This is a genomic window from Microbacterium sp. NPDC057741 (assembly GCF_042798735.1).
Classification (GTDB): domain Bacteria; phylum Actinomycetota; class Actinomycetes; order Actinomycetales; family Microbacteriaceae; genus Microbacterium.
The window spans coordinates 1014410-1127209 of sequence record NZ_JBHVJW010000001.1; the positions used below are offsets into that span (position 1 = coordinate 1014410).

Genomic DNA, 112800 nt, shown 5'->3' on the forward strand with positions numbered 1-112800 from the left:
GACGGCTTGCCAGGCGCTGCGGGTCACGTCACCACGATCTCACGCTCTCGTTCAGGCGCCTCGGGGGCACGCGGTGCATCGGGTACCAAGCAATCAGCGCCGTCCGCCTGGACTCCGATCGCCAGCCCCAGGCGGAGGATGCCGAGTGCTCACGGCGACACGCCCGCGACCGTCACTGCACATTCGCCGTCTGAGAACCGGAGCCCGAGCGCCACGATCTGCTCCAGGTACATCTCCCCCGCGCTCCAGCTCAGAGTCAGACCTTCAAGCTCGCCGTGCGTGTTTCCTTCAGTCGAGAGCGCGGCAACCAGAAAGAGCCTTTGCCCCTCCGTGACGGGAATGAAGTCTCGATCCCCAGCAAGCGCGAGCTCTTCCAGTTCTTCATCGCGCAGGCCCTCGACCGACTGCCGGCCCGGAACGACGCCGGCCGAGATGAATTCGAGCGTCTTCGTCCGGTAGACAGCGGTGTCTTGAAGGTTCAGGGAGACCTGCGACAAAGTGGACGAGGAGAACACTGTCAGGTCCACGGCGACCAGGACCTCGCCGTCGACAACCCGGCATTCCTGCGGCTGCGTCACCGCCATCGCGCCCTCTCCAGGCGTGAGATACAACCGGAACATGATGCCGACGAACATCAGAGAGCCGAGGACCACGACCCCGATGAGCCATCTCCCGCCCGTCCTCCAGGTCCTCGCGGTGTTGAGCACCCGTTGATGCTCTTCGATCGGCACCCAGGGCAGCTCCGCCACCACTCCAGATCCATCCGGGGCATCCGTCATGCGCTCAAAGTACGCCGGGCGCGATGCACCGCACGAAAGCGTCGCTGATTCGTGATCGTCACGCACAGTCCGAATCGGCGCGGACGCGCGACCCTGAGATCAGTTCGATCGCCTGCGGTAGCTCAGGTCGCGGATGTCGCGGCCCTTGGCGATGCCCTTGCGCTCGAAGGCCGTCATGATGCGACCGTCGAAGCGCTCGGCCCACTCCCCCTCGAAGGCGCGCTCGAACTCGGGCGCCTCGTCGAGCACGTCGCGCATCTGCACCGCATAGTCCTCCCAGTCGGTCGCGAGGCGCAGCATCCCGCCGTCTGCGAGTGCACGAGCGGCGGTCGCAGGAAACCCGGGGCGCACCAGGCGACGCTTGGTGTGCCGCTTCTTGTGCCACGGGTCGGGGAAGAAGATCCAGACCTCGGATGCCGCCCCGGCGGGCAGATACGAGGAGAGCACCTCGGGGGCGTTCGCCTCGACCAGGCGCAGGTTGCGGGCGCCGGCCTTGTCGGCGTCGAGCATCGTGCGGGCGAGTCCGGCGCGGAACACCTCGACGGCGAGGAAGTCCTCGTCGGGGCGGGTGGATGCCGCGTGCACGATCGCGTGGCCCTGCCCCGAACCGACCTCGACGATCAGGGATACCTCACGGCCGTACTCGGAGGCCGGGTCGAGCCGGGCCTCTGGATGCACCGAGGTCCAGGCGACGTCGCGGGGCACATCGAGCAGGTAGTGCGGAGCGAGCTCCTCGAACGCCCGTTCCTGGGCCTCCGACATGCGGCCGGAGCGGCGGACGAATGAAACCGGCTCATCGCGGAAGGTGCGGGGTTCTGGCATCCCTCCAGGGTAATCGGCTCGTTCGCCCCGCCGATCACCAGTTCGGCGTGACTCCTCCGACGTTGTCAGGCAGTCGCTTGCCCTGGGGCGTGTATATGTAGGCGATGCCGTTGGTCGAGTTCTGCCACACCTTCTCGAAGTTCTCCCGGGTGTAGATGCTGCGCACGTTGTCGTTGCTGTTCGCCGCGGGGTCGTTCAGGATCGGATCGCCCTCGGCTGTGAAGCCGACGATGACCATGAGGTGACCGTCGGTGTCGTATCCGGCCTCAGGCATCTCCTCGAGATCCCAGGAGAGCGAGACGATCACCGGGATGCCCCGTGCGATGAACCGCTCCGCCTCGGCGAGCGAACGCAACCGGGTGACGAACGAGTCGAGCCCGAAGCGGTGCGCATACGCGGCGTTGAACGGCCAGTTGCCCGCGCCCTCATAGGTGTAGTCCCACGCGTAGATGGCGGCGTAGGCGACCTGCGGATCCTGCGGAACGCCTTCGATCGTCGCGAGCTCGCGCGCCGGCACTCGCTTGCCCCAGAAGTACTGCACCATCGTCGTCGAGGTGGGCGAGCACCAGACCTCTCCGCCGCCTCCGAACTCCGGGTACTCGCCGGAGTGGATGTTCTGCGCGTACGGAGGCACGTCCAGTTCGACCTGCTTGCCGAGCGTGAACGCGCTGGTCGCGCCATCCGACCCTTCGAGGTACTCGTTGGTGAGCGTGGTCACCGCCTCGAGGCTGGGCCTCGCCCTCGACCCCTCGGGACGCAGCAGTCGCACCCGGGTCTGGAACGCCTCGGGTTCCTGTCCTGTGCGCGCCGAGAACGTGTCGGTCCAGATGTTCGCGTGTTCGTCGCCCTGGCCGTCGACCGAGGTGCGATGGATGTCGCCCTTGCCGAAGTCCGCGCCGGAGGTCCAGCGTCCCATCACGTACCACTTGGTCCAGGTGCCGTCGGCGAGGCGTCCGCGGAAGGACGACTCCACCCATGTGCCCGTGGGCGTCGTCGCGTTCCACGAGACGATCGCCTCATCGATCGAGTAGCCGGGGACGACGACCGGTGAGGTCCAGGTGCCGTACTCGTAGGAGCGCTTCGCACCGTCGCCGAACGGATCGATGTACGTCAGCGTCGGCAGCCGGTGCGAGAGCGGGGTCGGCAGGGCCACCCCGCCGTGCGGGGCGGGCGTCACGCCGTCAGAGGTTCCGCGGGCGAAGTCGCGCCTGGAGTCCCAGTGCGTCGACGTGATCATCTTCTGATGCGTATCATCGTCGACCGCACTCGCGGATGCGACAGGAGTCAGGAGTCCGACCATCAGTACGGCAACGGCGCCGACCGAGATCAGGTTGCGAAATTTCACGATTCTCTCCTCGGGGCAGGAACAGCTTGTGCCGATTCTGCCCTCGAATCCGCCTTGAGGGAAGAAGAATCTTGTGCGATCTTACGTTTCGTATCTTTGATGCAGTCCCGCGTCACTCCGTGACGAAGTCGATCAGCTCCTCGACCCGTCCGAGCAGCGAGGGCTCCAGGTCGCGGTACGTCGACACCCGCGAGAGGATGCGCTTCCACGCATGGGCGATGTCGGCCTGCGACTCGGCCGGCCACCCGAAAGCGCGGCAGATGCCGGTCTTCCAGTCCGTGCCCTTCGGGATCACCGGCCACGCGCGGATGCCGAGGGCGGCGGGCGTCACGCACTGCCAGACGTCGATGTACGGATGCCCCACGATCTTCAGGTGCGGCCCATGCGGGCCTCGCAGGATCTGCTCCACCATGCGGGTCTCCTTCGAGCCCGGCACCAGGTGGTCGACGAGCACGCCGTATCGGCGCTGTGCGGTCGGCGGAGCCTCTGCGAGCAGCTCGTCGAGCAGGTCGATGCCCTGCAGGTACTCGACGACGACGCCCTCGTGCCGCAGGTCGGCGCCCCACACCTTCTCGACGAGCTCGGCGTCGTGCCGTCCCTCGACCAGGATGCGGCTGGGCAGCGCCGTCCGCGCCCTGCTGTCCGCGACCGCGAACGAACCCGAGGCTGTGCGCTGAGGGCCAGTCGGCTTCGCCGCCGGCTGCACCAGGCGTACCGGCTCGCCGTCGATGAGGAACCCTGCGCCGAGCGGGAACATCCGCCGCCGGCCCTTCCAGTCCTCCAGCTCGACCATGCCGGCCTCGATCCGGATCACGGCACCGCAGTACCCGTCGTCGGCGACCTCGACGACGAGATCGGCCTCGGCGGCGACGTCCGCCGACTTCTTGAACCCCTGCTCGCGCCAGCCCGCGGCGAGCACATCCGATCCGTACCGGTCTTCCATGCCCTCCAGGGTATGCGTCGCGCGAGCCCGCTCCGCGCAGGGCGAACGGCGATTGCGTCCCGCCGCTGTCGCCTGTCCGTGCCAGTGCATAGACTCGTGCCGTGGGGCATGCTCATCGGGGTGGAGGGAGCGGGATGCGGACGCGCTGGACTGTGGTGACGGGTCTGCTGATCGCGCTTCTCGGCACGGGCCTCGCTGTCGGTGCGGCATCCGCGACGGATCCGGGGCCGCTCGATCCGGGCGTCTACGTGACCGACACCAGCGACGTGCTCACTCCTGCTCAGGAGAGGGCGGCTGAGGCGCGCCTCACCGAGCTCGATGAGCAGACCGGCGTCGGACTGTTCTTCGTCTTCGTGCCGGAGTTCACGAACCCGTCGACCGACACCGACTGGGTCGACCAGACCGCCGACGCCAACGGTCTCAGTGAGCGCCAGTACCTGATCGGCGTCGCCACGGACACGCGGGTGTTCGCGATCAACAGCCCGAAATCCGGGGGCGCCGTGTCCGTCGCCGACCGTGCCCGCGTCACCGACGCCATGCTGCCGGCGCTGCGCCAGAGCGATTGGGCGGGGGCGATCGACGCGGCCGCTGCCGAGGTGCAGGACATCGTGGTCGACGGGCCGGCGCGCACCGCACGCGGGTGGACGATCTTCGGCGTGGTGGCCATCGCGGCGGTCATCGTCCTCATCGTCGTACTGCAGGTGCGTCGCAGCCGCAGGCGCGCGGCGGAGCAGGCGGCTCGTGAGGCGGAGATCGCCGCGCTGACGCAGCAGGCGTCGATCGCCCTGGTGCGCACCGACGACGTGGTGAAGTCCAGCGAGCAGGAGATGGAGTACGCCAGGGCGCAGTTCGGCGACGACGCGATCGGCGAGTTCGTCGCGGCGCTGAAGACCGCTCGCACCAACCTCGACCAGGCGTTCTCGCTGCAGCAGAAGCTCGACGACGAGATCCCGGACTCCGATCAGGAGCGGATCGTCTGGAACCAGACCATCATCCAGCTCTGCTCCGAGTCGACCCAATCGCTCGAGGAGCGCAAGACCGCTTTCGACGAGCTCCGCGAACTCGAGCAGAACGCTCCGGCGGCGCTCGAGAACGTGCGCCGCCTGCGCACCGCGGCGGGTGCCGAGATCGACCGTGCCGACCAGATCTTCGCTGCGCTGGGCACGGTCTACGCGCCCGCGGCGATCTCCGCCGTCGCCGACAACACCGCTCAGGCGCGCTCGCGCATGGCGTTCACCGACGAACAGATCCAAGCCGCCGAGCAGCAGATGGCCGCGGGGAAGACCGGGGATGCCGCGGTGTCGATCCGCGCTGCGGAGGGCGCGGTCCAGCAGGCCACACAGCTGGAGGATGCCGTCGAGCAGCTCTCGAACGATCTGAAGGCCGCAGACGAGCGCGGTGCGGCACTCGTCGCCGAGCTGCAGAGCGATATGCAGACCGCGCAGACTCTGCCCGACGCGCAGGGATTCGTCGCGCAGGCGATCGCCGCCACCTCCCAGCACCTGTCCGACGCGCAGCGTCTGCTCGGCGGCACCGGACGCAACCCCGTTGACGCGCTGCGCGTGCTGGACGCCGCGAACGCCGTCATCGACCAGACCGTTCAGCAGGTGCGTGACGAGCAGGCCAAGATCGCACACGCCCGCAGCCTGCTCGGCGGTGCCCTGGAGCGTGCGGACGTGCAGATCTCCGCAGCGGAGAGCTTCATCCTGAATCGCCGAGGGGCGATCAGCTCCACGGCTCGCACCCGTCTCGCCGAGGCTCAGTCCAACCGCGACCAGGCGCGCCGCATGGCCGACGCCGACCCGCAGCAGGCCCTGGCGTACGCGCAGCATGCGGATCGGATGGCCGGTGAGGCGTTGCGCCTCGCACAGAGCGACACCGGTTCGTGGGGCGGGGGCGGCGGCGGTGGCGGCAATGACACCCTCGGCGCCGTGCTCGGCGGCGTGCTGATCGGTCAGCTCCTCGGCGGCGGCGGAAACCGTGGCGGTGGCGGCTGGGGCGGCGGTGGCGGTGGCTGGAGCAGCGGCGGAGGCGGAGGCGGCTTCTCCGCCGGCGGCTTCGGCGGCGGACGCTCCAGCTCCAGCGGGGGCCGCTTCTGAACCTGGACAGCACTCGATCTCGACTCACAGACCCTTCCGTATCGAAAGGAAACACACCATGGCCAAGGAATCCATCTTCGGGCGCATCTCGACGCTGGTGAAGGCGAACATCAACTCGCTCCTCGACTCCGCCGAGGACCCGCAGAAGATGCTCGACCAGCTGGTGCGCGATTACACCAACAACATCGCCGACGCCGAGTCCGCGATCGCCGAGACGATCGGCAACCTGCGTCTGCTCGAGCGCGACCACGAAGAGGACGTGCGTGCGGCCCAGGAGTGGGGCAACAAGGCCCTCGCCGCCAGCCGCAAGGCCGACGAACTCCGTGGCGCGGGCAGCATCGCCGACGCCGACAAGTTCGACAGCCTCGCGAAGATCGCGCTGCAGCGTCAGATCAGCGAGGAGCGCGACGCACGCGCCGCCGAGCCCCAGATCGCCGCGCAGACCGAGATCGTCGACAAGCTGAAGAACGGCTTGAACGGCATGAAGGACAAGCTCGGGCAGCTCAAGGACAAGCGCAGCGAGCTGCTCGCGCGCGCCAAGGTCGCCGAGGCGCAGAACAAGGTGCAGGACGCCGTCAAGCAGATCAACGTGCTCGACCCCACCAGCGAGCTGGGCCGGTTCGAGGACAAGATCCGCCGTCAGGAGGCCCTCGCCCAGGGCAAGGCGGAGATCGCGGCATCCACGCTCGACGCCCAGTTCGAGAGCCTCGAGGACCTCGGCGAGCTCACCGAGGTCGAGGCGCGTCTGGCCGAGCTGAAGGCCGGCGGTTCGCCGAAGCCGCAGGCGGCCATCGAGTCCGAGTGACACCCGGGGTGGGCGCCGCGCTGCGGCGCCCACCCGCTCTCCCCCACCAACCCGACACCCCCGACTGACATGACCGATTTCCTGATCGTCCCGCAGTGGCAGGGTTCGCCCTCCGCGCGGGCCATGCTCTTGACCGACGGGGCCGCCGCCATCGCTGGCGACCTGCCCCGCTCCGCCACCACGATGCTCGACGTGCCGCTCGAGGCCGGCGAATCGCTGGGCAGCGGTGTGCACCGCCTGAGCTCGCTGCTGCGAGTGCGCTCCGCTCTGCAGGACGCCTGGACGGAGGGCGCCGTCGTGATCGGTGGCGACTGCAGCGTGACCGTCGCCGCCCTCGCCGCGGCCGACACCTCGGATGTCGCCGTGCTGTGGTGCGACGCGCATCCCGATCTGCACTCCCCGGACACCTCACCGTCCGGCGCGTTCTCGGGCATGGCGCTGCGCGCCGTGCTCGGCGAGGGCGAGGCCCAGGTCGCGCTCTCCCCCGGCGTTCCCCGCGATCGCGTGGTGACCGTCGGCGTGCGCGCAGTCGACGACGAGGAGGAGAGCGAGCTCGACCGGCTCACCTCGCTCACGCCCGAGGATCTCACCCGCGCGGATGCGGTGCTCGAAGCGATCCGGGCCACCGGCGCCTCCCGCGTCTGGGTGCACATCGACGTCGACGTCATCGACCCCGCCGAGTTCGGCGGCGTCTCCGAAGCCGCCCCGTTCGGCGCCTCGGCATCCGATCTGATCGCCGCGATCCGTCGGCTCCGCGAGGAGTTCCCTCTGGCCGGCGCGACGATCGCGGGCTTCGCGCCACGCACCCCCACGGCTGCCGTCGACGACCTGGGTGCGATCCTGCGACTCATTGGCGTCCTCGCGTGACGGACGACTGGCGCCCGGCCGCCGAGGCCGCCCTGGCGCGCGGGCGGCGGTTCGACCGCCGCATCCCCTCGTTCCTGCTGCGCTCGCCGATCAGCCGGATCGGCTACTGGTGGGGCACCTCCGTCGGCTTCGTCTGGGGCTCGTTGTGGAGCACGGGCCGGGTGGAGCGACGGAACGGGCTGTGGGTGTTCCGAGGGCTGCCGAACTGGGCGTTCGCCCGCGGCGGTGTCTGCGTGGGCGGCTGCTACCTCACCGGCGATCACGCACCCGGCGAGGCGGTGCTGAGGCACGAAGCCGTGCACAAGGCGCAGTGGCTACGGTACGGGTTCCTGATGCCGCTGCTCTACCTGTTCGCTGGGCGCGACGCCCTGCGCAACCGGTTCGAGATCGAGGCGGGCCTCGAGGACGGCGGATATGTGCGCCGTCAGCGCGTCAGCAGCCCGTAGCTCTCCGGCGCGCTGATCGCCGCGGCATCCATGCCCAGCGCATCGGTGAGGTGCTCGACGATGTCGGCAGTGCCGAGAAAGCCGCCCAGCAGCGTGACGTGCGTCTCGACCTGCTCGTCGCAGAGCATCTCGTCGGCCCATGCGCACGCGGCGCGGGCCAGTGCCTCGCCCGGCGCGCACAGACGGCCCGAGCCGGCGGCACCGGTGCGGCTGCCGCGGGCGAGCCAGGTGACCGTCATGCGGCCCGGCGCCGCGATGACTCCGATGTCCGATGCCTCAGGCACCTCGATGAAGATGCGGCCCGACGCGCACAGCGGCAGGGTCGCGATGAAGAGCTCCAGCTCGGCGAGCGAGTTCTCGTCGGCGGTCACGAGGTGATGCGAACGACGACGGGCCTCTCGGCGCTGGGAGCGCGCGCTGGTCGCGTCGAGGGAGGTTCGCATGATGCCTCGATCATATCACTCAGCCAAGGCTTACCTAACCTCGGCCGGCGTCCGTCACTCGACGAGCGCGCGACCGAGCGCCTCCAGCTCGGCGTCGGTCAGCCCGCCCGCTCGCAGGTAACCGACGACCGAGCCGTGCTTGCGCTCGATGCCTGCGAGCAGCTCGCGCATCACCGGCGCGGGCGACGCCGTCGCCAGGTCGATCGCGTTCCGAGCATCCGGGTGCCGCGCGCGCAGGTACTGGACGACCGCCCTCGTGCGAGCCTGCGGCAGCTGGGAGGCGGTCAGCGCGTAGTCGGCGACGATCTCGTCGCGGTCCGCGCCCACCGCCGAGAGTGCGAGCGCGACGGTGACCCCGGTGCGATCCTTCCCCACCGTGCAGTGCACGAGCGTCGGATCTCCGGCGGCGATGAGGCGGATCGCGTCGATGAGCCGAGGTGCCGCGTCGTCGACGAGGTGCTGGTACATGCCGGCGAGGCTGAGATCCTCGGCGAAGAAGGAGGCCACGGAGCCGAGGAAGAGCGGCACGCGCGTGGTGGGCACGTCATGCAGAGCTGACGGCTCGGCGGACACCTCGCTGTCATCGCGCAGATCGACCACCCGGCGCACGCGGGCGCGAAGCATCTCATCGCCCGCCGCGGTGAGCTGCGCGAGATGGCCGGAGCGGAACAGCACCCCGTCCTTCACCCGGGACGTCCCCACCGAGATCCCGCCGACATCGCGGATGTTCGCGACGCCGGGAACGAGGAGGACACTCATGTTTCCATCCTATGAAAGCGACAGCGGATCAGGCGCGAGGCAGAACGTCTATCATTCTTGCGCTCCATCGAGCATTTGATGAACCTGCGTCCGCGCGCAGCTGGTCAGATTGCATCCGCATTTCCGCGCAACCCCGTCCAGGAAGGAGAATACAGCCGTGGAGAACGACACCAGCGAGTTCCGCTATCTTCCCGGCCAGGCCGCCGCTCTCGGCGTCCCGGCACCGACGGCCGAGCGACTCATCCTTTCCCTCCCCGACGGCCGCACCCTCAGCGCCATCCGCTACGGCGAGCGCAGTCCCGAGGTGACGCTGCTGCACGGCGCCGGCCTGAACGCGCACACCTGGGACACCACCGTCCTCCACCTGCAGCGCCCCGCTCTCGCGATCGACCTCGCAGGGCACGGTGACTCCTCCTGGCGCGCCGACCTCGACTACACGCCGCAGACCCTCGCGGCCGATGTCGCGCTCGCGCTGGATGCCTGGACCGATGCACCCCAGGTGCTCGTGGGCCAGTCCCTCGGCGGCCTGACCGCGGTATCCGTCGCAGCCTCCCACCCGGCATCCGTCCGCGACCTCATCATCGTCGACATCACCGCCGGGGTCCGCGGCGACGCCGCGCCCTCGGCGCTCGGCGAGTTCTACCGGCAGACCGACTTCGCCTCGCTGGACGAGGCGGTGGATCGGGCCATGTCCTTCGGCTTCGGCAGCACCCGCGCCGAGACCGAGCGCGGCGTGTTCCTGAACACGCACGTCCGTGACGACGGACGCATCGAGTGGAAGCATCACTTCGCGCACCTGGCCGGATCGGCGCTCGCGACCACGCCGGATGCCGGTGCCGCGATCCTCGCATCCGACCGGAGCTGGGCCGATCTCGCCGCCGTCACCGCGCCGATCACCTTGGTCCGCGCGACCAGGGGCTACGTCGCCGACGAGGACGGGGCCGAGTTCCAGGCACGCCGTCCGGATGCCGCGATCCGCACCGTCGACGCCACCCACAACGTCCAGGAGACCGCACCCGCGGCCCTCGCCTCGCTCATCGCGGAATCGTTCGACGCCTCCCGACGTTGACCCTCCCGCACGCACACAGCACTGCCGTCTGAAAGGACCGCACATGTTCCGACGCCCCACCCGCCTCGCGCTGCTCGGCGCCCTGACCGCCGTCGCGCTCGCGCTCAGCGCGTGCACCGGCTCAGCGGAGCCGAAGCCGACCTCTGACGGCAAGCCCGATCCCGAGGCCAGCCTGTCGGTCGGCCTGGTGCTCGAACCGACCAACCTCGACATCCGGCACACCAGCGGCGCCGCACTCGAGCAGATCCTGTTCGACAACATTTACGAGGGCCTGGTCACCCGCACGCAGGACAACAAGATCGAGAAGCGCCTCGCCAGCGACTACGAGGTCTCCGCGGACGGCCTGACCTACACGTTCACGCTGAACGACGGTGTGACGTTCCACGACGGCACCGCGCTGACCTCGGCCGACGTGGTCTCGTCGTACAAGACGGTGCAGACCGACGAGAGCGTGCAGGGTCACTCCGACTTCGCCGGCGTCGCCTCGATCACAGCGACCGACCCGAAGACCGTGCAGATCGTGCTCACCGAACCGAACCAGAACTTCCTGTTCTCGCTCACCGGCCGAGCCGGGCTGGTCTTCAAGACCGGTGACACCACCGACCTGAAGACGGCTGAGAACGGCACCGGTCCGTTCACCCTCGGCAACTGGTCGAAGGGCGCGAGCATCACCTTCGAGCGCTCTGACAAGTACTGGGGCGACAAGGCCGGCGTCAGGGAGGTCGTGTTCCACTACATCCCCGACTTCACCGCAGGTGTGAACGCCGCGATGGACGGCACGCTGGACGTGCTCACCGCCGTGGACCCGAACCTCGTCGAACAGCTCAAAGAGACAGGGGACTTCGCCGTCACGACCGGTCGCACCACCGACAAGGGCACCTTGGCGTTCAACAACGCGAAGGCGCCGCTGGACGACCAGAAGGTGCGCGAGGCGCTGCGCCTGGCCATCGACCACGACGCCCTCGTCGAGGCCGTCGGCGCCGGTCAGACGATGTACGGGCCGATCCCCGAGCTCGACCCCGGCTACCAGGACCTCTCCAAGCTGGTCCCCTACGACCCGGCGAAGGCGAAGAAGCTGCTCGAGGAGGCCGGTCAGAAAGACCTCACCCTGACGCTGACGATCCCGACGTTCTACGGCACGACCGTGCCGCAGGTGCTGATCTCGGACTTCGCGAAGGTCGGCGTCACTCTGAAGGTGAACCGCGTCGAGTTCCCGGCCTGGCTCGAGGATGTCTACACGAACCACGACTACGAGCTCAGCTTCGTGCTGCACGTGGAGCCGCGCGACTTCGGCAACTGGGCGAACCCGGACTACTACTTCGGCTACGACAACAAGCAGGTGCAGGAGCTGTACGCCGAGGCGATGGCGGAGATCGACCCCGACAAGTCTGCTGCGCTGCTCTCGCAGGCCGCGAAGATCGTCTCGGAGGATGACGCCGCGGACTGGCTGTACAACGGCGCGACTCTCACCGCGCTGCTGCCGATCGTGAAGGGCTTCCCGAAGGACTCGATCAACTCCCGGATCAACCTGCTCGGCGTCACCCGCGCCAAGGACTGACCCGCCCGTGCTCCGGTACACGCTCACGCGAGGAGCCCTGCTGATCGCGGGGCTCCTCGTGTCGAGCGTGCTGATCTTCCTCACGCTGCGCGTCTTCCCCGGGGATGTCGCTCAGTTGATCGCCGGCACGCAGGCGAGCCCCGCGCAGGTCGACGCGATCCGCGAATCACTCGGTCTCGGCCGCCCCCTGCCCGTCCAGTACGCGGAGTGGATCGGCGGCATCCTGCACGGCGACCTCGGCACCTCGCAGCTGAGCGGGGCCTCGGTGGGCGCCGAACTCGTGCAGAAGGCGCAGGTCACCGTGCCGTTGGGACTGATGTCGCTGGCGATCGCGCTGCTGATCGCGATTCCGTTCGGCATCGTCTCGGCCATGCTCCGCGGCCGTGCCGGCGGCACCGCGATGAACTTCACCGCGCAGGCCGTGGCGGCAGTGCCGGTGATCTGGGCGGGGATGCTGCTGGTGCTGGTCTTCGCACACGGACTGCACTGGCTGCCGGCGCAGGGCTTCCCAATCGCCGGCTGGGCGAAGCCGGGGAAGGCCTTCGAGTCGCTCATCCTGCCCGCCCTGACCATCGGCCTCGTCGAGGGCGCGATGCTCATGCGGTTCGTGCGCAGCGCCACCCTTCAGGCGGCCGGCCAGGACTTCGTGCGCACCGCGGCGGCGAAGGGCCTCACCCGCCGCCGCGCACTCGTGCAGCACGGCATCCCGGCGGTGGGCCTTTCCATCGTCACCGTGCTCGGCCTGCAGGTGGCCGGCATCATCGTCGGCTCGGTCGTGATCGAGCAGCTCTTCACGCTGCCCGGCATCGGGCGGATGCTGGTGACCGATGTCGGAACCCGCGATCTGGTCAAGGTGCAGAGCGAGCTGCTCGTGCTGACCGGCTTCGTGCTGGTGATCGGATTCCTCGTCGACCTCGTGCACCACGCGATCGACCCACGACAGCGGGAGGCGGAATGAACTGGCGCTCCCGGCTCTGGGCGTCGCGGATCGGCCGCTTCGCCGTCATCGTCGTCGCCGTCGTCGCCCTGACCGCACTGATCTCGCTGTTCTGGACCCCGTTCGATCCGCTGATCGGGAGCATCCGCGACCGCTGGGCGGCCCCGGGCTGGCCGCATCTGCTGGGCACCGACGGCACGGGGCGCGACATCCTCAGCCTCATCATGGTCGGTGCGCGCACGACGGTGTTCGTCAGCGTCGGCGCGGGTATCGTGGCGACGCTCGTCGGCATCGCCCTCGCCGCGCTCGGCGCGCTCACCACCCGCTGGGTGCGCGAGACCGTCGCCGTGCTGGTCGACATCCTGATCGCGTTCCCCGTGCTGCTCATCGCGATGATGATCTCGGCGGTCTGGGGCGGGTCGCTGTGGGTCGTGGTGTTCTCGGTCGGGATCGGCTTCGGCGTGAACATCGCCCGCGTGACGCGCCCCGAGCTGCGCCGCGTGCAGCAGAGCGACTTCGTGCTCGCCGGCCGGGCGAACGGTCTGACGCCGATCGAGAACCTCGTGCAGCATCTGCTGCCCAACGTCGCCCCGGTCTTCATCGTGCAGCTGTCCTGGTCTATGGCGGTCGCCGTGCTCGCGGAGGCCGGGCTGTCGTACCTGGGCTTCGGCGCCTCGGTCTCGCAGCCGTCCTGGGGCCTGCTGCTCGCCGACCTGCAGCGCTACATCGGCGTGCATCCGCTGTCGGTGCTGTGGCCGGGACTGGCGATCACGCTCACCGTGCTCGCCCTGAACCTGCTCGGCGACGCGCTGCGCGAGGCGACCGATCCGACGCTCTCCGCACGCGGCTCGAAGCGCCGCGCTGCGGAGGCGCACGTACCGGGGGTGGTGTCATGAGTCTGGTCGTGCAGGATCTCGTGATCGAGATCGACGGACGACGCGTCGTCGACGGAGTCTCGTTCGAGGTCGCGAACGGCGAGCGGCTCGGGCTGATCGGAGAGTCCGGCTCCGGAAAATCGCTGACGGCTCTCGCGGTGATGGGGCTGCTGCCTGAGGAGGCGTCGGCGTACGGCAGCATCCGCTGGGACGGCACCGAGATCATCGGTCTGCCGGACCGGCGGATGGCACAGCTGCGCGGTGACCAGATCGGGATGGTGTTCCAGGAGCCGCGCACGGCCCTGAACCCGATCCGCACCGTGGGTCGGCAGATCGCCGAGGCCGTGCGCATCCACGAGCGCATTCCTCAGGCCGAGGCGCGCCGGCGCGCGATCGAGGCGGCCGCACAGGTGCGGCTGCCCGACCCCGAGAGCATCGTCGACAGGTATCCGCATCAGCTCTCCGGCGGGCAGCGCCAGCGCGTCGCGATCGCGATGGCGCTGGCGGCGAATCCCCGCCTGCTGATCGCGGATGAGCCGACCACAGCCCTCGACGTGACGATCCAGGCCGAGATCCTGCACCTGCTGCTGGCCCTTGTGCAGGAGCGCGGGATGTCACTGGTGTTCATCACGCACGACCTCGCGGTGCTCGCCCAGGTCGCCACGAACGGCGTCGTGCTCGAGGACGGCCGCGTGGTCGAGCGCGCGCCGGTCAGCACACTGCTCAGCGCTCCGCAGTCCCCGATCACTCGGGGCCTGCTGCGCGATGCCACGGCGACGCTGTGGCGCCCGGAAGGCGGCGGCTCATGAGTCTGATCGAGGCGTCCGGCCTCAACCGCGAATTCCGGTTGCCGAAGAAGTCGATGTTCGAGCGCACCCGCACGAACACCGCCCTGCATCCGACCGATCTGCAGATCGCCGAGGGCGAATCGCTCGGCGTGATCGGGGAATCGGGGTCGGGCAAATCCACGCTGGTGCGGCTGCTGCTGGGCCTGGACCGGCCGACCGCAGGCCGAGTTGTGGTGGACGGGCGCGAGGTCGACGCCTCGGCGAGCGCGCGGTCGCTGCACTGGCTGCGCCGGCAGACCGGTCTGGTCTTCCAGGATCCGTACGCGTCGCTGGATCCCCGCATGTCGGCGGGGCGGATCGTCTCGGAGCCGCTGCGTGCCCTCGACATCGACGGCGACCACCGTGCCCGCGTGCGCGAGGTGCTGGAACAGGTCGGTCTGGACGCGGACATGGCGGACCGGCATCCGCACGAATTCTCCGGCGGTCAGCGGCAGCGCATCGCGCTGGCGCGCGCGATCGCGCACCGCCCGCGCATCCTCGTCGGCGACGAGCCGCTGTCGGCGCTCGACGTGACCGTGCGCGCGCAGATCCTCGAGCTGCTCGCCGAACTGCAGCAGACCGAGAACCTCACGCTCGTCCTCGTGTCGCACGACATCGGCGTCGTGCAGCATCTCAGCGACACGGTCGCCGTCATGAAGGACGGCCGGATCGTGGAGCGCGGTTCGACGGATGCCGTGCTGCGGCATCCGCAGCAGGACTACACGAAGGCGCTGCTCGCCGCGATCCCCGTCATCCCGGAGAACCCGGCGTCCTGAGCGACAGCTGCAGAAACTGCACGCCGAGGTCCAGGCCGAACTTCTCACCGACGTTCCGCAGCGCGCCGGCGTCCGTGAACCCCGCCTTGCGGTGCAGCGCGAGCGAGGCGTCAGCGCCCTCCACGATCACCGCGATCACCTCACGGAGCCCTGCGTCCCGGCAGGCGGCGAGGAACTGCGCCATCAGCGCCCATCCGAAGCCTTGACCGGCCGTTCCCGGCGCGAGGTAGATCGAGTTCTCGACGGTGTACCGGTACGCCGACTTCGGCGACCACGGCTGCGCGAGCGCATAGCCGATCAGCTCTCCGTCGTCGGTCTCGGCCACCAGGAACGGCAGCCCGGCGCCCCGGATCCTCGCCGCCTTCGCGGCCCAGTCCTCGTCGGTGGACTCGGTCTCGTCGAACGTGACGACGGACTCGCGCACGTAGTGGTTGTAGATCGCGCGGATTCCGGGGAAGTCGCCCTCGGATACAGGGCGGGTTCTCATGCCTCTCCCCCGACATGCCAGTCGACGGGATCGGCACCCTGCTGAGCGAGCAGCTCGTTCGCCCGGGAGAAGGGCCGGGACCCGAAGAACCCGCGACTCGCGGACAGCGGCGAGGGATGCGCGGATTCGATGATCGGCGTCTGCCCGAGCAGGGGCTTGAGACCACGGGCATCCGCGCCCCACAGGATGGCGACCAGCGGCCGGTCGCGCGCGACGAGCGCGCGGATCGCGAGCTCGGTCACCTGCTCCCAGCCCCAGCCGCGGTGGGATGCCGGAGTGCCGGGCCGCACCGTAAGAACCCTGTTCAGCAGCAGCACGCCCTGGTCGCTCCAGGCGGTCAGGTCCCCGTGCGGCGCCGGCGGGATGCCGAGGTCGGTCTGGCGCTCCTTGTAGATGTTGCCCAGGCTTCGCGGAAGCGGGCGCACCTCGGCCTCGACCGCGAAGGACAGGCCGATCGGATGCCCCGGCGTGGGGTACGGATCCTGACCGGTGATCAGCACCTTGACGTCGTCGAGCGGACGCTGGAACGCGCGCAGCACGTTCGCCCCCGCCGGAAGGTACCCGCGGCCGGCGGCCTGCTCCGCGCGCAGACGTTCGCCGAGGTCGGTGATCACCGGCTGCACAGGCGCGAGAGCCTCGGCCCAGCCCGGATCGAGCTGCCCGTCGGCGGCGAGCTCGACGAGCGTCTTGGGCATCAGCGTGCGCTCCGGTCGCTCGAGACGACCACGCCGTCCTCGCCGGGCGAGACTCGCCAGACGCTGCCCTCTCCGGCGATCCGCAGGCCGTCCGATCCGGCGATCAGGCTGGTGCTCTCGTCCAGCCCCACTCCGCCGTCGATGGCCCCGGCCTCGGTCGCCGCGATCAGGCGGGACAGCGCGCCCCATTGCGCGACGTGCACGTCGACCGACACGTCGACGAGGCCGATGCCGGGGGCGATGGTGAGCTCGTCGAGCCGCTGCGCGACGCCCTCCGGTGCCACGGGAACGCCGCCGATCAGTCGGCCGCCGAGGATGGCGCGCTCGGCGGCGATCATCGCGCCGGCGGAGAAGCCCAGATACGGCGTGCCGCTCGCGACGGCCGTGCGGATGCGGTCGAAGCTCGGTTCCAGGGCTGCGTGATAGGCAGGCGTCCGTCCGCCGCCGATCACGATCGCGTGCGCACCGTCGAACACGGCCGGGTCGACGACATCATCCTCGGCGGCGGTCACGAGACGGATGTCGAAGGCCGCGGCGCCATCGGCGGTGATCGCCTCGACGAGGTCGCGGGCGTGCCCGGTGCCGCCGTTCTCGCGGACGGTGACGACGGCGACGACCGGAGTCTCATCGTGGGGCGCGGCGGCGTGCACGTCCGCGGTGAACGGTGCGAAGGCGGTGCGGCCGAAGCCGCCGCCGACGAGGTGCACCCCCACGTCAGTCCTCGATCCGCGGGCGCAGCGGACCGCGCGCCAGCAGGTGCGACGCGGCCTGCGCGACCGGCCGGATCACGATCAGGTCGAGGTTCACGTGCGCAGGTGCGTTCAGTGCGTAGGCGGCGATGTCGGCGACGTCCTCCGCGACCAGCGGCGCCTCCACACCGGAGTACACGGCCTCGGCCGCGACCGCATCGCCGCCGAGACGGCGCAGCGTGAACTCCTCGGTGTGCACCATGCCGGGGGCGATCTCGGTGATGCGGATCGGCTCGCCGTTCAGCTCGAGGCGCAGCACCTGCGGGATCATCGACTCCGCCGCCTTCGCGGCGTTGTATCCGCCGCCGCCCGGGTACGCCCCACGCGCGGCGACCGAAGTCACGAAGAGCAGGTCGGCGTGCCCGTCGACGGCCGCCTCACGCAGCTGAGGGAGCAGCGCGGCGGTGAGCTGCTGGGCGGCGATCACGTTCGACTCGTACATCCAGCGCCACTGCTCCGCCGAACCGCCCTCCACGCGATCGGTGCCTCGCGCACCGCCTGCGACGTGCACGAGCGCGTGCACCGGGCCGGTCTCGACGAGATGAGCCGTGAGGGCTTCGATCTGCGCAGGATCCGTGAGGTCGGCGGCGAAGGCGCTCGAACCGGTCTCGGCCGCCAGCGCCTCCAGCCGCTCGGCCCGCCGGGCCACGCCGACGACATCCCAACCGGAGGCGCGGAGCGCCCGCACCGTCGCCTCGCCGATACCGGTGCTCGCGCCGGTCACCACTGCACGTCTGTTCGCCATGACTCAACCGTACGACGAAACGAGTCAGGGCCATCGGCACACACAGCACCGGTTGTTACGTCACATTTCCCGTTCCTTGTTGACACTCGTCGTTCTTCCGTACTCTCACTGAAAGGCATCCGCCGCACGCACCCGCTTCCATCCCTGGGGGAAACTCATGTCCGCAGCTGAGAACTGGCGTTTCGAGACCAAGCAGATCCATTCGGGTGCCGCACCCGATCCCGTCACGAAGGCCCGCGCGACGCCGATCTACCAGACCACGTCGTACGTCTTCGACAACGCCGACCACGCCGCGAACCTCTTCGCCCTGGCCGAATTCGGCAACATCTACACCCGCATCCAGAACCCCACCCAGGACGTGCTCGAGCAGCGCCTCGCCGCACTCGAGGGCGGCACCGGTGCGCTGGTGCTCTCCAGCGGTCAGGCCGCGTCGACCTTCGCCATCCTGAACATCGCTCAGGCGGGTGACCACTTCGTCGCGTCGAGCTCGATCTACGGCGGCACCTACAACCTGTTCAAGTACACGCTCGCCAAGCTCGGCATCGAGGTCACCTTCGTCGAGAACCAGGACGACATCGAGGAGTGGCGCCGCGCGGTGCGCCCGAACACGAAGCTGCTGTTCGCGGAGACCATCGGCAACCCGCAGATCAACGTGCTCGACATCCGGGCCGTGGCCGATGTCGCTCATGAGAACGGCGTGCCGCTGATCGTCGACAACACGATCGCCACCCCGTACCTGATCCGCCCGTTCGAGCACGGCGCCGACATCATCGTGCACTCGGTGACCAAGTTCCTCGGCGGCCACGGCACCACGATCGGGGGCGTCGTCATCGACGGCGGGAAGTTCGAGTGGTCGAAGAACGTGGAGAAGTTCCCCGGCCTGACCGTGCCCGACCCCTCCTACCACGGCGCCTCGTACACCGCGGCAGTCGGCGACGCGCTCGCTTACATCATCAAGGCCCGTGTGCAGCTGCTGCGCGACCTCGGTTCCGCGATCGCGCCGCAGAGCGCCTGGAACCTCATCCAGGGTGTCGAGACCCTGTCGCTGCGCGTCGAGCGCCACGTGCAGAACGCGCAGGAGATCGCCGAGTGGCTCGAGAACCACGACGACGTCGCGGGCGTGAACTACTCGGGCCTGCCGTCCTCGCCGTGGTACGCCAAGGCGAACCACTACGCACCCAAGGGCGTCGGCGCAGTGCTCTCGTTCGAGCTCAAGGGCGGCGTGGAGGCCGGCCGCGAGTTCGTGAACAGCCTCTCGCTCTTCAGCCACCTCGCCAACATCGGCGACGTGCGCTCACTGGTCATCCACCCCGCATCGACCACGCACGCGCAGCTCACCCCCGAGCAGCAGCTCACCGCCGGCGTCACGCCCGGCCTCGTGCGCCTCTCGGTGGGGCTGGAGAACATCGACGACCTCAAGGCCGATCTCGACCAGGCACTCGCGGCCGCGCGTCGCGTGACCGAGGCCGCGCGCGCCTGACATCGCTCCTCAGAAGGCGCAAGGATGCCCCGGACCGTCTGGTCCGGGGCATCCTTGCGCGCGACCGGCTACTCGTTCACGAGGACCGGCACGCCGATCGCGGCGGCGACAGCCTTGCCGCGCAACCCGGCGGGCACCTCGATGCGGAAGGCCGTCGTCTCGGACGGCACGCCGGCATGGTCGTGATCGCCGTCCGAGTGCTGCTCGAAGCGCGCGGTGCCGAGCATCCGTCCGTCCTCGTCGTAGAAGCCGGCGACCACCATCAGCTCGAGCACATCGCTGACGTCGGAGGTGATCTCGAGCTCCCCGGTGACCGCCGCGCCGTCGAAGGCGACGCCGCGCACGACGAAGCGGTCGTCGAAGGGACCGGCGGCGAGCGGCACCTTCCCGGGGGCGGGAATCAGGTCCTGCAGCGACGCGAGCTCCGGCTCCCCACTCGGCGCGGGGAGGTCGGGCAGCGTCGTCGCGATGACGGGCCGCGATGCGGCATCCTCGGCCGACGGCGCGACGGATGCCGAGCAGCCGGTCAGCAGCAGTGCGGTGACCGCGACCAGGGCGAGCGCGTGACGTCTCATGGGGTCCTCCAGACAGACCGAAGCGGGGGCGCCCGATCGGGGCGCCCCCGCAGGGTGGATCAGCGCACGCGCAGCGCGCCGGTGACGATGTCGAACAGATCGGTATTGTCGATCGAGCCCTGCATCTTGTCGGAGCCGGCGCCGAAGGAGTAGATCGGCACGTCGGCACCGGTGTGGTTGCCCGACAGGTAGGTCAGCCACAGGCTCGCCTCCGGGCTGCCGTCCTTGACGTCCTTCGGGTCGTCCGCAGTGCGGAACGTCGCCGGGGCGAAGTTGTGCGGGTCGTTCGAGCCCGCGCCGTTGACGATGCCGGTCGAACGCGAAGCATCCTTCGTGTTGCCGCCGGCGCGCGAGGGCGTGGAGTTGTTCGCGGTGTTCCCGCCGTCCACGTTCACCGGCGGGTTCGCCGCCTCGGCGTTGGTGAACGAGCCCTTCTCGATGATGTTGAAGCCCGCGCACTCGTGGTCGGCGGTGACGATGACCAGGGTGTGGCCGTCCTTCTTCGCGAAGTCGAGTGCGACCTTCACGGCGTCGTCGAAGGCCTTGATCTCCTCGAGTGTCTGCGCGGCGTCGTTGGCGTGCGAGCGCTTGTCGATCAGCGCGCCCTCGACCTGCAGGTAGAAGCCCTTGCCCTTCTTGCCCTTGTCCTTGCCCTCCAGCAGCGAGATCGCCTTGGTCGTCATCGCAGCGAGGTTCGGCTCCTTCGCCTGGACCGACTGCGGGTTCTCCCGCTTGGCCTTCTCGATCGTCAGGTTGCCCTGGTTGAACAGGCCGAACACCTTGTCGCCCTTCGCGCGGGCGAGGTCGGCGCCGGTCGCGACGGTCTGCGACGAGGGCGATCCGAGCACGTTGTAGCCCTGGGCTCGCAGCGCCTTCTCGTCCGCGGCGTCGAAGCGGCTCAGACCGCCGCCGAGGATGACGTCGGCGGTGCCGTTGCGGGCGATCTGCTTGGCCACCGGCGTGACGCGCAGGTCGTCGGTGGGCAGCTCCGCGCCGGTGACCTCGGCGTCCTGGCAGGACTTCGCCGAGTACACGGGGCCCTGGCATCCCCGTGCCAGCACGTGGCTCATCTGGCCGGCCGGGGTGGCGTCGGTGATCTCGGCAGTGCTCACGTTGCCGGTGCGGTAGCCGGCCTTCTTGGCCAGTTCCATGGCGGTCGGCACCAGCGTGCCCTTGGCGTCGACGCCGAGCGCTGCGTTGTAGGTCTTCACGCCGGACGACCACGCGGTCGCGGCGGATGCGGAGTCCGTGACGTAGTTCGGCTCGAAGCCGTCCTCACCGGGCTGCGCGGAGCCCTTCTGCACGGCGTATGTGCTGACGTAGCCGTGCGAGGGCATGGTCTCCATGTTCAGGCGCCCGTCGGCGCCGTAGTACCGCTCGCGACCGGCCGAGACGTGCGTGCGTCCCATGCCGTCTCCGACCAGGTAGATCACGTTCTTGATCCGGCCGTCGTTACGGCCGTCATTGCCGTGCGCGGACGCGGATGCCGGGGCTGCCGCAGTTCCGACCAGCGATGCCGCGACGATCGCGACGAGCGCGCCGGTCGCGGCGAGCGCAGATGTCGTGCGCTTCATGAGGTTCTCCTCCGAATGAGTGCGTAGGACGCCGACCGGCGCCGCCCCAGACCTTAGGGATGCCAGGCGAGCGGAGCGCGAACGGCGGATGACGCGGCGGTGAACGACCCCGCCTCGCAGTGCGTAACGTGCCACAGGTCCTGGTCATCTCACGGAAGAATGGGGGCATGGACTGGCAGACGACCTCGGCAGACACCGTGCCCTCGCGGCGTGTGACCGAAGCGCAGTCCAGCATGATGCGCGCGCGCCCGCCGGCCACCGGCGCCTGGCGCGACGGCGACCCGGCCGGTGGCCGCAGGTTCACCGATCTGGGCGCCTTTCGCACCGAGAACGGCGCCGAACTGCCCGGCATCCGTCTCGCATGGGAGTCGTGGGGGAAGCTGAACGCCGCGCGCGACAACGCGATCCTGATCCTGCACGCGCTCACCGGCGACAGCCACGTGCGAGGCGAGGCGGGACCAGGACATCCGACAGCGGGCTGGTGGAACGAGATCGTCGATCACGGCGGGCCGATAGACACCGACGAGTGGTTCGTCATCGCCCCGAACATCCTGGGTGGATGCCAGGGCTCGACGGGCCCGGCCAGTATCGCGCCGAACGGCAGGGAGTGGGCGTCCCGCTTCCCCTATCTGACGATCCGCGACCAGGTGTCCGCTCAGGTGAAGCTCGCCGACGCGCTCGGCATCGAGCGCTGGGCAGCCGTGATCGGCGGCTCGATGGGCGGCATGCATGCCCTGGAGTGGGCGGTCACGCATCCGGCTCGGGTCGAGCGCCTCGCCGTGCTGTCCTCTCCCCCGGTGACCACCGCCGACCAACTCGCGCTGAACTTCGTGCAGCTCGAGACCGTGCGGATGGATCCGCGCTTCGACGACGGCGAGTACTACGACGCGGGGCTCGGCGATGGCCCGCACCGCGGGCTCGCCCTCGCGCGTCGCATGGCGCTGCTGAACTACCGCAGCCCGATCGAACTGAACCAGCGCTTCCAGCGATCCTGGCAGTCCGATCTGTCGCCGCTCGGCCGTGGCGGCCGGTTCGCGGTCGAGTCCTACCTCGACTTCCACGGCAACAAGTTCACCCGCCGGTTCGATGCGAACAGCTACCTGACGTTGGTGGAGGCGATGAACTCGCACGACATCGGCCGCGACCGCGGTGGCGTCGAGGAGGCTCTGCACCGGGTCACGGCGAAGACGCTCGTGCTCGGCATCGACACCGACCGGCTGTTCCCCGTCGACGGGCAGCAGCGCATCGCGCGGAGCATCCCGAACACCATCGACGACGGTGCGGTGGTGCTGACCAGCGATTTCGGTCACGACGGCTTTCTCATCGAGACCGACGAGGTCGGCCGCCACCTGCGACGCCTGCTGGAAGGCTAGACTCGCCCCCATGCACGCGCAGCAGCGATTTCCGTGCCCCCGGCCTCATGGCCGCGGGGCCGTCGAAGCGCGCCTGTAGCGCACTGGTCTCCGTGGGCACGGCCGGGGGAAGCTCTCATCCTTCACCGACCGCTTCCACTCTCCTGGAGACCCTCGCATGTCGCATGCCGACTATCTCACCCCCGACCAGCTCTGCCGCGCCCTGAAGCTGCGCGACCTCACCGATCCCGCTCAGGGCGCCCACGCCCTGCAGTCCCTTCTCGATTCCGTCATCATCTCTCTGGCTACCGAGTGGGAAAGCTCCGTGCGCCTGGTGCGCAGCTCCCCTGTCGTCCCGGTGCACGAGAACTACGATCGCCTCGGCTACGGTCGCGACGATGTCACCCGCGCCCGCCGCTACACGCGCTACATCAGTCCCACCGTGATGCTCCGCAGCCACATGAGCGCCGAGCTCCCGACCGCCCTCGAGGCTTACGCCGGACGACAGGATGTCGATGAGCTGATCGTGGCACCCGGCCTCGCCTTCCGGCGCGACGCCGTCGATCGCACCCATGTCGGAGAGCCCCACCAGGTCGACCTCTGGCGCATTCGCAGCGCCCCGGGCGTCGACGATGACGACATGCTCACGATGATCGGCCGTCTTGTCGAGGCTGTGCTCCCCGGCGCGGAGTGGCGGACGACGGACGTGATGCACCCCTACACGGAAGGCGGGCGCCAGATCGACGTGCTCCACGACGGCGAGTGGCTCGAGCTCGCCGAGTGCGGGCGCATCCATCCCGACGTGCTGCGCGGTTCAGGGCTGGACCCTGAGCGGTGGTCCGGTCTCGCTCTGGGGATGGGTCTCGAGCGTGCTCTGATGCTGCGCAAGGGCATCTCCGACATCCGCTACCTCCGTGCCGAGGACCCGCGGATCGCGACCCAGATGCTGGATCTCGAACCGTGGCGCCACGTCTCACCGCTGCCGGCGGCCCGGCGGGACATCTCGGTGGTGCTGGATGCGGAGCACGACGAGGAGACGCTCGGCGACCGTGTCCGGATCGCCCTGGGTGACGACGCCGACGTCGTCGAGTCGGTCGAAGTGCTCACCCGCACGGCGCACGAGCAGCTGCCGGACGCCGCCCGCTTCCGCCTCGGCACCGAGAGCGGTCAGGTGAACCTGCTGCTGCGGATCATCCTGCGCCCCATCGATCGCACGCTCACCTCCGACGAGGCGAACACGATCCGCAACACGATCTACCGTGCCGTGCACGAAGGGCCGGTGCTGGAGCTGATCTGACGATGGACCGGGCGCCTGCCGCGCCTAGCCGCGCTGGTACGTCCAGGGCAGGCGCCCGGTCACGACCCGGTTGCGCGCACCCGCGGCACCCGGATGCTCCGGATGCTGCTCGTCGCCCTCCCAGAGGAACACCCGTCCTTCGGCGGACTCCATGATGCGGGTCCGCCGCAGCTCGGGCTCGCCGAGCGACGCGAACGCCTCGGCGACCGTGCGGTGCGGGAGCAGTCCGTGCAGGGTCACCCAGGTGGGCGGCCACAGCACCAGGTCTCCCTCGCCATGCCTGCGCAGTGCCTCGGCCGCGGTGATCCACTGCGCACTCGCTATCTCGCCGGGGTTCACGTGCACGTCCTCGCCGTCCTCTGCGGCGAGGAAGAACCAGGTGCGGATGCGCTTCGGCACTTCGCGCGGCGGCTCCCAGCACGACAGCGTGACGAGGTCGCGGATGCGGATGCCGGCCTCCTCCGCCGTCTCGCGCACTGCTGCGGCCCTGGCGCGGTTCGTCTCGCCGAGACCGGCATCGCCCGGTTCGAGCTTGCCGCCGGGGAAGACCCAGGCGCCTGCGAACGAACCACGATCCGGGCGCAGCAGCATGAGGACCTGCATCCCGTCCGGGGCATCCCTCAGGACGACCGCGGTGCCGGCGACCGGGATGCCGTCCTCGAAGTCAGGCCTGTGCGGCATCCTCGATCGCCGCCTCGAGGCGCTCGATCTTGCCGTCGATCTCGCCGCTGTGGCCGGGACGGATGTCGGCCTTCAGCACCAGCGAGACCCGGGAGCCGAACGGCATGACCGCCTCCGTGGCGCGCTTGACGACGTCCATCACGGTGTCCCAGTCCGGCCCCTCGATCTCGGTGAACATCGACGTCGTGCGGTGCGCGAGGCCGGACTCGCGGACCACCTTCACCGCGGCGGCGACGGCGTCGTGCACGGAGGCGTCGGGGTTCTCGGTCCCGTCCTGGGGTGCGCCGCTCGGGGCGACGGAGAAGGCGATGAGCATGGGATACCTCCGGTTGGTGGATTCAGCGGGAACGGCTGTCGGCCGGCACGCGCAGCACGGCGCCGATGCCGACCACGGCCAGCACGACGAGCAGGATGTTGCGGATGCTGAGCAGCAGCACGGGCAGCGCCTCGGCACGCAGCAGCGCGTCGTAGGTCAGCGGGTAGACGAGGAAGGTGAGCGCGCACAGCCCGAGCACCAGTAGTGCAGGTGTCACGGCACGTGCGCGGTCCAGCACCAGCCACAGAATGATCGGCGCGATCAGCCAGGTCTGGAACTGCGGCGACCCGACCTTGTTCGTGACGATCAGCGCGGTCACCAGAGTCAGTGCGAGGGGCGGGAACAGCCGTTGCCAGGTGGCGCCGCGTGCGGCCTGGACGGCGCCGAACACGGCGACGGCGAGCACCGCCAGCGCCATCAGGGGCGTCAGCAGGACCGAGACGACGGATGCCCCCGGCGCCTCGATCTGGAACGTGAGGATCTCGTAGCTGTACGCGATCGACGCGTGGCCTGCCACCGCCATCCAGAGGAACGGCGTCGCCGCGACGGCCTCGATCTGCAGGCCTCGCCCGGTCTGCTGCCCGAGGAAGCCGAACAGCGCGCTGTTCGCGCCGAGCAGGAACAGCACCACGATGATCCCGGCGGTCACCGCGGCGGCGGTCAGCAGAATGCGGATGCGCTGCTTCACGGCGATGACCGCAGCGAGCACCAGCGCAGCCGGCCAGATCTTGATCCAGGCGCCCACCGTCAGCAGGGCGGCTCCGATCGCGGGTCGCGTGGCCAGCCACAGCCCGCCGATCACCGCGAGCGGCACGGTGACGGCGTCCAGCCGGTAGATCGCGATCGGGCCGAGCAGCAGCAGCGCACCGCACCAGAACCAGCCGGCGACCCGCCGCCGGTGGGTGCGGCCCCGGCCGACGAGAACGGCGAAGCCCACCAGGTCGAGTGCGGTGACCAGCACCGCCCAGGCGATGAGGTAGGCGCCGAGTGATCCCATCGCCCCGGTCAGCGGCAGCGAGAGCAGGTACGCGATGACCATCGGGATGAGAGCCAGTTGCGGGTACACCCACGACTCCGTGATCCCCATGATCGCCCCACCGCTGAGCGCCGAGTGCGACCAGGGCTGGTAGACCAGCACGACATCGCCCATCGGCTGACTGGGCAGCACCCAGCCGAACCAGGCGACGACCGCGTGCACGGCCACGAACACGGCCCAGAGAGCGATCGTGCCGGGCCGGATCCGGCTCATGCCAGCAGCTCCGCCACCGCGTACGGCAGCGCGTCTGCGACATCCAGGGCGACGATCGGATGCCCCACCGCATCGTCCCCTGCGCCCGCGGCGATCGTCGCCGCCCGGCCGTGCAGCCACGCAGCGGATGCCGCGACCTCGGCCGGAGCAGCATCCGGATTCGCGGCGAACAGCGCACCGATCACGCCGGCGAGCACATCGCCGGCGCCCGCGGTCGCGAGCCAGCCGGGCGCGTTCGCGACCACGATCGTCGTGCCGGAGGGCCCGCACACCGTGGTGCGCGCGCCCTTCAGCAGCACCGTGCAGGACAGCGTCTGCGCGACCTCCATCGCCTGCGCGGCACGACCGGCGTCATCGGTGGCGACTGCCGCATCCAGCCCCAGTCGTTCGCGCAACCGGGCGAACTCGCCCGCATGCGGCGTGATGACCATCGGCGCCGTGCCACCGCGGACGAGGTCGAGGGCGCCGGCGTCCACGACCACAGGCTGCTCTCCCGCGAGGATGCTGCGCAGCGCGCGCTCCTCGTCATAGCCGCGCGCCGACACGGCAGAGCGTCCCGCATCCGCGCGCGGTGCTCCCGGCAGCGTCACGGCCTCGGTCACAGGTGCCACCCCGCGTCCGGCGCCGCCGACGCGTGCGCCGCCGTCCGTGCCGGAGCCGATCACCCAGGCGTCCACATGCGCGCCGGCATCCGCACCGATCACGGTCTCCGGTCGCCTGGCCAGCACGATGTCGGTGGCGGGACCGACGTAGCGCACGAAGCCGCAGCCGGTGCGCCAGGCGCCCTCGACGCCGAGCACCGCGGCACCCGGGTACCTCACCGATCCGGTGCGCAGGGCGACGACGCCGCGGGAGCGCTTGTCGGCGTCGGCTCCGGGCGCACGCAGGAAGGGCGCGACATCCGCACCGGTCCACTCACGCATGCCTCCACGTTAGCGCTCGGCGCGGACAGCGCTAGGTTCGAACCGTGAGCCTGCTGTTCTCCCCGCTGACCCTCCGCTCCCTCACCCTGCGCAACCGGCTGTGGGTGTCGCCGATGTGCATGTACTCCGCCGTGGACGGCGTGCCCGGCGACTGGCACCACGTCCATCTGCCGCAGTTCGCCGACGGGGGCGCCGGCCTCATCATCGCCGAGGCCACAGCCGTGGTGCCGGAGGGCAGGATCTCGCCGCATGACACCGGTCTCTGGAACGATGCGCAGCAGGACGCCTGGGCGCCGATCGTGCGCAGCATCCACGAGCGCGGCGCGCATGCCGGCATCCAGCTCGCGCATGCCGGTCGCAAGGCTTCCACCTGGTGGCCCTGGGCGGAGCAGCGGGGCTCCGTGCCCGCCGCCGAGGGCGGCTGGCAGACCCTCGCCCCGTCGGCGATCGCCTTCGAGGGCTTCGCCGACCCCGTCGCTCTCGACAGCTCCGGCATCGAGGGCGTCGTCACCGGCTACGCCGATGCCGCGCGCCGTGCCCTGGATGCCGGATTCGATCTGCTCGAAGTGCACGGTGCGCACGGCTACCTGCTGCACCAGTTCCTCTCGCCGCTGTCGAACCTGCGCTCCGACGAGTACGGCGGCACCCTCGAGAACCGCGCCCGTCTGCTGCTGCGCGTCGTCGACGCGGTGCGGGATGTCGCGGGCGAGGCCGTCCCCGTTCTGGTGCGCATCTCGGCCACCGATCAAGCCGCTGGCGGCTTCACCCCCGAGGAGGCCGCGATCGTCGGCGGATGGGCGGTCGAGCACGGCGCCGACCTCATCGACGTGTCCAGCGGCGGACTGGTACTGCACCAGCAGATCGACCCGCACCCCGGATATCAGGTGCCTCTGGCCGAGATCGTGCGGCAAGGCGGACGGGTCGCCACCGGCGCCGTCGGACTCATCACGACCGCCGAACAGGCCGAACAGGTCATCGCGTCCGGCAGCGCCGACGCCGTGCTCGCGGGTCGGGAATGGCTGCGCGACCCGCACTTCGGTCTGCGCGCCGCTCACGAACTGGGTGCCGACGTCGCCTGGCCGCCGCAGTACCTGCGTGCCCGCTGGCGCTGAGCGCCGGCGGGCACGCGTGGCTCAACGACCGTAGCCGCGCCGAGTGGCGTCCTGCACCTCGCCGACGAGCTCCTCGATGATGTCCTCCAGGAACAGCACCGCGGTGGTGTCGCCGTTGCGGTCGCGCACCCGCGCCAGGTGCCGCCCGGCACGCCGCATCGCGGTCAGCGCGTCTTCGAGGTCGGTGTCCTCCTGCACGGGCACCATGTGGTGGATGCGCTTCGCGGGCACCGGGACGGTGGCCCGCTGCGCGGCATCCGGCCCTTCGGCGGCGCGCAGGATGTCCTTCAGGTGCACGTAGCCGACCGGCAGGCCCTCGTCGTCGACGATGACGTACCGGGAGAAGCCGTAGCGGGCGACGGCCCGCTCGATCTCGTCCGGCGTGGTGTTCTGCGGCAGGGTGACCAGGTCACCCAGTGCCACGGCCACGTCGCGCGCCTTCTTGTCGGTGAACTCGACGACCGCGGCGACCGTGCCCGCGGCATCCGCCAGCACGCCCTCGCGACGGGACTGATCCACGATCGTGGCGACCTCGTCCAGGGTGAACGTCGAGGCGGCCTCGTTCTTCGGCTCCACACGGAACAGGCGCAGCACGGCATTGGCCGAGGCGTTCAGGAACCAGATCACCGGCATGAAGACCTTCGAGATCCACACCAGCGGGGTCGCGAGCAGCAGCACCGCGCGATCGGGCAGCGAGAACGCGAGGTTCTTCGGCACCATCTCTCCGAACACCACATGCAGGAACGACACCAGCACCAGGGTGATCACGAACGCCGTCACGTCGACGACCGTGGTCGTCCAGCCCAGCGCGTCCATCGGCACCGCGAGCAGATGGTGGATCGCAGGCTCCGACACGTTCAGGATCAGCAGCGAGCAGATCGTGATGCCCAACTGCGAGGTCGCCAGCATCAGCGTGGCGTGCTCCATCGCGAACAGCGCCGTCTTCGCGGGGCGCGAGCCCTTCTCGGCGAGCGGCTCGATCTGCGAGCGGCGGGCGGAGATGACCGCGAATTCGGCGCCGACGAAGAAGGCGTTGCCGAGCAGCAGCACGACCAGCCAGACGATTCCCGCCCAGTCGCTCATCGGCCGCCCTCCTCTTCGTCGGACGCCGGGTCCGGCGTGAAGCGCAGCCGATCGATGCGTCGGCCGTCCATGCGCACGACGTGCAGCACGCCGTGCTCGGTGCGCACCTCGTCGCCGACGACCGGCACCCGCTCCAGCAGGCTCATGACGAAGCCGGCGACGGTGTCGTAGACATCGCCCTCGGGGACGTCGATACCGGTCTGCGCGCGCAGCTCGTCGGGGCGCAGCTCGCCGGGGAAGGTCACACTGTCCTGCCTGCGGACGATGCCCGCGCGGGTGCGGTCGTGCTCATCCGACACCTCGCCGACGATCTCCTCCACGAGATCCTCCAGGGTCACCAGTCCCGCGGTGCCGCCGTACTCGTCCACGACGATCGCGAGCTGGTAGCCCTTGGCGCGCAGCTCGGCGAGCAGTGCGTCCAGGTGCACGGTCTCCGGCACGCGGAGAGGTTCGGTGCAGAGCGCGCCGACCGGCACCTCGGGCCGCTTCTCACGCGGCACGCCGACGGCGGCCTTGAGGTGCACGACGCCGGTGATGTCGTCGAGGTCGTCACCATGCACGGGGAAGCGGCTCAGCCCGGTCCGCCGGGCGAGCTGGATGACATCGTCGGCGCTGTCGGATGACGCGACGGACTGCATGCTCGGACGGGCGGTCATGATGTCGGCCGCGGTGAGACGGGTGAACGTCAGACTGCGGTCGAGCAGGGACGCGGTGTCCTCCTCCAGTACGCCCGCGCTGGCGGAGCGGCGCACCAGAGAGGAGAGCTCCTCGGCACTGCGCGCGCCGGAGAGCTCCTCCTTGGGCTCGACGCCCATCGATCGCAGCACCGCGTTCGCGCTGCCGTTGAGCACGAGGATCGCAGGCTTGAACACCGCGGTGAACGCGGTCTGGAACGGGAGCACCAGCTTCGCGGTCGCGATCGGCAGCGCCAGCGCGAAGTTCTTCGGTACCAGCTCGCCGAGGATCATCGACAGCAGCGTCGCGACGACCATCGCCACGACGACGGCGATCGGCCGCACCGCTCCCGAGGGCACACCCCAGGAGGTGAGCACCGGCGACAGCAGGTTCGAGATCGCCGGCTCCATCGTGTAACCGGTCAGCAGCGTGGTGAGCGTGATGCCCAGCTGCGCCGATGACAGATGCGTCGAGGTGATCTTCAGCGCCCGGATGGTGAGGCCGAGTCGCGTCTCGCCACGGGCCTGCCGCGCTTCGAGTTCGGCACGGTCGAGATTGACCAGTGCGAACTCGCTGGCCACGAACAGGCCGGTGCCGATCGTGAGGAGGAGCCCCACGCCCAACAGGATGTAATCCATCAACTGATCCCCTCCGAGTGAAGGAGGAGCGGGCGGTGGGGCGAGGGACTGCAAGAAGGAGGGTCGTCCATTGTGCGCCCGATTCTACATAATCGGGCTGTGTTCCCGCCCGCTCACCACGAGACCGGAAGCGCCTTGCCCTCCTCGTAGCCGGCCGCGGACTGCAGGCCGACCAGCGCGCGCTCGTGGAACTCCGGAACGGTGGCAGCGCCTGCGTAGGTGAACGACGAGCGGATGCCGGAGGTGATCATATCGAGCAGGTCCTCGATACCGGGACGCAGCGGATCGAGGTAGATCCTCGACGACGAGATCCCCTCCGCGAACAGCTCCTTGCGCGCCCGCTCGTACGAGTCCAGCCGGCCGAATCTGGCCTGCACGGCCTTGGTCGACGCCATGCCCCAGGACTCCTTGAACACGCGACCCTCCGCATCATGCTGTAGCTCCCCCGGAGCCTCGATGGTGCCGGCGAACCAGGACCCCACCATGACGGATGCCGCACCGGCGGCGAGCGCGAGAGCGACATCACGCGGGTAGCGCACTCCCCCGTCGGCCCAGACGTGCGCGCCGACCTGACGCGCGGCCTCGGCGGTCTCGAGCACGGCGGAGAACTGCGGACGTCCGACAGCGGTCATCATGCGCGTCGTGCACATCGCACCGGGGCCGACCCCGACCTTGAGGATCGTGGCCCCCGCGGAGACCAGATCGGCGACGCCGTCGGCTGTGACGATGTTTCCCGCGACGATCGGGATGCCGAGATTCAACTCAGCGACGAGGGACAGAGCGCGCAGCATCCCCTCCTGGTGACCGTGCGCAGTGTCGACGACGAGCGCGTCGACACCTGCGGCCGCGAGCGCCTTGGCCTTCTCGGCGACGTCGCCGTTGATGCCGACCGCGGCGGCGACCGCGAGGCGGCCCGAGCCGTCGACGGCGGGGCGGTACAGGTTCGAGCGCAACGCGGTGCGCCTGCTGAGCGTGCCGACCAGGTGCCCGTGGTCGATCACCAGCGCCATCTCGGCGTCGAGTGCGTCCACGGCGTCGAACGCCGCACGGCCCTCGCCCACCGTCTCGGCATCGATCGCCGGAGCATGCGCGTGCACGAGGTCGCCGAGCGCGGCATCCGGGAGTGCGGTCGCGAGACGGGTCGCAGGAAGGATGCCGAAGATCCGCTCGACCTGGATGCGCTCGTCGCCCGACGGGGCGACGACGATTCCGTGCCCCTCCATCGGCGGCAGCAGGCGCAGTGCGTCTGCGACGGTGGCAGAGGGCGGCAGCACCAGCGGAGTGTCCCACCGCACCGGCTGGCGCTTGACCCAGCGGATGGCCGCGTCGAGCTCCTGCAGCGGAAGGTCCTGCGGCAGCACGCCCAGCCCGCCGCGCCGCGCGAGCGCCGCGGCCAACCGCGGACCGGTCACCGAATTCATGTTCGACGCCACCAGCGGGATGGTGGCGGGTGTGCCGTCTGCAGGGGCCAGATCGACCTGCAGGCGGCTGGTGATGCCCGAGCGCCGCGGCACCAGGAACACGTCCGAATACGTGAGGTCGACCATGGGTCGTTCGCCTGCAAACTCCATGGGTTCCAAGGTACCGGGTGGGACGGCGTGGCGGCGCTGTCGGATCAAGCGCTCGTGCAGGGAATGGCATTAGGCTTGAACCCCGTAACGTGTGCGGGTCTGCCCTGATCCGCTCATCAGACATTCAGCGATGAAAGAGGGCGATCGAGAGTGGCGAACCAGGTGACCGGCGTCGGCGGCGACGGGGGGTTCGGAGCCAATTCCTGGCTCGTGGACGAGCTCTACGAGCAGTTCAAGAAGGACCGCAACTCCGTCGACAAGGAGTGGTGGCCCGTCCTGGAGAACTATCAGCCGGATGCCGCGGCAGCGGCGCCCGTGCCGACCACGACCGCCCCGGTCACGGCGCCCATCCCGGTGATCGGCGCTCAGCCCGTCGCCCGCACCACCGCGAAGCCCGCCCGCCAGGCACCCGTGCCCGCCCAGGCCCCGAAGCCGCAGGCGAAGGATGAGGCTCCTGCCGTCGACGAGGACACGGTCACGCCGCTGCGCGGTATGCCCAAGACGCTCGCCGCGAACATGGACCAGTCGCTGACCGTCCCGACCGCGACCAGCGTGCGCACCGTTCCGGCCAAGCTGATGATCGACAACCGCATCGTGGTCAACAACCACATGGCCCGCACCCGCGGCGGCAAGATCAGCTTCACGCACCTGATCGGCTGGGCGCTCATCCAGACGCTCAAGGAGTTCCCGAGCCAGAACGTCTTCTACGCCGAGGTCGACGGCAAGCCCTCGGTGGTGGCCCCCGCGCACGTGAACCTGGGCATCGCCATCGACATCCCGAAGCCCGACGGAACTCGCGCTCTGCTGGTCCCGAGCATCAAGCGTGCCGACACCATGAGCTTCCACGAGTATCTCTCGGCCTACGAGGACCTCATCTCCCGCGCCCGCGGCAACAAGCTCACGGCCGCCGACTTCGCCGGCACCACCGTCTCGCTGACGAACCCCGGCGGCATCGGCACCGTGCATTCGGTGCCGCGTCTGATGAAGGGGCAGGGCTGCATCATCGGCGCCGGCGCCCTCGAGTACCCGGCCGAGTTCCAGGGCTCCAGCGAGAAGACGCTGGCCGAGCTCGGCATCGGCAAGACGATCACCCTGACCAGCACCTACGACCACCGCGTCATCCAGGGTGCCGGCTCGGGCGAGTTCCTGAAGAAGGTGCACGAGCTGCTCATCGGGCAGCGCGGCTTCTACGACGACATCTTCGCGGCGCTGCGCATCCCGTACGCCCCGATCCGCTGGAACTCCGACATCTCGATCGACCTCGCCGAGCGCGTCGACAAGCAGTCCCGCGTGCAGGAGCTCATCAACTCGTTCCGCGTCCGCGGCCACCTCATGGCCGACATCGACCCGCTGGAGTACGTGCAGCGCACGCACCCCGACCTCGAGATCGAGAACCACGGCCTGACCTTCTGGGACCTGGACCGCGAGTTCGTCACCGGCGGCTTCGGCGGCAAGCGCCAGATGAAGCTGCGCGACATCCTCGGCGTGCTGCGCGACTCGTACTGCCGCACCGTCGGCATCGAGTACATGCACATCCAGGACCCGGAGCAGCGCCGCTGGTTCCAGGAGAAGCTCGAGGTCAAGTACGTCAAGCCCGGTCACGACGAACAGCTCCGTGTGCTCCGCAAGCTGAACGAGGGCGAGGCGTTCGAGACCTTCCTGCAGACGAAGTTCGTCGGCCAGAAGCGCTTCTCCCTCGAGGGCGCAGAGTCGCTCATCCCGCTGCTGGACGAGATCCTGCAGGGCGCAGCCGCCTCGGGTCTCGAGGGTGCCGCGATCGGCATGGCCCACCGCGGCCGCCTGAACGTTCTCACGAACATCGCAGGCAAGACCTACGGCCAGGTGTTCCGCGAGTTCGAGGGGTCGCTGACCCCGGGCAACCAGCGCGGCTCCGGCGACGTGAAGTACCACCTCGGCACCGAGGGCACCTTCGTGTCCGAGGACGGCGAGGAGATGCCGGTCTACCTGGCCGCGAACCCGTCGCACCTCGAGACGGTCGACGGCGTGCTCGAGGGCATCGTCCGCGCCAAGCAGGACCGCAAGCCGATCGGCACCTTCACGTGGCTGCCGGTGCTCGTACACGGCGACGCCGCTTTCGCCGGCCAGGGCGTCGTCGTCGAGACCCTGCAGATGTCGCAGCTGCGCGGCTACCGCACCGGCGGCACCGTGCACATCGTGGTCAACAACCAGGTCGGGTTCACCACCCTGCCGAACGACTCGCGCACGTCTGTGTACTCCACGGATGTCGCCAAGACGATCCAGGCGCCGATCTTCCACGTGAACGGAGACGACCCCGAGGCCGTCATCCACGTCGCCCAGCTCGCGTTCGAGTACCGCGAGCGGTTCCACCGCGACGTCGTCGTCGACCTGGTCTGCTACCGGCGCCGAGGTCACAACGAGGGCGATGACCCGTCGATGACCCAGCCACTGATGACCGACCTGATCCAGGCCAAGCGCTCGGTGCGCAAGCTGTACACCGAGGCCCTGGTCGGACGCGGCGACATCACCGAGGAGGAGTACGACGAGGCCAAGGCCGACTTCCAGAACCGCCTGGAGATCGCCTTCGCGGAGACGCACGCCGCCGAGACCGGTGCCACGCCGATCGCCCCGGAGCTGACGCCCGTGGACGACCGTGTCGGGGCGCCCGAGGTCACCGGGGTGTCCGAGGAGATCATCCGCCTGATCGGCGACGCGCACGCGAACAAGCCCGAGGGCTTCACCGTGCACCCCAAGCTGCAGCAGGCTCTCGACAAGCGCGTCGAGATGAGCCGCTCCGGCTCCATCGACTGGGGCTTCGGCGAGCTGCTCGCGTTCGGCTCGCTGCTGCTCGAGGGCACCCCGGTGCGCCTCGCCGGCCAGGACTCGCGCCGCGGCACGTTCGTGCAGCGCCACGCGGTGCTGCACGACCGCAAGAACGGCCAGGAGTGGCTGCCGCTGACGAACCTGTCCGACGGCCAGGGTCGCTTCTTCGTGTACGACTCGCTGCTCAGCGAGTACGCGGCACTCGGATTCGAATACGGCTACTCGGTCGAGGACACCGAAGCTCTCGTGCTGTGGGAGGCCCAGTTCGGCGACTTCGTCAACGGCGCCCAGTCAGTCATCGACGAGTACATCTCGGCGGCCGAGCAGAAGTGGGGCCAGCAGTCCAGCGTCACTCTGCTGCTGCCGCACGGCTACGAGGGCCAGGGACCGGATCACTCCTCCGCACGCATGGAGCGCTTCCTGCAGCTGTGCGCGCAGGAGAACATGATCGTCGCGCGGCCCTCGACGCCCGCATCGTACTTCCACCTGCTGCGTCGTCAGGCCTACGCCCGTCCGCGCAAGCCGCTGATCGTCTTCACCCCGAAGGCGATGCTGCGCCTGCGCGGTGCGACCAGCGCGGTGGCGGACTTCACCCAGGGCCGATTCGAGCCCGTGATCGACGACGCGCGTCAGCTCGACCGCGCCGCGGTCAAGCGCGTGCTCGTGCACTCGGGCAAGGTGCACTGGGATCTGCGCAGCGAGCTCGACAAGAACCCGAACACCGAGGTCGCACTGGTCCGGCTCGAGCAGCTGTATCCGACGCCGATCGACGAGCTCAAGGCCATCACCGACAGCTACCCGAACGCCGAGCTGGTGTGGGTGCAGGAGGAGCCGGAGAACCAGGGTGCCTGGCCGTTCCTGGCACTCGCGTTCACCGACGTCCCCGGCCCGCGCCAGTTCCGCGCGATCAGCCGTCCGGCATCCGCGTCGCCCGCGACCGGTTCCTCGAAGGTGCACGCCGTCGAGCAGGCCGAGCTGCTGAAGGCCGCGCTCACGCTGGACTGAACGAGCTGAGAACGGCGGCGCGGTGACCGATCGGTCGCGGCGCCGCCTTTTCGCAAGGATCCAAGGGTGGGGAGTTCTCCCCATGGCGCCGCGTCCGCGGGTCTCGATACAGTGCAACGGACCAATCACGAGAAGGAAGAAGGGCCCCGCATGGGCGACGGAGTCGAAATCCCCCTCGATCAGATGAGCGAGATCAGCGACGCACTCGGGCAGATCATGTCCGAGTTCGCGGACGCCGGTACGCGCACGGCAGCACTGCGCGACGCGATCGGGCATCCTCTGGACCGCACCTCTCTCTCGTCGGCGGCGCACGACTTCGAGTCGAAGTGGGATGACAAGCGCGAGACTCAGCGCCGCAATCTCGAGAAGATGAAGCAGCACATCGACGACTCCCGCAACGCCTGGAAGGACCTCGACGAGGAACTGGCCAAGAGCCTGGAGCAGTCCGAGGAGCCGAAGCGATGACAGAGAACAGCTACATCTACTCCCGTCCCGACATGCCGGTAACCGCCGGTGGACGGCACATGCGCAAGATCACGGGTGAGCATGAAGCGATCCAGACCCGCGGCACCGAGATCGAGAATCTCGGCGAACTGATGACGAACTCGGCGAACCGGCTCGGGCTGTTCGCCGACGGCACGGTCGGCCGCGGCGACTCCTTCGAGGCGATCCGCGATCAGGCGAAGGAGGTCCACGACGACCTCCGCGTCGCGGGTGAGCGCTACACGCCCAGCGGCGCAGCCCTGACCGCTTACGGCGTGGCACTGGGCAAGGCGCAGAGCGCCACCGACTGGCTGGTCGAGCAGGCCCACGACAAGTGGGGCGCGGTGAACAGAGCCTCGTCCGCGCTGAGCGAGGTCTCCGGCGCGCAGTGGCAGTTCGACTTCGACAAGAACCACGACGTCGACCAGGAGGGCAAGGAGCGTCCGGATTCCTCGTCCGAGCAGGCGACCTTCGACACGGCTGTCGAGGATTTCGAGTACTACTGGTCCCGCTATGACGCACCCACGGAGACGTGGGAGGGTGCGTACGACATCGCCGAGGGCGCCCTCTCGGACGTCAACGCCAACGGTGTCGAGGACGGCTTCTGGGACAACATGATGCCGGCGATCGAGGCCCTGGGCACCATCCTGTTCTACGTCGGACTCGCGCTGATCGTGGTCGCGTTCGTCTTCACCGGTCCGCTCGCCATCATCGCGGCCGTGGCGGCGACCGTGGTGGCTGTGCTGTCGGTCGCGGTCGAGGCGTCGAAGTTCCTCGCCGGACGCGGCGACATGACGGCGCTGATACTCTCCGCCGTCGCGGTCATCCCATTCGGCAGGCTCGCGAAGTTCGCCTCTTTCGCGAAGGTGGGCAAGCTCGGCGAGCTGCTCGGCTCGGGCGGCCGGTTCTCGGGTGCCGCGAAGTTCTTCGGGTCGGAGTTCGGCGACTTCGCGAAGGGCTGGAAGAGCTTCAACACGTTCCTCGGCAACAAGATCCCCGGGCTGTTCACCATCCACGGCCTGAACTCGCAGAACCTCATGCGCATGCTCAATGCGCCCGGGTACATCATCAAGAACACCCATCTCGTCCCCGGTGGATGGGCGGGCGGATGGCGGGCGCTGGCAGGTAATCCGACGAACCTCCTCGAGGCGTTCGGCGGAATGGCGGACGTCATGAAGAACGTGTACTACAACGCGTACTCCGCCAAGGGCATGTTCGGCTGATCCCGCGAGGATAATGGAACGGATGTCTCTACGCGCCGAACTGCTCGGAACAAGTCCTCAGCTGCCCGACTTCGCGGTCATGCTCCCCACAGACTGGATCTCGTCCGGTCCTGACTACGCGGAGTTCCGCGCCCGGGCGGATGCCCGGCTCGAGGCGCTTCCGGTCGCTCAGCGCGCCTCGGCGCGCGTCCAGCTGGCGGCGATCCTCGATGACGCAGCGGGCCAGGCCGTCTCCGGCGATGTGATCCGCGTCTTCGCGCCGGGGAGTGACGACCCCGATCTGTTCGCTCCGGTGAGCCTGTCCGCCGCATGGGTGCACGCCCCGCAGGGCGCGAGCGCCGCCGACCTCGGGGCGCAGCTGATCAGCCGCTACGGTGCCGCGCCGATGGACGAGGCCGGGACTGTGCTGCGCTGGGAGGAGACCCGCGAGACAGCGATGGACGGCGGCAGCGTGACCGTGCGCTCGATCAGCTACGTGCTGCCGGTCCCCGGACGACCGAGGTCTGTGCTGATGCTGCGCGGCACTGTGCTGTGCGGCACCCACGCCGCCGCGGTCCCGGACGATGCGATCACCGCTATGACGATGATCTGCGACGGGATCGCCGCGAGCGTCCGGTGGAGGCGTGATGCCTGAGTTCGAGCTGCGCTTCGACGAACGATACTGGTCGATCGTCCCTGACGAGGCCGGGGCGCCGGAATGGTTCGCCGGCCTGCTCGCCGCGAACGACGAGGAGCATCATCAGGCGCTCGGGATGGCCGCTTCGCTCGCGATGGAGACCAGGGTGCAGAGCGACCTGTCGGCGCTGCTCCTGCTCGCCGTCCCCGAGGCCGGGGCCTACGGCGCGCTGTCGGTGCTGCATGTCGCCGACGCACCACCCGCACCGGATGAGGCGACGGCGGTGCAGATCGCCCAGTCGATCGAGCCCTCCGACTGGGCGTCCTCGGTCGCACCATTCGAATCGGAGGATGTCACCGGCTGGCGCGTGTCGCAGGCGACGCCCGTGCGGAGCACGGAAGGCGATTCGGCTTCCGCGCACGTCGTGCGGGACATCACGATGGTCTGGGTGCTCGATGTCGGCGCGCACCTGTGCATCGCGCGCATGACGCCCCTTCCGACGCTTTCGGCGGCGCTGCTTCTGCCCCAGATCGAGAACGTGCTCGCGTCGGCCAGGTTCACCGGCGCGGGCGTCGCACGATGAGCGACGATCGGGACGCCCCCGCACTCGAGGCCGTCCGCGCCGCTCTCGGCTCGGCCACGCCCGCACAGACCACCCCGGCGATGGTGGAGCGCGCCGCCTTCGACGCCTGCGGGCAGGACGACATCGCGCTGGATCTCTGGCAGCGCGCTCTCGCGACCGGCAAGGAGGCTCGGGCTCGCATCGGTCGCTCGCTGCGCGCGGAGTACGGCGGACGCAGCGCACGCGGAGGCTGGATCGGCAGCGTGCTGATCGTCCTCGCGATCGCGTCGGTCTATCCGCTCGGTTCCAGCATCGGCGGGCGCTTCTTCGACCCGCACGATCTGGTCGTCCCCACCGCGATCTCCTCGGCCGTCATCGGTGTGCTCGTCCTGGTGTGCGTTCTCTGCGCGGGCTTCAAGGCGCTGCCGGCCGGTCTGCTCCGTATCTTCTTGGTACTGCTCGTCTCCACTGCAGTCGCCCTCGCTGTGAACGCGTCCACCGCGCCGCCGGTGGCGCTGGTGATGCTGATCGTCGGCTTCGGCGCGACGGTTCTCGCCGTCTTGCTGTGGTTCTTCGGCCGCACCCGGGACCTCACGGCGGCCGACGCCCTCGATCTCGCACCTCAGAAGGCGCACGACGCGCAGCAGACCTGGCTGGATGAGTCGCTGCGGGTGCTGAGCCAGGAGGCCGCCGAACGTCTCGAGCCCGCGACGGCCTCCGACATCGTGCGGCTGCGCACACTCGCCGGCCCGGATCTCATCGACCGGGGTGCGACGTTCGAGCTCCCCGCGGAGAGCGTGCCCGCCGGCGAGGTCATCATCTACGGCGTCACCTCAGACTGGGACGGCGACCGCGGCCGAAAGAGCTGACGGGCCGGATCAGTACCAGATGCCGAGCAGAGGGGCATCCGCAGTGCGGAACGCGTCGTCCAATCCGGCGAGCATCTCGTGGTCGCCGCGGATACGGCCGGCAGCGGCGAGCTGAGTCGCGCGCACTCCCCCGGCGTAGATCGCGGAGAGCTCCACCACGGTCATCGTGACATCGGCCGCGGCATCCGTCGCCGATGCTGATCCACGACCGTCGGCAGCGACCTTCAGCCGCCAGGTGCCCTCGGCGAAGCCGAGGGAGTCCTCGACCCGCAGCACGACGTCGAGCGGCGCGCGATACGAGCGCGCTCCCAGCACCGCCGGCACGTCCAGCACACGCAGCCAGCCGTGATCGTGCACGGTGAACTCGACGGCGCGCTGGTCTGCGACCAGGTGCAGGATCGGATCGTCGACGGGACGCAGATCGCACTCGACGCTCGTCACCAGGTCGTGGTTGATCGCGAACCCCCAGAGCGCGCGCAGCGCCTCGTCGGTCTCCGCCACGAGGAAGTTGATCGCCAGCGTGAAGCGGAACTGTCCGGGCTCCTGCTTGAGCACGTAAGCGAGGGCGCCGCGCGTCCGGCCCTCGGCGTCGACGTATCGAACGCCGCGCACATCCCTGCCCTTGCCGTCTTCGGCGAGCCCGGCCGCCCGGCTCCAACGCTGCTCCCACCCGGGGATCTGCCCGGCGCGGCGGCCACGGGACACATCGTGCAGCTCACCGAGGTCGACAGCCAGCGGCGCGCGATCGACATACTCGAGTCGCCCGGGGACGTCCGCGCCGATCCACCCGGCGCGACGAGTGTCGATCACGACGCGCGCGGCCGGAAGCGCCGGCGCGAAGCCGTATCGGCCGTAGATCGTCGCCTCCGACACGGTCAGACCCGCGATCGGCACACCGGCGGATGCCGCGGCGCGCAGCTCGCCCTCGAGCAGGTTGCGGGCGATGCCGCGTCGACGATGCGTGCCGGCGACGGTGACCGCACTGATCGCCCACATCGGGATGTCCCCGCCGGGGATCGTCATCGGCGCGACCCAGGAGTTCAGGGTGGCCACAGGCAGTGCCTCAGCCGAGGCGCCCGGTTCGTAGACGCCGATGTTCCTGCGGCCGGCCCACGACCTCCGCAGTCGCCCGATCAGCTCCTCGTCGGGGTCGGCGTCGAGAAAGCCTCGCGCGTCCGCCCTGGCGAACGCGGCAGCCGAGGCGGCATCCGCCATGTCGACGACGCGGTACTCGAGACCGGCATCGAGCAGACGTGCGGTGGACAGAGGGTCTGCGGCTACGGTTCGCGCGTCGATGAGGGTCACCCGCCCACCCTATCGAGGGGCACCGACGGACGTCAGTGCGCGGCGGCGGTGCGCAGTCGCGCGAGGACCTGGTCGCGCAGCTCCTCGGGAGCCGCCTCCTTGCAGGCCCGAGCGACGACCTCGGTCAGGGTCTTGGCGACAAGAGCCTCGTCCCGGCAGGACGGGCAGTTGTCCAGGTGCTCGCGGATCTCGCCCTCGGACGTCTTGCAGACCTCCGAACGCAGGTACTCCTCAAGGTCGCGACGCGCCTTGTCACAGCCGCAGTCCGTCATTTCGTGCTCCTCGTTCCGGCCGCCGCGATCCCTCGCTCGGCGGCATAGTCAGCCAGCAGCTCCCGCAGCATGCGCCTGCCACGATGCAGGCGGCTCATCACGGTGCCGATGGGCGTCTTCATGATGTCGGCGATCTCCTGATAGGAGAATCCCTCGACATCGGCCAGGTACACGGCGAGGCGGAAGTCCTCGGGCACCTGCTGCAGCGCGTCCTTGACGACGGATGCCGGCATCCGGTCGATCGCCTCGGCCTCGGCCGAGCGGCCGCGGGTCGCGGTCGTGGACTCGGCCCCGCCGAGCTGCCAGTCCTCGAGGTCGTCGATCGTGCCCTGGAACGGCTCGCGCTGCTTCTTGCGGTAGATGTTGATGTACGTGTTCGTGAGGATGCGGTACAGCCACGCCTTCAGGTTCGTCCCCTGCGAGAACGTCGCCCAGGAGCCGAATGCCTTGACGAAGGTCTCCTGCACGAGATCGGCGGCGTCCGCCGGGTTGCGCGTCATGCGCATGGCAGCAGCGTAGAGCTGATCCATGTACGGGATCGCCTGCTCCTCGAAATCGCGTCGAGGGTCGCGCGCAGCAGCGTCGTCAGAAGAGGTGTCATCCATCACCGGCCAGTCTAGGCCGGTGCCCCAGGGGTCCACGATGGCGATGTCATCGCGCTCCAGAGTCGAGAGCATGCCGCCCCTCCTCTCCGATCACGTCGGGGCCGTTCACTAAGGTTGGAACCGATGAGCGCTGCAAGGTATTCCACCTCCCCCGTGACGGGTCGGTATTCCGCGCCCGTGGCCGCAGGGCCGATCGTCGCGACGCTGACGATTCCCGGCTCGAAATCGCTGACCAACCGCGAGCTCGTGATCGCCGCGATCGCCGACGGACCGGGCCGGCTGCTGCATCCGCTGCACTCCGACGACTCCCGCCGCATGATCGATGCGCTGCGCGCGCTCGGCGTCGGGATCGAGGAGGTCGAGGGCGACGGCGAGTTCGGCCCCGACCTCGAGGTCACCCCTGCACCGCTGGCCGGAGGCGAAGAGATCGACTGCGGCCAAGCCGGGACGGTGATGCGCTTCATCGCCCCGCTGGCAGGCCTCGCCACGGCCGATGTGCCGCTCACCGCGCACGAGAACGCGCTGCATCGCCCGATGGGTGCGATGATCCACGCGCTGCGCGACCTCGGGGTCGACGTCGACGACGAGGGCACCTGGTCGCTGCCGTTCACGGTCCGCGGCCATGGGCACATCCGCGGCGGAAGGGTCGAGATCGACGCATCGGAATCGAGCCAGTTCGTCTCCGGCCTGCTGCTCGCCGCACCCCGGTTCGATGTCGGGCTGCACCTCGTGCACACCGGCGAGCACCTGCCGAGCCTGCCGCACATCGACATGACGATCGAGGCGCTGAGCACCCGGGGCATCCGCATCGAGCGTCCCGCCGCGGGCGAATGGCTGGTCGAGGCCGGCGTGCCTCGCGCGAAGCAGATCGCGATCGAGCCCGACCTGTCCAATGCCGCGCCGTTCCTCGCCGCCGCACTCGTCACCGGCGGCGAGGTGTCCGTCACCGGCTGGCCGTTGCATTCCACCCAGCCCGGCGCCCTGCTGCCCGACATCCTGCGCGCGATGGGCGCGCACGTGTCGCGCCACTCCGGCGTCCTCACGGTGCGCGCCGGCGAGGGCATCCGCGGCCTGGAACTCGACCTGTCGGCCGCCAGCGAGCTCACTCCCACGATCGTGGGACTGGCGGCGTTCGCCGACGGCCCCACGACCATCCGCGGCGTCGCGCACATCCGCGGGCACGAGACGGATCGCATCGCGGCACTGGTCGGCAACCTGCGCGCGCTCGGCGGCGAGATCGAAGAGCTCCCCGACGGCATGCGGATCACCCCGGTGCAGCTGCGCGGCGGCGAGTGGCCGGCGCATCACGACCACCGGATGGCGACCACCGGCGCCCTGATCGGACTGCGCGTGCCGGGGGTGGAGATCGACGAGATCGGCACCACCGCGAAGACACTGCCGGAGTTCACGCAGCTCTGGGAGCGGATGCAGGAGGGCGCGGGCGCGTGAGCTGGCTGGGCGCTGACGATGACGAGGACGAGCTCGACGAGTTCGATGAGTCCGACGTTCGGGTGCGTCCGAACCCCAAGGCCAACCGGCCCCGCACCAAGCGTCGTCCCGCACACGAGGACGCCTCGATCGGCCGCGTGCTCGGCGTCGACCGCGGCCGCTACAGCGTGCTGGTCGGCGAGGGCACCGAGAAGGAGCACCTGATCACCGCCGCGCGTGCCAGAGAGCTGCGCAAGAAGCCGATCGTCACCGGCGACCGGGCCCGGGTCGTCGGCGACCGCTCGGGCGACGAGGGGACCCTCGGCCGCATCGTCGGCATCGAGGAGCGCAGTTCGCTGCTGCGCCGCAGCGCCGATGACACCGACCAGGTGGAACGGGTGATCGTCGCGAACGCCGACCAGATGCTGGTCGTGGTGGCCGCAGCCGACCCCGAGCCGCGCGAGCGACTGGTCGACCGCTACCTCGTCGCGGCCCTGGATGCCGGCATCCGCCCCCTCCTCGTCGTGACCAAGACCGATCTCGCCGACCCGGCTCCCTTCCTGGCGCACTTCGACGGGCTGGACGACCTGCGCGTGTTCACCAGCGCCCGCGGGCAGATGCCTGTGGATGAGATCGGAGCCGCCCTCGTCGGGCATTCCACGGTGTTCGTGGGGCACTCCGGCGTGGGCAAGTCCACTCTGGTCAACGCCCTGGTGCCCAGCGCGGGGCGCGCCACCGGGCACGTCAACGAGGTCACCGGCCGAGGCCGGCACACCTCGTCGTCGACGGTCTCGCTGCGCTACCAGGGCGCGGACGGACGCGGCTGGGTGATCGACACCCCCGGCGTGCGCTCGTTCGGTCTCGGCCACGTCGATCCTGTGAACATTCTCGCGGCCTTCACCGAGCTCGCGGCGATCGCCGAGGACTGCCCTCGCGGGTGCACGCACCTGCCGGATGCGCCGGACTGCGCGCTGAACGAGGCCGCGGCATCCGGCGAGCTCGGCGAGGCCGGCCGCGGGCGCCTGGACTCCCTGCAGCGACTGCTGCAGACCTTCGGCTGACCGCCGGGCACCCCGACCCCGCCGATAGGCTGGAGTCATGACTGCGACGCGCCTCGAGGCGGGCACCCCGGCCCCCGACTTCTCCCTGCTCGACCAGGACGGGAAGACCGTCTCCCTGTCGGATCTGCGGGGGAAGAAGGTCGTGCTGTACTTCTACCCCGCCGCGATGACGCCGGGCTGCACCACCCAGGCCTGTGACTTCCGGGACAGCATCTCGTCGCTGCAGGGCGCGGGATACACCGTCGTCGGCGTCTCGCGCGACGAGCCCGCGAAGCTGAAGAAGTTCCAGGAGCGCGACGGACTCACCTTCGAGCTGCTCAGCGACCCCGACCACGCCGTGCACGCGGCCTACGGCACCTGGGGCGAGAAGATGAACTACGGCAAGGTCATCGAGGGCGTCATCCGCTCGACCTTCGTGCTGGACGAGAACGGCGTCATCACGCTGGCGCAGTACAACGTGAAGGCCACAGGCCACGTCGCCCGGCTGCGGAAGACGCTCGGGATCGATTCCTGATCAGCCCCTGCCCTGTACCCTCGGGTCGCTGCGGCCGTCGTTGCGCGACGCGAGGATCAACAGCACCAGGCACACGGCGCCGGGGACTCCGACGGCGATCGTGAACAGCCACGGGACTGGCTGCAGCGTGAGGGAGGAGAGCCCGAGCGCCACGGCCAGCACCTGGAACACGATCGCACCGGAGCGTGCCCAGGACAGGCGCCTCAGCACCCCGAACGCGAACAGCACGAGTCCCACTGCGACCAGCAGCGTGAGCACGACCAGGCCGAGACCGGACGGCGTCGAGCTGACGTTGCCCGCCCCCAGCTGGACGAGTTCGATGATCGAGATGATGCCGAGGGCGATGCCCTCGAGCACGAGCAGGATCGCGGCGAGGAAGGCAGGACGGGATGCGCGCACGAGCACTCCTGAGGAATCGGATGTCAGAAAACCCTTGATTTCACGGTTTCCATGTAACAGAATAGACAAAGCCATGTGCTCCCACAGCGGCGTGGGGCGAGCAATCGCTCGCATCTCACCAGGGTAGCGGACCCCCGAACCGCCGCCCGCATCGAGTGTCGCAACCGCGTACTCGAACCAGATCCCATACCGAGGAGCCCCCATGGATTGGCGCGACAAAGCCGCCTGCCTGACCGTCGACCCCGAGCTGTTCTTCCCCGTCGGCAACACAGGTCCCGCCGTCGACCAGATCGAAAAGGCGAAGGCCGTCTGCGCCACCTGCACCGTCACCGAGATCTGCCTGCAGTACGCCCTTGAGACCGGACAGGACTCGGGTGTCTGGGGAGGTCTCTCCGAAGACGAGCGCCGCGCTCTCAAGCGCCGCGCCGCGCGCGCCCGTCGCGCCGGCTGAGCGCTCGCACACTGAGCCACTGACGCCGCCGCCCGGATTCCGGACGGCGGCGTCTTCGTGTGTGTCGGACGCCGTGCGTCAGGCCTTGATCCAGCGCAGCGGCACGTCGATGGTCACCTCGGTGCCCTCGCCGTCCTCACCCTTCCACTCGATCGTGCCGCCGAGCTCGCCCTGGATGAGGGTGCGCACGATCTGCGTGCCGAGCCCCTGCCCCACCCGCCCCTCGGGCAGCCCGTGCCCGGTGTCTCGCACGACGACGCGCAGGTTCTCGGTGGTCCGGTGCGCCTCGATGGTCACGACGCCCTCCTGTCCGGCGAGACCGTGCTCGACGGCATTGGTGACCACCTCGGTGAGCGCCAGCGCGAGCGGCGTGGCGTACTCGCTGGGCAGCACGCCGAACCGGCCGCTGTGCTGTGTGCGCGCACGGGTGTTCGGCGCGGCGGCGACCTCGGCCACCAGTTTCAGCACGCGTGCGAAGACCTCGTCGAAGTCCACCGTCTGGGACAGGCCGCTGGCGAGGGTGTCGTGCACCACCGCGATCGACTCAACGCGGCGCATCGCCTGGGTCAGCGCGTCCCTGGCGTCCTCGGAGTGGGTGCGGCGGGCCTGGATGCGCAGCAGCGAAGCGACCGTCTGCAGGTTGTTCTTGACCCGGTGATGGATCTCACGGATGGTCGCATCCTTGGTGATGAGCTCCTGCTCCTGGTGGCGCAGCTCGGTCACGTCTCGGCACAGCACGATCGCGCCGATCCTCGTGCCGTGATCCTTGAGCGGGATCGCGCGCAGCGACACGGTCACGCCGCGCGCCTCGATGTCGGTGCGCCACGGCGCTCGACCGGTGACGACCACCGGCAGCGATTCGTCGACCTGTCTCGACGGCGGCACCAGTCGCGTGGTGACCTCGGCGAGGGACTCGCCCTCGAGCTCGTCGTCGAACCCCATCCTGTTGAACGCGGACAGCGCGTTCGGGCTGGCGAAGGTGGTGATGCCGTCGACGTCGATCCGGATCAGGCCGTCCGACGCGCGCGGAGCACCGCGACGCGGCGAGGTGGGTGCGGCGAGGTCGGGGAACTCCCCCGTCGCGATCATGCGGAACAGATCGTTCGCGCACTCGTCGAAACTGATCTGCTGGCGCGACGGCATCCGAGCCTCGCCGAGGTTGGTGTGCCTGGTGATCACCCCGAGGACGACGCCCTGCTGGCCGCGTCGCTCGATCGGCACCGCGCGCACACGCGTGGGGATCTCCTCGAACCAGTCCGGAGAGGAGGAGTCGATGATCTCGCCGGTGTCGAACGCCGTCTGCACCTGGGTGCGCCACTGCGGCCGCACCCGCTCACTCACGATGTCACGGTAGAACAGCGTGGCCGCGCCGCTGGGCCGGGAGTGCGCGATCGCGATGAACGACCCGTCGGAGGTCTGCACCCACAGCACGATGTCGGCCGATGACAGGTCGGCGAGCAGCTGGCCGTCTCCGGCGAGGCGGTGCAGCCATTCGACGTCTGCATCACTGAGGAGGCCCTGGGCGTGGACGAGATCACTGAGCGTGGACACCCTCCCAAGAATAGGGTGCACGGCCCCGGGAATCAGAGCACGGCGAGGGATGTCGCGCGCCAGCGCCCGTCCAGCCCCTCGAGACGCACGGCGACGGCGCGCACGCGCCCTGGCCCCGCCACGACGAGCGTCGCCTCGAGCACGTTCTCCGCAGGAGACGAGTGCCGCAGCGACAGGATGCGGAAGACCGGCCGTGTCGCGGGCGTGCCGCGGGCGCTCCGTGCCCGCGCGGCGAGATTGGATCGGACGACCAACTTGCGGAAGGAGTCCTCGTTCAGCCACCGTGCGAGCTGCTCGACCTCACGGACCCCAGCGAGGACTTCGAGCACGCCCTGAGCGAGACCTCGGAGCAGCGGCACCGGGTCGGGCAGCGCGTCGGCCGGTGTGTGCTGGGGCGCGAAATACTCCTGCGCGATCATTTATCGTCCTCGATCCATGCTGCGTGGTGTCCTTGCCCCAGCGCGAACCCCAGGAAAGTAGACCACGAATGTTCGAACTCGGGAAGCATCTGCACGCAGGTCTGTGGATAACCCGTACCCGCCCACCCGCACTCCCCTAACCTCGGAGTGTGGAATGGGATCATCTCTTCGACGACCTCGAGGGACAGCTCGCCTCCGAGTGGGAGGCGGAGCGCGCCGCACTCGACGCCGAGTCCGAGCGGCTCCGCATCTCGAGACTCGACCTTCATGATCGGCTGCGCGCACTCTGCTCCCAGGCATCCGTCGTCGCCCTCGGCCTCGGCGACGGCGAGCGCCTGCACGCGACGGCGCGCACGATGGGCGCCGACTGGATCGCCGTCACCCCTCAGAACGACGCCCGCCCCACGATCGTCCCGATCTCCGCGATCACCGCTGTCGACACCGACCACGGCAGCCTGCTCGGCAGCCTGGATGCGAGCGCTCCGCTGGCGCCGCTGCGCGCCAGGATGACCCTGGGCTTCGTGCTGCGCGATCTCGCACAGCGACGCGTCCCCGTCTCCCTCGCGCTGCGCGACGGCGGGCTCCGGCACGGCACGATCGATCGAGCCGGGGCCGATCACCTGGACATCGCGCTGCACGACCTCGGCGAGCCCCGCCGGACCTCGGCCGTGCACGGTTTCCGGATCGTACCGTTCTCGTCGTTGCGATGGGTGCGTGCGGAACGGTCTGGCACTCGGATGCCCTGATCCGGCGCGGCTCCGTGTGCGCGGTGCGCGGATGCGGGCGGCGGATGCCCGGGATCAGCGCTGAATGCGCGGCGACGGACCCCAGACCTCTGGGAAGCTCGCGTTCTCGGACTGGTGCCAGAGCGCCGTGCGGCGCGCAGCCTCGGTCTGGTCCTCGAGATAGTCGTTCACACTTGCCTCTTCGACCCTCCAGCGCGGCGGGGAACCGAGCTGCGCACCGCGCAGCCGCCCTTCGTGGACGAGCGCGATGACCTCTTCGACCGGGACGGCGAGGAGCTCGGCTACCTGGGCGGGTGTCAGGTAGCGCGGGGCGGACGGGGCTGCTTCGGGCATTGCTCCATTCTTGCGCGAACAGCGGGTCGAGGGACAGCGCCGGAGCGCCTGTGGATAACTTTCGAGGCGTTCTTCCGGGATCTGTGACGATGTCCTCATGACGACGCACTCGCGCACCCGCCGCTCGTTCTTCGCAGACGCGCGGTTCCTCATCGGCATCGCGCTGGTCATCGCCTCGATCGCCGGCGTGTGGCTGCTGGTCGGCGCGGCCAGGCAGACGACGCCGGTGCTGCAGGCATCGCGGACGATCGTGCTGGGCGAGCCGCTCGGGTCGTCGGACTTCCAGGTGGTCGAAGTCGGTCTCGGGGCCCTCACCGGCGACTATCTCGCCCCGCAGGACCTGGAGCCTGGCATGATCGCGGCGCGCACGATCGACGAAGGGGAGCTCGTGCCGCGATCCGGCGCGACGGATGCCGATGACGGCCGCACCACGACGATCGTGATCACGAGCACGGGTGCCATCCCCGCCGGCGTCAAGGCGGGCAGCACCGTGGAGCTCTGGCAGGCGCCGCCCAGCAAGGACGGCCGCTCCTTCGGCGATCCCCGCATCCTCGTGCCCGATGGCGTCGTCGCGTCTGTGGCCGAGCCGGAGGGCATGCTCAACGACGCCCGCACCGACGTCGAGGTGGTCATCGATCGGGCGGATGTCGCTGACGTGCTGTCCGCGATCACCGGTGGATCGGCACTATCCGTCATCCCGGCAGGGCCGGCCGAATGACCGCCGTCGTCGTCGCCCTCGCCGACGAGGAGCGCGCACGGGCCCTGGCCGCCGAGCTCGAGCTCGAAGACGTCACGATCCTCTCCGTCACCGCGCCCGACGCGATCGTCCCCGCCGACCTGCATGCAGCCGATGCGCTCGTCATCACCCCGTCGCGCCGGTGGATCACCGGTGACCTCATCGCCGTGTGCGACCGCGCGGCGGTGCGGATCGTCGCGTTCGGCGATGGGGAGGAGCGGCTGCTGGCGCGGCACGGGCTCGCTCCGGCGCTCCCCGAGGACACTCCCGGCTGGCGCATCGCGGAAGCGCTCGTCGCCGAACGCCCCGACACGCCGCCCGCGGCGGCGGATGGGCGGGCGTCGCGTGTGATCGCCGTATGGGGCCCGCACGGCGCCCCCGGCAGGACGACGCTGGCCATCCAGCTCGCCGTCGAACTCGCGCGCGCCGCACGACGCACCGCACTGCTCGACGCCGACACCACCGCCCCGTCGGTCGCCATGCAGCTGGGGCTGGGCGACGAAGCGCCCGGTCTCGCCGCCGCCTGTCGTCGTGCGGAGCTGGGCAGTCTCGACAGCGCGGAGCTGTCACGACTCGCAGTGGCGCTGGAGACCTCGGCAGGACCGATCGACGTGCTCGGCGGATTGAACCGCCCCTCGCGGTGGCCCGAGCTCGGCGCCGCGCGCATGCACGGTGCGCTGACCGCCTGCCGCGACTGGGCGGAGGAGATCGTGGTCGATGTGTCCGCCTCGTTCGAGGAAGAGGAGGACGACTATGATCTCGCCGCCCCGTCACGCCACGCCGCGACGGCGGCCGCTCTGCGCGAGGCCGATGCGATCATCGCCGTGACCTCGGCCGATCCGGTCGGCGTCAGCAGATTCGTGCGAGGGCACGCCGAACTGCGGCACCTGGTCGGCGCGACGCCGATCACTGTCGTCGCGAACTCCGTGCGCCCTGGTCCGCTCGGCATCGACGCCCGTGGCCAGATCCGCAGGACGCTCGACCGGTTCGCCGGCATCGACGACGTGCAGTTCCTGCCCTACGATCGGCGCGCCACGGATGCCGCGCTGCTGCGCGCCCGCCCGATCGCCGACGTGCTGCCGCGATCCGCGCTGGTCGCCGCGGTGCGCCGACTCGCCGCGGGACTCACCACGCGGGAGGCCGGCGTCCGCGAGCCCGCTACTGCCGGTAGCTCGAGAGGAAGTTCCCGAGCCGTTCGATGGCGGCGCTGAGAACCCGGGGTTCGGGCAGCGTGACCAGACGGAGGTGATCCGGCGTCGACCAGTTGAACCCGGTGCCCTGGACCAGCAGGATGTGCTCCGAGACGAGCAGGTCGTAGACCAGGCGCGCGTCGTCGCGGATCTCGTGCACGTTCGGGTCCAGGCGCGGGAACGCGTACAGCGCGCCCTGCGGTTTCACGCAGCTGACCCCGGGGATCGACTCCAGGCCCTGCCAGGCGATGTCGCGCTGCTCGTGCAGGCGCCCGGTGGGGGCGATCAGCGCGTCGATCGACTGCACGCCCGACAGCGCTGCCTGCATGGCGTACTGCGCCGGCACGTTCGGGCACAGTCGTGTGGAAGCCAGCAGAGTGATGCCCTCGAGGAACCCCTGCGCGTGATCCTTGGGTCCGGTGACCACCAGCCATCCGGAACGGTAGCCCGCCACGCGGTATGTCTTGGACAGCCCGTTGAATGTCAGGCAGAGCAGGTCGGGTGCCAGGGTCGCGGTCGGGATGTGCACGGCCTCATCGAACAGGATGCGGTCGTAGATCTCGTCGGAGAGCAGCAGCAGCTGGTTCTCGCGGGCTATCTGCACCAGCCCTTCGAGCACCTCGCGGGAGTACACGGCGCCGGTGGGGTTGTTCGGGTTGATGATGACGATGGCCTTGGTCTGCGGCGTGATCCGCGAGCGGATGTCCTCCAGATCGGGGTTCCATCCGTTGTTCTCGTCACAGCGGTAGTGCACCGGGGTGCCGCCGGCGAGCGAGGTCATGGCGGTCCACAACGGGTAGTCGGGTGCCGGGATCAGCACCTCGTCCCCCTCATCGAGCAGTGCCTGCATCACCATCGTGATCAGCTCGGAGACGCCGTTGCCGAGGTACACGTCATCGGGATCGAAGCGCGGGAAGCCGGGGATCTGCTCATAGCGGCTGACCACCGCACGGCGCGCGGAGACGATGCCCTTGCTGTCGCTGTATCCGTGCGCCGTCGGCACGGCCGCGAGCATGTCGTGCACGATCTGGTGCGGAGCCTCGAAGCCGAAGATCGCCGGGTTGCCCGTGTTCAGCTTGAGGATCTGGTGCCCCTCCGCCTCGAGCCGTGCCGCCTCGACCAGTGCCTTGCCCCGGATCTCGTAGAGAACGTTCTTGAGCTTCGAGGACTGGTCGAAATGGCGAGGAGGGGTCATCGCAGAATCCTAGCGCTACGAGGCGACCGCTCCCGTCGCGGGGGTCTCGATGTGCAGGGCCTGCGCGTGTGCGGTGCGCTCCCGGCGACTGCTCTCGATGTGCGCGAGGGCGAGTGTCGCGGCGCGCTCGCCGTCGCGATCGCGGATCGCCTCGTAGAGGGCGACGTGCTCCTCGGCGATGTGCCGCAGGTCGTCGTGCTGGGAAAGCGCCCAGCGCAGTCTGCTGCGGATGCTCTGCATGAGGTCGGTCAGCAGCATGTTGTCCGCGAGGTCGGTGACGATCTCGTGGAAGTCCGCCGCCGAGCGACGTGACACGACGCGGTCCTCGACCTCTGCGCTGGCTCGCTCGTTCTCCAGGGCCCGGTGCAGCCGTTCCAGCCCCTCTCTGCGATGCCGCTGCGCAGCGAGCCGGAACGCCAGGGGCTCGAGCACCTCGCGCACCTCATCGAGGTCGGCCAGATCGTGGTCGGTGAACTCCCGCACGACTGCCCAGGTGCGGGGACGGAGCTCCACGAGCCCCTCCCCCTCGAGCACCTTCAGAGCGTCGCGCACCGGAACGCGGCTCACGCCGAACTCCGCGGCGAGGTCGCGCTCGATCAGACGGCTTCCCGGCTCGCGGACGCCGTCCAGGATCGCATCGCGCAACCACGATGCGACCCTCGTCGACTCCAGCATGCGTTCCTCTGCTCCGCTCACGGCTTCATTCTTCCAGAGTGACCGGGCGTTTCCCGGTCACTCGGCCGGAACAGGGACTCAGGCCTTCTTGGATGCCTTGCCCTGCACGTCCTGCACCCACACGATTCCCTCGTCCAGCGTGGGGACGATCTCGGTGCCGATGCGGCGCGCGAGCAGGTCGTCCAGGCGGTCCAGCGGGCCGATCAGAGTGCGGCCGCCGGCACGCGCGACGCGGATGGCGGCGTCGATCTTGGGCTGCATCGAGCCCTCGGCGAACTTCATGGCCGCCACGGCGTCGACCGACGCGGTGAGGATGTCACGCTGCTCGGGTGTGCCCCAGTTCTCGCTGACATAGTCGCCGTCGGTGAGCATGATGAGCGTGTCGGCACCGATGTCGGCGGCGAGTGCCGCGGAGGCGAGGTCCTTGTCGACCACGGCCTGCACGCCGATGTGGCGCCCCTTGGAATCCTCGCGCACCGGCACGCCACCGCCCCCGACGCAGACGGCGAGGCTGCCTGCCTCGAGCAGACGACGGATCAGCGGCGCCTGCACGATCGAGAGCGGATTCGGCGAGGGCACGACGCGGCGGAATGCGTTGCCATCCTTCGCGATGGTCCAGCGGTACTCGGCGGCAGCCTCGGCCGCGTCATGCGCGGAGTATGTCGGGCCGATCAGCTTGGTCGGGCGGGCGAAGGCCGGGTCGGCCTCGTCGACGACGGTGGTCGTGATGATGCCCGCGACCTCGCGCTCGCCGTTCAGCGCATTGGAGAGCTCCTGCTGCACGACGTAGCCGATCATGCCCTGGGTCTCGGCGCCGAGGATGTCGAGCGGGTACGCGGCGACATCCTGGTAGGCGAGGTTCTGCAGGGCGAGCAGACCGACCTGAGGGCCATTGCCGTGCGTGATGACCATCTCGTTGTCGCGAGCGAGGTTCGCCAGCGCCTCCATCGTGGACTTGACGTTGGCCCGCAGGTACTCCGCGGTCATCGGCTCTCCGCGGCGGGCGAGGGCGTTGCCTCCGAGTGCCACTACGACGCGCATGCTGTTCTCCCTTGTCGAGGTCTTCTGGTATCCCGCATTCCGGGATGGTATTCCATTTCGTTAAATGGTATACCTGAAGTAACACAACGTAAAGATGCTCCGCCCCGCACATCCACGGGAGGGGCATCCCGGAGAGAAGACGATGACCCCCGTCGCTGTCCCGGTCGCCCTCGCTGCGACCAGCTGGGATCACGCGCTTGCGGAGACGCTCTCAGGAGCCGCCGAGCGCGCGTTCGCCGATGCCACCCTCGGCACCGTGCATTCCGTGCATCGCCGCGTCGTGAACGTCCTCTTCGGCGACTCGCTCGTCGCGATCGCGGATGACGCGCTCGATGATGCGCCGGCCACGATCCGCGTGTCGCTGAGCGACTGGGACTCGCGCGGCATCCGCCAGGACTCCCCCGTCGTCGCCCGCGCCGATCGGATCGAGTTCACCGACGCCCCCGACGCGCCGGCACTCTCGCTCTCCGGCGCGACGCGCTGGGAAGCACCCCGCGCCGATCTCTCCGCACTCACAGCCAGAGGCTTCGCAGACGCGCTCGACGTCCTCGACCTGCTGCCCTCTCCTGCCCCGGTCACCGCGTTCGGCCTCGCGGCCGACGGCCTGCTGCGCACGCGCATCGGGATGCTGCGGATCGCGCTGCTCGACGCCGATGACGAAGCCGTCCGCACAGCGGCATCCGCCCTGATCGGCCTCGGCGAGGGACTCACCCCCTCCGGCGACGACGTCCTCACCGGGCTCGCCCTGCTCGCCGCTCAGGACGGGATGCTGCTGACCCGGTCCCTTCCCGCCCTGTCCGACGCGATCAACGCCGGAACCGCACGCACGGGCCTGCTCAGCGCGACCACCATGGTGCATGCGGCGGCCGGTAAGGGCCGGCAGAGTCTGCACGACCTGATCGCGGCCGTGCGCGCCCGCGACGCCGCCGCCCTGCGGCGCGCTGCGTACCGCATCCTCCAGATCGGCCACACCTCTGGGGCCGACATCCTCACCGGCATCCGTCTCGCGCTCGACGTCGAGCGCGAGACGCGCAGCGCCGGAAGCACGTTTCCGCAGGACGACGAGAAGAAGGAGCAGTCATGAGCGACACCACGACGGCCACCGAGGCGACTGCTTCGGCCGAGTTCGAGCACGAGCCGGTGCCCCTGAGCCACCGCAAGTCCCTCTACACCGTCTCGGCGGTGTGGTTCGGATTCCCGATGATCCTCACCAACGCCGTCCCCGGCGGCCTGGTCGTCGCGATGCTCGGGTTCTGGCCGGGAGTGGGAGCGATCCTCACGGCGAACGCGATCATGTTCGTCTACGTGAGCCTGCTCAGCTGGCGCGCCGGCCGCACCGGGAAGAGCTTCTCGCTGCAGGCCATCGAGACCTTCGGCACCGCCGGATACGCGATCGCGTCCGGGTTCCTCTCCACGGTCGTCGTCGGCTGGTTCGCCTTCAACACCGGCGCGACCGGCGCCACGCTCAGCGAGGCGTTCGGCTGGAACGAGATGCTCGTCGCCGCGATCGCCGGCATCGTCTTCATCGCCGTCACGTACCTCGGCATCCGCGCGCTGTCGGTGCTCGGCACCATCGCCGCGCCGCTGTTCATCATCGCCGTCGTCATCGCGATGGTCATCGCCGCGCAGACCAACGACTTCTCCGCCGTCTTCAGCTACGCGGGTGAGGACGTCCCCAACCCGATGACGTTCGGTGTCGCGGTCACCGCGATCATGGCGACCTTCGCCGACTCCGGCACCATGACGGCGGACTTCACCCGCTGGGCCAAGAACGGCAAGCAGGCCGTGCTCGCCACCGTCACCGCCTTCCCGATCGCGAGCCTCGTGGCTCAGCTCAGCGGTGCCGTCTTCGTCGCCGCCGGCGCGATCGCACTGCCCGCAGTGAACGGCGGCAACTTCGCCCCGATCCTCACCGGCACCGGCAACCCCTGGCTGAACGTGTTCCTCGTGCTGTTCGTGGTGATCAATCTCGGCTCGGTCTGCACGCACTGCCTCTACAACGGCGCTCTCGGCTGGTCGCACCTGACCCGCTCCACGATGCGCCTGCTCACGCTCATCCTCGGCGTCATCGGCGTCATCGTCGCCGTGGCCGGCGCCTGGCAGTACTTCGCGAACTGGCTCGCCCTGCTCGGCGTCCTGGTGCCGCCGCTCGGCGCCGTGCTCATCGCCGACCAGATCATCCTCGCGAAGCGCAACGCCGGCCGCCCCGAGAAGAGGTTCCGCGGCAACGCACTGCTGGCCTGGGCCATCGGCGCCGCCGCCGCTCTCGTCTCGCACCTCTTCATCCCGGTGCTCTCGGACGCCGTCGTCGGCCTGGTGGTCGGATGCGTCGCCTACCTCGCTCTCGAACAGTTCTCAGCAAAGAAGGAGATCCACTCATGACCAGCACTCAGACCGCCGACGAGCAGTACCTCGCGGCAGCAGCGGCCGGCGATCTGGACGGCGTGCGCGCCGCCCTCGCCGCGGGCGCCGACAAGGATGCCGTGGACTGGGAGGAGGCGACCGCCATCCTGCACGCCGCCCGTGGCGGACACCTCGACGTCGTGCGAACGCTCATCGCGGAAGGCGTCGACATCGACGCCCAGGACCAGACCTGCGCCAACCCGTTCCTGTTCGCCTGCATCAACGACCGGCTCGAGCTCGTCAAGATCATGGCCGAGGCCGGCACCGACCTGAAGCGCCTCACCCGCATGGGCGGCAACGGACTCACCCCATCGGCCGAGAAGGGCCACCTCGAGGTCGTGCGCTACCTGCTCGAGAACACCCGCATCAACGTGAACCTCACCAACAACCTGGGCTGGACGGCTCTGATCGAGACCATCATCCTCGGCGACGGCGGTCCCGTGCGCCAAGAGATCGTGCGGCTGCTGCTCGCGCACGGTGCGAAGCCCGGGATGCCCGACCCGTGGGGCACCTCCCCGGCCGACCTCGCGCGCGAGCGCGGGTACGCCGAGATCGCCGCCATCCTCGACCAGGCCCAGGCCTAAGACCCTCCGAAAGGACAACGATGACCAGGCACATCGAAATCAGGAAGAACACCTACCTCGACTCGGTCTCGCTCATGTCGATGAGCACCAAGGCGAACGCCGTCGAGGGCGTCACCCAGGCACTGCTGGGCATGGCGACCCCGATGAACAAGGAGGTGCTCGCGAACGTCGGCGTCCAGGACGCCGCCGTCGACGAGGCCAAGCCCAGCGATCTGATGATCGTGGTGGATGCCTCGGAGGACACCATCGAGGCCGCGATCGCAGCCGTGAACGACATCCTCGCCCGCAAGGACAAGAAGGCCGGCGAGGCGCACGAGGTGCGCTACCGCACCCTCGACGCTGCCTTCGAAGACAACGACGACACCAACCTCGTGCTGATCTCGGTCAACGGCGCCTTCGCCGCTCGTGAGGCGCGCAAGGCGCTGAACGCCGGCAAGAGCGTCATGATCTTCTCCGACAACGTCTCGGTCGAGGACGAGCTCTCCCTGAAGAACCTCGCGCACGAGAAGGGCCTGATCGTGATGGGCCCCGACTGCGGCACCGCGATCATCAACGGCACGGGCCTCGCGTTCGCGAACGCCGTGCGCCGCGGGAACATCGGCGTCGTCGGCGCCTCGGGCACCGGCAGTCAGGAGGTCTCGGTCCGCATCCACGACTTCGGCGGCGGCGTCTCGCAGCTGATCGGCACCGGCGGTCGCGACCTCTCGACCGACATCGGCGGCATCTCGATGATCGACGGCATCAAGGCCCTCGACGCCGACCCCGAGACCAAGGTCATCGTGCTCATCTCCAAGCCGCCGGCAGAGGAGGTCGCCGAGAAGGTGCTCGCCGTCGCAGGTGCCGCCTCGAAGCCGGTCTTCGTCACCTTCCTGGGTTCCGACCGCGCCGAGTCCGGCCACGAGAACGTGACGATGGTCACCGCTGGCACCAAGCCGCTGGCTATCGCCGCAGTCGTGGCATCCGGCATCGACGAGTCGACTCTCGACAAGCACCCGCTGAACATCCCGCTGGTCGAGGAGGTGCGTGCCAAGCTCGCCCCCGAGCAGAAGTACATCCGTGGTCTGTTCTGCGGCGGCACGCTCTGCGACGAATCGATGTTCGCTGCGCTCGGCAAGTACGACAACGTGTACTCCAACATCCAGAAGAACCCCGCCTACAAGATCGGCGCGATGGATGCCTCGAAGGAGCACACCTTCCTCGACATGGGCGACGACGACTTCACCAACGGTCGCCCGCACCCCATGATCGACCCCTCGCTGCGTCTGCAGCGCATCGTCGCGGAGGCGGACGACCCCGAGGTCGGCGTCATCGCGATGGACTTCGTGCTCGGCTTCGGCTCGCACGAGGACCCCGTGGGCGTGACCATCCCGGCGATCACCGAGGCCAAGGCGAAGGCCGCCGCGCGCGGTCAGCACCTCGAGATCCTCGGCTACGTCCTCGGCACCGACCTGGACACCCCGGCGATCGGCGAGCAGGTGGCGAAGCTCGAGGCCGCCGGCGTGACCATCGCCTCCTCCTCCACCAACCTCGGGCTCCTGGCCCGTGAATTCGTCGCGAAGGGTGACAACTGATGAGCGTCAACGACCTGTTCTCCACCGACCTGAAGCCGGTCAACCTCGGCCTCGACATGTTCGCCGATGACCTGAAGACCCAGGGCGTCGAGCCCGTCCTGATGGACTGGACTCCGCCGGGCGGCGGCGACCCCGAGATCATCGCCGCGCTGAGCCGCCTCGAGGACCCGGCCATCGCGGAGAAGATCGACGCCGCCAACCAGGTCGCGCTGGAGCGCATCCTCGGTTCGCAGCCGTTCCTCGAGGGCTTCGGCCAGGCCATCGACACCGTCCCCGGCATGACGAAGACGACGATCCTGCACGCGGGTCCGCCGATCGAGTTCACCAGGATGTCCGGCCCGATGAAGGGCGCCGTCACCGGCGCGCTGGTGTTCGAGGGCCTGGCGAAGGATCTCGACGAGGCGTTCGACCTCGCGGCATCCGGCGAGATCACCTTCTCGCCCTGCCACGACCACGCGTCGGTCGGCTCGATGGCCGGTGTCACGAGCGCCAGCATGTACGTGCACAAGGTGCGCAACCGCACCTACGGCAACTACGCGTACACCAACCTGTCCGAGCAGCTGTCGAAGATCCTGCGCTTCGGTGCGAACGACCAGTCGGTGATCGACCGCCTGAACTGGATGCGCGACGTGTTCGGCCCGGTGCTCGCCGGCGCCATGGAGCTCAACACCGACGGCATCGACCTTCGACTGATGATGTCGCAGGCCCTGCACATGGGTGACGAGCTGCACAACCGCAACAACGCGGGCACCGCGCTGCTCATCCAGGCGCTCGCGCCCTACATCCTGGCGACGGACTTCACGACGAAGGAGAAGCGCGAGGTCTTCGACTTCGTCGCCTCCTCCGACTACTTCTCCGGCCCGACCTGGATGGTCACGGCTAAGGCGTCGCTCGATGCCGCCAAGGGCATCGAGAACTCCACCGTCGTCACCACGATGGCGCGCAACGGCGTCGACTTCGGCATCCGCGTGTCCGGCACCGGCGACCAGTGGTTCACCGGTCCCGCCCAGGAGGTCATCGGCCCGATGTTCGCCGGCTACACCCGCGCGGACTCCGGCCTGGACATGGGCGACTCCGCGATCACCGAGACCTTCGGCATCGGCGGCTTCTCCCTCGCCGCGGCTCCGGCGATCATCGCGCTGATCGGCGGCACCGTCGAGGACGCCATGAACACCTCGCGGTCGATGAACGAGATCACCACCGGCAACAACCCGAACGTGACCATCCCGTCCCTGGACTTCATGGGCATCCCCTCGGGCATCGACGTGCGCAAGGTGATGGAGACCGGCATCCTGCCGCTGATCACCACCGCCATCGCGCACAAGGATCCGGGCATCGGCATGATCGGCGCGGGCATCGTCAACCCGCCGGTCGAGGCGTTCCAGAAGGCGCTGCGCGCCCTCGCGGACACCATCAAGCCATGACGACCGTCGCCCCCGCCCCGGCCGCCGTCCACCTCAAGTGGTGGAAGAAGGGTGACATCGCGGCGTTCTTCGCGCTGTTCACCAACAACCTGACGAACATCATCACCTTCACCGCGCTGCTCACCATGGCGGGCCTGCCGGTGGGGATGGTGGTGGGACGGATCGCCCCGGCCTTCGGTCTCGCGATCCTGATCACCTCCACGATGTACGTGATGTTCGCCCGTCGGCTCGCGCAGAAGGAGGGCCGCGACGACGTCGTGGCCCTCCCCTCCGGGCCGAGCGCGCCATCGATCTTCACGGTCACGTTCCTGGTCATCCTGCCCGTCTACTCCACGACTCAGAACGCGGAGCTCGCGGTCGGCATCGGCCTGGTCTGGGGCTTCCTCGAAGGTCTGATCCTGTTCGTCGGCTCGTTCTTCGGAGACCTGCTGCGGCGTGCGGTGCCCCGCTCCGTGCTGCTGGCATGCCTGGCGGGCCTCGGCCTGCTGCTGCTCGCCATGAACCCGATGCTGCAGTCGTTCCAGTTCCCCGTGGTCGCGTTCATCGTCCTGGTGATCGTGTTCATGAACTGGTTCGGCCGCTCGCCGTTCCTCGGCAGGATCCCCACGGGTCTGCTCCTGCTGATCGTGGGCACCGCCGCCGCGTGGGCGTTCGGGCTGCAGACACCGGAGGCCGTCCAGGCCGCGCTCGTGCACGCCGGATGGCACCCGCCGCAGGTGTCGGTCGGCAACTTCTTCGAGGGCCTGCAGCACGCCGGTCCGTTCCTCGCGTCGGCCGTGCCGCTCGCACTGGCGAACTACGTGTTCGACCTGGAGAACATCGAGGCCGCCGAGGCCGCCGGAGACCACTACAAGGCCCGCCCGGTCATGCTGGTCAACGGCGGAGCGACGATGATCGGCGCACTGCTGGGCAACCCGTACCCCGTCACGGTGTACATCGGTCACACGGCGTACAAGGAAATGGGTGCCGGCATCGGCTACACGATGCTGAACGGCATCACGATGTTCGCCGTGGGTCTGTTCGGCATGAGCGCGCTGCTCCTGTCGATCGTCCCGATGGCGGCGATCGCCCCGATCCTGATCTACATCGGTATCGTCACCGCCACGCAATCGGTGCGCGAGACGCCGAAGGTCGAGCTGCCGGTGATCTTCATCGCACTCTTCCCGTGGATCGCGAACTGGGCGAACAGCCTGATCGGCAACACCCTGAAGGCCGCCGGCACGAACGTGGCCGAGGTCGGAGCCGACGCGCTGAACCATGCCGGCACCTACTTCGCCGGCATCGCATCGCTCGGCAACGGCGCACCGCTGTCGTCGCTTCTCTGGGGCATGATCGCGATCTTCGCGATCCGGAACAAGCCGATGCTCGGCGCGATCGTCGGCGTGCTCGCTGCGATCCTGTCGTTCTTCGGCATCATCCACGCCCCGGTTCCCGGTCTGCCTGCTGAGTTCGCATTGTCCGACACCCACGTGATGTTCCTGGTCGCATACCTGATGGTCGCGATCCTGTTCGTCTTCAAGTGGGTTCAGGACCGCGTCACGAAGGAGGCGGTCGCCTTCGGCCCAGGCGATGAGCTGACGCTGAGCAACGCCGTCGCCCCCACCCTGATTCAGGCGCCCGAGCGCTGAATCGCCCTCGGTGCGTCTGGGAGAGCACCGCTCCCGGACGCACCGGCAGAACCTCCAGCAACGGTGCAGAGAGAAACGGATGACCATGTCCGCACCCGCCATCGATCCGACGCTCGTCGACCCCGGCCCCGAGCGCATCGCCGAGTACTCGTCGCGCGGCTACGCCGATGACGTGCTCCCGATCCGCCCGAAGGACCGCACCTGGAGGACGACCCAGTTCGTCACGGTGTGGATGGGCCCGATCCACAACATCCTGTCCTACTTCACCGTCGTGGGATTCTTCGCTCTGGGCCTCTCGGCCTGGCAGGTCGTCGCGGCGATCATGACCTCCGCGGTCATCGTGTCGATCGGCTACGTGCTCAACGGCCAGGCCGCCGCCAAGTACGGGATCCCGTTCGCGATGCAGCTGCGCGAGGCATTCGGCCACAAGGGCGCGCTGCTTCCCACCTGGATCCGCGGCGTCATCGCCGGCATCGTCTTCTTCGGCCTGACCACGGTGTCGTCGGCGCAGGCCTTCGACGTGGTCTTCGAGACGATCTTCCCCGGCTTCGAGAACATCGGGAACGGCGCCGACATCCTCGGCCTGCCGATCCCGACCGCGATCTCGTACCTGATCACCTGGGTGATCACCGTCGCGCTGTTCCTGGGCGGGCAGAAGTTCCTCGGCAGGTTCAGCACCTGGGCCAACCCCGTCGTGTTCATCCTGATCGTGATCGCCGTGATCATGGCGGTCACCAATGCCGGCGGCTTCGGCGAGGTCTTCGCGTTCCAGGCCGTGCAGGCGGATGTCACCCCGCTGATCTTCATCAGCTGCGTGGCCGCGCTGGTGTCGAACTGGGCAGGTCCCATCGTCAACACCGGCGACTACACCCGCAACGCGACCAGCATGAAGGCCCCGGCCGTCGGCTTCCCGGTCGGCGTCATCACCTCGTACATCCTGTTCACGCTGGTGACCGTGTCGTTCATGGCCTCGCTGTCCGTGGCCACCGAAGGTCACTTCGACATCAACAGCCCCGTCGTGTTCGTCCAGGCCATCAACTCGATCGGCAACCCGTTCGTCGTGGTGTTCCTCATCCTCGCGATGAACGTCGGCGCGATCGCGTTCTGCGTGTTCGGCAACATGCTGCCGGCAGGGCTCCAGCTGACCGCGCAACTGCCGAAGGCGTTCACCGTCAACCGCGGTGCAGTCCTCACCGCGGTCGTCGGCACGCTGATCCTGCCGTGGGTGTTCCTGGAGACCACCAGCATCCTGTTCCTGTTCTACGCGTTCATCGGATCGATGTTCGGCCCGATCGCCGGCATCATGCTCGCCTCGTACTTCGTGGAGCGCAAGAAGACGCTGGACGTCGAGGGCATCTACGCCGACTACAAGGGCGGCCAGAAGGGATCGCTGCCGGCGTACAACTGGCGCGCCGTGGGCCTGCTGATCTTCAGCTTCGTGTTCACGATGCTGGGCACCGTGTTCACGAACATCGACTTCCTGGTGCAGGTGAAGAACATGGCGTTCTTCTCCGGCCTGATCATCGGGTTCGTCGGCTACACGCTTCTCACCCTCGCCGCGCGCAAGCGCGCCTGACCCCGCATCCGAAGGAGAAAGAGATGACTCACACCACGCCCTCCCCCGAGGTCCTGGATTCGTACTTCACGCCGGCTGTGGAGGTGACGATCGAAGGGATGCGGGAAGGCACCGGCGGTCCATTCGGTGCGACCCTCGTGAACAGCGACGGCGAGATCGTCGTCGCGGTCGGCAACACCGTGATCAAAGACACCGACATCTCCGGTCACGCTGAGATGGTCGCCGTGCGCGAGGCGTGCAAGAAGCTGAACACGCTCGACCTGTCGGGTCACGTCATGTACGCGACCTGCGAGCCGTGCCCGATGTGCGTAGCCGTGATGATGTGGGCAGGCATCACCACCTGCTACTACGCGTCGACGTTCGAGGATGCCGGTGACAACGGCTTCAGCGACGTGCACCTGCGCAAGTACCTCGACGGCAGCGACACCTCGACGCTCGACATGATCCACCTGGATTCGGGGCGCGAGGACTGCGCGTCGATCTGGACGGAGTTCCAGGCGCTGAACGCCTGATCCGCGTGCGCGAAGAAGGCCGGTTCCCCGCGGGGAACCGGCCTTCTTCGTACGGGATTACTTCTTCTTCTGGGCCCGGCGCTGCGCGCGGTTCACCGGCTGCTGCGCGGGGGCGTCGACGGCCTGACCGAAGGCGCCGCGCTCGGCGGGCTGCTCGGGCTGCTGCGCGGCCTCACGCGCGGCAGCGGCCTGCCGCATCCGCGCGGTCTGCGCCTGCTGCACCTGGCCGCGCTCGTTGCGCACCTCCACCTCACCGGCATCGTTCGACGCGGAATACTCCAGCCGCTGCTCGGGCTGACCGCTGGTCAGTCCCTTCGCCTCGACCTCGGCGACCTCGGCGGTGCCGTCCTCGCCTGCGCGGCGCACCTCGACCTCGAGGTTGTAGAGGTAGCCGACCGACTCCTCCTTGATCTGCCCCATCATCGACTGGAACATCGAGTAGCCCTCGCGCTGGTACTCGACCAGCGGGTCGCGCTGTGCCATGGCACGCAGGCCGATGCCGTCCTTGAGATAGTCCATCTCGTACAGGTGGTCGCGCCAGCGGCGGTCGAGCACCTGCAGCACGACGCGACGCTCCAGCTCACGGGTGGCAGGAGCCCCAAGGGCCTCCTCGCGCTTCTCGTAGGCGATCATCGCGTCCGAGAGCAACTCGCGCTTCAGGCCTTCAGCGGTGATCCCGCCCTTGCGTTCGGCGGCCTCGGCGACGACCTCGTCGATCGTCACGCCCACCGGGTAGAGGGTCTTCAGCTCGGTCCAGAGCGCGTCGAAGTCCCAGCTCTCGTTGTGCCCCTCACCGGTGTGGTCATCGACCACGCCGCTGATGGCGTCCTCGATGAAGTGGCCGACGCGGTCGGCGATGTCGTCGCCCTGCAGGATGTGCCTGCGATCGGCGTAGATCGCCTCGCGCTGGCGGTTCAGGACGTCGTCGTACTTCAGCACGTTCTTGCGCATCTCGGCGTTGCGCGCCTCGACCTGCGACTGCGCGCTGCGGATCGCACGCGAGACCATGCCCGACTCGATGGGCACGTCGTCGGGGAAGTTCGTGCGCGACAGGATCGCCTCGGCTGCGCCGGACTGGAACAGCCGCATCAGGTCGTCGGTGAGGCTCAGGTAGAACCGGCTCTCGCCCGGGTCGCCCTGACGCCCTGAACGACCGCGCAGCTGGTTGTCGATGCGGCGCGACTCGTGCCGCTCGGTGCCCAGCACGTACAGACCGCCGGCCTCGGTGACCTTGACGCCGTCCTCGGCGACCTTGTTCTTCATCGCCTCGTAGGCCTCGTCCCACGCGGCCTCGTACTCCTCCGGCGTCTCCTCCGGGTCGAGCCCCTTGGCCTTGAGCTCCTGCACGGCGAGGAACTCGGCGTTGCCGCCGAGCATGATGTCGGTGCCTCGACCGGCCATGTTGGTCGCGACGGTCACCGCACCGAGGCGCCCGGCGAGGGCCACGATCTCGGCCTCACGGGCGTGGTTCTTCGCGTTCAGGACCTCGTGCTTGACGCCCTTCTTGGCCAGCAGTCGCGAGAGGTATTCGCTCTTCTCGACGCTGACGGTGCCGACCAGGACGGGCTGACCGGCGGCATGCCGCTCGGCGATGTCCTCGACGACCTGCGCGAACTTGGCCTGCTCGTTCTTGTAGACCAGGTCGGGCTGGTCCTTGCGGATCAGCGGACGGTTGGTCGGGATCGGCACGACGCCGAGCTTGTACGTGGACATGAACTCGGCCGCCTCGGTCTCGGCGGTACCGGTCATGCCTGCGATCTTCTCGTACATGCGGAAGTAGTTCTGCAGCGTGACGGTCGCGAGGGTCTGGTTCTCAGCCTTGACCGGCACATTCTCCTTGGCCTCGATGGCCTGGTGGATGCCTTCGTTGTACCGGCGTCCGACCAGGATGCGGCCGGTGTGCTCGTCGACGATCATGACCTCGTCGTTCATCACGACGTAGTCGGTGTCGCGCTTGAAGAGCGCGATCGCCTTGATCGAGTTGTTCAGGAACGAGATCAGCGGCGTGTTGGCGGACTCGTACAGGTTGTCGATGCCGAGGTAATCCTCAACCTTCTCGATGCCGGGCTCGAGCACGCCGACGGTGCGCTTCTTCTCATCGACCTCGTAGTCGACGCCGATCTCGAGGGTGCGCGCGATCTTCGCGAACTCGGTGAACCAGCGGTTCGCCTCACCCGAGGAGGGGCCGGAGATGATCAGCGGGGTGCGAGCCTCGTCGATGAGGATCGAGTCGACCTCGTCGACGATCACGAAGAAGTGCTCGCGCTGGACGAGGTCCTCCTTGCGCCACGCCATGTTGTCGCGCAGATAGTCGAAGCCGAACTCGTTGTTCGTGCCGTAGGTGATGTCGGCGGCGTACTGCTGCCGGCGCACATCGGGGTTCTGGCCCGCCACGATCACGCCTGTGGTCATGCCGAGGGCACGGTAGACGCGACCCATCAGCTCGGCCTGGTAGCTCGCGAGGAAGTCGTTCACGGTGACCAGGTGCGTGCCCTTGCCGGCGATCGCGTTCAGATACATCGCGAACACGGCGGTGAGCGTCTTGCCCTCACCGGTCTTCATCTCGGCGATGTTGCCCAGATGCAGGGCCGCGCCGCCCATGAGCTGCACGTCGTAAGCACGCATGCCGAGGGTGCGGCGAGCCGCCTCGCGGACGGCCGCGAACGCCTCGGGCATGAGCTGATCGAGGGTCTCGCCCTTGTCGTAGCGCTCACGCAGCACGGTGGTCTCGTTGCGCAGGTCTTCGTCACTGAGCTTCTCGAAGTCCTCTTCGAGCTCGTTCACGGCCTTGGCGACCTGCTTGAGGCGGCGAAGGATGCGACCTTCACCGGCGCGGAGCAGCTTCTCCAGAGGATTCGCCACGGATGTCTCCCTTGGGTCTGGGGTGCCGACGATGTTCAGCGCCGGGCATACCGTGTCATGTTACCGGCCTGTGACTTGCGCTACCTGTGCATGGGAACGCTGACGGCGAACGGACACGCCCCGGACGCTTGCCTCCATCGTCATTTCCGAGTATGCATATACTCAGAAATGCAATATCGGGAACGATCGGAGCGCCATGTCCGTCCGCCAGAGCCTGCTCGCCATCCTCGACCAGGGGCCGTGCTACGGCTACCAGCTGCGCGCCGAGTTCGACCGGCGCACCGGGTCGACCTGGCCGCTGAACGTCGGCCAGATCTACAACACACTGGAACGCCTGGAGCGCGACGGCCTCGTCGCGAAGGGCGACGTCGACGACGAGGGGCACGTGTACTACGTGATCACGGATGCCGGACGCGACGCCGTCCGGGACTGGCTGGACTCCCCCGTGCCGCGACAGTCGGGCACCCGTGACGAGCTGCCGATCAAGCTCGCTCTGGCCGCCACCCTCCCCGGCGTCGATGTCGAGGCGATCGTGCAGCGGCAGCGGAAGGCGTCGCTGTCCGCGCTGCAGGAGCTCCGACGCGTGCAGTACGCCGGCGCCGGGACCGATGCCGACTCGGACGGTGAGGAACTCGCCTGGCGACTCGTCGCCGACGCCCTGATCTTCCAGGCGGAGGCAGAGGTGCGTTGGCTCGATCACGTGGAGTCCCGGCTGCGCCGGCACACGCCGCAGACGCTGAGCCTCGCGATCAGCGCGGAGAGGCCCCGTCGCGGCCGCCCGCCGCGCACGACCGCCGATGCACGGACGGGAGCATGATCATGAAGCGATCCGAGTACCGTCAGCAGCAGCACGAGGCCCCGCCCTCGGAACGGGCCCGTGATGCGCGCGACCCCGTCGTGCATCTGGTCGGCGTGTCACAGCAGTACGGCCACGGCGCCGGCTCGGTCTCCGCACTCTCCGGAGTGGATCTGACCGTGCATCCCGGCGAACTCGTCGCCGTCATGGGGCCGTCCGGGTCGGGGAAGTCGACGCTGTTGGCGATCGCCGGCGGGCTGGCCGTGCCTACTTCCGGCGAGGTGATCGTCGAGGGCACCTACCTGTCGTCACTGGATCACAACGGCATCGCACGACTTCGGCGCCGTTCCCTCGGCTACGTGTTCCAGGATTTCAACCTGATCCCCACCCTCACAGCCAGGGAGAACGTCGCGCTGCCGCTCGAGCTGGACGGCATCGGGCGAAGGGCCATCGGGCGCGCTGCCCAGGACGCTCTGGTGGCCGTCGGCCTGCAGGACAGACTGGACGTCTACCCCGACGATCTCTCCGGCGGCCAGCAGCAGCGCGTAGCGATCGCCCGCGCCATTGTCGGCGCGCGCCGGCTCATCCTCGCGGACGAGCCCACCGGTGCGCTGGACTCCGAGACCGGCGAGATGGTCATGCAGGTGATCCGGCAGCGGGTGGATGCCGGTGCCGCCGGGATCCTCGTCACCCACGAACCCCGGCACGCGTCCTGGGCGGACCGCATCCTGTTCCTGCGCGACGGGCGTGTGGTCGACGAAGCCGCGCGCGACGACGCGGCCGCGCTGCTCAGCGAGGCGCGCTGATGTTCCGGGAGGCGGGCTCAGAGGCCTCGGCCAGAGCATCCGGCTGGGCCCGCTGGAAGGTGGCCGCCCGGCTCGCTCGGCGTCAAGCACGTCGAGCGCTCGGCTCCAGCGTCCTGATCGTGCTGCTCATCGCACTCCCCGTCGCCGGGCTGGCGACGGCGGCGACCCTGGCGACCAGTCAGATCCCGACGGCGGATCAGTACCTCGACGCCCAGCTGGGAAAGACAAAGACCCGCCTCAACATCGTCTCCGGGCCGGATCCCTCGCTGCATCAGGCGCCGGTCGATCCCACCTGGTGGAGCGTCGACGTCGACGCTGAGACGGGCGAGCCCACGCATGCGGTCGAGGAGCCGCTCGACGACGTCGCACCGCTGCTTCCGGCCGGAACCGTGACACTGCGCATCGATCCTGCGACGGTGTTCATCTCGACGAAGGCGGGAACTGCCTCGGTGTCGGCACTGGTCGGTCCCGCCGGTGATCCCGCATTCGCCGGGCGCTATGACGTCGTAGCGGGTCGCTCGCCGGCAAATGCCGGCGAGGTGCTCGTGACCCGCTCGACGCTCGATAGCGTCGGCGCCGGCATCGGCGATGACCTGCAGCTGCGTGACCCCGACCGGACGTTCACGATCACCGGAATCGTCGACATCGTCGACCAGCCCGACTCCACCCGCACTGTCGTCCTGCCGGACGCGGAGCCGGGCGAGCTCCTCGGCCAGCCGGCGTGGTATCTGCCCGACGACGCACTCACCTGGGAGCAGATCCAGCAGCTGAACACCCAGGGCGTGACGGCGCTGTCGCGTACGGTCGCTCTCGACCCGCCGATCACGGGCACCGACATGGACGCCGCGCAGCTTGTGAACCCGTGGTCGATACTCAGCGGCGTGCTCATCGGCGGCAGCATCGTGACGGCGTTCGTCGCCTATCAGATCGCACTGCTCGCCGGTGCGGCGTTCAGCGTCAGTGCGCGGCGACAGCAGCGCGCTCTCGCCATGGCCGCGAGCGTGGGTGCGACGAAGCGGGACCTGCGCAGGATCGTGATCCTGCAGGGACTCGTGCTCGGCGGACTGGGTGCGGCGCTCGGCATCGTCCTCGGACTCGCTGGCGCCTGGGCTGCCATGCACGTTCTCGACGACGGCAACAGCACCGTGTACTGGTCGTTCGCGCCTCTGCCCTGGCTGCTCGCGGCGATCGCGGCGCTCGCTGTCGTGGTGGGAACCGCGTCCGCCCTGCTGCCTGCCCGGTCGGCCGCGAAGGTGGATGTGCTCGCCATGCTGCGCGGAGCACGGCGTCCGCAGCGTGCGAAGCGCTCGCGCCCGATCTGGAGCATGGTGCTCATCATCACCGGCGTGGCCATCACCGCAGTCTCCGTAGCGGCCATCCTCTGGGTGCGCACATCCGCCGATGGTGGCGCGCCCATCCGCTCCGACGACATCCGCGCCATCGCGCCCCAGATCGGTATCTTCGCCGGCCCCATCCTCGCTCAGATCGGGGTGATCGTCGGCGGCCACTGGCTGCTGACACAGCTGTCCCGTCCGATCTCTAGGATCGGACTCGCGCCACGGCTGGCCGTCCGTGATGCGGCGGCGAACGGCACCCGCTCCGCCGCCGCGCTCGGGTCGATCGGGGCCGCCGTGATGCTCGCGACGTTCATCGTCGGTGCGATCTCCCTCGCAGTCGGCACGCAGGCACACGACTACAGTCCGCCCGCTCCCGTCGGATCGCTGTTCGTCGAGGTGTACGGCACCGGGGAGGAGCCGCCCAGCGATGCACGGGTGCAGCGCGCAGAGGGCATCGTCGAGGCACAGTCGCCCACCAGCACGGCCATCCTGCGACAGCCGTTGAACGCCTCCCCGATCCCCGAGGCGGATCGTGCCGACGAGGACGTCGCGCTCGCTGTCCCCGGCAAGCCCGTCCGCTGTACCGGGGACGAGAACGGCTCGATCGATGACGCCTGCCGACACCTTCTGGATCTCACCCAGGGGCTGTACGTCACCACTGCCGAATCGTTGCCCGCCCTGCTCGGACGGACCCCGTCCGAACTGGAGATCCAGACGTTCCGGAACGGCGGCGCGGTGGTCTTCGACGAAGACCTTCTCGCTTCGGACGGGAAGTCGCGGATCGGCTTCTGGAACGCGGAGCAGGCCTACAAGGACGGCGGCCCGGTCAGCTGGAACGAGGGTGACAATGTGCAGATGGGCGAAGGCGCGGTGCTTGAGCTCACCTCACCGGAGCACATCGAAACGCTCGACGCCGTGCTCGTGAAGACACCTGATCAATATCGCTACACGACACTGATCTCGGAGAAGACTGCGGCAGAGCTCGGCATCGAGACCGGCTTTGTATCGTTCGTCGCCGCTTTCGACGAGCCTGCCGACGAGCAGATGGTGGAGGCGATCAACGGAGCGTCCGGGATCGATGCGGGCATCAGCGCCCAAGCCATCACCGGGCCTCCGAGCCCCGTACTCGGCATCCTGCTCGTGCTCGGTGCCACCGGCATCCTCATGCTCGGTACCAGCGCGATCGTGCTGGGGCTGGCACGAATCGACGGAGCCGCTGACGACGCAACGCTTGCGGCTGTCGGTGCGACGCCCGGGCTCCGTCGCGGAATCTCCTTCTGGCAGGGTCTGATCATCGCATTGCTCGGCTCGTTGACCGGTGCGGCCGCGGGCCTGCTGCCGATCTGGGGGCTGATCGCGACCTCGCCGTACATGTACGCGGAGGACATCCCGTGGTGGGCCATCGTCGCGATCGCCGTGGGTCTGCCGCTGCTCGTCGCCGCGGCGAACGCCCTCACCTCCCGCCGACGCCCGGTCGTCACGCGCCGCACCGCCATCGCCTGACCCGCCGGTGCCCGCCCCGTTCGCGCTGTGGTTCGCTGCTCGCGCTGCGCACTTCCGCGCAACGCGAGCGAGGAACGACGGCGCGTGCGGCGGTGCGGGACGAGAGCAACGGGGTGGCGCCTGCGGTGCGCGCGGTCAGGGATGGGTTTCGCGGGCTCCTGCGCGTGCCACCCCTGAAAAGCATCCCTGCCCACGTCGGCATCCCTGCTGCGCGCGGTCAGGGATGGGTTTCGCCGCCTCCGGCGCGCGCGACCGGCGGAGCGCAACCCTGAGCGGACGGCGCGGAGGGCATCCGTTCTCGCAGGGCGTATCGGATCCACAGCGGGGCCAGAGCCTGAGATCGTAGGATCGGGGAATGGCCGGATTCTGGGGTAAGCGCAAACGCGATCAGGAAGAACTGGCCGCGCAGGACGCGGATCTCGCGCGACGCGCGGAGCAGGCACTCGTCGAGGCGGATGAGCGCATCCGCACGACTTCGGACGAGCTCGTGTTCGCGCAGGCCGAGCTCGGCGAGTCGATGACCGCCGACCTCAGCAACGCTCTCGACGCGGTGCGCACCCACATGCGTGAGGCGTTCCAGCTGCACCAGCTGAACCACGACGAGATCCCGGACACGCCTGAGGAGCTGCGCACCCGCAACGCCCGGATCGTGCAGCTGTGCGAATGGGCCGAGGAGCTGCTCGACGAGAAGACCTCCGCCATCGCCGAGCAGGTCGCACTGGTGCGTCGCTCCCCCGAGATCGTCGCGCAGCTGCGCAGAGACGCCGAGTCCCTCGCCGCCCGCATCCCGCAGGCCCGTGCGACCGTGGATCGCCTGTCGCTGCGCTATTCGGATGCCGCGATGCGCCGTGTCTCATCGTCGCCGGCCGAGGCCGAGCAGCTCGTGACCTTCGCCACGCACGGAGCAGAGGTCTCCGAGCGTCGCCGGGAGGCGAAGCAGAACGAGGAAGCGAACCTCGCCCTCGAGACCGCGACCGAGGCGATCCGCCGCGCCTCCGCCGTGCTCGACGGCGTCGAGGACTTCGAGATCCAGGCGCTGCGCGCCGAGTCCACTCTCGCCGCCGTGGTCGACGACTCGCGCGGAGACCTGATCGCCTACCGATCGGCACCGCAGACCCCCGAGGTGAGGACTGCGGCATCAGCTCTGGAAGCGGCGCTCGCCGCACTGCCGCCGTCGGGAACCCGCAACGACCCGTTCACCGAGCTCACAGCGCTGCGCGAGGCGAACACCGGCCTGGACCAGGCCATCGCGAGCGCGCAGTACCGTGCCGAGCATCCGCTGCCCTCTCTCGAGCAGGTGCAGCACGCCCTCGACGACGCCGACCGTCAGCTCGGCATAGCACGCCCGCTGATCTCGGGCCACCGGGGCTGGATCGGGGCCGACGCCCGCACCCGCTTCGCCGAGGCCGAGCGGCTGCGCATCGACGTGACCGGCCTGCTGCCCGCCGAGGAGACCCGTGAGCAGGCGCTGTCCACCGCACGACGCGTGGGCCAGCTGGCCGCCGAGGCGCTGCAGCTCGCGCAGCGTGACATCGAATCGGCTCGCCCGCAGGACTACGCCGGTTGGGGCGGGCCGAACCAGCAGGGCGGATGGGGCGGAGGCCGACGCGGCGGGGGCGGCGGCGACATCGTCAGTGGCGTCCTCGGCGGCCTCGTTATCGGCAGCATCCTGGACGGCATCTTCGACTGATCCTTCGTCTCGCTCCGCTCGCTCAGGAACCGGGCGGGTCACGCTCCGCTCGCTCAGGAACCGGGCGGGTCTCGCTCCGCTCGCTCAGGAACCGGGCATGAAAGCGGCGGCCTCCCCGAACGGGAAGGCCGCCTCTTTCGGATTCAGGACGCCAGCGCCTCCTCCGTCGGCGGCGCCTGGGTGGTCAGTGAGATGACACCGTAGTCCCAGCCCTTGCGGCGGTACACGACGCTCGGGTGGTCGGTGCTCGCATCGACGAACAGGAAGAAGTCGTGCCCGACCAGTTCCATGCGGTCGACGGCCTCCTCGACCGTCATCCACTCCGCGTCGAAGTTCTTGGTGCGGATGACGACCGGCGAGTAGACCTCGTCCTCCTCCGCCTGGATCGGTACGGCCCCGGTCGCGACGGCCTTGAGCACGTCAGCGGATGCGGGCTGCACGTCGATGCCGGTCAGCGCTCCGCTGCCCTTCTCGAAGTGTGCTCCGCGCGGGTGCTGACGCCCGTCGATGCGCTTCTCCTTCGCGCGGCGAAGCTGCTCGGCGAGCTTGTCCACAGCGAGATCGAGGGCGACGAACTTGTCGCCGTCGACGGCCTCGGCACGGATGACCGGGCCCCTGCTCACGAGAGTGAGCTCCACGGTCTCGTCCGGCACGCGCCCGTTGCGGTACGCGCGGTGGGTGACCTTGACATCGATGCGCTGGGCCTTCGGCGCGAGCTGTTGGAGGCGTCCCAGCTTCTCCTCGACAACCGTCCGGAACCGATCGGAGATGCTCACTCCGACACCGACGATGCTCGTTTCCATTCCTGCCTCCTTGTCCCGGTCCTCCCGGCCAAGGGCGGACCGTGGTCGCCTTGTGTGCCCTACCGTAGTGCCGAGATCGACGGTTGTCACTACCCGTTAACCCCGTGTTCCGATCTGCTCGGTGTGGCGGCGAGCGCGACCGCCCCGACGACCCGGTATCCGGCCCGCCGAAGCACCCGAGCGGCCTCGTCGATCGTGGCGCCCGTGGTCACCACGTCGTCCACGATCACCACCGCTGTGCCTGCTTCTGCCCGCGCGAGAAGTGGATGCCGCACCCGCATACTGCCCTGCACGTTGCGCGCGCGCTCAGCGCGGCCGAGGCCGCGCTGGTCGCTGCGGGTCCCCGTGCTCAACAGCATCCGGCACGGGACACGACCGGCCGCCCGCAGCAGCAGCTCGGGCACGCGGTAGCCGCGGCGGCGGAACGCCGCCCGGCTCGTCGGGACGGGCACGAGCACCGCGTCGTCGCCTTCTCGCGCAAGCGCGACACGCAGGGCAGCGCCGAGTGCCGGCGCGAGCAGCGTCTGGCCGTCCTCCTTGACTCGGCGGATGCAGCGGGCGACGACTCCGTCGAACTCGTGCGCCGCGCACACCCGCACACCGCCCGGGGTCGTGCGCTGGACGGGCTGCGCCGTCAGCAGCAGCGCGCAGTCGGGGCACAGCAACGTGCCAGGAGCATCGCATCCGGGACAGTCCGCCGCGAACAGGAAGGCAAGGGCCTCGACGCCGAGGCGTCGAGCATGATCGATCCAGGCCGTGGGCATGCTTCGATCCTGCCCCGCCCCTCGGCGGCGACCGCCCGGTCTCTCCGGCCCTGTGCGCTCTCCACCGCCTGCAGCCGGCTGGGGAGTGTCACTGTCCGGAGCGTGTCCCCAGCACGACGACGCCGTCGATGGACGCCTGCCAGGTCGAGCCGCGTTGCGCGAACACCACGCCGTCGGCCGCAAGGATGCGCACGCCGGACACGGAACGCGCTCCCGCGATCGAACGCGGCCCCACCGGAGCCTGCGCCGAGTCGGCGGGCCCGCCGATCGGCTGGGCGAGCATGTGGGGCTCGTCCGAAGAGGTCAGGACCGCGACGGCATCCGAACCGATCCACCCCAGCCCGAGCGCAGTGCCGGTGAACCGGCCGAGCTCATGCATCTCACCGAGAGAGATCGGCACGCCCTTGTCGTCCCTGATCACCGCGGCCACCACGACCTGGCGCTGCCCGCCCACCGTCACGAGTGCGGCGACCCGCGCCCCGTCGGCGGCGACCCGCAGCGCGCTGATGTCCGAGGCCCCGGGCCACGCCCGTGCGACCCCATGCAGCCCCGCATCGGCGCCTCTGGCCTGCAGCGCACCCGGGGCCCCGCGTGGGACGGTCCAGGTGTAGCCCCAGGTGTCCAGGCTCGGTGCGATCAGCCCGGCTCTGCCGTCCAGCTCCGCGGTGTTGTCCGGTGTGGCGAGGTAGACATGTCCGTCGTCGAGCATCATCGCCGCCGCGGAGTCATCCGTCGCGACATCGATCGCGCGCAGCCGCGCGGCGTTCTTGTTCACCTGTGCGCCGAGCTGACCCAGCGGCGCGATCTGATCGCCCACGGCGGTGCCGAAGCCGTCCTTCGTGAGCACCAGTGTCCCGGCATCCGGCGCCGGCTGTGCCACCTGCACGGTGCTGGCATCCAGCGGCCGCTGATCCACGGTGAAGCGCACCTCGGCGACGCCGAGCGGAGCGAGGGTGGCCTCCAGCTGGGTGCGCATCCGCGCCAGGGTCGTGGCGTCCAGGTCCAGGGCGGACCGCGTCAGATCGACGTCGGCAACCTGCGACTGATCGATGACGACCGCACCGCGGGCCAGACCCACCTCATCGGTGAATGCGCTGCGCACCCCCGGCGCCAGCCAGGGCGCCGGGGTGCCGGATACCAGCTGCTGCGTGAGGGTCGTCGCCGTCGACCGGCCGCGCGGGTACCAGCGCGCATCCGGCACCAGGCGCGACCAGGTGGGGTCGAAGTACTGCAGCGAGTACGAGCGGAACACCAGCGGGAAGTTGGCGGCGTCGAGCACGATGCCGTCCGGCGCCTCGGAGATGCGCCACTCGCCGCCCTTCTTGCGCGTGAGGTGGAACGTGAGCGGCGCGGTGCTGCCGGTGTCAGCGGCGTACGCCCCCGTTCCGTCGACATTCGCCACCTGCGAGAGCTGCACGGTAACGTCGGCGCTGGTCGCGTCCTTGTCATCGACGTCCCCGACTGCGGTGATCGACCGCGACTCACTCGAGGTGTCGATCGTGACGCCGACCGCCGGGGCCCATTTGTCGCTCATGCTCGGCGTGAGGTACTCCCTGGCGATGCCCCAGTTGTCGAGGGGCGTGATGCCCGCGTCGAGGAAACCCTCCACGATGTCCTGGGGACCTGCACCTTCGGCAGGACGCGCCGCGAACTCGGTGAAGGGAGGAGCGTCGCTCTTCTCGCCGAGTGCGAGTCCGGCCGAGACCGGTCCGGAGGTCGGCAGTCCTGTGCAGGACGCCAGCAGCAGCATGGTCGCTGCGATCGCCGCAGCGGCGAGAGCACGGATCCGCGTCATCGGTCGCCCCCTTCCGCATCCGCCGTCGGGATCGGCTGGGTGAGCGCAGCGATCTCGGACAGCGTCTCCTGCGGTTCGAGCGGAACAGGGCTCGGACCGCTCAGTTCGCCTGGATGCCGCGGGATGGTGAGCACGAAGTTCGTCCCGACGCCGAGCTCTGACCACACCTCGAGGGTGCCGCCGTGCAGCCGCGCATCACCGAGCGCGATCGAGAGGCCGAGCCCGGTGCCGCCGATCGTGCGCTTGCGCGAGGGATCGGCCCGCCAGAAGCGGTCGAACACCCGCTGAGCGTCATCCGGCCGCATCCCCAGGCCGAAGTCGCGCACGCCCGCGGCGACGGCGTGCTGATTGCTGTCGACCGTCACCACGATCGGTCGGCCCTCGCCGTGCTCGATGGCGTTGCCGACGAGGTTGCGCAGCACCCGGCGCACACGGCGCGGATCCATGTCGACCGGGGAGTATCCGCCTGGCGCCACCAGCCGCAGCTCCACCCCGTGCTGCTCGGCGAGTGGGCGCATCTGGTCCACGATCTCCTCGGCGACCTGCGCGAGGCCCGTCGCCTCCACCTCGAGCTGCACCGAACCGGCGTCGTACCTGCTGATCTCCAGCAGGTCGGCCAGCAGCGTGTCGAACCGCTGCACCTGGGTGTGCAGGAGTTCTGCGGTGCGGGCTGTGGTGGGCTCGAAGTCGTCCTTCTGGTCGTTGATCATGTCCGCCGCCAGCCGGATGGTGGTCAGTGGCGTCCGGAGCTCGTGGGAGACATCGGACACGAACCGCTGCTGCACGAGCGAGAGCTCGCCGAGCTCCTTGATCTGCGCTTCGATGCTGTCCGCCATCGCATTGAACGAGCGCGCCAGCACCGCCAGCTCATCCTCACCGCGCACCGGCAGACGCACGCCGAGATCACCGGCGGCCAGCCGGGCACTGGTCTCGGAGGCCTCGACGATGGGCGCGGACACGGCGCGCAGCACCAGCCACGAGATCGCGGCGACGATGGCCACCAGCGCGATGCCCGCGAGCCACAGTGTGCGCTGCACGAACAGCAGGGTCTCGTCGGAGTCGCTCAGATCGTAGGCGATGTACAGCTCGTACACCGCCTTGCCCGGCACCACCAGCTGCTGGCCGACGACGATCCCCGGGGGCGAACTGCCCTCGGCGGCCGGCACCGCGATCGACTGCCAGAACTGCTGCCGGGCGCCCTTGTCCGCCACCCTGTTGCGCAGACCCTCGCTGAGCATGTCGACCGAAAGGCCACCGGCCCGGAATTCCGGCGGGATGAACCCGCCGTTGACCGTCTCGATCGGCGACGCCGTGATGATGTCGGATGCCGCGGCGCGGGCCAGATCGGTCTGCACCGAGCGCCAGAGCGCCTGCAGCGCGGCGCGGTCGTCGTCGACATTGCTGTTGTCCAGCGTGGTCTGCGCCTGAGTGACGGCGCGCTGCGCCTTCGCGAGCGCGTCGTCCTTGCGCGACTCGAACAGGTCGTTCTGGATCACGAGCGCCATCGCGACGCAGGTGATGAAGATCGCGAGCGACGTCAGCAGCAGTGTGACGGCGATAGTGCGGAACCGCATCGACCGGTGCCACAGGCTCACCACCGAGCGCGGCCAGCTCCTCCAGTCGCGCCACGACGCGACCGGAGCGGGCGTCACGCTCGTCGCCGTCATCGCAGAGTCCTCAGCCGGCGCTCCCGGCGCGGTAGCCGACGCCACGCACCGTCATAACGATCTTCGGGTTGTCGGGATCGAGCTCGACCTTGGCGCGCAGCCGCTGCACGTGCACGTTCACCAGCCGGGTGTCGGCCTTGTAGTGGTAGCCCCAGACCTGCTCGAGCAGCATCTCGCGGGAGAACACCTGCTGCGGCTTCGAGGCGAGCGCCACGAGCAGCTGGAACTCGAGCGGCGTGAGCGAGATCGGCGTCGTGCCGCGGCGCACCTCATGACCGTCCACGTCGACGACGAGATCGCCGACGCGCAGCACCTCGGTGGTCGCCTGCGGAGTCGGCCGCAGGCGAGTGCGAATCCGGGCGACCAGCTCCTTGGGGTTGAACGGCTTGACCATGTAGTCGTCCGCGCCCACCTCCAGGCCACGCACCACGTCGGCCGTGTCGCTGCGCGCCGTGAGCATGATGATCGGCACACCGGACTCGGCGCGGATGCGGCTGCAGATCTCGATTCCGTCCATGCCTGGCAGCATGAGGTCGAGCAGCACGAGATCCGGGCGCTGACTGCGCCACTGCTCGACCGCTTTCGCACCGTCAGCGCAGAACAGCGGCTCGAAGCCTTCCGTGCGCAGCACGATGCCGATCATCTCGGCAAGCGCCGTGTCATCGTCGACCACGAGGATGCGTGACGTCATATCCGCCCAGCCTCAACATTCTTTGTCCGCTACGTGCGGCTTCCGAGGCCCCTACCCCGACATGACCGCACCTCCGCACAGCTTACTGAATCCGACCCGGCACGTCCTGGACGCGCCTCCGCGCGGCGTCGTCACGCCGCTTCGCATGTGCCACGATGGGACGGCATGCTGTCGTGCTGCGCGGGAGGGGAAGCGAGTGAGCGGTCAGGGCTGGACACCGGCACCGAGACGAGGGGCGATCCCGCTGCACCCGATGACGTTCGGGATGCTGCTCGGGCGTGCCTTCGCGGCGCTGCGACACAACCCGAAGGTGCTGTTCGGATTCGCCGTCGTGATCCAGCTGCTGACCATGCTCGTCGTCCTCATCGTTCTGGGTGCGATCATCACCGCCAGCGTCCTGCGACTTCAGACCGTGCTGCCCGGTTCGGATGACGCCCTCACGATCCAGGCCGGCACCGCAGGACTCACGATCGTCTTCAGCATCCTCGCGGTGCTCCTGTCCGCCGCAGTCGCGGTCGTGCTGCAGGGGATCGTCGCCGCCGACGTCGCGCTCGCGGCGCTCAATCGCAAGGGCACGCTGCGCGCGCTCTGGAAGCGGATGGCCCCCTCGTTCTGGCGCCTCCTCCTCTACGCGCTTCTGCAGGGCCTCGTCGTCGGTGCCGCGTTCGCGCTCATCGGCCTCGCAATTTTCGGCATCGCCGCCGGCGCAGGGCTCGCCGGCACAGACGCCACGGGGCTCGCGATCACACTGACGATCGTGCTCGGCATCGGCTGCATCCCGCTGTTCGTCTGGCTCGCCACGAAGCTGATGCTGGTCCCCAGCATCCTGGTGCTGGAACGGGCGACGCTGCGTACAGCGCTGGTGCGCTCCTGGCGGCTCACCCGCGGACGCTTCTGGGTGGCCTTCGGCGTCGCCTTCCTGATCTCCCTGATCATGGGCGTCGCCGCCAACGTCGTGTCCATCCCCGGCGCCATCATCACGTCGATCGTCATGGGCATCGTGGCACCCACCGGCGACCCGGCTGTCGGGCAGATCGTCGCCATGGTGCTGGCGATCCTGCTGCCCCAGCTGCTGGTGTTCGGCGTGCAGGCGATCGGACAGGTCGTGCAGTGCACCGGCGCGACGCTCGTCTACGTCGACTCACGGATGCGATACGAGGGCCTGGATCAGACCCTGATCGCCTACCAGGAGCGCAGTGCGGCCGGCTGGTCCGAGGAGCAGCTCGGCGACCCGTACGCCGTCGATCCCGCCCGTGCCGTGACCAAGGAGAAGCCGCAGGCACCTGCGTACGCCTCCCCGCTGCAGTACGGCTACGCGCCGCAGGGCTATCAGCAGCCGATCGCACCCTACGGCTACGGGCAGCCCCAGCAGGCGCCGGCACCTGCCGCACCCTACGGATACGGGCAGCCCCCGGCGCCCGCATATCCGCCGTACTATCAGCCCGCTCCGGCCGCTCCTGCTCCCCCGGCATCCGCTCCCGTGCAGTCAGCGCCGCCCGCGCCGTCGGTGCAACAGGCTCCGCCCGCTCCCGCACCGCCGATGGCGGTCCCCCCGCCCCCGCCGTCCGACAGCCCCTGGGCGCCCCCGAGCGGCGGCGCATGATCCTGCCGCTCGCGAGCACCGACGTCTTCGTCCCCGACGGAGACGAGGCTCGACGCTGGGCGAAGGAGGAGCTCTCCAAGCAGATCTACGAGGCGGCGAAGCCCAGCTGGTTCGACCGGATGTCGCGGGCGATCCTGGAGTGGCTCGCCGGGCTGTTCAACCCCGACGGCTCCGGCGCGATCGCGCCCTTCGCCGGCGTGCTGATCGTCGTGGTCATCGTCGCCGCGCTCGTGGTCGCGCTGATCGTCTGGGGCCGCCCACGGGCATCCCGCTCCGTGCGCCGAGGCGCTCGTCTGCTCGGAGAGGCCGATGACAGAACCGCCGCCCAGTTGCGCGCCGACGCGGAGCGCGCCGCCCGCGACAGCGACTGGGATGCCGCAGTGACGCTGCGCTTCCGCGGGCTCGCACGCGGTCTCATCGAACGCGACCTGATCGACCCCGCCCCCGGCGCGACCGCGCAGGCTATCTCGCGCGATGCCGGCGCGACGCTCCCTGCCGAGCGAGCCGCACTGCACGACGCCGCGTCATCCTTCGACAGAGTGCGATACCTGCAGGTGCCCGCCCAGGAGGCGGACTACCGCGCGATCGCCGCGACCGACGAGCGCCTGATCGCCCTGCGCCCGGAGGCGGTGCCGGCATGACGCTGCTCGAGGACGACGTCAGGACCCCGTCCGGTTCCGAGGCATCCACCGCCGCCGCTCGTCCCCGCGGGCGCTGGCGACGCTGGGCCGGATGGCTCATCGTCGTGGCGATGCTGATCGGCGGCACGGCGATCGCCGCCCGGCTCGTGACGACCCCGCCCGCGATCGGCACCATGCTCGACCCCGAGAGCCCGGGCGATGCCGGTGCCCGCGCGCTGGCCGAGCTCCTGCGACAGCAGGGCATCGAGGTCACCGTCGTCCGCTCCTACTCCGAGGTGCGCGGGCACCTCGACGGCGGCGCCACGCTGGCGATGGCAGACCCGCTCTACCTCACCGATGAGACGGTGCAGGCGATGGTCGCGGATGCCCCGCGCACCGTGCTGCTCTCCGGCAGCGCGCGCATGCTTCGGCTGTTCCGGCTGGGAGAGTCGGCCGCCGGCGAGCCTGGCCGGGTCACGGCGGACTGCGACCTCCCCGAGTTCGCCGGAGTGGGCACGATCGTCCCCGGCCGGATGTTCTCGCCGTCCGTCAACGCGACCGGGTGCTTCATCGGCCAGGACGACGAGGCGGCTGTGCTCGTCGACTACTCCTCGTCGCAGCGCATCTCACTCGTCGACGGCACGGTCCTGTTCACCAACGGCCGCCTCGGGGAGAACGGCAACGCCGCGCTCGGCCTCGCGCTGCTCGGCCAGACCGGGCACGTGGTCTGGTACGTGCCGTCCTCCGAAGACAGCGACATCACCGGCGAGGCGCAGGAGTCCCTCGGCTCGCTGACCCCCGATTGGGTCACGCCCGCGATCCTCTTGCTGCTGCTGGCGGGCCTCGCCGCGGCGCTCTGGCGCGGACGCCGGTTCGGACCGCTCGTGGCGGAGACCCTTCCGGTCACCGTGCGCGCCTCCGAGACCATGCACGGTCGCGCCCGGCTCACCGCGAAGGCGGCAGACTCCGCGCACGCCGCCGAGGCGATCCGCGAGGGCACGGTCCGACGGCTCGCGCAGCGACTCGCGCTGGGCGATCGCGCCGCCGCCACCGAGGTCGCGGATGCGGCATCCGATCGGCTCCGCATCCCGCGCGGCTCGCTGCAGGAGCTTCTGGCCGGTCCGCCGCCTGCCGACGACCAGCAGCTCGTCGGCCTGGCCCGCCGCCTCGCCGAGCTGGAGGATGCCGTGGACGCCGCGCTGCACCCCGACCTCCGCGCCCCGAACCCCGACGACCCATCGCGATCCGGAAGGACAACCCCGTGACCGAGGAGAACACCCTGCCTGCGCAGAACACCGCGCCTGCGCAGAGCCCCGTGGCGGACGACGCCGCTCTGCGCCAGGCCATGCACCGCGTGCGACTCGAAGTCGACAAGGCGGTGATCGGCCAGGCCGGCACCGTGACCGGTCTGCTGGTCGCGCTGCTCGCCCGTGGTCACGTGCTGCTGGAGGGCGTGCCCGGCGTCGCGAAGACGCTCGTGGTGCGCTCGTTCGCCCGCGCGGTGGGCCTGGACACCAAGCGGGTGCAGTTCACCCCTGACCTGATGCCCGGCGACGTGACCGGCTCGCTGGTCTACGACGCGCGCACCGGTGAGTTCGAGTTCCGTGCGGGTCCGGTGTTCACCAGCATCCTGCTCGCCGACGAGATCAACCGCACGCCGCCGAAGACCCAGGCCGCGCTGCTGGAGGCGATGGAGGAGCGCCAGGTGTCGGCCGACGGCGTCAGCCGGCCCCTGCCTGATCCGTTCCTGGTGGCCGCGACGCAGAACCCGGTCGAGCACGAGGGCACCTACACGCTGCCGGAGGCGCAGCTGGACCGGTTCCTGATGAAGCTGGTCGTCGGGATGCCTGAGCGGGACGCCGAGGTCTCGGTGCTGCGCCTGCACGCCGACGGCTTCTCGCCGCGTCTGCTCAGCGGGGTCGAGGCCGCGATCACCGCGGAGGAGATCCGCGCCGCGCAGGAGGCCGCCGCCCGTGTGCAGGTCACCGACGAGGTGCTCGGCTACGTCGTCGATCTCGCCCGAGCCACCCGCCAGTCCCCCTCGGTCGAACTCGGCGCCAGCCCTCGTGCCGCCACGGCGCTGCTCGCCGCGGCCAAGGCGTGGGCCTGGCTGAACGCCTCTGCCGCGGTCACCCCCGATCACGTGCAGACCATGCTCATGCCGGTCTGGCGACACCGCCTGCAGCTGCGTCCCGATGCGCAGATGGAGGGCGTGACACCCGATGCCGTGCTCGCCTCGGTGGTGCAGCAGACCCGCGTTCCGATCTGATCGGCTGAGGAGAGCCAGTGTTCTTCACCGGACGATTCGCCGTCCTCGTCGGGTTCGGCGTCATACCGATCGTGCTGCTGAGCGCGACCGGTGTGTCGGCGTGGGCGGTGCTCGGCCTCTGGATCGCGCTGTGCGTCGCACTGATCTCGCTCGACGTGCTGCTCGCGGCCAGCGCACGTCAGGTGACCGTCACCCGTCGCATTCCGGGACGGGCGCGGATGGGTGAGCCGGTCGAAGCCAGCATCGCACTGCAGAACACCGGACGACGCACCGTGCACGCCCTCGTCCGGGACGCCTGGCAGCCGACGGCCGGCGCCCCGACCGGGCGCGCGCGCATGGTCGTGCCGCCCGGAGAGCGGCGTCGCGCCGCTGTACCGCTGCTGCCGCGCCGTCGCGGCGAGCTCGTCAGCGAGTTCGCCGTCATCCGCTCCCGCGGACCGCTCGGCCTCGGTGGCCGTCAGGCCAGACACGACGTGCGGGGCAGCATCCGAGTGCTGCCGGCGTTCGCCTCGCGCAAGCATCTGCCCTCCCGGCTGGCACGGCTGCGCGAGCTGGACGGCAACACGTCGATCCAGGTCCGCGGGCAGGGCACCGAGTTCGACTCGCTGCGCGAGTACGTGCGCGGAGACGACGTGCGCTCGATCGATTGGCGCGCCACCGCCCGCGCGGGCACGACGATGCTGCGCACCTGGCGGCCGGAGCGCGACCGCCACGTGGTGATCCTGATCGACACCGGCCGCACCGCGGCCGCACGTGTCGGAGACGGCACCCGCCTCGACGCCTCGCTCGAAGCCGCCCTGCTGCTCGCGGCCCTCGCGAACCGCGCCGGTGACCACGTGCACCTGCTGATGTACGACCGCGTCACCAGGGCACGGGTCACCGGCGTCGACGGCGCCCCGCTGCTGCCGGCGCTGAGCGACGCGATGGCCCCGGTGCATGCGCAGCTGATCGACACCGACTGGCCGAGCGCGTTCGCGGCGATCCGCTCGATGACCACGCGCCCCTCGCTGATCGTCGTCCTCACTGCGCAGGACGCCGCGGAGTCAGCGCGCGGGTTCCTCGGCGCCTTCCCGCAGGCCTCCCGTGCGACGACCGTGCTGGTCGGCTCGACCACCGACGACGGCATCGCCCGGCTGGCGCGGCAGCGCGATTCCCGCGCCGACGTGTATCTCGCCGCTGCGGCGGAGCGCACGATGCGTGATGCGGAGAACGTCGCGGACGCCATCCGCCGCGCCGGCGGCGAGGCGATCGCCGCCGACCCCGAGGCACTGCCCCCGCGGATCGCGGACCGCTACCTCGAACTGAAGGCCGCCGGCAGGCTCTGACCCCCGGCATCCGGATCCCGGGCCATCCGGACCCGGCTTTGCAGCCGGCGGACGAAACGGCGGATGCCGGACGACACGCCGGTGACTCTCCCGCCCGCCGCAGATCCGTCCGCCGTCCGCAGGTAGACAGCGGAACGGCCCCCGCACCGGAGGTGCGAGGGCCGTTCGAGCATGGAGCTCAAACCAGGTCGAAGCGGTCCAGCTCGGTGACCTTGCCCCAGGCTGCGGCGAAGTCGCGGACGAACTTCTCGTTCGCGTCATCCGAGGCGTACACCTCGGCCAGCGCGCGCAGCTCGGAGTTCGAGCCGAACAGCAGGTCGACACGCGTGCCACGACCGACCAGGTCGCCCGAGCCGTCCTTGCGGCCCTCGAAGGCGTGCGAGCCCGGGTCCAGCGGCGTCCAGGTGGTGCCGAGGTCGAGCAGGTTCACGAACACGTCGTTCGTGAGCACGCCCGGACGCGTGGTGAACACGCCGTACTCGGAACCGTCCCAGTTCGCGCCGAGGGCGCGCAGACCGCCGACGAGCACGGTCGTCTCGGGAGCGGTCAGCGTGAGCAGGCTGGCCTTGTCGAGCAGGTGGAACTCGGCCGGCTGCTCCGCCAGAGGACCCTGGTAGTTGCGGAAGCCGTCGGCGACCGGCTCCAGGTAGCGGAACGACTCGACGTCCGTCTGATCCTGCGTGGCATCCGTGCGTCCCGCGTGGAACGGTACGGTGACCTCGACGCCGGCCTCACGGGCGGCCTGCTCGACCGCCGCGTTGCCTGCCAGCACGATCAGATCGGCGAGCGAGACCTTCTTGTCCGAGGTCTGCGCGTCGTTGAAGGACGACTGGATGCCCTCGAGCACACCGAGCACCTTCTGCAGGCGTGCCGGGTTGTTGGCCTCCCAGTCCTTCTGCGGGGTGAGGCGGATGCGGGCGCCGTTGACGCCACCGCGCTTGTCGCTGCCGCGGAAGGTCGACGCGGCGGCCCAGGTGGTGGCGACCAGCTCGGAGACGGTCAGCTCGCTCTCGAGCACCTGCTGCTTGAGCGCCGCGGCATCCGCGTCGTCGATCAGCTCGTGGTCGACGGTCGGGACGACGTCCTGCCAGATCAGCTTCTCCTCGGGCACCTCGGCGCCGAGGTAGCGGGCCAGCGGGCCCATGTCACGGTGAGTGAGCTTGAACCAGGCACGGGCGAACGCGTCGGCGAACGCGTCGGGGTCGTCACGGAACTTCTGCGAGATCGGACCGTAGATCGGGTCGTAGCGCAGCGACAGATCGGTGGTCAGCATGCGCGGCTCGCGACGGCCGTCGGAGTGCGCGAGCGGAACCATGTCGGCACCGGCGCCGTTCTTCGGCCGCCACTGCTGCGCGCCGGCCGGGCTCTCGAACTTCTCCCACTCGTAGGCGTACAGGATGTGGAAGAACTCGTTGTCCCAGCGGGTGGGGTGGTAGGTCCAGGTGACCTCGAGGCCGGAGCCGATCTGGTCGTCGCCCTTGCCGGTGCCGAAGGAGCCCTTCCAGCCCAGGCCCTGCTGCTCGATCGGTGCGTCCTCGGGATCAGGACCGACGTTGGTGTCGGGGGCCGCGCCGTGCGTCTTTCCGAAGGTGTGGCCACCGGCGATCAGCGCGACGGTCTCCTCGTCGTTCATCGCCATGCGGGCGAAGGTCTCGCGGATGTCGATCGCGGCGAGCAGCGGGTCGGCGTTGCCGTCCGGGCCCTCCGGGTTGACGTAGATGAGACCCATCTGAGTGGCGGCGAGCGGCTTGTCCAGGTCGCGCTCACCGGTGTAGCGCTTGTTGGCGAGCCACTCGGCCTCCGGGCCCCAGAAGATCTCCTCGTCGGGCTCCCAGACGTCGACACGGCCGCCGGCGAAGCCGAAGGTGGCGAAGCCCATCTCCTCGAGCGCAACGTTGCCGGCGAGGATCATCAGGTCGCCCCAGGAGATCGACTGGCCGTACTTCTTCTTGACGGGCCACAGCAGACGGCGGGCCTTGTCGAGGTTGACGTTGTCGGGCCAGCTGTTCAGCGGCGCGAAGCGCTGCTGGCCGGTGCCGCCACCGCCGCGGCCGTCGGTCACGCGGTAGGTGCCCGCGCTGTGCCACGCCATGCGGATGATGAGCGGGCCGTAGTTGCCGAAGTCCGCCGGCCACCAGTCATGCGAGGTGGTGAGCGTCTCCGCGATGTCGGCCTTCACGGCGTCGAGGTCGAGGGCCTCGAAGGCGGCCTTGTAGTCGAAGTCGCCCTCGAGAGGGTTGCGCTTCTCGTTGTTCTTCGCCAGCACCTTGATGTTCAGCTGGTTCGGCCACCACTGGCGGTTGCCGGGGCCGCTCGCGGTCCCCTTCGGCTGGTGGATCACCGGGCAGCCGTCTGCGGCGGCTTCGGTCTGAGTCACGTCAGTCATTGCTTTCCTTCTTCGTGTGTGGTCGTGGTCGGTTCAGTCACGGTTCAGCACGCAGCGGGAGCACAGCCCCCAGTACGTCACTTCTGCCGAGGAGATGGTGAAGCCCCGGTCATCGGAGGGGGTGAGGCAGGGTGCGGAGCCGATCGCGCAGTCGACGTCCTCGACCGCGCCGCAGCCGGTGCACACCAGGTGGTGGTGGTTGTCGTCGACGCGCAACTCGAAGAGCATCGGGTGCCCTGCGGGTTCGATGCGGCGCACCAGGCCCGCGGCGGCGAAGTCGCCGAGCGCGTTGTAGACGGACTGCATGCTGGTCGAGTCGACGTGCACCCGCACCTTCTCGTGCACCTCGTCGGCACTGGCATGCGGATGCTCGCGGAGTGCGTCGTACACCGCGCGACGGGAATCGGTGATCCGAAGGCCCGCACCACGGATGGCGATGTCGGCAGCGGCGGCGAGGGGGACGGACATGCTCCACAGCCTAGCTGTTTTGATTCATTCAAGAAAGGGGTCGTGTCACGGGCGTGTCGCCCGGCGGCGTGTCCCGGCTGTGCATTCGCTGAGAGTGCGGAATCATGTGAAAGTCCGGCAACCGCCGTGGCTTCCACAAGGTAAGGACAGAGAAAATGACTGATTCCCCGTCCCCGGCGACTCCCGCGCTCGGCGCGAAACTCGCCGCAGAGGGCTTCGGAACGTTCCTGCTGGTCTTCGGCGGCGTCGGCACCGCTGTGTTCGCCTCGAACCTGTACGTCGACCCCTCGCCCAACGCCGGCGTCTACCTCCCGGTGGCTCTGGCGTTCGGACTCACGGTGCTCGTCGGCGCCTACGCCTTCGGCCCCATCTCCGGCGGTCACTTCAACCCCGCCGTCACGCTGGGCGTCGCGGCGGCCGGCCGCATGCCCTGGCGGGACGTCGTGCCGTACATCATCACGCAGATCGTCGGCGGTGCGATCGCCTCCACCTTCCTCGTGCTCATCGGGATCTTCGGCCCGGAAGGCTGGCTGAAGGGAGCACAGGATGCCGGCTTCGCCAGCAACGGCTGGGGCGAGCACTCCCCCGGCGGGTTCGGGCTCCCGGCCGCGATGATCATCGAGGTCATCCTGACCGGAATCTTCGTGCTCGTTATCCTCGGTACCACGCACCCCGAGCGGGGTACGAAGTTCGCCGGAGTCGCGATCGGCCTGTCGTTGACGCTGATCCACCTGATCTCCATCCCGGTGGACAACACCTCCGTCAACCCCGCCCGTTCGATCGCCGCGGCGATCTACGGCGGCGTCGGCCCGCTCGGCCAGCTGTGGGTGTTCCTGGTGTTCCCGATCGTCGGCGCGCTGCTCGCGGGCTTCGCCTACAAGGCGCTGTTCGACGCAACGCAGAAGATCTGATCCGCACGGATCAAGAAGGGGTCGGCGCATCGCGCCGGCCCCTTCTTCGTGCCGGCTGCGGTCAGCCGGCGACCAGGCGCGGGGTGCCCGCCTCGTACTCGACCAGGTCGCCGGTCTCGCCGCGGCGGACCGCACGGCCGCCCACCACGAGCATGTAGACCAGGAAGACCGCGAGCGCCGCGGCGCCGATGCCGAGCTTGACCGGCCAGGGCAGTCCCCAGCCGGTGACGAATCCTTCGACGAGGCCGGACAGGAAGAGCGCGAAGATCAGTCCGATCGCCACCGTGGCGAGCGACCGCCCCTCGGATGCGAGCGCCTCGGCACGCGTGCGCCGCCCCGGCGCGACCCAGGCCCAGAAGATGTGCAGCCCCGCTGCACCTGCGACGAAGATGCAGGCCATCTCCAGCATCCCGTGCGGAAGGATGTACAGCACCATCACGTCGAGCCGGCCGTGCGCGGCCATGATGGCGGCGGCGATCCCGATGCTCACGGCGTTCTGAACCATCATGTAGAGCGGCCAGATGCCGGTGATGCCGAACAGCACGCACTGCAGCGCGATCCAGGCGTTGTTGGTCCACACCATGCCGGCGAACTCCGCCGCCGGATTCTCGCTGTAGTAGCCGGTGAAGTCCTCCTCGGCGTACTGCTTGAGCAGATCAGGTGGGCCGAGCGTCGCCACCAGCGCCGGATCGGATGCCGCCCACGCGGCCACCAGTGCGGCGATGATCACGAAACCGACGGCGATGACGAGCGTCGTCCACCGCACCCGGTACAGCGCTGCGGGCAGCTGCGACCCGAGGAACCTGCCGACCTGCGCCAGCACCCCGTCGGATGCACCGGTCAGACGCAGCCTGCCGGCGCCGAGCACAGTGGACAGGTAGGCGCTCTGCGGCGACTCCCCGACGGACGTCTTGAGCTCGGCGAGGTCGGCCGACGCCGCACGATATCGCACGATCAGCGCGTCGACCCCCGCGCCGTCGAGGTGACGGGTGCGACTCAGCCGGTCTAGGGCGTCCCACTCCTGGCGGCGCGCATCGGCGAGGGCATCGGCATCCACCTGATTTACTGTACTCATGTCCCTGCCGATCGACGCGTCCGAGGAGATCCTGTCCGGCGAGGCGGTCGCCATCGACGCACAGCCGATCGGCTTCATCCTGCGCGCAGCCGGCGCGATCATCGACATGCTGCTCGGCTTCGGCGTGTACATCGCCTTCGTCTTCCTCGGCATCTGGCTCGACGGGATCGGTGCGTTCGACGATGCGACCGTGCGCATCTACCAGGTGGCCGCGATCGTCATCAGCTTCCTGGTTCTCCCGGTCACCGTCGAGGTCGCGATGCGCGGCCGGAGCCTCGGCAAGCTGGCGGTCGGCGGGCGGATCGTACGGGTCGACGGCGGTGCGATCGGGTTCCGGCACTCCTTCATCCGCGGCCTGCTGGGCGTCCTGGAGGTGTACATGACGCTCGGCAGCGTCGCCATCATCACCGGCGCCCTCACGCCACGGTCACAGCGACTCGGCGACCTGGTCGCCGGCACATACAGCCAGCGTGTGCGCGTGCCCGCGCTGGTGACGTTCCCGCCGATGCTTCCGCAGGGGATGTCGGAGTGGGCGCGGATCGCGGATGTCGCGAAGCTGCCGGACCGGCTCGCTCGGCGCATCTCGCAGTTCCTGTCCAGCGCGGCGATGCTCAGCCCGGCCGCCCGCGTCCGTCTGGCGGACGAGCTCGCAGCCGAGGCGGCGCCGTTCGTCTCGCCGATCCCGCCCGTCCCCTCCGAGACGCTGCTGGTTGCGATCACCGCCCTGCGGCGTGCACGTGAGACGCGCGCACTCGAGCTCGCCGACGACCGCGCCGAACGGCTCACCGGGCGACGCGTACGCGTCTGACACCCGCACGCCCCTGCCCGGCAGACCTCAGAACCTGATCGCGTCGATCACCTTCACCCGAAGCGCCACCAGTGCCGGGATGAACCCGGACAGCGCCCCGACGATCACCGCGGCGAGCAGCCCGGTCAGCGCGGCTCGCATCGGGAAAGGCGGCACGTCCTGAAGGTTCATGCTCATCACATCCGCTGCCATGATCCAGCGCAGCACCGCCACGGTCAGCGCGATGCCGATCACACCGGCCACGGTGGTCGCCACCAGGCTCTCCAGGAAGACGGTGCTGAACACCCTGGCTGTGGTCGCACCGAAGGCGCGCCGCACGCCGATCTCACGCACCCGCTGCCGCATTGCGACGAGCTGGATGTTGATCAGGCCGAGCGCCCCGAGCGCGAGGATCAGGCCGGCGATCCCGCCCATGACCAGTTCCTGGATGCGCATGCTCTCCGCATAGCCGGACTGAGCGCCGATGTCGGTCCGGTCGACCATGACATCCTGGCCGTCGGGCAGCCCGGAGCGCAGGTCCATGGCGAGCACCGGCCCGACCGAGCTGACGTCCTCGGCGCCGATCCAGATGTCCCATCGGGGCTGGGCGCCCTCCGGCAGCCCGTCGACCCGCGACGCGTACGAGTCGAGGAGCAGGTCGATGCGCACATCCCCGTCGCCCGGCCACTGCTTCGGGCGCACGCCGACGATCTGGTAGGTGCCGCCGGCGTCGCCCACCAGCGAGATCGTCGGATGCTGATCCAGCGGGACGCTGCCCAGCCGCTCCCACATCGGCTCGCTGATGATCACCGGCGGAGCCAGCGCCTCCACGTCCTCGGCCCTGAACTCGCGGCCCACCAGCAGCTGCTCACGGTGGATGACGGTATACGAGGGATCGATCAGGCGCGCCATCGTCGCGCGCACGCCGTCCGGCGACTGCACCTGCACCTCGACGCCGTCGACGACGCGCGCGACGTGCGAGAACCCATAGCGCTCCGCCACGCGGTCGAATCTGGCCTGGAAAGCAGCGACGTCGACCGGTGTTCCGGTCTCGTCCAGCGGCGTGACCGCGACCGTCGCCGCCCGGCCGCCGTAGCGATCGGACTGCTCGATCTGACTCTGCATCGAGTACTCCGAGAAGGCGATGACGGCGGTCAGCGCAGCCACGGAAACGGCGATGCCGATCAGGCTCAGCAGCACGCGCATCCTGTGCACGCGGATCTCGGCCCAGGCATCGGCCAGGGCGCCCAGCAGGCCGGTCACAGGACGGCCTCCTCGATCTGCAGGGTCGACGCCTCGAATGCGCGCCTCAGGTCCGCCTCGGCCAGAACTCCGGCATCCAGCCGGTAGTGCCGGCGCGCCCGCGCCGCGACGTGCAGGTCATGGGTGATCGTCACGAGCGCGGCATCCGTCTCGGTGGCGACCTCGTCCAGCAGCGCCATCACCGTCGCGCCTGTGTCGATGTCCAGGGCGCCGGTGGGCTCGTCGGCGAGGATCAGCACAGGTCGGCGCACCAGCGCGCGGGCGATCGCGACGCGCTGCTGCTCGCCGCCGGAGAGCCGATCGGCGACCTGGTCGATGCGGTGCCCGAGCCCCACTCGCTCCAGCATGTCGGCCGCGATGCTGCGGCGGTTCCAGAACATCCGCCCTCGAGCGTGCCCGAGGGGCATCATCACGTTGTCGAGTGCGGTGCGACCGGGCAGCAGGTTGAACTGCTGGAAGACGAAGCCGACGTTCGCGCCGCGCAGACGGTCCAGCCTGCCGGCCCGCATCCTCCGCACCTCGCGGCCCTCGAACGAGACCGATCCCGAACTCGGCGTGTCCAGCATGCCGAGAATGTTCAACAGCGTCGACTTGCCCGATCCCGAGCGCCCGACGATGGACACATGGTCGCCTGCGTCGACCTCGAGGCTCACGCTGCGCAGGATCTGCAGCAGGGAGTCATCAGGCAGACGAACGCTCTTCGCGACGTCCTGCAGTACGACCAGGCTCACCAGCTCGTCCCCGACTCGCAGATCTGGCCGCCCGTTCCATCGTCGTAGCAGTTCTCCTCGGTCGGCGCCGCGAAGCCAGGCACGTACTGACGGATCTGATCGCCCTCGGCCAGGCCCTCGATGACCTCTACGCTGTCGCCGTCGTTCACGCCGAGCTTCACGGTGCGCTCCTCCGGTTCGACGCCTTCGCCGGCGTCGAGCCACACGAGGCCGCTGCCCGCCCCGCCCTTGACCGCCGTCACGGGCACGACGAGGGCGTCTGCTACCTTGCCGAGGGCGAGATCGAGCTTGGCCGGCAGTCCCGCGAACACGGTCTGCCCCGCGGGCACCGCGCACCTCACGCTCGCAGTCCCGTCCTCGGCGACCTGAGTGCGCACGCCCGTGCAGGCGAACGGGGCGGGTCCGCCGGTGATCGTCACCTGGCCCTCGGCAGGGGCGTTGACCAGCCGGTGCAGCTGTGCCGGCTGCACCGTGGCGAGCACGTGATAGCGCGACGGCGTGAGCGTGAACACGTCGCCGCCGACCGTCGTCCCCTGTCCCTTGACGACGGCGATCTCCGATATCTCTCCCGCCTCGGGTGCCACGATGTCGACCTTCTTCACGGGGTCGAGCTGCTTCACCGTGAAGAGCACCTGACCCTTCTTCACCGTGGCGCCATCGGCGACGCGGACGTCGACCACGGTCCCCTCGACCTGGCTGCGGACGGGAAAGGCCTCATCCCTCGCGATGTTCGCGTCGAGTCCCAGCGCATTCGTCAGTGATCCACGTTCGACGGCGACGACAGGATCGGCGACACTCGCACGAGGCTCGGCCGCGGCGACCGGCTGATCGTCAGGGAAGAAGGCAAGTTTCACCAGTGCTGCGGCTGCCGCGCCGAGCACGATGACCAGGATGACGGGGAGAACCACACGACGCCAGACAAGCACGGCTGCCCTTTCCGGAGGCGCCGCCCTGGCGCATCCGCGATCAGCCTAGCCAATAATGATTTCCGGGTATGTAAGGGTTTCCCCTGATTCTGCCCCGACGCGTCAGGCGCGCAGCGCCTCGTGGCGCACGACCAGCCATCCGGCCGGAACGGAGAGACGATCCGCGTGCGGCCCGCACAGGTCGTGCGCGTGCGGGTGCCCTGCAGGCCCCAACGGCCCGAGCGCGGCCATCTGGTCACCGTAGTCGTACGTCAGGGTCGCGACCGCTTCGCGCGCGCAGCCCACCTTCGAGCACAGTCGTCCGTCCATCTCCCTCAGGCTACGCGCGCACGGTCCGCACCGGCGGATGCCGCGCGGGCCACGGCAGATGCCGCGCGGATAGACTTGGCCCCATGCCCCGTCGCCGCTCGTCCCGTGCCTCCGTCGCCCGCGGCGCCCGGCACGGCAGGCACGGACGCCTGGGGCGCAGCGAGGTCGTGCGTCCCCCGCTGCCGCCGCTCGACGGACGCATCGACAGGTTCGACCTCACGGTCGGCACCGCGGTCGAGTTTCTCCGCGGAACCTGGCCGGAGTTGCGCGACGTGAGATTCGAGATCGCCGCAATGCCGCTGCACGACCGGCCGGATCGAGTGCCGCGTTGGCGGATCGACCACCAGCAGCAGCGCATCTCCCTGTACCGCGTGCCGATCGAACGGCTGCTGCCCAAGGGCCACGACGACGCCTACCACCGGCGTTACGCGATCGAGAGCGCCGTGTTCCACGCCGCCGCGGAGTACGTCGGGCGGGAGCCCTGGGAACTCGGTCGCGAGGGCTGACCCCGACGGTCGGACGTCAGGGGTAGACGATGATCGCAGGCTGACGCTGCGCGTCCGGCCACAGCGGCCAACCCGCGATGCCGACCGATTCCTCCGCGGTCGGGGGCGCGGTGGGCGGCGGTGCCGTGTCCGTGCCGGTGTCGACCACGAGCCCGGCCCCCTGCTCGAGCATCGATATCGAGGCGTGCACGGGCGCAGAGGGCGAGAGCACCGGCGTCGATCCGGGTCGCAGCTCCACGGACACGGAATCCCCCGCCGGCACGTCGACGGTGCGCTCGTCGCCGTCGTCGTCGAGGGTGACCTCGACCGGCGCGTCGCCGGGGTTGGCCAGATGCAGTTGCGGCGACGGCCCTCTAGGCACGGCGAACATCAGATCGGTGGTGAGCTCCGGCGCGGGGGTCATCCAGGCGAAGTCCGCACTGGGCCCGTCGGCGACCGTCTGCCTGGCAGCCGCGACGATCGGCTGATCGGCCGCGATCTCGATGTCGTACGAGCCGACGGGCACGTCGCCGAGCGAGAGCTCGCTCGGAACACCCTTGAGCAGGCTCATGCGGTATTCGGTGGGATCGCCGCCGTTCTCGCGGCGCACGGTGATCACGGCGTCGCTGTCGACACCGGGTGCCAGCATCCGCAGTACCGTGCCGACATCGCCCTCGCCTGCGGCGGCGGTCACCTGCACACCGGTCATCACCAGGGATCGCTGCGCCTGGTCCATGCCGTCCTGCACGTCTGCGCCGATCGGCCGCAGCACCTGCGTGAACGAGGACTGCAGAGCGGCCCTCACCGGAGCGCCGTCCGCAGCGACCTGGATCACGGGGCTCGTCTCATCCGGAGCGATCGATGCCAACGGCACGGCGATCTGCGTCCGCGCCGGCACTGTCTGCGTGCTCGACGAGCGCTGCACGCCGAAGACGGTGAGCGTCACGGTGGACGGTACGTCGAAGGCGTTCGAGAGCACGATCACATCGGTGGCACCGGTGGATGCGTCCGCACCGACGAGCCAGGTCTGCATCTGCGGCGCCCGGCATGCCGAGGCCGAGAGTCCCACCACGTCCTCCGTGCTCAGCATGAGCGACTCCGAGCCTGCGATCAGCGGTGCCTTGCGGTCGCGCACCTGACCGGTGAGACTGCGCGCGCCGGATCCACCCGCGAGCTCGGGCATGTCCAGCGACGCGGATGTCGGATCGCCGTCGGATCCGCCGATCACGGTGCGCGGCACGCCGGCGGAGATCATCAGGTCGGCCTGGGTGGTGTCGCGACCGAGCACGCGGAAGGACCCGTTGCACACCAGCACGCTGTCCCCCGGCACGGGGGCGACGCTGACCTTCGCCGGCTGATGCTCGACGCCGGGCCAGGGGGCGGCCACACCGGCGAAGACGCCGAGCACGCATCCCACAGCGACGATCGTTCCGGTGAGCACGCGCGCGCTCGTCGCCGCCACGCGCAGGGCGCGGTTCGCGGTCATGATCGGTTCTCCTCATCATCGGATGCGGCGGGATCGGATGCGGCGGGATCGGGGGCGGCGGGGACTTCCGGCACCTCGGCCGGAGGCGCCGGCTCCGCGGATGCGGGCACGACGACAGCCGTCCCCTCACCGGCTATGCTCGCCAGCTCGCGGGCCTCCGCGTCGGCCAGGGCGAGGACGTCACGCCGACGTGAGATCACCACGGGCTCCTCCGGTGCCCTCCCGACGATCCGGGACTGCGCACGCGCAGCGCGCCGGGACGCGCGGGTCGGGATCGAGAGCAGCAGCGCGGCGATCACCGCGATCAGCTGGAGCAGCACCACCAGTCGAGCGGCGGCCTGCTGAGCATCATTCAGGCCGGGCCGTCCCGCAACGCGGCCCTCAACGCGCCACAGCACACCGCGGACGGTCTCACCGGCCTTGACGAAGCCAGCGCGCTGGCCGATCGCGGTGGCCGCGGCGCTGTGCAGCGCCTCGCCCTTGTCGGATCCCCCCGGCGCGAGGAGCACGAACGAGATCCCTCGAGCGGCGAGAGACTTGGCCGCGTCGTAGTCCCGGGCGGAGAGCAGATCGACCGCGAGCACGCTCACGCCGTCATCACGCGGCTCGGTGGCGGTGGAGAGCATGGTGGTCTGCGCGCCCAGCGTGCGGCCCGCCCCCCAGACGACGTCCGTCGCCAGTGCCCCATCATCGCGCGGGGTCAGCACCAGCGTGCCGGCGTCGTCATTCGACTCGGCAGCGACCAGAGCGGGTAGCGTCTGCGCGGCGGCCGCGCTCAGCTCGGCCCGCTCCTGGTGCTCCGCGGTCAGGGCGGGCAGCGCGCACACCGCGAGTGCCAGTCCTGCCACCACGGCCGCGACCGAGCGCAGCCAGGGAAGCGTGAGTGCGGTGTCGAGCGTGACCAGAGCCGCGCCGACGACACCGACCCACGCCAGGCTCAGTCCCGCACCCGGCCAGATCGCCGCGCTATCGCCGTGGAAGAAACTCACCACGATGCCGACGGCGAGGAGCGCCGTGCCGATCCCCGCCACCGTCACCACGAGCAGGATGATTCCCGCACGCCAACGCGGCGCGACCGCAGCGATCAGCGCCAGCGCGGCGAGCGGAGCGAGCAGCAGCGGCACTGCCGCGAGCGGTGCACCGGCGACCGAGTCCCAGCTGGCGATGTCCATCGAGGGGAAGCCCATGGCCAGAACACCTCGACCGGCCGCATCCGCCGGGGCCTGCGGTCCCGCAGGCCAGACCGAGCCGGGGTCGGCGAGCAGGGCGATCAGCGAGCCGTGCCGCAACTGCGCCCATGCCAGCGGCGCGAACAGCGCGACCGCGGGGATGATCGTCCAGATCAGGCGCGCAGCGCCGTGGATGCGACCGCGGACGAGCACGAGGATCAGGGCGACGGCCCACAGGACGACGACTGCAGGAGCGATCGACGGCGCGCAGGCCAGCGATGCGGCGAGCAGCAGCGACGCCGCCCCTGCTGCTCCCCACGAGCGGTGCGCGACAACCGCCGCATGCACCGCCCACGGCAGCAGCAGGTGAAGCATGACGGCGGCAGGGCGTCCCTGCACGAGAGCCGTCAGGAATGTGGGGGCGAGAGCCCAGGCCACACCGCCCAGGATTCTCAGGCCCGAACGATCCGTCACTCGGGTCGCCGCGAACCATCCGCCGAGGACGGCCAGCGGTAGGGCGAGGATCCAGAGCAGCACCATGGCGCGCGACGGCCAGCCCGGCCAGAGCGATCCGAGCACGGCGACCACGACGGAGAACGGGTCGGCGGGGCCGACTGTGTGCAGCCCCATCCCGCGCAGCCCCCATGCGGCATCCGCCCAGAGCGCCGACACCGTGTCGCGCAGCGGCAGCAGCGCGCCGCCGCCCATTCCAGGCCAGGCCAGCAGGGTGGTGAAGCTCGCGACGCTCACGACGAGTGCGGCGAGCACCGCCCAGGCGCCGCCGCCGGAGAAGAAGCGCAGTTCGCTGACCGCGCCGCCCTCACTGCCGTATCCGTCATCCAGGCTGCGATGCAGTTCGGCGCGGGTGATGCGCAGGGGGGCGATCGCGGACCAGCCCGAGGTGCGGACGGCGGCGAGAGCCGCGCGCGATCGCGCGATGGAGCCGAACCGCAGCATCTCGGTGAACGCGGCGCCCCACTCGGGTGCGACGGCCGCCGGGCGCTTGCCGATCAAGTGCGCCGCGGAGCGCCACAGGGCGAGCGGCAGAAGCGTGAGCCAGTGCAGCGGCACGGCCGGCATGGGTGCATAGGTCAGCCGGCGGTGCAACTGCGCGAGACGGGTCGCCCAGGCCCGCTGCGAGTCGCGCTGCGGAAGCGCGGCGGGTCCATCGTCGCGGACCGCCACCTGCGCCGCCGGGACGAGCACGACCCTGCCGCCTGCCAGACGGGCACGGATGCCGAGGTCAAGCCCCTCATCGGCGCCCGCGAGCGCGGGGTCGGGGCGCAGACTCTGGACGAGTTCCGTGCGGACCAGCATTCCGCGGATGTCTGCGCTGAGGGCGTCATCGGCGCCGTCGTGCTGCCCCTGATCGAGTTCGCCGGAGGCCAGCTCGACGGAGCGGCCGAGCGAGGTCATGCTCACGCCGAGGGAGACGATCTCGCGGTGTCCCTCATCGGTGAGCTTCGGCGCAGCGATGGCCGCGGACGGCGATCGCTCCAGTGCTCCTGCGAGGAGTTCGAGCGCATCGGGCTCGGGGACCGTGTCCTGTGCGAGCAGCCAGACCGCGCGACCCTCCGGGACGCGCGAGTATGCGGCCTGCAGGGCGTCCGCATAGGACAGCCCCTGACGAGTCTCGACGACGCCCTCGACGATCGAGGGGAAACCGTCGCCGCGGATACCGGCGATACTGCCGGTCACCACGATCGTGACCGCCTCGGGGACAAGGCGCTGCGCGCGCACCGCGTCGAGGGTGCGGATCAGCTGGGTGCGCGCGGACTCACCGGAGCGCGTGACGACAAGGGCGTGAACTCGGGCTGGCATGACGTGGCCAGCCTAGGCAGACGGTGGACCGTCAGCGGTGAGCGCACCCGGCGCGCCCCGAGAAGCGGGGTCGCGGTTCGGGTTCAGCCGGCGCGTCGCTTCAGCTTGCGCCGCTCCCGCTCGGACAGTCCGCCCCAGATGCCGAAGCGCTCATCGTTGTTCAGCGCGTACTCGAGGCATTCGCCCCGGACGTTGCAGGAACTGCAGATGCGCTTGGCGTCGCGAGTGGATCCGCCCTTCTCGGGGAAGAACGCCTCAGGGTCGACCTGCGCGCAGAGTGCGTCGGCCTGCCATGCGAGTGCGTTGTCATCCTCTTCCGGTTGCCTGACCCCAGGAACGCCGAGATCGACCGGATCGACGTACCAGTTGTCGGGAACTTCCGAACGGTAACCCGTCATCTCGATCTCCCAACACTTTGCCTTGCCCCCCTCGGGCCGTGCACTAGTAATTACACCCGTGTCATTCGGCTGGGTCAAGTCGCGGATAGTAAACCCTCAACCGGGTCTTGAAGGTTCATTGCGCCCTTTCCGGCGTGTCGCGCGGGCGTGTCGCCCCGTGTTCAGGAGGTCAGGCGGCCGCGCCGGGCTGAGCGACGAACGCTTCGCCGACGCCGCTGAGCACGAGCCGGTTCTCCCCCGCCGAAGCGAAGACCGCGGTGCCCACCGGTGCGGCGACCGTCTCACCGTCGGCGCCGCGCACGAGGATGTCCCCGGCTGTCGCGAGCACCATGGACGGGCCGTGCGCGTCGAGCACGAGCTCGCCACCGTCCAGCTCGATCCGACGCAGAGCGAAATCCGAGACGGGTACCTCGTAACTCGTGACGGCGCCGCTGTCAGGGCGCAGAACGGGCACATCCCCCGGGGTGGTGTCCAGGATCGCCAGGAGCTCGGCCACGTCGATGTGCTTCGGCGTCAGGCCCCCGCGCAGCACGTTGTCGCTCGCCGCCATGATCTCCACGCCCAACCCGGACACGTACGCGTGCAACAGGCCCGCGCGCAGGAACACGCCCTCGCCGCGTGACAGCACGACCACGTTCATGAGCAGCGCCACGACCACACCGGGGTCACCGGGATACTGGTCGGCGACCGAGCGAACGACTTCGAGCTCGGTGGCGAACTCCTCGGACTCCGCTGCGGCGAGCGCCGCGATCACATCTTCGACCTCCGTCTGCGCATCGCCGGAGAGCACCCAGCCGATCGCGTCGCGCAGCACGTCACCGTCGCCGGTCAGCCTCGCGCGCAGTGCACTGACACCCGCGCTGTCGCCGAGCGCCTGGAGCAGCCGCAGCGTCGCGTCCGCCGATCGCAGGCCGGCCAGAGCCTCGAACCGATCGCTCAGCACGACGATCAGCTCCGGCTTGTGATTGTCGTCACGGTAGTTGCGCCGCGGGTCGTCGGCCGGCAGCCCCGCCTCGAGCGCGAAGCCCGCCCGTGCCTGCTCCTTCGTCGGGTGCACCTGGATCGACAGCGGGGCGCCCGCGGCGAGCAGCTTCAGCAGGTACGGCAGCGTCCCCCCGGTGACGGCGTCGAGCGTGCGACCGTCGGCGAGTTCGGCGGGGTCTCCGGGGTGGTCTCCGAACCAGACCTCCGCCTCCGGCGCGGTCGAAGGCGCGCGCCCCTCGAGCGCGGCCAGCAGAGTGGTGGATCCCCAGGCGTAGTCCCGCGGCACGTTCGTCAGTCGCATCAGCATGATCACCAGGGTAGGACGACCGGGAGCGGATGCCGCGCCGCACCGGCCACACAGGGGTTCGCGGGCCCGCGCGCGGTAGCCTGAAACGCGATGGCCCAATTGAGCAAGCACCCTGCATCCCCCGCACCGACGGCTCCCGAGCGGGAGACCACCGGGCACCTCATGCTGCGCGGGTACATCGTCCTCACTCTTTTCGCGACTCTCGCGCACACGGCGGTCTTCAACCTGCTCGGGTCCACCGGCGCCGTGGTCGCGATGGCGCTGCTCACCGCGGGCATCCTGGGCATCTGGATCCCCGCCATCGTGCGCCAGCGGCCCACGCGTTTTCCGTGGCGACGACTGCCCTGGGTCGCGCTCGGCTACGGCGCCTTCGCCCTGCTCTCGGTGATCTGGTCGGAGTGGCCGAGCGCCACCCTGATGACCTGGGCGCTGTGGGTCGCGGTCACGATCAACGCGCTGTTCGCCGCGACGATGCTCACCTGGCAGGAACTGGTGCGAGCACTGTCCAGCGCACTGAAGTGGATCCTCGGGCTCTCCCTCGCGATCGAGCTCTGGGTGGCTCTCGTGCTGCGGCATCCGATCCTGCCGAACTTCGTGGCGTTGCCTGCGGGCAAGATCGATCCGCACATCTACTGGGTGCGCGGCAACCTGTTCAATGACGGGCGAATCCAGGGCATCGTCGGCAACGCGCACACGCTCTCGATGATGTGCCTGCTCGCGCTGATGGTCTTCGGCGTGCTGTACGCATCGAGGGCGCGCCGACGCGGGGCCCTCATCGCCTGGGCCGTCGTCGCGGTGATCCTGCTCTACAAGGCCGCGTCGGCGACGAGCGTGCTCTGCGGCGTCGCCGCAGGTGTGGTGCTGGTGATCGCCCTGCTGATGCGCAGTGCGCGGCGCCCCTCGCAGCGCACGGCGATCTACGTCGGCTCCGCCCTGGTCGTGGTCGCCGGGGTCGCCGGTGGCTTCCTGCTGCGCGATCAGGTGCTGGCCGCGTTCGGCAAGGACTCCGACATGACCGGCCGGTTCGAGATCTGGGCCAAGGTCTGGGAGCGCGCGATCACGCATCCGGTGATCGGAAACGGCTACTCCTCCCCCTGGGTGCCGTGGGACCCAGGTTTCGCCGGCTGGATCGTCGACCACAAGCTCACGGTCTTCCACGCGCACAACATGTGGCTGGACGTCTTCTTCCAGCTCGGCATCGTCGGCGTGCTTCTGATGCTCACCGCCTGGGCGGCGCTCGCCTGGCGCGCCTGGTTCTTCGCCGTGGACCGACCGCGCTGGGACCTCGACGCCAAGCGACCCTACTCGCCGCTCTCGCTGCTGCCGACCATGGTCGTCGCCACACTGCTGGTCGAGGGGCTGGCGGAATCCGCGCCCATCATGCTGTGGGGGTGGATGCTGCTCGTGATGTTCTCATTCAAGATCAAGGCTGTGCCGCTCGTGGGTGTCGGGCTCGACGAGCGGTCCTCGGTCCTCGCACGCGGTGAGCAGGCGCGGCAGGTGCCATGACCGACCTCCGGCATCCTGCGCGCCTGCTCGCATCCGCCGAGTTCGCCAGGGCGTACACGATCGCCGTGCTCATCGCGGTGTTCGGCGCCTTCGCGATCGAGCGCCTCACGTCACCGCTCACACTCGCCACGGTCGTCGTCGTGCTGTCCCTCATCGGCATCGCCGTGCTGTTCGCACGACGGGACGAACTGAGCCTGCTGCGACTGGCCCCGACGTCGCTGCTGGGGTTCCTCGCGCTGGCGCTGCTCAGCGTGGTGTGGAGCTCCGACCGTTCGGACACACTGACGGGCTGGGCGTCGCTGCTCGGATACTCGGTGCTCGCGATCACGGTCGGTCACGTGCGCGACACACTGCAGACGGTGCGCGCGCTCGGCGACACTCTGCGCTGGCTGCTGATCGTCTCGCTCGCGCTCGAGGTGCTCTCCGGCATCCTGCTCGACGTGCCCTTCCAGCGGCTCGGCATCGAGGGCGCGATCGCCACGGGCGGTCCGATCCAGGGCATCTTCGGAACGCGCAACATGCTCGGCTTCGTCGCCGTGATCGCTCTGATCACGTTCGTCATCGAGTGGCGCACGAGATCCGTCTCGACGCCCGTCGCGCTGGGCTCCGTCGCACTGGGCGCCTTCCTCGCCCTGCTGTCGGCATCACCGACCGTCGTCGTCCTCGCCGCCGGCGTCGGGGTCGCGACCCTCGCGCTCATGATCGTCCGGCATGCCACTGCCGAACGCCGCGACATGGTGCAGTGGGCGCTCGGCGGCGTCGTGGTGGTCGGGCTGATCGCCGCGTTCCTGCGCCGGCATCAGATCATCCAGCTGCTGGATGCCGGGTCCGACTTCTCCATGCGCGCGGACCTGTGGAACACGATCCTGGACTTCGTACCCGACAACGCGATCCTCGGCTACGGCTGGGTCGGGGCCTGGCGCGAATCGGCCTTCCCGTTCATCTTCATCAACAGCCTGCTCGATCAGCAGCACCAGAGCGCGCTGAACGCGTACTTCGATGTGCTGCTGCAGCTGGGCTGGCTGGGTCTGGTGCTGTTCCTCGCACTCGGCGGTGTCGCGCTCGTCCGCTCCTGGCTGGTGGCCAGCGTCCGTCGCTCCGTCGTCTACGCCTGGACTCCCCTGGTGCTGGTGACGCTGGCGATCGACTCGATGTTCGAGAGCTTCACGCTCGTCGGCGCCGGCTGGTTCATGCTCGTGCTGTGCGCCCTGCGCGCGGGACAGACGAGATCGTGGCGCGAGAACATCGACGCCGCGCATACGGGCACGATGCCGACGCTGCCTGCAGGCTGAGATCCCCGTCGACGCCGTCAATCGTTGTGGGAAGATGGCTCCGTGAAGGGGATCATTCTTGCGGGGGGCTCTGGGACGCGGCTGCATCCGATCACACTGGGGGTGTCGAAGCAGCTCATCCCGGTGTACGACAAGCCGATGGTGTACTACCCGCTGTCGACGTTGATGCTTGCGGGCATCCGCGACATCCTGGTGATCACGACTCCCCACGACGCGGCTCACTTCGAGCGGCTGCTGGGTGACGGATCGCAGTTCGGCATCTCGCTGAGCTTCGCGCAGCAGGCGTCGCCGGATGGCCTGGCGCAGGCCTTCACGATCGGCGCGAACTTCATCGGCGATGACAGCGTGGCCTTGGTGCTCGGTGACAACCTGCTCTACGGGCCCCGACTCGGTCGACAGCTGAAGCGGTTCGCGAAGATCGACGGCGGTGCGGTGTTCGCGTACTGGGTTGCGGAACCGTCCGCGTACGGTGTGGTCGAATTCGACGCCTCCGGGGCGGCGGTGTCGCTGGAGGAGAAGCCAGCGGCGCCGAAAAGCAACTACGCCGTCCCGGGGCTCTACTTCTATGACAACGATGTCGTCGAGATCGCGCGCGGCCTGAAGCCGAGCGCCCGCGGCGAGTACGAGATCACCGACGTGAACCGCGCGTACCTGGAGCGCGGGAAGCTGCAGGTCGAGGTGCTGCCGCGCGGCACCGCCTGGCTCGACACCGGCACGTTCGATCAGATGACGGATGCCGCGGACTACGTCCGGACGATGGAGCGCCGCACGGGCATGAAGATCGGCGCACCGGAGGAGGTCGCGTGGCGCCAGGGCTTTCTCACCGATGAACGGCTCCGCGAACGCGCGCTGAAGCTGGTGAAGTCGGGGTACGGCTCCTATCTGCTGGACCTGCTCGATCGGGGCGATCGATGAACCTGCTGGTCACCGGCGGTGCCGGGTTCATCGGCTCCAACTTCGTGCACCATGTCATGGCGCACACCGACCATCACGTCACGGTGCTGGACAAACTCACCTATGCGGGCAATCGCGCGTCGCTGGCGGGGCTTCCCGACGACCGGGTGGCGTTCATTCACGGCGATATCGCCGATGCGGTTCTCGTGGACTCCCTGGTCGCGGATGCCGACGCGGTCGTGCACTACGCGGCCGAGTCGCACAATGACAACAGCCTGCGCGACCCGCGTCCGTTCCTGGACACGAACATCATCGGCACGTACACGCTGCTGGAGGCGGTGCGCCGGCACGGGGTGCGATTCCACCACATCTCCACCGACGAGGTCTATGGCGACCTCGCCCTCGGCGATCCGGCGCGGTTCACCGAGTCCACCCCGTACAACCCGTCTTCGCCGTACTCCTCGACCAAGGCCGGCTCCGATCTGCTGGTCCGCGCCTGGGGGCGCTCGTTCGGCGTGGCTGCGACGATCTCGAACTGCTCGAACAACTACGGTCCGTACCAGCACGTGGAGAAGTTCATCCCGCGTCAGATCACCAACGTGATCCGCGGCATCCGACCCAAGCTGTACGGTGCTGGGCAGAACGTGCGGGACTGGATCCACGCCGACGACCACTCCTCCGCTGTGCTGACCATCCTGGAGAAGGGCCGCATAGGCGAGACGTATCTGATCGGTGCGGATGGTGAGAAGGACAACAAAGCCGTCGTCGAGCTGATCCTGACTCTGATGGGGCAGGATCCCGATGCGTACGACCACGTCACCGACCGCGCCGGGCACGACCTGCGCTATGCGATCGACTCCACGAAGTTGCGCACCGAGCTCGGATGGATGCCGAAGTACGGCGACTTCGAGGCCGGCCTGGCCGCGACCGTCGACTGGTACCGCGACAACGAAGCGTGGTGGGCCGGCGCGAAGGACGTGACCGAGGCCTTCTACGCGAAGCAGGGCCAGTGAGCATCGACTTCGGCAAGGCGCTGACCGCCACTCAGACACCGATCCCCGGACTGGTCGTGTTCGATCTCCCTGTTCACGGCGACAGCCGCGGCTGGTTCAAGGAGAACTGGCAGCGCGAGAAGATGGTCGCCGCCGGCCTGCCCGACTTCGGTCCCATGCAGAACAACATCTCGTTCAATGATGTCGTCGGCACCACCCGAGGCATCCATGCCGAGCCGTGGGACAAGTTCATCTCGGTGGCCACGGGCCGCGTCTTCGGCGCCTGGGTCGATCTTCGCGAAGGCCCGACCTTCGGCACGGTCTTCACCGCCGAGCTCGACCCGTCCCGGGCGATCTTCGTCCCCCGTGGGGTGGGCAACGCGTATCAGACCCTCGAGGCCGACACTGCGTACACCTACCTGGTCAACGACCACTGGTCGGCTGAGAACACCGAGTACGCGTTCCTGAACCTCACCGACGAGACTGTCGCCGTCCACTGGCCCGTCCCGCTCGACGATGCCGAGATCTCGGAGAAGGACCGCACCCACCCCCGTCTCGCCGACGTGACACCGATCGCCCCGCGCAAGATCCTCGTGCTCGGTGCGAACGGACAGCTCGGGCGAGCGCTCCGCGCGGAATTCGGCGATGCGTCGCATATCGAGTACGCGACCCGCGTCGACCTCGACATCACCGGCCCGGGTCTCGCCGCTGCCCGTCGCTGGCGGGAATACGGCGTGATCATCAACGCCGCCGCACACACCGCCGTCGACCAGGCCGAGACGTCCGAGGGGCGCCCTGTAGCGTGGGCCGCGAACGCGGCCGCGCCCGCCGCACTCGCGCGCATCGCCGCCGAAAACGGGCTCACCCTCGTCCATGTCTCCAGCGACTACGTGTTCGACGGCACATCGGCTCGTCCGTACCGGGAGGACGACCTGGTCAGCCCGCTCGGCGTCTACGGGCAGTCCAAGGCCGCCGGCGACCTCGCCGTCCAGACTGCTCCACGGCACTACATCGTCCGCACCAGCTGGGTCATCGGTGACGGCGGCAACTTCGTGCGTACGATGGCCTCGCTCGCCGAGCGAGGCATCGACCCGAAGGTGATCGACGACCAGGTCGGGCGCCTCGCGTTCGCCTCGGACATCGCCCGTGGCATCCGGCACCTCCTCGACAGCGAGGCGCCGTACGGCACCTACAACCTCACCAGCGGAGGCGACCCGGCCAGCTGGGCGGACATCGCGCGTCTGGTCTTCGAAGACAGCGGGCACGACGCCGCGCGGATCACTCCGGTGACGACCGCGGAGTATCACGCCGGCGCATCCGGCGCGGTCGCACCGCGACCGCGCAATAGTGTGCTCGACCTGAGCAGGATCGAGCTGACCGGCTTCGCGCCTTCGGATTGGCGAGCCTCACTCCGGATGCATCTGGCGGCCGAATGACGCGCGCTGACGCCCGCACGAGGATCTCAGCGTTCCCCCGGTAGGCTTGTCCTCCGTGACTCATGTGCTGCAGAACGTCGTGTTCCCCCTCGACCGCGATCCGGACCTGCTGCCGCTCTACGCCGACCCCGAGACCTGGTCGGTCATCGACGAAGAGCCCGTGCGCGTCTCGAATCGTGCGCACCTGGGCAACATCCTCGGCCGGAACAGGGCGCGCATCGTCGCCGGACGACGAGTCTCGCTCGGCACCTACTTCAACGCCTTCCCCGCGTCGTACTGGCAGCACTGGACCAGTGTCCGCGAAGTGCGCCTCACGGTGCGGACCACTGGACCCGCGACGATCCTGGTGTACCGGTCCAACGGTTCGGGCGTTCGCCAGCGCGTCGACGATCGCGAGGTGAGCGGTGAGGCCGAGACGTCCTTTGACTTGCCCCTGACGGAGTACTCCGACGGGGGCTGGATCTGGTTCGACGTCGTCGCTGACGAGAAGCACGCTGTGCTCGAGGGCGCGGAGTGGACGACCGAGCAAGAGCCGGCGCGCTCCGGCAAGGCCTCGCTCGGCATCACGACGTACAACAAGCCCGACTACTGCGTCGAGACGCTGCAGGCACTCGCCGACGCGCCGGATGCCCTCGAACTCATCGACCGCATCTTCCTCGTCGATCAGGGCACCCAGCTCGTCGCCGAACAGGAGGGCTTCGACGATGTCGCCGGGCGGCTCGGCGAGACTCTCTCGGTAATCCGCCAGCCGAACCTCGGCGGTTCCGGTGGCTTCGCACGGTCGATGCACGAGACCCTGCAGCGTCCGGAGAGCGACTTCGTGCAGCTGCTCGACGACGACGTGCGACTGGAGCCCGAATCCCTGCGCCGGTCGATCGTGTTCGCGCGATACAGCACGAATCCGATGCTCGTCGGCGGGCACATGTTCGATCTGCTGGACCGCCCCAAGCTGCATGGCTGGGCCGAGGTCGTCGATGAGAGCCCGTTCATGTGGCGCAATCTCTTCCAGGAGAAGCTGCCACACGACTTCGGCGTCGCGAACCTGCGTCAGTCACCGTTGCTGCACATGCGCATGGATGCGGACTACAACGGCTGGTGGATGTGCCTCATCCCGGTGGCCGCGATCCGTGAGGTCGGTCTCTCGCTGCCCGCGTTCATCAAGTGGGATGACGCGGAGTTCTGCCTCCGCGCCGGCGAGGCCGGCTTCCCCACCGTCTCCCTGCCGGGCGTGGCGCTCTGGCACGTGTCCTGGGTGAACAAGGACGACTCGATCGACTGGCAGGCCTACTTCCACGCCCGCAACCGCATCGTGGCCGGACTCTTGCACTCGAACGCGCCGCGCGGCGGACGCCTGCTCGTGCACAGCCGCAGGGTCGATCTGAAGCACCTCATGATGATGCAGTACTATCCCGCGGCGCTGCGGGCGCGAGCCCTGCGCGATGTGCTGTCCGGGCCGTCCCATATGCGAGGCAATCTGGGTAACGCGATGCCGGAGGCAAGGTCGCTCGCCGCCGACTTCCCCGAGACCGTGGTGCACCGCGACCCCGCCGTCGTCCTGCACTCCCGCAAGGGACGCCGGGTGTACAAGGTGCGCAAGCAGAATGAGTTCGACAGCCCCACCGGGATGAAGCTGCGATGGTTCACTGCGGCCACGCTTGTCAGGCACTGGTTCCATCACCCCGACCCCGCCAACGTCTCGCAGCCCGAAGTCGAGTTCGGCAAGGAGGATGCGCATTGGTGGCGCCTCCCCGCATTCGACAGCGCTCTGGTGAGCGCGGCCGACGGTTCCGGGAAGAATATCTACACCCGCGATCGCCTGAAGTTCCGCCAGATGCTCACCGAGACGGTGCGGTTGCACTGGCAGCTGCGACGTCGCTGGCCCCAGCTGCAGAAGGAGTATCGCGAGGCGCTTCCCGACCTCGTCTCCGACGCCGCATGGCAGCACACGTTCGAGGAGCAGTCTTGACCGCCGCCCCGTTCGATCCCGCTTCCGCGGCGATCGTCATCGTCACCTTCAACCGCTCGCACCTGCTGCAGGGGCTGCTCACCAGCATCCGCACGATGGACCCGAAGCCGGGTCGTGTGGTGATCATCGACAACGCCTCGTCCGATGACACGACGGAGGTCGTCGAGTCGTTCCGCGCCGATCTCGGCACGGAGATCGTGTATCGCCGCCTCGAGACCAACACGGGCGGTTCCGGCGGCTTCAGCGAAGGCATGCGCACCGCGTACGAGCTCGGCTCCGAGTGGATCTGGATGATGGACGACGATGTCGAGGTGCTTCCCGACGGCCTCGCCCGCATGGGCCACTGGTCCGAGCGGTTCAAGAGCATCCAGGGTCGCCGCTACGACTACGACGGCAGCGAGTTCTACTGGCAGTACCGCATTGCTGAGCGCATGGGCATCCCCATCCCGTTCGCACCCTCCGGTTTTGACGACACCGGGTTCAAGGAGATGAACAGCGGATGCTTCGAGGGCATGTTCATCCACCGGTCGATCGTGAAGGAGATCGGCCTTCCCGATCCCCGCTTCTTCATCTACTGGGATGACCAGCTTTACGGCTGGCTCGCGTCGCGACGGACGACGGCGGTGATCGTTGACGAGTTCGTGCTGCGCCGCACCCGCGAGATCGTGCAGTGGGATCTCGGCATCCGCCACCTGAACGCGTCCAGCAACGCCTACCGGTACTACATCATGAGAAACCGGGCCTTCATCAAGCACTACTACCGCGCGAATGGGGCCTACAACCCGGTGCTGTTCGGAGCGGGCACGACACTGACCTTCTTCAAGGAGCTCATTCGCCTGGCGTTCGTCGAGCGCACCGTCCGAGGCACGAGCAACCTGTTCCGCGGGCTGCGTGACGGCGGGAGGATCGGCCGCGATCGCAGTTGGCGGCCGATGGCTCCGCTGGAGTCCTGACATGGAATCACACGAACCGGAGTACGTCGGGTCGTTTCCGCCGGAGCAGAAGCGGCATCCCGGCCGGGTGTGGCTGATCATCGGGCTGTCCGTCGCCGCGGTCGCCATCGCCGTGGTCCTGTTCCTGCTTTTCTTGCCGCGGACAGCACCTTCGCCAGACTCCACGGACACACCGACGCCGACACCAACCGCGAGCGCGTCGCCCACAGTCACGTCGACCCCGACACCGACCACGCCAGCACCTACGCCGACGACACCCCCGCAGACGCCTCCGCCGGTCGGAGACCCCAGCCTCGAAGTGTTCCGCGACAAGGTCCGCCCGGTGATCACGGACGCCGACACCGGGTTGCGCATGCTCTCGGGAATGAGCGGTCAGGACGCGGTGCAAGTCGTCGACCAGTTGCGACAGGATGCCGAGCGGCTCTCCGATTCGGTCGCCCCGTCCTCGATCGCGGCCGAGTGGCAGACCAAGAGCGCAGCCTATCTCAACGCCTTGTCGCGACTGCAGGATGCGTATGCGAACGGCACCAGCACTGATGCCGCGCTCACCTCGGCGACCTCGGCGAAGCAGTCTCTCAAGCAGCTCGTCGGGCTCTGAGAGGAACCTCGTCCCGTCGTCTCAGGCCGCAGCGCTCTCTGCGTTGTAGCGGTCAAGCACCTCGCCGATCGGCCCGTCCAGCACCAGGGCGCCCTTGTTCAGGTAGAGCCCTCGAGTGCAGAACCGGCGCAGGTCGCGCTCGTTGTGACTGACGAAGAAGAGCGTGCGGCCTTCTGCAAGCAGTTCGTCGATGCGGGTGTAGCACTTGTCGCGGAACGCCTTGTCGCCGACGGCGAGCACCTCGTCGACGAGCAGGATCGGCTCTTCCAGCTGCGACACGACGGAGAACGCCAGCCGCACCTTCATCCCGTTGGAGAGATGCTTATAGGGCGTCTCCTGGAAGTCCTCGAGCTCGGCGAAGGCGATCATCCCGTCGTAGCGACGCGCGATCTCCTCCTTGGACATGCCGTGCAGGCCCGCGGTGAGTCGCACGTTCTCGCGCACGGTCAGATCGCCGACGAATCCGCCGGTCAGTTCGATCAGAGGAGCGACTCCGCCGTTCACCGTCACCGCGCCCTCATCGGGCAGCAGGACTCCGGCGACCAGGCGCAGCAGGGTGGACTTGCCCTGACCGTTGCGTCCCACGACGCCGATCGCCTCGCCGGGCGCGACGGTGAACGTCACGTCGCGCAGCGCCCAGAACTCTCCGGGCCGGGAGCGACGGCTGGCACCGGCGAACAGGTCCTTCAGCGACCGGCGTCCCCGCCGGTTCCGTCGGAACCGGACTCCGAGCCCGTCGACCTCGATTGCGGCGGTCATCACAGCTCCTTCAAGACGGGACGCTCGAGCGTACGGAACGTCCAGACGCCGAGCACGAAGATGACGAGCGTGACCGCGGCGCCGATCAGGATCACCTTGAGATCCCATTGGTCGGGGAAGAACGCCATCCGGTAGAGCGACATGATGCCTGCCAGCGGGTTGAACGCGCCGATGGTCTCAAACGCGCCCGGCAGATCGCGCACGCTGTAGATGATCGGCGTCGCGTAGAACAGCGCACGAAGGATGAGCGCGGTCGTGCGCTCCAGATCGGTGTACAGGGCGCAGAGCGGGGCCACCAGCAGGCCGAGGCCGACCAGGAGTACCGTCTGCCACAAGACGGCCACTGGGAACCAGAGGATGCCCCACCCCACGTGCGCGGTGAACTCGGGGTTCTTCTCCACCATGATGTTCACGACGACGAAGATCACCAGCACCGGGAGCGAGAACAGGAACTCGATGCCCTTGCTGAGCACGATGCGATTGACCCAGATCGAGCGCGGTATGGCCGTCGAGCGCACCAGCCGCGAGTCCTTCTTGAACGCACGGGTGAAGTCACCGACCGAGCTGTTGAACCACACCCAGGGCAGCAGCGCGCTGATCAGGAAGATGATGTAGGGCTGCTCTCCCGCGCTGCGGTGGAACACCTGCGTGAACACGAACCAGTAGATCGCGCTCATCACCAGCGGATCGAGCACCGACCACAGGTAGCCGAGTGCGCTGGTCGAGTACCGGACCTTCAGATCACGGGCCGACAGCAGCCACAGCGAGTGGAAGTAGCGCCGGGGCGTACCCGGCGCCCCCACCGTCATCGTCATCTCAGCCGTGCAACTCGGTCAGGTCGTTGCGCCACATCGACAGCGCCGAGCCGATGGCCATGTGCATGTCGAGGTACTGGTAGGTGCCGAGGCGCCCGCCGAAGTGCACGTCCTGCTCGCCCCTGGCGCGCTCGCGGTACGCCAGCAAGCCGGTGCGGTCGGCCGGGGTGTTCACCGGGTAGTACGGCTCGTCGTCACGGTTCGCGAATCGGGAGAACTCGCGCATGATGACGGTGCGATCCTGCTCGAAGAGCTCCTTACGCTCGGGATGGAAGTGCTTGAACTCATGGATGCGGGTGTACGCCACGTCCAGATCCGGGTAGTTCATGACCGGGGTTCCCTGGAAGTCGGACGTGCCGAGCACCTCCTGCTCGAAGTCCAGCGTGCGCCAGGAGAGCGCGCCCTCCTCGTAGTCGAAGTACCGGTCCACGGGACCGGTGTACACGACCGGCACCTGCCCGACGACGGCCTTCTTGTTCAGCGGCTGCGACTCGTCGAAGAAGTCGATGCCGAGCTTCACCTCGATGTTCGGGTGGTCCGCCATCCGCTCGATCCAGGCCGTGTAGCCATCGGTCGGCAACCCTTCCCAGGTGTCGTTGAAGTAGCGGTTGTCGTAGGTGTAGCGCACGGGCAGCCTGCTGACGATGTCGCCAGAGAGCTTGTGCGGGTCGGTCTGCCACTGCTTCGCCGTGTAGTCGCGGAAGAACGCCTCGAAGAGCGGGCGCCCGACAAGGGCGATGCCCTTCTCCTCGAAGTTGGCCGCCGTCTTGACGTCGAATTCGCCGGCCTGTTCCTTGACCAGTGCCCGCGCCTGATCGGGCGTGTAGGCGGACTGGAAGAACTGGTTGATCGTGCCGAGGTTCACCGGCATCGGGAACACCGTACCTTTATGCGTGGTGTACACGCGGTGCACGTAATTCGTGAAGGTGGTGAACCGGTTGACGTACTTCCACACGGTCGGGTTCGACGTGTGGAACAGGTGCGCCCCGTACTGGTGCACCTCGATCCCCGTCTCGGGCTCGGGCGCGCTGTACGCGTTCCCACCGATGTGCGGGCGGCGGTCGATGACTACCACCTTGCGCCCGGCATCCGCTGCACGTTCGGCGATGGTGAGGCCGAAGAAACCCGACCCTACGACGAGAAGATCCATGAGATCAATCGTATCGGGGTCATGCCTCAGCCCTTCACAGCGTCGACCACAGCCGCGAGCATCGGAGCGAGACGGCGCACGTAGTCGAGGTTCAGATGATCGGCGTCGTAGTAAGTCGCAATGCCGCCGACAGCCGCGTAGCAGCGACCTTCGGCGCAGAAATAGGGCGACGCGTCGAACGCGCGCACTCGCGCGTCGTGAATCCGATCCGCCGCGAGCAGATAAGGATCCGGCGGGTTGGCGTCCTCGGCCGGAACTGCGCAGGCAAGCGGAGCGTTGCGGTTGAGGACCAGACAGTTCGGGTCGCGCACCTCACCGTTGAACGGCACTCCGCCGAGCGGGATGACGGTGGTTCCGGCATCCGCCCAGCGTGTCCACGCGCGCACCAGTCCGTCGACGAACTGATCCCGCTGCGCTCTTCCGGTGCCATCATCCACCAGTTGCACTCGGCCGGCGGAGGAAGTGAACACGATGTCAGGATGCTGCTGCACCACTTCTTCCTGAACGGCCCCGGCCCACGAACGACAACTGTCGCGGTCAGCAGACGGGGCAGCGGTACGGAACCCGATATACGGCGCGTCTGTGACGGGGCACCCGCCCCCGAAACTGGTCGTCACGACCCAACCTCGGGCGCGCGCGAGGTCGAGGATCGGTCCCTTCCACTGCTC

Annotated in this window: 106 protein-coding genes (2 of these 106 only partly in view); 55 read left to right on the forward strand and 51 right to left on the reverse strand. The window is 69.2% G+C overall.

The window, feature by feature from the left end:
• The 5 genes from ACFVDO_RS04895 to ACFVDO_RS04915 form a co-directional block, all read right to left on the reverse strand.
• A protein-coding gene (locus tag ACFVDO_RS04895) for a CPBP family intramembrane glutamic endopeptidase (protein WP_378859984.1) crosses the window boundary here: on the reverse strand, positions 1-27 show its beginning. It extends 792 nt beyond the left edge of the window; only the first 27 of its 819 coding nucleotides appear in the window; the start codon lies at positions 25-27; the stop codon falls past the left edge of the window.
• Positions 28-149: 122 nt separating this feature from the next.
• Positions 150-779, reverse strand: a complete 630-nt coding sequence (locus ACFVDO_RS04900) for a hypothetical protein (RefSeq protein WP_378859985.1) — start codon at positions 777-779, stop codon at positions 150-152.
• Between the two features lie 99 nt (positions 780-878).
• Positions 879-1601, reverse strand: a complete 723-nt coding sequence (gene trmB, locus ACFVDO_RS04905; RefSeq protein ID WP_378859986.1) for a tRNA (guanosine(46)-N7)-methyltransferase TrmB — start codon at positions 1599-1601, stop codon at positions 879-881.
• A 34-nt stretch (positions 1602-1635) separates the two neighbouring features.
• Positions 1636-2946, reverse strand: a complete 1311-nt coding sequence (locus ACFVDO_RS04910) for a C39 family peptidase (protein ID WP_378859987.1) — start codon at positions 2944-2946, stop codon at positions 1636-1638.
• A gap of 112 nt (positions 2947-3058) precedes the next feature.
• Entirely contained in the window at positions 3059-3889 is an 831-nt protein-coding gene (locus tag ACFVDO_RS04915; protein ID WP_378859988.1) for a DUF3097 domain-containing protein, read from the reverse strand.
• 134 nt (positions 3890-4023) lie between these two features.
• On the opposite strand from ACFVDO_RS04915, the gene ACFVDO_RS04920 reads away from it, so the two are divergent.
• The 4 genes from ACFVDO_RS04920 to ACFVDO_RS04935 all read left to right on the forward strand — a co-directional run bounded on the left by ACFVDO_RS04920 (position 4024) and on the right by ACFVDO_RS04935 (position 8106).
• Positions 4024-5988, forward strand: coding sequence for a TPM domain-containing protein (locus ACFVDO_RS04920; protein WP_378859989.1), 1965 nt, complete (start codon positions 4024-4026; stop codon positions 5986-5988).
• A gap of 58 nt (positions 5989-6046) precedes the next feature.
• Positions 6047-6793 carry a PspA/IM30 family protein gene (locus ACFVDO_RS04925; RefSeq protein ID WP_378859990.1) on the forward strand — a complete coding sequence of 249 codons (747 nt, stop codon included), beginning with the start codon at positions 6047-6049 and terminating at the stop codon, positions 6791-6793.
• A 69-nt stretch (positions 6794-6862) separates the two neighbouring features.
• A complete protein-coding gene (locus ACFVDO_RS04930) occupies positions 6863-7660 on the forward strand; it encodes an arginase family protein (protein ID WP_378886834.1) in 798 nt (265 codons plus the stop codon).
• The gene (locus ACFVDO_RS04935) at positions 7657-8106 is read left to right on the forward strand and encodes a Fe-S oxidoreductase (protein ID WP_378859992.1); all 450 of its coding nucleotides are present in this window, start codon (positions 7657-7659) and stop codon (positions 8104-8106) included. Before ACFVDO_RS04930 ends, ACFVDO_RS04935 begins: the two co-directional genes overlap by 4 nt.
• Here ACFVDO_RS04935 and ACFVDO_RS04940 read toward each other — a convergent pair.
• Complete coding sequence (locus ACFVDO_RS04940; protein WP_378859993.1) at positions 8085-8549, reverse strand: SIP domain-containing protein; 465 nt, start codon at positions 8547-8549, stop codon at positions 8085-8087. The genes ACFVDO_RS04935 and ACFVDO_RS04940 overlap by 22 nt on opposite strands.
• A gap of 54 nt (positions 8550-8603) precedes the next feature.
• Positions 8604-9308 (reverse strand): tyrosine-protein phosphatase, encoded by a 705-nt coding sequence (locus tag ACFVDO_RS04945; RefSeq protein WP_378859994.1) that lies wholly within the window; start codon positions 9306-9308, stop codon positions 8604-8606.
• 157 nt (positions 9309-9465) lie between these two features.
• Between ACFVDO_RS04945 and ACFVDO_RS04950 the strand changes: the two genes are divergently transcribed.
• Genes ACFVDO_RS04950 through ACFVDO_RS04975 form a run of 6 tightly spaced genes read left to right on the forward strand, consistent with a single transcriptional unit; the run spans position 9466 to position 15350 of the window.
• Positions 9466-10377: an alpha/beta fold hydrolase gene (locus ACFVDO_RS04950; protein WP_378859995.1), complete on the forward strand. Its 912-nt coding sequence runs from the start codon at positions 9466-9468 to the stop codon at positions 10375-10377.
• Between the two features lie 43 nt (positions 10378-10420).
• Positions 10421-11935, forward strand: a complete 1515-nt coding sequence (locus ACFVDO_RS04955; RefSeq protein ID WP_378859996.1) for an ABC transporter substrate-binding protein — start codon at positions 10421-10423, stop codon at positions 11933-11935.
• Positions 11936-11942: 7 nt separating this feature from the next.
• Positions 11943-12893 carry an ABC transporter permease gene (locus ACFVDO_RS04960; protein ID WP_378859997.1) on the forward strand — a complete coding sequence of 317 codons (951 nt, stop codon included), beginning with the start codon at positions 11943-11945 and terminating at the stop codon, positions 12891-12893.
• The gene (locus tag ACFVDO_RS04965) at positions 12890-13768 is read left to right on the forward strand and encodes an ABC transporter permease (RefSeq protein WP_378859998.1); all 879 of its coding nucleotides are present in this window, start codon (positions 12890-12892) and stop codon (positions 13766-13768) included. Before ACFVDO_RS04960 ends, ACFVDO_RS04965 begins: the two co-directional genes overlap by 4 nt.
• On the forward strand, positions 13765-14556 hold the full coding sequence (locus ACFVDO_RS04970) for an ABC transporter ATP-binding protein (RefSeq protein WP_378859999.1): 792 nt from the start codon (positions 13765-13767) through the stop codon (positions 14554-14556). The genes ACFVDO_RS04965 and ACFVDO_RS04970 overlap by 4 nt, the downstream gene beginning before the upstream one ends.
• Positions 14553-15350, forward strand: coding sequence for an ABC transporter ATP-binding protein (locus tag ACFVDO_RS04975; protein ID WP_378860000.1), 798 nt, complete (start codon positions 14553-14555; stop codon positions 15348-15350). Before ACFVDO_RS04970 ends, ACFVDO_RS04975 begins: the two co-directional genes overlap by 4 nt.
• Here the strand turns inward: ACFVDO_RS04975 and ACFVDO_RS04980 are convergent.
• Genes ACFVDO_RS04980 through ACFVDO_RS04995 form a run of 4 tightly spaced genes read right to left on the reverse strand, consistent with a single transcriptional unit; the run spans position 15325 to position 18026 of the window.
• Positions 15325-15837, reverse strand: a complete 513-nt coding sequence (locus ACFVDO_RS04980) for a GNAT family N-acetyltransferase (protein ID WP_378860001.1) — start codon at positions 15835-15837, stop codon at positions 15325-15327. The genes ACFVDO_RS04975 and ACFVDO_RS04980 overlap by 26 nt on opposite strands.
• Complete coding sequence (locus tag ACFVDO_RS04985) at positions 15834-16532, reverse strand: uracil-DNA glycosylase (RefSeq protein WP_378860002.1); 699 nt, start codon at positions 16530-16532, stop codon at positions 15834-15836. Before ACFVDO_RS04985 ends, ACFVDO_RS04980 begins: the two co-directional genes overlap by 4 nt.
• Positions 16532-17245 carry a Type 1 glutamine amidotransferase-like domain-containing protein gene (locus ACFVDO_RS04990; protein WP_378860003.1) on the reverse strand — a complete coding sequence of 238 codons (714 nt, stop codon included), beginning with the start codon at positions 17243-17245 and terminating at the stop codon, positions 16532-16534. The genes ACFVDO_RS04985 and ACFVDO_RS04990 overlap by 1 nt, the downstream gene beginning before the upstream one ends.
• A gap of 1 nt (position 17246) precedes the next feature.
• Complete coding sequence (locus tag ACFVDO_RS04995) at positions 17247-18026, reverse strand: SDR family oxidoreductase (protein ID WP_378860004.1); 780 nt, start codon at positions 18024-18026, stop codon at positions 17247-17249.
• A 157-nt stretch (positions 18027-18183) separates the two neighbouring features.
• Here ACFVDO_RS04995 and ACFVDO_RS05000 point away from each other — a divergent pair, with 157 nt between their 5' ends.
• Complete coding sequence (locus ACFVDO_RS05000) at positions 18184-19506, forward strand: bifunctional o-acetylhomoserine/o-acetylserine sulfhydrylase (RefSeq protein WP_378860005.1); 1323 nt, start codon at positions 18184-18186, stop codon at positions 19504-19506.
• A 68-nt stretch (positions 19507-19574) separates the two neighbouring features.
• Here the strand turns inward: ACFVDO_RS05000 and ACFVDO_RS05005 are convergent, their stop codons facing one another.
• Both ACFVDO_RS05005 and ACFVDO_RS05010 read right to left on the reverse strand, forming a co-directional pair.
• The gene (locus tag ACFVDO_RS05005) at positions 19575-20081 is read right to left on the reverse strand and encodes a hypothetical protein (protein WP_378860064.1); all 507 of its coding nucleotides are present in this window, start codon (positions 20079-20081) and stop codon (positions 19575-19577) included.
• A gap of 59 nt (positions 20082-20140) precedes the next feature.
• Positions 20141-21655: an alkaline phosphatase gene (locus ACFVDO_RS05010; protein ID WP_378860065.1), complete on the reverse strand. Its 1515-nt coding sequence runs from the start codon at positions 21653-21655 to the stop codon at positions 20141-20143.
• 167 nt (positions 21656-21822) lie between these two features.
• On the opposite strand from ACFVDO_RS05010, the gene ACFVDO_RS05015 reads away from it, so the two are divergent.
• Both ACFVDO_RS05015 and ACFVDO_RS05020 read left to right on the forward strand, forming a co-directional pair.
• Positions 21823-23028, forward strand: a complete 1206-nt coding sequence (locus ACFVDO_RS05015; protein ID WP_378860066.1) for a homoserine O-acetyltransferase — start codon at positions 21823-21825, stop codon at positions 23026-23028.
• A gap of 157 nt (positions 23029-23185) precedes the next feature.
• Positions 23186-24304, forward strand: coding sequence for a hypothetical protein (locus tag ACFVDO_RS05020; RefSeq protein ID WP_378860067.1), 1119 nt, complete (start codon positions 23186-23188; stop codon positions 24302-24304).
• Between the two features lie 24 nt (positions 24305-24328).
• Here the strand turns inward: ACFVDO_RS05020 and ACFVDO_RS05025 are convergent, their stop codons facing one another.
• The 4 genes from ACFVDO_RS05025 to ACFVDO_RS05040 are packed head-to-tail and all read right to left on the reverse strand — an operon-like array spanning position 24329 to position 27473.
• Positions 24329-24985 carry an NUDIX domain-containing protein gene (locus tag ACFVDO_RS05025; RefSeq protein WP_378860068.1) on the reverse strand — a complete coding sequence of 219 codons (657 nt, stop codon included), beginning with the start codon at positions 24983-24985 and terminating at the stop codon, positions 24329-24331.
• Entirely contained in the window at positions 24969-25301 is a 333-nt protein-coding gene (locus ACFVDO_RS05030) for an MTH1187 family thiamine-binding protein (protein WP_378860069.1), read from the reverse strand. The genes ACFVDO_RS05025 and ACFVDO_RS05030 overlap by 17 nt, the downstream gene beginning before the upstream one ends.
• Before the next feature lie 22 nt (positions 25302-25323).
• A complete protein-coding gene (locus ACFVDO_RS05035; RefSeq protein ID WP_378860070.1) occupies positions 25324-26550 on the reverse strand; it encodes a hypothetical protein in 1227 nt (408 codons plus the stop codon).
• Positions 26547-27473 (reverse strand): NAD(P)H-hydrate dehydratase, encoded by a 927-nt coding sequence (locus tag ACFVDO_RS05040; protein ID WP_378860071.1) that lies wholly within the window; start codon positions 27471-27473, stop codon positions 26547-26549. The genes ACFVDO_RS05035 and ACFVDO_RS05040 overlap by 4 nt, the downstream gene beginning before the upstream one ends.
• 44 nt (positions 27474-27517) lie before the next feature.
• Between ACFVDO_RS05040 and ACFVDO_RS05045 the strand changes: the two genes are divergently transcribed.
• Positions 27518-28585, forward strand: coding sequence for an NADH:flavin oxidoreductase/NADH oxidase (locus tag ACFVDO_RS05045; protein ID WP_378860072.1), 1068 nt, complete (start codon positions 27518-27520; stop codon positions 28583-28585).
• Positions 28586-28606: 21 nt separating this feature from the next.
• Here the strand turns inward: ACFVDO_RS05045 and ACFVDO_RS05050 are convergent, their stop codons facing one another.
• The 3 genes from ACFVDO_RS05050 to ACFVDO_RS05060 all read right to left on the reverse strand — a co-directional run bounded on the left by ACFVDO_RS05050 (position 28607) and on the right by ACFVDO_RS05060 (position 32552).
• Positions 28607-29668 carry a hemolysin family protein gene (locus ACFVDO_RS05050; protein ID WP_378859447.1) on the reverse strand — a complete coding sequence of 354 codons (1062 nt, stop codon included), beginning with the start codon at positions 29666-29668 and terminating at the stop codon, positions 28607-28609.
• Positions 29665-30981, reverse strand: a complete 1317-nt coding sequence (locus ACFVDO_RS05055) for a hemolysin family protein (RefSeq protein WP_378859448.1) — start codon at positions 30979-30981, stop codon at positions 29665-29667. Before ACFVDO_RS05055 ends, ACFVDO_RS05050 begins: the two co-directional genes overlap by 4 nt.
• A 113-nt stretch (positions 30982-31094) precedes the next feature.
• A complete protein-coding gene (locus ACFVDO_RS05060) occupies positions 31095-32552 on the reverse strand; it encodes a GuaB1 family IMP dehydrogenase-related protein (protein ID WP_378859449.1) in 1458 nt (485 codons plus the stop codon).
• Positions 32553-32702: 150 nt separating this feature from the next.
• Between ACFVDO_RS05060 and ACFVDO_RS05065 the strand changes: the two genes are divergently transcribed.
• The 6 genes from ACFVDO_RS05065 to ACFVDO_RS05090 all read left to right on the forward strand — a co-directional run bounded on the left by ACFVDO_RS05065 (position 32703) and on the right by ACFVDO_RS05090 (position 40112).
• Positions 32703-36359 carry a multifunctional oxoglutarate decarboxylase/oxoglutarate dehydrogenase thiamine pyrophosphate-binding subunit/dihydrolipoyllysine-residue succinyltransferase subunit gene (locus ACFVDO_RS05065; protein ID WP_378859450.1) on the forward strand — a complete coding sequence of 1219 codons (3657 nt, stop codon included), beginning with the start codon at positions 32703-32705 and terminating at the stop codon, positions 36357-36359.
• Between the two features lie 183 nt (positions 36360-36542).
• Positions 36543-36824 carry a hypothetical protein gene (locus tag ACFVDO_RS05070; protein ID WP_378859451.1) on the forward strand — a complete coding sequence of 94 codons (282 nt, stop codon included), beginning with the start codon at positions 36543-36545 and terminating at the stop codon, positions 36822-36824.
• Positions 36821-38065, forward strand: a complete 1245-nt coding sequence (locus ACFVDO_RS05075) for a hypothetical protein (RefSeq protein ID WP_378859452.1) — start codon at positions 36821-36823, stop codon at positions 38063-38065. Before ACFVDO_RS05070 ends, ACFVDO_RS05075 begins: the two co-directional genes overlap by 4 nt.
• A 22-nt stretch (positions 38066-38087) precedes the next feature.
• The gene (locus ACFVDO_RS05080; protein ID WP_378859453.1) at positions 38088-38699 is read left to right on the forward strand and encodes a hypothetical protein; all 612 of its coding nucleotides are present in this window, start codon (positions 38088-38090) and stop codon (positions 38697-38699) included.
• Positions 38692-39264: a hypothetical protein gene (locus ACFVDO_RS05085; protein ID WP_378859454.1), complete on the forward strand. Its 573-nt coding sequence runs from the start codon at positions 38692-38694 to the stop codon at positions 39262-39264. Before ACFVDO_RS05080 ends, ACFVDO_RS05085 begins: the two co-directional genes overlap by 8 nt.
• The gene (locus ACFVDO_RS05090; protein ID WP_378859455.1) at positions 39261-40112 is read left to right on the forward strand and encodes a hypothetical protein; all 852 of its coding nucleotides are present in this window, start codon (positions 39261-39263) and stop codon (positions 40110-40112) included. The genes ACFVDO_RS05085 and ACFVDO_RS05090 overlap by 4 nt, the downstream gene beginning before the upstream one ends.
• A gap of 9 nt (positions 40113-40121) precedes the next feature.
• Here the strand turns inward: ACFVDO_RS05090 and ACFVDO_RS05095 are convergent, their stop codons facing one another.
• The 3 genes from ACFVDO_RS05095 to ACFVDO_RS05105 are packed head-to-tail and all read right to left on the reverse strand — an operon-like array spanning position 40122 to position 42366.
• Complete coding sequence (locus ACFVDO_RS05095) at positions 40122-41417, reverse strand: GNAT family N-acetyltransferase (protein ID WP_378859456.1); 1296 nt, start codon at positions 41415-41417, stop codon at positions 40122-40124.
• Positions 41418-41449: 32 nt separating this feature from the next.
• On the reverse strand, positions 41450-41689 hold the full coding sequence (locus ACFVDO_RS05100) for a zf-HC2 domain-containing protein (RefSeq protein WP_378859457.1): 240 nt from the start codon (positions 41687-41689) through the stop codon (positions 41450-41452).
• Complete coding sequence (locus ACFVDO_RS05105) at positions 41686-42366, reverse strand: sigma-70 family RNA polymerase sigma factor (protein ID WP_378859458.1); 681 nt, start codon at positions 42364-42366, stop codon at positions 41686-41688. The genes ACFVDO_RS05100 and ACFVDO_RS05105 overlap by 4 nt, the downstream gene beginning before the upstream one ends.
• 51 nt (positions 42367-42417) lie before the next feature.
• On the opposite strand from ACFVDO_RS05105, the gene aroA reads away from it, so the two are divergent.
• Genes aroA through bcp form a run of 3 tightly spaced genes read left to right on the forward strand, consistent with a single transcriptional unit; the run spans position 42418 to position 45297 of the window.
• Positions 42418-43743 carry a 3-phosphoshikimate 1-carboxyvinyltransferase gene (gene aroA, locus ACFVDO_RS05110; protein ID WP_378859459.1) on the forward strand — a complete coding sequence of 442 codons (1326 nt, stop codon included), beginning with the start codon at positions 42418-42420 and terminating at the stop codon, positions 43741-43743.
• A complete protein-coding gene (gene rsgA / locus ACFVDO_RS05115) occupies positions 43740-44783 on the forward strand; it encodes a ribosome small subunit-dependent GTPase A (protein WP_378859460.1) in 1044 nt (347 codons plus the stop codon). The genes aroA and rsgA overlap by 4 nt, the downstream gene beginning before the upstream one ends.
• A gap of 37 nt (positions 44784-44820) precedes the next feature.
• On the forward strand, positions 44821-45297 hold the full coding sequence (gene bcp, locus ACFVDO_RS05120; RefSeq protein ID WP_378859461.1) for a thioredoxin-dependent thiol peroxidase: 477 nt from the start codon (positions 44821-44823) through the stop codon (positions 45295-45297).
• On the opposite strand, the gene ACFVDO_RS05125 is transcribed toward bcp, so the two are convergent.
• Positions 45298-45696 carry a hypothetical protein gene (locus ACFVDO_RS05125; RefSeq protein ID WP_378859462.1) on the reverse strand — a complete coding sequence of 133 codons (399 nt, stop codon included), beginning with the start codon at positions 45694-45696 and terminating at the stop codon, positions 45298-45300. It lies immediately after the preceding gene.
• Positions 45697-45898: 202 nt separating this feature from the next.
• On the opposite strand from ACFVDO_RS05125, the gene ACFVDO_RS05130 reads away from it, so the two are divergent.
• Positions 45899-46147 carry a WhiB family transcriptional regulator gene (locus ACFVDO_RS05130; protein WP_116241334.1) on the forward strand — a complete coding sequence of 83 codons (249 nt, stop codon included), beginning with the start codon at positions 45899-45901 and terminating at the stop codon, positions 46145-46147.
• A gap of 78 nt (positions 46148-46225) precedes the next feature.
• Here ACFVDO_RS05130 and ACFVDO_RS05135 read toward each other — a convergent pair whose 3' ends face one another.
• Together ACFVDO_RS05135 and ACFVDO_RS05140 are read right to left on the reverse strand one after the other, a co-directional pair.
• Positions 46226-47698: a sensor histidine kinase gene (locus tag ACFVDO_RS05135; protein WP_378859463.1), complete on the reverse strand. Its 1473-nt coding sequence runs from the start codon at positions 47696-47698 to the stop codon at positions 46226-46228.
• Between the two features lie 32 nt (positions 47699-47730).
• Positions 47731-48117: an Rv3235 family protein gene (locus tag ACFVDO_RS05140; RefSeq protein WP_378859464.1), complete on the reverse strand. Its 387-nt coding sequence runs from the start codon at positions 48115-48117 to the stop codon at positions 47731-47733.
• Positions 48118-48266: 149 nt separating this feature from the next.
• Here ACFVDO_RS05140 and ACFVDO_RS05145 point away from each other — a divergent pair, with 149 nt between their 5' ends.
• The gene (locus tag ACFVDO_RS05145; protein ID WP_378859465.1) at positions 48267-48863 is read left to right on the forward strand and encodes a hypothetical protein; all 597 of its coding nucleotides are present in this window, start codon (positions 48267-48269) and stop codon (positions 48861-48863) included.
• A gap of 54 nt (positions 48864-48917) precedes the next feature.
• Here ACFVDO_RS05145 and ACFVDO_RS05150 read toward each other — a convergent pair whose 3' ends face one another.
• Complete coding sequence (locus tag ACFVDO_RS05150; RefSeq protein ID WP_378859466.1) at positions 48918-49196, reverse strand: helix-turn-helix domain-containing protein; 279 nt, start codon at positions 49194-49196, stop codon at positions 48918-48920.
• Between the two features lie 97 nt (positions 49197-49293).
• Between ACFVDO_RS05150 and ACFVDO_RS05155 the strand changes: the two genes are divergently transcribed.
• Together ACFVDO_RS05155 and ACFVDO_RS05160 are read left to right on the forward strand one after the other, a co-directional pair.
• The gene (locus ACFVDO_RS05155) at positions 49294-49914 is read left to right on the forward strand and encodes an SAF domain-containing protein (RefSeq protein ID WP_378859467.1); all 621 of its coding nucleotides are present in this window, start codon (positions 49294-49296) and stop codon (positions 49912-49914) included.
• Entirely contained in the window at positions 49911-51143 is a 1233-nt protein-coding gene (locus tag ACFVDO_RS05160; RefSeq protein WP_378859468.1) for a CpaE family protein, read from the forward strand. Before ACFVDO_RS05155 ends, ACFVDO_RS05160 begins: the two co-directional genes overlap by 4 nt.
• Here the strand turns inward: ACFVDO_RS05160 and ACFVDO_RS05165 are convergent.
• The 3 genes from ACFVDO_RS05165 to ACFVDO_RS05175 are packed head-to-tail and all read right to left on the reverse strand — an operon-like array spanning position 51091 to position 54033.
• A complete protein-coding gene (locus ACFVDO_RS05165; protein WP_378859469.1) occupies positions 51091-52317 on the reverse strand; it encodes a pyridoxal phosphate-dependent aminotransferase in 1227 nt (408 codons plus the stop codon). The two genes, ACFVDO_RS05160 and ACFVDO_RS05165, sit on opposite strands and share 53 nt — an antisense overlap.
• A 15-nt stretch (positions 52318-52332) precedes the next feature.
• Entirely contained in the window at positions 52333-53013 is a 681-nt protein-coding gene (locus tag ACFVDO_RS05170; RefSeq protein WP_378859470.1) for a GntR family transcriptional regulator, read from the reverse strand.
• 57 nt (positions 53014-53070) lie between these two features.
• Positions 53071-54033: a carbamate kinase gene (locus ACFVDO_RS05175; RefSeq protein WP_378859471.1), complete on the reverse strand. Its 963-nt coding sequence runs from the start codon at positions 54031-54033 to the stop codon at positions 53071-53073.
• Between the two features lie 142 nt (positions 54034-54175).
• On the opposite strand from ACFVDO_RS05175, the gene ACFVDO_RS05180 reads away from it, so the two are divergent.
• From ACFVDO_RS05180 to ACFVDO_RS05215, 8 genes are all read left to right on the forward strand, one after another.
• Entirely contained in the window at positions 54176-55117 is a 942-nt protein-coding gene (locus ACFVDO_RS05180) for a DUF2877 domain-containing protein (protein WP_378859472.1), read from the forward strand.
• Positions 55114-56415, forward strand: a complete 1302-nt coding sequence (locus ACFVDO_RS05185) for a purine-cytosine permease family protein (protein ID WP_378859473.1) — start codon at positions 55114-55116, stop codon at positions 56413-56415. The genes ACFVDO_RS05180 and ACFVDO_RS05185 overlap by 4 nt, the downstream gene beginning before the upstream one ends.
• Entirely contained in the window at positions 56412-57020 is a 609-nt protein-coding gene (locus ACFVDO_RS05190; protein ID WP_378859474.1) for an ankyrin repeat domain-containing protein, read from the forward strand. Before ACFVDO_RS05185 ends, ACFVDO_RS05190 begins: the two co-directional genes overlap by 4 nt.
• Positions 57021-57040: 20 nt before the next feature.
• Complete coding sequence (gene fdrA / locus ACFVDO_RS05195; protein ID WP_378859475.1) at positions 57041-58591, forward strand: acyl-CoA synthetase FdrA; 1551 nt, start codon at positions 57041-57043, stop codon at positions 58589-58591.
• On the forward strand, positions 58591-60015 hold the full coding sequence (locus tag ACFVDO_RS05200) for a DUF1116 domain-containing protein (RefSeq protein ID WP_378859476.1): 1425 nt from the start codon (positions 58591-58593) through the stop codon (positions 60013-60015). Before fdrA ends, ACFVDO_RS05200 begins: the two co-directional genes overlap by 1 nt.
• On the forward strand, positions 60012-61643 hold the full coding sequence (locus ACFVDO_RS05205) for a hypothetical protein (RefSeq protein ID WP_378859477.1): 1632 nt from the start codon (positions 60012-60014) through the stop codon (positions 61641-61643). The genes ACFVDO_RS05200 and ACFVDO_RS05205 overlap by 4 nt, the downstream gene beginning before the upstream one ends.
• Positions 61644-61728: 85 nt before the next feature.
• Positions 61729-63219 (forward strand): cytosine permease, encoded by a 1491-nt coding sequence (locus ACFVDO_RS05210; protein ID WP_378859478.1) that lies wholly within the window; start codon positions 61729-61731, stop codon positions 63217-63219.
• A 23-nt stretch (positions 63220-63242) separates the two neighbouring features.
• Entirely contained in the window at positions 63243-63731 is a 489-nt protein-coding gene (locus ACFVDO_RS05215; RefSeq protein WP_378859479.1) for a nucleoside deaminase, read from the forward strand.
• A gap of 57 nt (positions 63732-63788) precedes the next feature.
• On the opposite strand, the gene secA is transcribed toward ACFVDO_RS05215, so the two are convergent.
• Complete coding sequence (gene secA, locus ACFVDO_RS05220) at positions 63789-66593, reverse strand: preprotein translocase subunit SecA (RefSeq protein ID WP_378856790.1); 2805 nt, start codon at positions 66591-66593, stop codon at positions 63789-63791.
• A gap of 196 nt (positions 66594-66789) precedes the next feature.
• On the opposite strand from secA, the gene ACFVDO_RS05225 reads away from it, so the two are divergent.
• The 4 genes from ACFVDO_RS05225 to ACFVDO_RS05240 all read left to right on the forward strand — a co-directional run bounded on the left by ACFVDO_RS05225 (position 66790) and on the right by ACFVDO_RS05240 (position 72725).
• Positions 66790-67410, forward strand: coding sequence for a PadR family transcriptional regulator (locus tag ACFVDO_RS05225; RefSeq protein ID WP_378856792.1), 621 nt, complete (start codon positions 66790-66792; stop codon positions 67408-67410).
• 2 nt (positions 67411-67412) lie between these two features.
• A complete protein-coding gene (locus tag ACFVDO_RS05230) occupies positions 67413-68195 on the forward strand; it encodes an ABC transporter ATP-binding protein (protein ID WP_378856794.1) in 783 nt (260 codons plus the stop codon).
• Entirely contained in the window at positions 68195-71035 is a 2841-nt protein-coding gene (locus ACFVDO_RS05235; RefSeq protein WP_378856796.1) for an FtsX-like permease family protein, read from the forward strand. Before ACFVDO_RS05230 ends, ACFVDO_RS05235 begins: the two co-directional genes overlap by 1 nt.
• 355 nt (positions 71036-71390) lie before the next feature.
• A complete protein-coding gene (locus ACFVDO_RS05240; protein ID WP_378856798.1) occupies positions 71391-72725 on the forward strand; it encodes a hypothetical protein in 1335 nt (444 codons plus the stop codon).
• 143 nt (positions 72726-72868) lie between these two features.
• Here the strand turns inward: ACFVDO_RS05240 and hpf are convergent, their stop codons facing one another.
• The 5 genes from hpf to mtrA form a co-directional block, all read right to left on the reverse strand.
• Positions 72869-73528: a ribosome hibernation-promoting factor, HPF/YfiA family gene (gene hpf, locus ACFVDO_RS05245; protein ID WP_378856800.1), complete on the reverse strand. Its 660-nt coding sequence runs from the start codon at positions 73526-73528 to the stop codon at positions 72869-72871.
• Between the two features lie 89 nt (positions 73529-73617).
• Positions 73618-74292: a ComF family protein gene (locus tag ACFVDO_RS05250; protein ID WP_378856802.1), complete on the reverse strand. Its 675-nt coding sequence runs from the start codon at positions 74290-74292 to the stop codon at positions 73618-73620.
• Positions 74293-74380: 88 nt separating this feature from the next.
• On the reverse strand, positions 74381-76087 hold the full coding sequence (locus ACFVDO_RS05255) for an LpqB family beta-propeller domain-containing protein (protein WP_378856804.1): 1707 nt from the start codon (positions 76085-76087) through the stop codon (positions 74381-74383).
• Positions 76084-77754, reverse strand: coding sequence for an MtrAB system histidine kinase MtrB (mtrB, locus tag ACFVDO_RS05260; protein ID WP_378856806.1), 1671 nt, complete (start codon positions 77752-77754; stop codon positions 76084-76086). Before mtrB ends, ACFVDO_RS05255 begins: the two co-directional genes overlap by 4 nt.
• A 10-nt stretch (positions 77755-77764) precedes the next feature.
• Positions 77765-78445: an MtrAB system response regulator MtrA gene (mtrA, locus tag ACFVDO_RS05265; RefSeq protein WP_236124155.1), complete on the reverse strand. Its 681-nt coding sequence runs from the start codon at positions 78443-78445 to the stop codon at positions 77765-77767.
• Positions 78446-78641: 196 nt separating this feature from the next.
• Here mtrA and ACFVDO_RS05270 point away from each other — a divergent pair, with 196 nt between their 5' ends.
• From ACFVDO_RS05270 to ACFVDO_RS05290, 5 genes are all read left to right on the forward strand, one after another.
• Entirely contained in the window at positions 78642-80048 is a 1407-nt protein-coding gene (locus tag ACFVDO_RS05270) for a hypothetical protein (protein ID WP_378856809.1), read from the forward strand.
• Positions 80045-80689, forward strand: coding sequence for a DUF4129 domain-containing protein (locus tag ACFVDO_RS05275; protein ID WP_378856812.1), 645 nt, complete (start codon positions 80045-80047; stop codon positions 80687-80689). The genes ACFVDO_RS05270 and ACFVDO_RS05275 overlap by 4 nt, the downstream gene beginning before the upstream one ends.
• The gene (locus tag ACFVDO_RS05280; protein ID WP_378856814.1) at positions 80686-81933 is read left to right on the forward strand and encodes a DUF4350 domain-containing protein; all 1248 of its coding nucleotides are present in this window, start codon (positions 80686-80688) and stop codon (positions 81931-81933) included. Before ACFVDO_RS05275 ends, ACFVDO_RS05280 begins: the two co-directional genes overlap by 4 nt.
• A gap of 80 nt (positions 81934-82013) precedes the next feature.
• Positions 82014-82937, forward strand: coding sequence for an AAA family ATPase (locus ACFVDO_RS05285; RefSeq protein WP_378857063.1), 924 nt, complete (start codon positions 82014-82016; stop codon positions 82935-82937).
• A 17-nt stretch (positions 82938-82954) separates the two neighbouring features.
• The gene (locus ACFVDO_RS05290) at positions 82955-84262 is read left to right on the forward strand and encodes a DUF58 domain-containing protein (protein ID WP_378856816.1); all 1308 of its coding nucleotides are present in this window, start codon (positions 82955-82957) and stop codon (positions 84260-84262) included.
• A 178-nt stretch (positions 84263-84440) separates the two neighbouring features.
• On the opposite strand, the gene katG is transcribed toward ACFVDO_RS05290, so the two are convergent.
• Both katG and ACFVDO_RS05300 read right to left on the reverse strand, forming a co-directional pair.
• Entirely contained in the window at positions 84441-86648 is a 2208-nt protein-coding gene (gene katG / locus ACFVDO_RS05295) for a catalase/peroxidase HPI (RefSeq protein ID WP_378856818.1), read from the reverse strand.
• A gap of 33 nt (positions 86649-86681) precedes the next feature.
• Positions 86682-87116, reverse strand: coding sequence for a Fur family transcriptional regulator (locus tag ACFVDO_RS05300; RefSeq protein ID WP_378856820.1), 435 nt, complete (start codon positions 87114-87116; stop codon positions 86682-86684).
• 155 nt (positions 87117-87271) lie between these two features.
• On the opposite strand from ACFVDO_RS05300, the gene aqpZ reads away from it, so the two are divergent.
• On the forward strand, positions 87272-88027 hold the full coding sequence (gene aqpZ, locus ACFVDO_RS05305; RefSeq protein ID WP_378856822.1) for an aquaporin Z: 756 nt from the start codon (positions 87272-87274) through the stop codon (positions 88025-88027).
• Between the two features lie 61 nt (positions 88028-88088).
• Here the strand turns inward: aqpZ and ACFVDO_RS05310 are convergent, their stop codons facing one another.
• A complete protein-coding gene (locus ACFVDO_RS05310) occupies positions 88089-89084 on the reverse strand; it encodes a stage II sporulation protein M (protein ID WP_378856824.1) in 996 nt (331 codons plus the stop codon).
• Positions 89085-89100: 16 nt separating this feature from the next.
• Between ACFVDO_RS05310 and ACFVDO_RS05315 the strand changes: the two genes are divergently transcribed.
• Entirely contained in the window at positions 89101-89910 is an 810-nt protein-coding gene (locus tag ACFVDO_RS05315; protein WP_378856826.1) for an RDD family protein, read from the forward strand.
• A gap of 27 nt (positions 89911-89937) precedes the next feature.
• On the opposite strand, the gene ACFVDO_RS05320 is transcribed toward ACFVDO_RS05315, so the two are convergent.
• From ACFVDO_RS05320 to ACFVDO_RS05335, 4 genes are all read right to left on the reverse strand, one after another.
• Positions 89938-91152 (reverse strand): ABC transporter permease, encoded by a 1215-nt coding sequence (locus tag ACFVDO_RS05320; RefSeq protein ID WP_378856827.1) that lies wholly within the window; start codon positions 91150-91152, stop codon positions 89938-89940.
• On the reverse strand, positions 91149-91883 hold the full coding sequence (locus ACFVDO_RS05325) for an ABC transporter ATP-binding protein (RefSeq protein WP_378856829.1): 735 nt from the start codon (positions 91881-91883) through the stop codon (positions 91149-91151). Before ACFVDO_RS05325 ends, ACFVDO_RS05320 begins: the two co-directional genes overlap by 4 nt.
• Positions 91880-92791, reverse strand: a complete 912-nt coding sequence (locus ACFVDO_RS05330) for an efflux RND transporter periplasmic adaptor subunit (protein WP_378856831.1) — start codon at positions 92789-92791, stop codon at positions 91880-91882. Before ACFVDO_RS05330 ends, ACFVDO_RS05325 begins: the two co-directional genes overlap by 4 nt.
• A gap of 120 nt (positions 92792-92911) precedes the next feature.
• Positions 92912-93118, reverse strand: coding sequence for a DUF3499 family protein (locus tag ACFVDO_RS05335; RefSeq protein WP_378856833.1), 207 nt, complete (start codon positions 93116-93118; stop codon positions 92912-92914).
• Between the two features lie 83 nt (positions 93119-93201).
• Here ACFVDO_RS05335 and ACFVDO_RS05340 point away from each other — a divergent pair, with 83 nt between their 5' ends.
• Positions 93202-93624: a hypothetical protein gene (locus tag ACFVDO_RS05340; RefSeq protein ID WP_378856835.1), complete on the forward strand. Its 423-nt coding sequence runs from the start codon at positions 93202-93204 to the stop codon at positions 93622-93624.
• Between the two features lie 16 nt (positions 93625-93640).
• On the opposite strand, the gene ACFVDO_RS05345 is transcribed toward ACFVDO_RS05340, so the two are convergent.
• The 4 genes from ACFVDO_RS05345 to manA form a co-directional block, all read right to left on the reverse strand.
• A complete protein-coding gene (locus ACFVDO_RS05345; protein WP_378856837.1) occupies positions 93641-95089 on the reverse strand; it encodes a DUF5719 family protein in 1449 nt (482 codons plus the stop codon).
• Positions 95086-98079, reverse strand: coding sequence for a glycosyltransferase (locus ACFVDO_RS05350; RefSeq protein WP_378856839.1), 2994 nt, complete (start codon positions 98077-98079; stop codon positions 95086-95088). Before ACFVDO_RS05350 ends, ACFVDO_RS05345 begins: the two co-directional genes overlap by 4 nt.
• An 83-nt stretch (positions 98080-98162) precedes the next feature.
• A complete protein-coding gene (locus ACFVDO_RS05355) occupies positions 98163-98477 on the reverse strand; it encodes a WhiB family transcriptional regulator (RefSeq protein ID WP_378857064.1) in 315 nt (104 codons plus the stop codon).
• 169 nt (positions 98478-98646) lie between these two features.
• The gene (gene manA, locus ACFVDO_RS05360) at positions 98647-99768 is read right to left on the reverse strand and encodes a mannose-6-phosphate isomerase, class I (protein ID WP_378856841.1); all 1122 of its coding nucleotides are present in this window, start codon (positions 99766-99768) and stop codon (positions 98647-98649) included.
• A gap of 90 nt (positions 99769-99858) precedes the next feature.
• On the opposite strand from manA, the gene ACFVDO_RS05365 reads away from it, so the two are divergent.
• From ACFVDO_RS05365 to ACFVDO_RS05400, 8 genes are read left to right on the forward strand one after another with little or no spacing between them, the layout of a single operon-like run.
• Positions 99859-101277 (forward strand): O-antigen ligase family protein, encoded by a 1419-nt coding sequence (locus tag ACFVDO_RS05365; protein WP_378856843.1) that lies wholly within the window; start codon positions 99859-99861, stop codon positions 101275-101277.
• Positions 101274-102569, forward strand: coding sequence for an O-antigen ligase family protein (locus ACFVDO_RS05370; RefSeq protein ID WP_378856845.1), 1296 nt, complete (start codon positions 101274-101276; stop codon positions 102567-102569). Before ACFVDO_RS05365 ends, ACFVDO_RS05370 begins: the two co-directional genes overlap by 4 nt.
• 42 nt (positions 102570-102611) lie before the next feature.
• The gene (gene rfbA, locus ACFVDO_RS05375; protein ID WP_378856847.1) at positions 102612-103484 is read left to right on the forward strand and encodes a glucose-1-phosphate thymidylyltransferase RfbA; all 873 of its coding nucleotides are present in this window, start codon (positions 102612-102614) and stop codon (positions 103482-103484) included.
• Positions 103481-104476 carry a dTDP-glucose 4,6-dehydratase gene (gene rfbB / locus ACFVDO_RS05380; RefSeq protein WP_378856849.1) on the forward strand — a complete coding sequence of 332 codons (996 nt, stop codon included), beginning with the start codon at positions 103481-103483 and terminating at the stop codon, positions 104474-104476. The genes rfbA and rfbB overlap by 4 nt, the downstream gene beginning before the upstream one ends.
• Positions 104473-105891 carry a dTDP-4-dehydrorhamnose reductase gene (gene rfbD / locus ACFVDO_RS05385; protein ID WP_378856851.1) on the forward strand — a complete coding sequence of 473 codons (1419 nt, stop codon included), beginning with the start codon at positions 104473-104475 and terminating at the stop codon, positions 105889-105891. The genes rfbB and rfbD overlap by 4 nt, the downstream gene beginning before the upstream one ends.
• A 55-nt stretch (positions 105892-105946) precedes the next feature.
• Entirely contained in the window at positions 105947-107857 is a 1911-nt protein-coding gene (locus ACFVDO_RS05390; RefSeq protein WP_378856853.1) for a glycosyltransferase, read from the forward strand.
• A complete protein-coding gene (locus ACFVDO_RS05395; RefSeq protein WP_378856855.1) occupies positions 107854-108810 on the forward strand; it encodes a glycosyltransferase in 957 nt (318 codons plus the stop codon). The genes ACFVDO_RS05390 and ACFVDO_RS05395 overlap by 4 nt, the downstream gene beginning before the upstream one ends.
• Before the next feature lies 1 nt (position 108811).
• Positions 108812-109408, forward strand: a complete 597-nt coding sequence (locus ACFVDO_RS05400; protein ID WP_378856857.1) for a hypothetical protein — start codon at positions 108812-108814, stop codon at positions 109406-109408.
• 21 nt (positions 109409-109429) lie between these two features.
• Here ACFVDO_RS05400 and ACFVDO_RS05405 read toward each other — a convergent pair whose 3' ends face one another.
• The 4 genes in view from ACFVDO_RS05405 to ACFVDO_RS05420 are tightly spaced (at most 26 nt apart) and all read right to left on the reverse strand, a layout consistent with a single transcriptional unit that may run on beyond the window.
• Positions 109430-110167, reverse strand: a complete 738-nt coding sequence (locus ACFVDO_RS05405; RefSeq protein WP_378856859.1) for an ABC transporter ATP-binding protein — start codon at positions 110165-110167, stop codon at positions 109430-109432.
• Positions 110167-110982, reverse strand: a complete 816-nt coding sequence (locus tag ACFVDO_RS05410) for an ABC transporter permease (protein ID WP_378856861.1) — start codon at positions 110980-110982, stop codon at positions 110167-110169. Before ACFVDO_RS05410 ends, ACFVDO_RS05405 begins: the two co-directional genes overlap by 1 nt.
• Position 110983: 1 nt before the next feature.
• Entirely contained in the window at positions 110984-112132 is a 1149-nt protein-coding gene (gene glf, locus ACFVDO_RS05415; protein WP_378856863.1) for a UDP-galactopyranose mutase, read from the reverse strand.
• Positions 112133-112158: 26 nt separating this feature from the next.
• On the reverse strand, positions 112159-112800 hold the final stretch of the coding sequence (locus ACFVDO_RS05420) for an acyltransferase family protein (protein WP_378857066.1). The gene runs 1521 nt beyond the window's last position; the window shows 642 of its 2163 coding nt (coding positions 1522-2163); its start codon lies beyond the right edge, outside the window; its stop codon occupies positions 112159-112161.

Excerpts from the sequence above, each read along its gene's own strand:
- ACFVDO_RS04900 (WP_378859985.1), bottom strand. The coding sequence starts at position 779 with ATGACGGATGCCCCGGATGGATCTGGAGTGGTGGCGGAGCTGCCCTGG.
- trmB (WP_378859986.1), bottom strand. The coding sequence starts at position 1,601 with ATGCCAGAACCCCGCACCTTCCGCGATGAGCCGGTTTCATTCGTCCGC.
- ACFVDO_RS04915 (WP_378859988.1), bottom strand. The coding sequence starts at position 3,889 with ATGGAAGACCGGTACGGATCGGATGTGCTCGCCGCGGGCTGGCGCGAG.
- ACFVDO_RS04920 (WP_378859989.1), top strand. The coding sequence starts at position 4,024 with ATGCGGACGCGCTGGACTGTGGTGACGGGTCTGCTGATCGCGCTTCTC.
- ACFVDO_RS04925 (WP_378859990.1), top strand. The coding sequence starts at position 6,047 with ATGGCCAAGGAATCCATCTTCGGGCGCATCTCGACGCTGGTGAAGGCG.
- ACFVDO_RS04930 (WP_378886834.1), top strand. The coding sequence starts at position 6,863 with ATGACCGATTTCCTGATCGTCCCGCAGTGGCAGGGTTCGCCCTCCGCG.
- ACFVDO_RS04940 (WP_378859993.1), bottom strand. The coding sequence starts at position 8,549 with ATGCGAACCTCCCTCGACGCGACCAGCGCGCGCTCCCAGCGCCGAGAG.
- ACFVDO_RS04945 (WP_378859994.1), bottom strand. The coding sequence starts at position 9,308 with ATGAGTGTCCTCCTCGTTCCCGGCGTCGCGAACATCCGCGATGTCGGC.
- ACFVDO_RS04955 (WP_378859996.1), top strand. The coding sequence starts at position 10,421 with ATGTTCCGACGCCCCACCCGCCTCGCGCTGCTCGGCGCCCTGACCGCC.
- ACFVDO_RS04965 (WP_378859998.1), top strand. The coding sequence starts at position 12,890 with ATGAACTGGCGCTCCCGGCTCTGGGCGTCGCGGATCGGCCGCTTCGCC.
- ACFVDO_RS04970 (WP_378859999.1), top strand. The coding sequence starts at position 13,765 with ATGAGTCTGGTCGTGCAGGATCTCGTGATCGAGATCGACGGACGACGC.
- ACFVDO_RS04975 (WP_378860000.1), top strand. The coding sequence starts at position 14,553 with ATGAGTCTGATCGAGGCGTCCGGCCTCAACCGCGAATTCCGGTTGCCG.
- ACFVDO_RS04980 (WP_378860001.1), bottom strand. The coding sequence starts at position 15,837 with ATGAGAACCCGCCCTGTATCCGAGGGCGACTTCCCCGGAATCCGCGCG.
- ACFVDO_RS04985 (WP_378860002.1), bottom strand. The coding sequence starts at position 16,532 with ATGCCCAAGACGCTCGTCGAGCTCGCCGCCGACGGGCAGCTCGATCCG.
- ACFVDO_RS04995 (WP_378860004.1), bottom strand. The coding sequence starts at position 18,026 with ATGGCGAACAGACGTGCAGTGGTGACCGGCGCGAGCACCGGTATCGGC.
- ACFVDO_RS05000 (WP_378860005.1), top strand. The coding sequence starts at position 18,184 with ATGTCCGCAGCTGAGAACTGGCGTTTCGAGACCAAGCAGATCCATTCG.
- ACFVDO_RS05005 (WP_378860064.1), bottom strand. The coding sequence starts at position 20,081 with ATGAGACGTCACGCGCTCGCCCTGGTCGCGGTCACCGCACTGCTGCTG.
- ACFVDO_RS05010 (WP_378860065.1), bottom strand. The coding sequence starts at position 21,655 with ATGAAGCGCACGACATCTGCGCTCGCCGCGACCGGCGCGCTCGTCGCG.
- ACFVDO_RS05015 (WP_378860066.1), top strand. The coding sequence starts at position 21,823 with ATGGACTGGCAGACGACCTCGGCAGACACCGTGCCCTCGCGGCGTGTG.
- ACFVDO_RS05020 (WP_378860067.1), top strand. The coding sequence starts at position 23,186 with ATGTCGCATGCCGACTATCTCACCCCCGACCAGCTCTGCCGCGCCCTG.
- ACFVDO_RS05025 (WP_378860068.1), bottom strand. The coding sequence starts at position 24,985 with ATGCCGCACAGGCCTGACTTCGAGGACGGCATCCCGGTCGCCGGCACC.
- ACFVDO_RS05030 (WP_378860069.1), bottom strand. The coding sequence starts at position 25,301 with ATGCTCATCGCCTTCTCCGTCGCCCCGAGCGGCGCACCCCAGGACGGG.
- ACFVDO_RS05035 (WP_378860070.1), bottom strand. The coding sequence starts at position 26,550 with ATGAGCCGGATCCGGCCCGGCACGATCGCTCTCTGGGCCGTGTTCGTG.
- ACFVDO_RS05040 (WP_378860071.1), bottom strand. The coding sequence starts at position 27,473 with ATGCGTGAGTGGACCGGTGCGGATGTCGCGCCCTTCCTGCGTGCGCCC.
- ACFVDO_RS05050 (WP_378859447.1), bottom strand. The coding sequence starts at position 29,668 with ATGAGCGACTGGGCGGGAATCGTCTGGCTGGTCGTGCTGCTGCTCGGC.
- ACFVDO_RS05055 (WP_378859448.1), bottom strand. The coding sequence starts at position 30,981 with ATGGATTACATCCTGTTGGGCGTGGGGCTCCTCCTCACGATCGGCACC.
- ACFVDO_RS05060 (WP_378859449.1), bottom strand. The coding sequence starts at position 32,552 with ATGGAGTTTGCAGGCGAACGACCCATGGTCGACCTCACGTATTCGGAC.
- ACFVDO_RS05070 (WP_378859451.1), top strand. The coding sequence starts at position 36,543 with ATGAGCGAGATCAGCGACGCACTCGGGCAGATCATGTCCGAGTTCGCG.
- ACFVDO_RS05075 (WP_378859452.1), top strand. The coding sequence starts at position 36,821 with ATGACAGAGAACAGCTACATCTACTCCCGTCCCGACATGCCGGTAACC.
- ACFVDO_RS05080 (WP_378859453.1), top strand. The coding sequence starts at position 38,088 with ATGTCTCTACGCGCCGAACTGCTCGGAACAAGTCCTCAGCTGCCCGAC.
- ACFVDO_RS05085 (WP_378859454.1), top strand. The coding sequence starts at position 38,692 with ATGCCTGAGTTCGAGCTGCGCTTCGACGAACGATACTGGTCGATCGTC.
- ACFVDO_RS05090 (WP_378859455.1), top strand. The coding sequence starts at position 39,261 with ATGAGCGACGATCGGGACGCCCCCGCACTCGAGGCCGTCCGCGCCGCT.
- ACFVDO_RS05100 (WP_378859457.1), bottom strand. The coding sequence starts at position 41,689 with ATGACGGACTGCGGCTGTGACAAGGCGCGTCGCGACCTTGAGGAGTAC.
- ACFVDO_RS05105 (WP_378859458.1), bottom strand. The coding sequence starts at position 42,366 with ATGCTCTCGACTCTGGAGCGCGATGACATCGCCATCGTGGACCCCTGG.
- aroA (WP_378859459.1), top strand. The coding sequence starts at position 42,418 with ATGAGCGCTGCAAGGTATTCCACCTCCCCCGTGACGGGTCGGTATTCC.
- bcp (WP_378859461.1), top strand. The coding sequence starts at position 44,821 with ATGACTGCGACGCGCCTCGAGGCGGGCACCCCGGCCCCCGACTTCTCC.
- ACFVDO_RS05130 (WP_116241334.1), top strand. The coding sequence starts at position 45,899 with ATGGATTGGCGCGACAAAGCCGCCTGCCTGACCGTCGACCCCGAGCTG.
- ACFVDO_RS05140 (WP_378859464.1), bottom strand. The coding sequence starts at position 48,117 with ATGATCGCGCAGGAGTATTTCGCGCCCCAGCACACACCGGCCGACGCG.
- ACFVDO_RS05150 (WP_378859466.1), bottom strand. The coding sequence starts at position 49,196 with ATGCCCGAAGCAGCCCCGTCCGCCCCGCGCTACCTGACACCCGCCCAG.
- ACFVDO_RS05155 (WP_378859467.1), top strand. The coding sequence starts at position 49,294 with ATGACGACGCACTCGCGCACCCGCCGCTCGTTCTTCGCAGACGCGCGG.
- ACFVDO_RS05160 (WP_378859468.1), top strand. The coding sequence starts at position 49,911 with ATGACCGCCGTCGTCGTCGCCCTCGCCGACGAGGAGCGCGCACGGGCC.
- ACFVDO_RS05165 (WP_378859469.1), bottom strand. The coding sequence starts at position 52,317 with ATGACCCCTCCTCGCCATTTCGACCAGTCCTCGAAGCTCAAGAACGTT.
- ACFVDO_RS05175 (WP_378859471.1), bottom strand. The coding sequence starts at position 54,033 with ATGCGCGTCGTAGTGGCACTCGGAGGCAACGCCCTCGCCCGCCGCGGA.
- ACFVDO_RS05180 (WP_378859472.1), top strand. The coding sequence starts at position 54,176 with ATGACCCCCGTCGCTGTCCCGGTCGCCCTCGCTGCGACCAGCTGGGAT.
- ACFVDO_RS05185 (WP_378859473.1), top strand. The coding sequence starts at position 55,114 with ATGAGCGACACCACGACGGCCACCGAGGCGACTGCTTCGGCCGAGTTC.
- ACFVDO_RS05190 (WP_378859474.1), top strand. The coding sequence starts at position 56,412 with ATGACCAGCACTCAGACCGCCGACGAGCAGTACCTCGCGGCAGCAGCG.
- fdrA (WP_378859475.1), top strand. The coding sequence starts at position 57,041 with ATGACCAGGCACATCGAAATCAGGAAGAACACCTACCTCGACTCGGTC.
- ACFVDO_RS05200 (WP_378859476.1), top strand. The coding sequence starts at position 58,591 with ATGAGCGTCAACGACCTGTTCTCCACCGACCTGAAGCCGGTCAACCTC.
- ACFVDO_RS05205 (WP_378859477.1), top strand. The coding sequence starts at position 60,012 with ATGACGACCGTCGCCCCCGCCCCGGCCGCCGTCCACCTCAAGTGGTGG.
- ACFVDO_RS05210 (WP_378859478.1), top strand. The coding sequence starts at position 61,729 with ATGTCCGCACCCGCCATCGATCCGACGCTCGTCGACCCCGGCCCCGAG.
- ACFVDO_RS05215 (WP_378859479.1), top strand. The coding sequence starts at position 63,243 with ATGACTCACACCACGCCCTCCCCCGAGGTCCTGGATTCGTACTTCACG.
- ACFVDO_RS05225 (WP_378856792.1), top strand. The coding sequence starts at position 66,790 with ATGTCCGTCCGCCAGAGCCTGCTCGCCATCCTCGACCAGGGGCCGTGC.
- ACFVDO_RS05230 (WP_378856794.1), top strand. The coding sequence starts at position 67,413 with ATGAAGCGATCCGAGTACCGTCAGCAGCAGCACGAGGCCCCGCCCTCG.
- ACFVDO_RS05235 (WP_378856796.1), top strand. The coding sequence starts at position 68,195 with ATGTTCCGGGAGGCGGGCTCAGAGGCCTCGGCCAGAGCATCCGGCTGG.
- ACFVDO_RS05240 (WP_378856798.1), top strand. The coding sequence starts at position 71,391 with ATGGCCGGATTCTGGGGTAAGCGCAAACGCGATCAGGAAGAACTGGCC.
- hpf (WP_378856800.1), bottom strand. The coding sequence starts at position 73,528 with ATGGAAACGAGCATCGTCGGTGTCGGAGTGAGCATCTCCGATCGGTTC.
- ACFVDO_RS05250 (WP_378856802.1), bottom strand. The coding sequence starts at position 74,292 with ATGCCCACGGCCTGGATCGATCATGCTCGACGCCTCGGCGTCGAGGCC.
- ACFVDO_RS05255 (WP_378856804.1), bottom strand. The coding sequence starts at position 76,087 with ATGACGCGGATCCGTGCTCTCGCCGCTGCGGCGATCGCAGCGACCATG.
- mtrB (WP_378856806.1), bottom strand. The coding sequence starts at position 77,754 with ATGACGGCGACGAGCGTGACGCCCGCTCCGGTCGCGTCGTGGCGCGAC.
- mtrA (WP_236124155.1), bottom strand. The coding sequence starts at position 78,445 with ATGACGTCACGCATCCTCGTGGTCGACGATGACACGGCGCTTGCCGAG.
- ACFVDO_RS05275 (WP_378856812.1), top strand. The coding sequence starts at position 80,045 with ATGATCCTGCCGCTCGCGAGCACCGACGTCTTCGTCCCCGACGGAGAC.
- ACFVDO_RS05280 (WP_378856814.1), top strand. The coding sequence starts at position 80,686 with ATGACGCTGCTCGAGGACGACGTCAGGACCCCGTCCGGTTCCGAGGCA.
- ACFVDO_RS05285 (WP_378857063.1), top strand. The coding sequence starts at position 82,014 with ATGCACCGCGTGCGACTCGAAGTCGACAAGGCGGTGATCGGCCAGGCC.
- katG (WP_378856818.1), bottom strand. The coding sequence starts at position 86,648 with ATGACTGACGTGACTCAGACCGAAGCCGCCGCAGACGGCTGCCCGGTG.
- ACFVDO_RS05300 (WP_378856820.1), bottom strand. The coding sequence starts at position 87,116 with ATGTCCGTCCCCCTCGCCGCCGCTGCCGACATCGCCATCCGTGGTGCG.
- aqpZ (WP_378856822.1), top strand. The coding sequence starts at position 87,272 with ATGACTGATTCCCCGTCCCCGGCGACTCCCGCGCTCGGCGCGAAACTC.
- ACFVDO_RS05315 (WP_378856826.1), top strand. The coding sequence starts at position 89,101 with ATGTCCCTGCCGATCGACGCGTCCGAGGAGATCCTGTCCGGCGAGGCG.
- ACFVDO_RS05335 (WP_378856833.1), bottom strand. The coding sequence starts at position 93,118 with ATGGACGGACGACTGTGCTCGAAGGTGGGCTGCGCGCGCGAAGCGGTC.
- ACFVDO_RS05340 (WP_378856835.1), top strand. The coding sequence starts at position 93,202 with ATGCCCCGTCGCCGCTCGTCCCGTGCCTCCGTCGCCCGCGGCGCCCGG.
- ACFVDO_RS05345 (WP_378856837.1), bottom strand. The coding sequence starts at position 95,089 with ATGACCGCGAACCGCGCCCTGCGCGTGGCGGCGACGAGCGCGCGCGTG.
- ACFVDO_RS05350 (WP_378856839.1), bottom strand. The coding sequence starts at position 98,079 with ATGCCAGCCCGAGTTCACGCCCTTGTCGTCACGCGCTCCGGTGAGTCC.
- ACFVDO_RS05355 (WP_378857064.1), bottom strand. The coding sequence starts at position 98,477 with ATGACGGGTTACCGTTCGGAAGTTCCCGACAACTGGTACGTCGATCCG.
- manA (WP_378856841.1), bottom strand. The coding sequence starts at position 99,768 with ATGCTGATGCGACTGACGAACGTGCCGCGGGACTACGCCTGGGGATCC.
- ACFVDO_RS05365 (WP_378856843.1), top strand. The coding sequence starts at position 99,859 with ATGGCCCAATTGAGCAAGCACCCTGCATCCCCCGCACCGACGGCTCCC.
- ACFVDO_RS05370 (WP_378856845.1), top strand. The coding sequence starts at position 101,274 with ATGACCGACCTCCGGCATCCTGCGCGCCTGCTCGCATCCGCCGAGTTC.
- rfbB (WP_378856849.1), top strand. The coding sequence starts at position 103,481 with ATGAACCTGCTGGTCACCGGCGGTGCCGGGTTCATCGGCTCCAACTTC.
- ACFVDO_RS05400 (WP_378856857.1), top strand. The coding sequence starts at position 108,812 with ATGGAATCACACGAACCGGAGTACGTCGGGTCGTTTCCGCCGGAGCAG.
- ACFVDO_RS05405 (WP_378856859.1), bottom strand. The coding sequence starts at position 110,167 with ATGACCGCCGCAATCGAGGTCGACGGGCTCGGAGTCCGGTTCCGACGG.
- ACFVDO_RS05410 (WP_378856861.1), bottom strand. The coding sequence starts at position 110,982 with ATGACGATGACGGTGGGGGCGCCGGGTACGCCCCGGCGCTACTTCCAC.
- glf (WP_378856863.1), bottom strand. The coding sequence starts at position 112,132 with ATGGATCTTCTCGTCGTAGGGTCGGGTTTCTTCGGCCTCACCATCGCC.